At 73.9% G+C, this 114,446-nt stretch carries 100 protein-coding genes and 1 pseudogene (2 of these 101 running past the window's edge); 60 read left to right on the top strand and 41 right to left on the bottom strand.

Annotated features, from left to right (window positions below; all coding sequences use genetic code 11):
• From O7625_RS04160 to O7625_RS04150, 3 genes are all read left to right on the top strand, one after another.
• Nucleotides 1-855 carry the 3' portion of a hypothetical protein gene (locus O7625_RS04160; protein WP_282344437.1) on the top strand. The gene continues 12 nt to the left of window position 1, outside the view, so the window shows 855 of its 867 coding nt (coding positions 13-867); its start codon lies beyond the left edge, outside the window; the stop codon is at nucleotides 853-855.
• A gap of 70 nt (nucleotides 856-925) precedes the next feature.
• The gene (locus O7625_RS04155) at nucleotides 926-1,240 is read left to right on the top strand and encodes a DUF2516 family protein (RefSeq protein ID WP_067311829.1); all 315 of its coding nucleotides are present in this window, start codon (nucleotides 926-928) and stop codon (nucleotides 1,238-1,240) included.
• Nucleotides 1,237-2,124 (top strand): alpha/beta hydrolase, encoded by an 888-nt coding sequence (locus O7625_RS04150; protein ID WP_282344436.1) that lies wholly within the window; start codon nucleotides 1,237-1,239, stop codon nucleotides 2,122-2,124. Before O7625_RS04155 ends, O7625_RS04150 begins: the two co-directional genes overlap by 4 nt.
• Nucleotides 2,125-2,273: 149 nt before the next feature.
• Here O7625_RS04150 and O7625_RS04145 read toward each other — a convergent pair whose 3' ends face one another.
• Nucleotides 2,274-2,951 (bottom strand): nucleotidyltransferase domain-containing protein, encoded by a 678-nt coding sequence (locus O7625_RS04145; RefSeq protein ID WP_282344435.1) that lies wholly within the window; start codon nucleotides 2,949-2,951, stop codon nucleotides 2,274-2,276.
• Between the two features lie 76 nt (nucleotides 2,952-3,027).
• Between O7625_RS04145 and O7625_RS04140 the strand changes: the two genes are divergently transcribed.
• On the top strand, nucleotides 3,028-3,945 hold the full coding sequence (locus O7625_RS04140) for an SDR family oxidoreductase (protein ID WP_282344433.1): 918 nt from the start codon (nucleotides 3,028-3,030) through the stop codon (nucleotides 3,943-3,945).
• 35 nt (nucleotides 3,946-3,980) lie between these two features.
• On the opposite strand, the gene O7625_RS04135 is transcribed toward O7625_RS04140, so the two are convergent.
• Nucleotides 3,981-4,973: a YafY family protein gene (locus tag O7625_RS04135; RefSeq protein ID WP_282344431.1), complete on the bottom strand. Its 993-nt coding sequence runs from the start codon at nucleotides 4,971-4,973 to the stop codon at nucleotides 3,981-3,983.
• 84 nt (nucleotides 4,974-5,057) lie between these two features.
• Between O7625_RS04135 and O7625_RS04130 the strand changes: the two genes are divergently transcribed.
• Nucleotides 5,058-5,852 carry an EI24 domain-containing protein gene (locus tag O7625_RS04130; protein WP_067311798.1) on the top strand — a complete coding sequence of 265 codons (795 nt, stop codon included), beginning with the start codon at nucleotides 5,058-5,060 and terminating at the stop codon, nucleotides 5,850-5,852.
• An 8-nt stretch (nucleotides 5,853-5,860) separates the two neighbouring features.
• On the opposite strand, the gene O7625_RS04125 is transcribed toward O7625_RS04130, so the two are convergent.
• The 4 genes from O7625_RS04125 to O7625_RS04110 form a co-directional block, all read right to left on the bottom strand.
• Entirely contained in the window at nucleotides 5,861-6,757 is an 897-nt protein-coding gene (locus O7625_RS04125; RefSeq protein WP_282346800.1) for a GNAT family N-acetyltransferase, read from the bottom strand.
• A 499-nt stretch (nucleotides 6,758-7,256) separates the two neighbouring features.
• Nucleotides 7,257-8,264: a LacI family DNA-binding transcriptional regulator gene (locus O7625_RS04120; RefSeq protein WP_067311802.1), complete on the bottom strand. Its 1,008-nt coding sequence runs from the start codon at nucleotides 8,262-8,264 to the stop codon at nucleotides 7,257-7,259.
• A gap of 19 nt (nucleotides 8,265-8,283) precedes the next feature.
• Nucleotides 8,284-9,657 carry a GH1 family beta-glucosidase gene (locus tag O7625_RS04115; protein ID WP_282344427.1) on the bottom strand — a complete coding sequence of 458 codons (1,374 nt, stop codon included), beginning with the start codon at nucleotides 9,655-9,657 and terminating at the stop codon, nucleotides 8,284-8,286.
• A gap of 292 nt (nucleotides 9,658-9,949) precedes the next feature.
• Nucleotides 9,950-10,711 (bottom strand): maleylpyruvate isomerase family mycothiol-dependent enzyme, encoded by a 762-nt coding sequence (locus tag O7625_RS04110; RefSeq protein WP_282344426.1) that lies wholly within the window; start codon nucleotides 10,709-10,711, stop codon nucleotides 9,950-9,952.
• Nucleotides 10,712-10,782: 71 nt separating this feature from the next.
• On the opposite strand from O7625_RS04110, the gene O7625_RS04105 reads away from it, so the two are divergent.
• Nucleotides 10,783-11,874: a UDP-N-acetylmuramate dehydrogenase gene (locus O7625_RS04105; RefSeq protein ID WP_282344424.1), complete on the top strand. Its 1,092-nt coding sequence runs from the start codon at nucleotides 10,783-10,785 to the stop codon at nucleotides 11,872-11,874.
• Between the two features lie 15 nt (nucleotides 11,875-11,889).
• Here the strand turns inward: O7625_RS04105 and O7625_RS04100 are convergent, their stop codons facing one another.
• On the bottom strand, nucleotides 11,890-12,657 hold the full coding sequence (locus O7625_RS04100; protein WP_282344422.1) for an SDR family oxidoreductase: 768 nt from the start codon (nucleotides 12,655-12,657) through the stop codon (nucleotides 11,890-11,892).
• Nucleotides 12,658-12,838: 181 nt separating this feature from the next.
• On the opposite strand from O7625_RS04100, the gene mshA reads away from it, so the two are divergent.
• From mshA to O7625_RS04085, 3 genes are all read left to right on the top strand, one after another.
• The gene (gene mshA, locus O7625_RS04095; RefSeq protein WP_282344420.1) at nucleotides 12,839-14,203 is read left to right on the top strand and encodes a D-inositol-3-phosphate glycosyltransferase; all 1,365 of its coding nucleotides are present in this window, start codon (nucleotides 12,839-12,841) and stop codon (nucleotides 14,201-14,203) included.
• Nucleotides 14,204-14,261: 58 nt separating this feature from the next.
• Nucleotides 14,262-14,777 carry a YbjN domain-containing protein gene (locus O7625_RS04090; protein ID WP_282344418.1) on the top strand — a complete coding sequence of 172 codons (516 nt, stop codon included), beginning with the start codon at nucleotides 14,262-14,264 and terminating at the stop codon, nucleotides 14,775-14,777.
• 77 nt (nucleotides 14,778-14,854) lie between these two features.
• Nucleotides 14,855-15,757: a hypothetical protein gene (locus O7625_RS04085; RefSeq protein ID WP_282344417.1), complete on the top strand. Its 903-nt coding sequence runs from the start codon at nucleotides 14,855-14,857 to the stop codon at nucleotides 15,755-15,757.
• 503 nt (nucleotides 15,758-16,260) lie between these two features.
• On the opposite strand, the gene O7625_RS04080 is transcribed toward O7625_RS04085, so the two are convergent.
• Nucleotides 16,261-17,592: an MFS transporter gene (locus O7625_RS04080; protein WP_282344416.1), complete on the bottom strand. Its 1,332-nt coding sequence runs from the start codon at nucleotides 17,590-17,592 to the stop codon at nucleotides 16,261-16,263.
• Nucleotides 17,593-17,742: 150 nt separating this feature from the next.
• On the opposite strand from O7625_RS04080, the gene O7625_RS04075 reads away from it, so the two are divergent.
• On the top strand, nucleotides 17,743-18,510 hold the full coding sequence (locus tag O7625_RS04075; protein WP_282344415.1) for a phosphoglyceromutase: 768 nt from the start codon (nucleotides 17,743-17,745) through the stop codon (nucleotides 18,508-18,510).
• A gap of 120 nt (nucleotides 18,511-18,630) precedes the next feature.
• Here the strand turns inward: O7625_RS04075 and phoU are convergent, their stop codons facing one another.
• Nucleotides 18,631-19,284, bottom strand: coding sequence for a phosphate signaling complex protein PhoU (gene phoU, locus O7625_RS04070; protein WP_282344414.1), 654 nt, complete (start codon nucleotides 19,282-19,284; stop codon nucleotides 18,631-18,633).
• Nucleotides 19,285-19,495: 211 nt separating this feature from the next.
• Between phoU and O7625_RS04065 the strand changes: the two genes are divergently transcribed.
• Together O7625_RS04065 and O7625_RS04060 are read left to right on the top strand one after the other, a co-directional pair.
• Nucleotides 19,496-20,779 (top strand): ATP-binding protein, encoded by a 1,284-nt coding sequence (locus O7625_RS04065; protein WP_282344413.1) that lies wholly within the window; start codon nucleotides 19,496-19,498, stop codon nucleotides 20,777-20,779.
• A gap of 23 nt (nucleotides 20,780-20,802) precedes the next feature.
• Nucleotides 20,803-21,486: a response regulator transcription factor gene (locus tag O7625_RS04060; RefSeq protein WP_067314784.1), complete on the top strand. Its 684-nt coding sequence runs from the start codon at nucleotides 20,803-20,805 to the stop codon at nucleotides 21,484-21,486.
• Between the two features lie 39 nt (nucleotides 21,487-21,525).
• Here O7625_RS04060 and O7625_RS04055 read toward each other — a convergent pair whose 3' ends face one another.
• The gene (locus O7625_RS04055; protein ID WP_282344411.1) at nucleotides 21,526-22,338 is read right to left on the bottom strand and encodes a hypothetical protein; all 813 of its coding nucleotides are present in this window, start codon (nucleotides 22,336-22,338) and stop codon (nucleotides 21,526-21,528) included.
• A 73-nt stretch (nucleotides 22,339-22,411) separates the two neighbouring features.
• Here O7625_RS04055 and O7625_RS04050 point away from each other — a divergent pair, with 73 nt between their 5' ends.
• Both O7625_RS04050 and O7625_RS04045 read left to right on the top strand, forming a co-directional pair.
• A complete protein-coding gene (locus O7625_RS04050) occupies nucleotides 22,412-23,356 on the top strand; it encodes a hypothetical protein (protein ID WP_282344409.1) in 945 nt (314 codons plus the stop codon).
• Between the two features lie 75 nt (nucleotides 23,357-23,431).
• Nucleotides 23,432-24,238, top strand: a complete 807-nt coding sequence (locus O7625_RS04045; RefSeq protein ID WP_282344407.1) for a sugar phosphate isomerase/epimerase — start codon at nucleotides 23,432-23,434, stop codon at nucleotides 24,236-24,238.
• Between the two features lie 341 nt (nucleotides 24,239-24,579).
• On the opposite strand, the gene O7625_RS04040 is transcribed toward O7625_RS04045, so the two are convergent.
• Genes O7625_RS04040 through O7625_RS04030 form a run of 3 tightly spaced genes read right to left on the bottom strand, consistent with a single transcriptional unit; the run spans nucleotide 24,580 to nucleotide 26,598 of the window.
• The gene (locus O7625_RS04040; RefSeq protein WP_067314612.1) at nucleotides 24,580-25,128 is read right to left on the bottom strand and encodes a CGNR zinc finger domain-containing protein; all 549 of its coding nucleotides are present in this window, start codon (nucleotides 25,126-25,128) and stop codon (nucleotides 24,580-24,582) included.
• A gap of 19 nt (nucleotides 25,129-25,147) precedes the next feature.
• The gene (locus O7625_RS04035) at nucleotides 25,148-26,314 is read right to left on the bottom strand and encodes a glutathionylspermidine synthase family protein (protein ID WP_282344404.1); all 1,167 of its coding nucleotides are present in this window, start codon (nucleotides 26,312-26,314) and stop codon (nucleotides 25,148-25,150) included.
• A gap of 2 nt (nucleotides 26,315-26,316) precedes the next feature.
• The gene (locus O7625_RS04030; RefSeq protein WP_282344402.1) at nucleotides 26,317-26,598 is read right to left on the bottom strand and encodes a hypothetical protein; all 282 of its coding nucleotides are present in this window, start codon (nucleotides 26,596-26,598) and stop codon (nucleotides 26,317-26,319) included.
• Between the two features lie 158 nt (nucleotides 26,599-26,756).
• Here O7625_RS04030 and O7625_RS04025 point away from each other — a divergent pair, with 158 nt between their 5' ends.
• The 5 genes from O7625_RS04025 (at nucleotide 26,757) to O7625_RS04005 (ending at nucleotide 30,673) form a co-directional block, all read left to right on the top strand.
• Nucleotides 26,757-27,677 (top strand): proline dehydrogenase family protein, encoded by a 921-nt coding sequence (locus O7625_RS04025; protein WP_282344400.1) that lies wholly within the window; start codon nucleotides 26,757-26,759, stop codon nucleotides 27,675-27,677.
• Between the two features lie 267 nt (nucleotides 27,678-27,944).
• The gene (locus tag O7625_RS04020; protein ID WP_067314605.1) at nucleotides 27,945-28,157 is read left to right on the top strand and encodes a helix-turn-helix domain-containing protein; all 213 of its coding nucleotides are present in this window, start codon (nucleotides 27,945-27,947) and stop codon (nucleotides 28,155-28,157) included.
• Between the two features lie 206 nt (nucleotides 28,158-28,363).
• A complete protein-coding gene (locus O7625_RS04015) occupies nucleotides 28,364-28,465 on the top strand; it encodes an AURKAIP1/COX24 domain-containing protein (protein ID WP_007465623.1) in 102 nt (33 codons plus the stop codon).
• 121 nt (nucleotides 28,466-28,586) lie between these two features.
• Entirely contained in the window at nucleotides 28,587-29,660 is a 1,074-nt protein-coding gene (locus tag O7625_RS04010) for an NAD-dependent epimerase/dehydratase family protein (protein ID WP_067314603.1), read from the top strand.
• A 101-nt stretch (nucleotides 29,661-29,761) separates the two neighbouring features.
• Nucleotides 29,762-30,673 (top strand): lysophospholipid acyltransferase family protein, encoded by a 912-nt coding sequence (locus O7625_RS04005; RefSeq protein WP_282346799.1) that lies wholly within the window; start codon nucleotides 29,762-29,764, stop codon nucleotides 30,671-30,673.
• Between the two features lie 29 nt (nucleotides 30,674-30,702).
• Here O7625_RS04005 and O7625_RS04000 read toward each other — a convergent pair whose 3' ends face one another.
• The 3 genes from O7625_RS04000 to O7625_RS03990 all read right to left on the bottom strand — a co-directional run bounded on the left by O7625_RS04000 (nucleotide 30,703) and on the right by O7625_RS03990 (nucleotide 33,868).
• Nucleotides 30,703-31,569 (bottom strand): HAD-IB family hydrolase, encoded by an 867-nt coding sequence (locus O7625_RS04000; RefSeq protein WP_282344397.1) that lies wholly within the window; start codon nucleotides 31,567-31,569, stop codon nucleotides 30,703-30,705.
• A 135-nt stretch (nucleotides 31,570-31,704) separates the two neighbouring features.
• Nucleotides 31,705-32,568: a DUF5667 domain-containing protein gene (locus O7625_RS03995; RefSeq protein WP_282344395.1), complete on the bottom strand. Its 864-nt coding sequence runs from the start codon at nucleotides 32,566-32,568 to the stop codon at nucleotides 31,705-31,707.
• Between the two features lie 229 nt (nucleotides 32,569-32,797).
• Nucleotides 32,798-33,868, bottom strand: coding sequence for an ECF subfamily RNA polymerase sigma factor, BldN family (locus O7625_RS03990; protein ID WP_282344394.1), 1,071 nt, complete (start codon nucleotides 33,866-33,868; stop codon nucleotides 32,798-32,800).
• A 713-nt stretch (nucleotides 33,869-34,581) separates the two neighbouring features.
• Here O7625_RS03990 and O7625_RS03985 point away from each other — a divergent pair.
• From O7625_RS03985 to O7625_RS03955, 7 genes are all read left to right on the top strand, one after another.
• Complete coding sequence (locus O7625_RS03985) at nucleotides 34,582-34,836, top strand: glutaredoxin family protein (protein ID WP_067315007.1); 255 nt, start codon at nucleotides 34,582-34,584, stop codon at nucleotides 34,834-34,836.
• Nucleotides 34,837-35,128: 292 nt separating this feature from the next.
• Nucleotides 35,129-35,899: a redox-sensing transcriptional repressor Rex gene (locus O7625_RS03980; RefSeq protein ID WP_067315005.1), complete on the top strand. Its 771-nt coding sequence runs from the start codon at nucleotides 35,129-35,131 to the stop codon at nucleotides 35,897-35,899.
• Nucleotides 35,896-37,287, top strand: coding sequence for a glutamyl-tRNA reductase (locus O7625_RS03975; RefSeq protein WP_282344391.1), 1,392 nt, complete (start codon nucleotides 35,896-35,898; stop codon nucleotides 37,285-37,287). Before O7625_RS03980 ends, O7625_RS03975 begins: the two co-directional genes overlap by 4 nt.
• Nucleotides 37,284-38,279, top strand: coding sequence for a hydroxymethylbilane synthase (hemC, locus tag O7625_RS03970; protein ID WP_282344389.1), 996 nt, complete (start codon nucleotides 37,284-37,286; stop codon nucleotides 38,277-38,279). Before O7625_RS03975 ends, hemC begins: the two co-directional genes overlap by 4 nt.
• On the top strand, nucleotides 38,276-39,856 hold the full coding sequence (locus tag O7625_RS03965; RefSeq protein WP_282344387.1) for a uroporphyrinogen-III synthase: 1,581 nt from the start codon (nucleotides 38,276-38,278) through the stop codon (nucleotides 39,854-39,856). Before hemC ends, O7625_RS03965 begins: the two co-directional genes overlap by 4 nt.
• A 19-nt stretch (nucleotides 39,857-39,875) precedes the next feature.
• Nucleotides 39,876-40,859 carry a porphobilinogen synthase gene (gene hemB / locus O7625_RS03960; RefSeq protein ID WP_282344385.1) on the top strand — a complete coding sequence of 328 codons (984 nt, stop codon included), beginning with the start codon at nucleotides 39,876-39,878 and terminating at the stop codon, nucleotides 40,857-40,859.
• A gap of 868 nt (nucleotides 40,860-41,727) precedes the next feature.
• A complete protein-coding gene (locus tag O7625_RS03955) occupies nucleotides 41,728-42,165 on the top strand; it encodes a helix-turn-helix transcriptional regulator (protein WP_282344383.1) in 438 nt (145 codons plus the stop codon).
• A 57-nt stretch (nucleotides 42,166-42,222) separates the two neighbouring features.
• Here O7625_RS03955 and O7625_RS03950 read toward each other — a convergent pair whose 3' ends face one another.
• The 3 genes from O7625_RS03950 to O7625_RS03940 form a co-directional block, all read right to left on the bottom strand.
• The gene (locus O7625_RS03950) at nucleotides 42,223-45,495 is read right to left on the bottom strand and encodes a lamin tail domain-containing protein (RefSeq protein WP_282344381.1); all 3,273 of its coding nucleotides are present in this window, start codon (nucleotides 45,493-45,495) and stop codon (nucleotides 42,223-42,225) included.
• 160 nt (nucleotides 45,496-45,655) lie between these two features.
• Entirely contained in the window at nucleotides 45,656-46,672 is a 1,017-nt protein-coding gene (locus tag O7625_RS03945; protein WP_067311775.1) for a GNAT family N-acetyltransferase, read from the bottom strand.
• 72 nt (nucleotides 46,673-46,744) lie between these two features.
• A complete protein-coding gene (locus O7625_RS03940) occupies nucleotides 46,745-48,151 on the bottom strand; it encodes a lytic murein transglycosylase (protein ID WP_282344379.1) in 1,407 nt (468 codons plus the stop codon).
• Nucleotides 48,152-48,189: 38 nt separating this feature from the next.
• Here O7625_RS03940 and O7625_RS03935 point away from each other — a divergent pair, with 38 nt between their 5' ends.
• Both O7625_RS03935 and O7625_RS03930 read left to right on the top strand, forming a co-directional pair.
• Complete coding sequence (locus O7625_RS03935) at nucleotides 48,190-48,414, top strand: zinc ribbon domain-containing protein (protein WP_282344378.1); 225 nt, start codon at nucleotides 48,190-48,192, stop codon at nucleotides 48,412-48,414.
• Nucleotides 48,415-48,568: 154 nt separating this feature from the next.
• Nucleotides 48,569-51,412, top strand: a complete 2,844-nt coding sequence (locus tag O7625_RS03930; RefSeq protein WP_282344376.1) for an adenylate/guanylate cyclase domain-containing protein — start codon at nucleotides 48,569-48,571, stop codon at nucleotides 51,410-51,412.
• A gap of 143 nt (nucleotides 51,413-51,555) precedes the next feature.
• Here the strand turns inward: O7625_RS03930 and O7625_RS03925 are convergent, their stop codons facing one another.
• Nucleotides 51,556-53,139: a family 10 glycosylhydrolase gene (locus O7625_RS03925; RefSeq protein ID WP_282346798.1), complete on the bottom strand. Its 1,584-nt coding sequence runs from the start codon at nucleotides 53,137-53,139 to the stop codon at nucleotides 51,556-51,558.
• Nucleotides 53,140-53,733: 594 nt separating this feature from the next.
• On the opposite strand from O7625_RS03925, the gene O7625_RS03920 reads away from it, so the two are divergent.
• Nucleotides 53,734-55,236, top strand: coding sequence for an amino acid permease (locus tag O7625_RS03920; protein WP_348774009.1), 1,503 nt, complete (start codon nucleotides 53,734-53,736; stop codon nucleotides 55,234-55,236).
• Between the two features lie 61 nt (nucleotides 55,237-55,297).
• Here the strand turns inward: O7625_RS03920 and O7625_RS03915 are convergent, their stop codons facing one another.
• A complete protein-coding gene (locus tag O7625_RS03915) occupies nucleotides 55,298-56,809 on the bottom strand; it encodes an alpha-N-arabinofuranosidase (protein ID WP_282344373.1) in 1,512 nt (503 codons plus the stop codon).
• 139 nt (nucleotides 56,810-56,948) lie between these two features.
• On the opposite strand from O7625_RS03915, the gene O7625_RS03910 reads away from it, so the two are divergent.
• On the top strand, nucleotides 56,949-57,950 hold the full coding sequence (locus tag O7625_RS03910; RefSeq protein ID WP_282344372.1) for a LacI family DNA-binding transcriptional regulator: 1,002 nt from the start codon (nucleotides 56,949-56,951) through the stop codon (nucleotides 57,948-57,950).
• 32 nt (nucleotides 57,951-57,982) lie between these two features.
• On the opposite strand, the gene O7625_RS03905 is transcribed toward O7625_RS03910, so the two are convergent.
• The 3 genes from O7625_RS03905 to O7625_RS03895 all read right to left on the bottom strand — a co-directional run bounded on the left by O7625_RS03905 (nucleotide 57,983) and on the right by O7625_RS03895 (nucleotide 60,816).
• Complete coding sequence (locus O7625_RS03905) at nucleotides 57,983-58,708, bottom strand: methyltransferase domain-containing protein (RefSeq protein WP_282344370.1); 726 nt, start codon at nucleotides 58,706-58,708, stop codon at nucleotides 57,983-57,985.
• Between the two features lie 118 nt (nucleotides 58,709-58,826).
• The gene (locus O7625_RS03900) at nucleotides 58,827-59,141 is read right to left on the bottom strand and encodes a hypothetical protein (protein ID WP_067311740.1); all 315 of its coding nucleotides are present in this window, start codon (nucleotides 59,139-59,141) and stop codon (nucleotides 58,827-58,829) included.
• Nucleotides 59,142-59,178: 37 nt separating this feature from the next.
• Nucleotides 59,179-60,816, bottom strand: a complete 1,638-nt coding sequence (locus tag O7625_RS03895; protein WP_282344367.1) for an ABC-F family ATP-binding cassette domain-containing protein — start codon at nucleotides 60,814-60,816, stop codon at nucleotides 59,179-59,181.
• Nucleotides 60,817-61,398: 582 nt separating this feature from the next.
• Between O7625_RS03895 and O7625_RS03890 the strand changes: the two genes are divergently transcribed.
• Both O7625_RS03890 and O7625_RS03885 read left to right on the top strand, forming a co-directional pair.
• Entirely contained in the window at nucleotides 61,399-62,169 is a 771-nt protein-coding gene (locus O7625_RS03890; RefSeq protein WP_282344365.1) for an ROK family protein, read from the top strand.
• A gap of 92 nt (nucleotides 62,170-62,261) precedes the next feature.
• Entirely contained in the window at nucleotides 62,262-62,630 is a 369-nt protein-coding gene (locus tag O7625_RS03885; protein ID WP_067315493.1) for a tetratricopeptide repeat protein, read from the top strand.
• A 32-nt stretch (nucleotides 62,631-62,662) separates the two neighbouring features.
• On the opposite strand, the gene O7625_RS03880 is transcribed toward O7625_RS03885, so the two are convergent.
• On the bottom strand, nucleotides 62,663-62,905 hold the full coding sequence (locus O7625_RS03880) for a hypothetical protein (RefSeq protein WP_282346796.1): 243 nt from the start codon (nucleotides 62,903-62,905) through the stop codon (nucleotides 62,663-62,665).
• Nucleotides 62,906-63,201: 296 nt separating this feature from the next.
• On the opposite strand from O7625_RS03880, the gene O7625_RS03875 reads away from it, so the two are divergent.
• Complete coding sequence (locus O7625_RS03875) at nucleotides 63,202-63,414, top strand: AlpA family phage regulatory protein (protein ID WP_091242277.1); 213 nt, start codon at nucleotides 63,202-63,204, stop codon at nucleotides 63,412-63,414.
• 123 nt (nucleotides 63,415-63,537) lie between these two features.
• The gene (locus tag O7625_RS03870) at nucleotides 63,538-63,792 is read left to right on the top strand and encodes a Smr/MutS family protein (protein WP_067315484.1); all 255 of its coding nucleotides are present in this window, start codon (nucleotides 63,538-63,540) and stop codon (nucleotides 63,790-63,792) included.
• 21 nt (nucleotides 63,793-63,813) lie between these two features.
• On the opposite strand, the gene O7625_RS03865 is transcribed toward O7625_RS03870, so the two are convergent.
• The 4 genes from O7625_RS03865 to O7625_RS03850 form a co-directional block, all read right to left on the bottom strand.
• The gene (locus O7625_RS03865) at nucleotides 63,814-64,263 is read right to left on the bottom strand and encodes a GNAT family N-acetyltransferase (RefSeq protein ID WP_282344356.1); all 450 of its coding nucleotides are present in this window, start codon (nucleotides 64,261-64,263) and stop codon (nucleotides 63,814-63,816) included.
• 63 nt (nucleotides 64,264-64,326) lie between these two features.
• Complete coding sequence (locus tag O7625_RS03860) at nucleotides 64,327-64,668, bottom strand: type II toxin-antitoxin system HicB family antitoxin (protein ID WP_282344355.1); 342 nt, start codon at nucleotides 64,666-64,668, stop codon at nucleotides 64,327-64,329.
• A complete protein-coding gene (locus tag O7625_RS03855) occupies nucleotides 64,668-64,913 on the bottom strand; it encodes a toxin HicA (RefSeq protein ID WP_282344353.1) in 246 nt (81 codons plus the stop codon). The genes O7625_RS03860 and O7625_RS03855 overlap by 1 nt, the downstream gene beginning before the upstream one ends.
• Before the next feature lie 54 nt (nucleotides 64,914-64,967).
• A complete protein-coding gene (locus O7625_RS03850) occupies nucleotides 64,968-67,364 on the bottom strand; it encodes a M28 family peptidase (protein WP_282344349.1) in 2,397 nt (798 codons plus the stop codon).
• Between the two features lie 259 nt (nucleotides 67,365-67,623).
• On the opposite strand from O7625_RS03850, the gene O7625_RS03845 reads away from it, so the two are divergent.
• The 7 genes from O7625_RS03845 (at nucleotide 67,624) to O7625_RS03815 (ending at nucleotide 76,606) form a co-directional block, all read left to right on the top strand.
• Nucleotides 67,624-68,868: a fused response regulator/phosphatase gene (locus O7625_RS03845; RefSeq protein ID WP_172898441.1), complete on the top strand. Its 1,245-nt coding sequence runs from the start codon at nucleotides 67,624-67,626 to the stop codon at nucleotides 68,866-68,868.
• Nucleotides 68,865-70,691, top strand: coding sequence for a sensor histidine kinase (locus O7625_RS03840; protein WP_282344348.1), 1,827 nt, complete (start codon nucleotides 68,865-68,867; stop codon nucleotides 70,689-70,691). The genes O7625_RS03845 and O7625_RS03840 overlap by 4 nt, the downstream gene beginning before the upstream one ends.
• Nucleotides 70,688-71,140, top strand: coding sequence for a response regulator (locus tag O7625_RS03835; protein WP_067310481.1), 453 nt, complete (start codon nucleotides 70,688-70,690; stop codon nucleotides 71,138-71,140). The genes O7625_RS03840 and O7625_RS03835 overlap by 4 nt, the downstream gene beginning before the upstream one ends.
• Nucleotides 71,133-71,939, top strand: a complete 807-nt coding sequence (locus tag O7625_RS03830; protein ID WP_282344346.1) for an inositol monophosphatase family protein — start codon at nucleotides 71,133-71,135, stop codon at nucleotides 71,937-71,939. Before O7625_RS03835 ends, O7625_RS03830 begins: the two co-directional genes overlap by 8 nt.
• Nucleotides 71,940-72,251: 312 nt before the next feature.
• Entirely contained in the window at nucleotides 72,252-73,265 is a 1,014-nt protein-coding gene (locus tag O7625_RS03825) for a hypothetical protein (RefSeq protein ID WP_282344344.1), read from the top strand.
• A 36-nt stretch (nucleotides 73,266-73,301) separates the two neighbouring features.
• Nucleotides 73,302-74,855 (top strand): fused MFS/spermidine synthase, encoded by a 1,554-nt coding sequence (locus O7625_RS03820; RefSeq protein WP_282344342.1) that lies wholly within the window; start codon nucleotides 73,302-73,304, stop codon nucleotides 74,853-74,855.
• Between the two features lie 71 nt (nucleotides 74,856-74,926).
• A complete protein-coding gene (locus O7625_RS03815; RefSeq protein WP_282344340.1) occupies nucleotides 74,927-76,606 on the top strand; it encodes a serine/threonine-protein kinase in 1,680 nt (559 codons plus the stop codon).
• A gap of 17 nt (nucleotides 76,607-76,623) precedes the next feature.
• Here the strand turns inward: O7625_RS03815 and O7625_RS03810 are convergent, their stop codons facing one another.
• Nucleotides 76,624-77,292, bottom strand: coding sequence for a TrkA family potassium uptake protein (locus tag O7625_RS03810; RefSeq protein ID WP_282344338.1), 669 nt, complete (start codon nucleotides 77,290-77,292; stop codon nucleotides 76,624-76,626).
• Complete coding sequence (locus tag O7625_RS03805) at nucleotides 77,282-78,616, bottom strand: potassium transporter TrkG (RefSeq protein WP_282344336.1); 1,335 nt, start codon at nucleotides 78,614-78,616, stop codon at nucleotides 77,282-77,284. The genes O7625_RS03810 and O7625_RS03805 overlap by 11 nt, the downstream gene beginning before the upstream one ends.
• A 264-nt stretch (nucleotides 78,617-78,880) precedes the next feature.
• Between O7625_RS03805 and O7625_RS03800 the strand changes: the two genes are divergently transcribed.
• Nucleotides 78,881-80,023: a glycerophosphodiester phosphodiesterase gene (locus tag O7625_RS03800; protein ID WP_282344334.1), complete on the top strand. Its 1,143-nt coding sequence runs from the start codon at nucleotides 78,881-78,883 to the stop codon at nucleotides 80,021-80,023.
• Between the two features lie 125 nt (nucleotides 80,024-80,148).
• Entirely contained in the window at nucleotides 80,149-80,610 is a 462-nt protein-coding gene (gene coaD / locus O7625_RS03795; protein ID WP_282344332.1) for a pantetheine-phosphate adenylyltransferase, read from the top strand.
• Between the two features lie 153 nt (nucleotides 80,611-80,763).
• Here the strand turns inward: coaD and O7625_RS03790 are convergent, their stop codons facing one another.
• Nucleotides 80,764-81,165 (bottom strand): hypothetical protein, encoded by a 402-nt coding sequence (locus O7625_RS03790; RefSeq protein ID WP_282344330.1) that lies wholly within the window; start codon nucleotides 81,163-81,165, stop codon nucleotides 80,764-80,766.
• Between the two features lie 214 nt (nucleotides 81,166-81,379).
• Nucleotides 81,380-81,607 (bottom strand): winged helix-turn-helix domain-containing protein, encoded by a 228-nt coding sequence (locus tag O7625_RS03785; RefSeq protein ID WP_282344329.1) that lies wholly within the window; start codon nucleotides 81,605-81,607, stop codon nucleotides 81,380-81,382.
• 294 nt (nucleotides 81,608-81,901) lie between these two features.
• Between O7625_RS03785 and O7625_RS03780 the strand changes: the two genes are divergently transcribed.
• Nucleotides 81,902-82,258 (top strand): DivIVA domain-containing protein, encoded by a 357-nt coding sequence (locus tag O7625_RS03780; RefSeq protein WP_282344328.1) that lies wholly within the window; start codon nucleotides 81,902-81,904, stop codon nucleotides 82,256-82,258.
• A gap of 407 nt (nucleotides 82,259-82,665) precedes the next feature.
• Here O7625_RS03780 and O7625_RS03770 read toward each other — a convergent pair whose 3' ends face one another.
• Entirely contained in the window at nucleotides 82,666-83,502 is an 837-nt protein-coding gene (locus O7625_RS03770) for a hypothetical protein (RefSeq protein ID WP_282344326.1), read from the bottom strand.
• 144 nt (nucleotides 83,503-83,646) lie between these two features.
• Between O7625_RS03770 and O7625_RS03765 the strand changes: the two genes are divergently transcribed.
• The 3 genes from O7625_RS03765 to O7625_RS03755 all read left to right on the top strand — a co-directional run bounded on the left by O7625_RS03765 (nucleotide 83,647) and on the right by O7625_RS03755 (nucleotide 89,164).
• Entirely contained in the window at nucleotides 83,647-85,506 is a 1,860-nt protein-coding gene (locus O7625_RS03765; protein WP_282344325.1) for an AfsR/SARP family transcriptional regulator, read from the top strand.
• 38 nt (nucleotides 85,507-85,544) lie between these two features.
• Complete coding sequence (locus O7625_RS03760; protein ID WP_282344323.1) at nucleotides 85,545-87,788, top strand: DEAD/DEAH box helicase; 2,244 nt, start codon at nucleotides 85,545-85,547, stop codon at nucleotides 87,786-87,788.
• A gap of 194 nt (nucleotides 87,789-87,982) precedes the next feature.
• Nucleotides 87,983-89,164 (top strand): hypothetical protein, encoded by a 1,182-nt coding sequence (locus tag O7625_RS03755; RefSeq protein WP_348773984.1) that lies wholly within the window; start codon nucleotides 87,983-87,985, stop codon nucleotides 89,162-89,164.
• A 39-nt stretch (nucleotides 89,165-89,203) separates the two neighbouring features.
• On the opposite strand, the gene O7625_RS03750 is transcribed toward O7625_RS03755, so the two are convergent.
• Nucleotides 89,204-89,620: a helix-turn-helix domain-containing protein gene (locus O7625_RS03750; RefSeq protein ID WP_282344322.1), complete on the bottom strand. Its 417-nt coding sequence runs from the start codon at nucleotides 89,618-89,620 to the stop codon at nucleotides 89,204-89,206.
• A gap of 240 nt (nucleotides 89,621-89,860) precedes the next feature.
• On the opposite strand from O7625_RS03750, the gene O7625_RS03745 reads away from it, so the two are divergent.
• Nucleotides 89,861-90,298 (top strand): hypothetical protein, encoded by a 438-nt coding sequence (locus O7625_RS03745; RefSeq protein ID WP_282344321.1) that lies wholly within the window; start codon nucleotides 89,861-89,863, stop codon nucleotides 90,296-90,298.
• A 114-nt stretch (nucleotides 90,299-90,412) separates the two neighbouring features.
• Here O7625_RS03745 and O7625_RS03740 read toward each other — a convergent pair whose 3' ends face one another.
• The 4 genes from O7625_RS03740 to O7625_RS03725 all read right to left on the bottom strand — a co-directional run bounded on the left by O7625_RS03740 (nucleotide 90,413) and on the right by O7625_RS03725 (nucleotide 95,353).
• Entirely contained in the window at nucleotides 90,413-91,639 is a 1,227-nt protein-coding gene (locus O7625_RS03740; RefSeq protein ID WP_282344319.1) for an SAM-dependent methyltransferase, read from the bottom strand.
• A 429-nt stretch (nucleotides 91,640-92,068) separates the two neighbouring features.
• Nucleotides 92,069-93,850, bottom strand: coding sequence for a DEAD/DEAH box helicase (locus O7625_RS03735; protein WP_282344317.1), 1,782 nt, complete (start codon nucleotides 93,848-93,850; stop codon nucleotides 92,069-92,071).
• A 571-nt stretch (nucleotides 93,851-94,421) separates the two neighbouring features.
• Nucleotides 94,422-94,649 carry a DUF3107 domain-containing protein gene (locus O7625_RS03730; RefSeq protein WP_067315195.1) on the bottom strand — a complete coding sequence of 76 codons (228 nt, stop codon included), beginning with the start codon at nucleotides 94,647-94,649 and terminating at the stop codon, nucleotides 94,422-94,424.
• A gap of 65 nt (nucleotides 94,650-94,714) precedes the next feature.
• A complete protein-coding gene (locus O7625_RS03725; protein ID WP_282344315.1) occupies nucleotides 94,715-95,353 on the bottom strand; it encodes a TetR/AcrR family transcriptional regulator in 639 nt (212 codons plus the stop codon).
• A gap of 148 nt (nucleotides 95,354-95,501) precedes the next feature.
• On the opposite strand from O7625_RS03725, the gene O7625_RS03720 reads away from it, so the two are divergent.
• The 6 genes and pseudogenes from O7625_RS03720 to O7625_RS03695 all read left to right on the top strand — a co-directional run.
• Complete coding sequence (locus O7625_RS03720; protein ID WP_282344314.1) at nucleotides 95,502-99,254, top strand: hypothetical protein; 3,753 nt, start codon at nucleotides 95,502-95,504, stop codon at nucleotides 99,252-99,254.
• A 44-nt stretch (nucleotides 99,255-99,298) separates the two neighbouring features.
• Nucleotides 99,299-100,294: an alpha/beta hydrolase gene (locus O7625_RS03715; protein ID WP_282344313.1), complete on the top strand. Its 996-nt coding sequence runs from the start codon at nucleotides 99,299-99,301 to the stop codon at nucleotides 100,292-100,294.
• Nucleotides 100,295-100,299: 5 nt separating this feature from the next.
• Entirely contained in the window at nucleotides 100,300-101,322 is a 1,023-nt protein-coding gene (locus O7625_RS03710; RefSeq protein WP_282344311.1) for a DUF3152 domain-containing protein, read from the top strand.
• Nucleotides 101,323-101,481: 159 nt separating this feature from the next.
• Nucleotides 101,482-102,510, top strand: coding sequence for a DUF3152 domain-containing protein (locus O7625_RS03705; RefSeq protein ID WP_282344310.1), 1,029 nt, complete (start codon nucleotides 101,482-101,484; stop codon nucleotides 102,508-102,510).
• A gap of 41 nt (nucleotides 102,511-102,551) precedes the next feature.
• On the top strand, nucleotides 102,552-103,802 hold the full coding sequence (gene moeZ / locus O7625_RS03700; RefSeq protein WP_172898537.1) for an adenylyltransferase/sulfurtransferase MoeZ: 1,251 nt from the start codon (nucleotides 102,552-102,554) through the stop codon (nucleotides 103,800-103,802).
• A gap of 174 nt (nucleotides 103,803-103,976) precedes the next feature.
• Nucleotides 103,977-104,795, top strand: a pseudogene (locus O7625_RS03695) (prenyltransferase/squalene oxidase repeat-containing protein); the annotation flags it as partial.
• A 175-nt stretch (nucleotides 104,796-104,970) separates the two neighbouring features.
• Here the strand turns inward: O7625_RS03695 and O7625_RS03690 are convergent.
• Both O7625_RS03690 and proB read right to left on the bottom strand, forming a co-directional pair.
• Nucleotides 104,971-106,212, bottom strand: a complete 1,242-nt coding sequence (locus O7625_RS03690; protein ID WP_282344307.1) for a glutamate-5-semialdehyde dehydrogenase — start codon at nucleotides 106,210-106,212, stop codon at nucleotides 104,971-104,973.
• A 50-nt stretch (nucleotides 106,213-106,262) separates the two neighbouring features.
• Complete coding sequence (gene proB, locus O7625_RS03685; protein WP_282344306.1) at nucleotides 106,263-107,420, bottom strand: glutamate 5-kinase; 1,158 nt, start codon at nucleotides 107,418-107,420, stop codon at nucleotides 106,263-106,265.
• A gap of 35 nt (nucleotides 107,421-107,455) precedes the next feature.
• Here proB and O7625_RS03680 point away from each other — a divergent pair, with 35 nt between their 5' ends.
• The 6 genes from O7625_RS03680 to O7625_RS03655 all read left to right on the top strand — a co-directional run.
• Complete coding sequence (locus O7625_RS03680) at nucleotides 107,456-107,770, top strand: MGMT family protein (RefSeq protein WP_282344305.1); 315 nt, start codon at nucleotides 107,456-107,458, stop codon at nucleotides 107,768-107,770.
• 31 nt (nucleotides 107,771-107,801) lie between these two features.
• Complete coding sequence (locus O7625_RS03675; protein WP_282344303.1) at nucleotides 107,802-109,346, top strand: MFS transporter; 1,545 nt, start codon at nucleotides 107,802-107,804, stop codon at nucleotides 109,344-109,346.
• The gene (locus O7625_RS03670; protein ID WP_282344300.1) at nucleotides 109,343-110,791 is read left to right on the top strand and encodes an aminotransferase class V-fold PLP-dependent enzyme; all 1,449 of its coding nucleotides are present in this window, start codon (nucleotides 109,343-109,345) and stop codon (nucleotides 110,789-110,791) included. Before O7625_RS03675 ends, O7625_RS03670 begins: the two co-directional genes overlap by 4 nt.
• A gap of 217 nt (nucleotides 110,792-111,008) precedes the next feature.
• Nucleotides 111,009-111,587 carry an NADH-quinone oxidoreductase subunit B gene (locus O7625_RS03665; RefSeq protein WP_067315337.1) on the top strand — a complete coding sequence of 193 codons (579 nt, stop codon included), beginning with the start codon at nucleotides 111,009-111,011 and terminating at the stop codon, nucleotides 111,585-111,587.
• A 235-nt stretch (nucleotides 111,588-111,822) separates the two neighbouring features.
• Nucleotides 111,823-113,718: a carboxypeptidase-like regulatory domain-containing protein gene (locus O7625_RS03660; RefSeq protein WP_282344297.1), complete on the top strand. Its 1,896-nt coding sequence runs from the start codon at nucleotides 111,823-111,825 to the stop codon at nucleotides 113,716-113,718.
• Between the two features lie 178 nt (nucleotides 113,719-113,896).
• On the top strand, nucleotides 113,897-114,446 hold the 5' end (the start) of the coding sequence (locus O7625_RS03655; RefSeq protein WP_067315339.1) for a DUF2252 domain-containing protein. The gene runs 767 nt beyond the window's last position; 550 of the gene's 1,317 nt are visible here — the first part of the coding sequence; it begins with the start codon at nucleotides 113,897-113,899; its stop codon lies beyond the right edge, outside the window.

Raw genomic sequence — 114,446 nt, 5'->3', positions numbered from 1 at the left:
AAGACCAACCGCATCCCGGCCCCCGTCTACGCCGCAGCCGGTGCCGGTGAGCTGGCGTTCCAGCAGCTGCGCAAGCTGCCGACCGTGGTGACCGAGCTGGGCAACCGGGTCGTCGCCGACGGCACCAAGGTCGTCACCGAGCTGGGTGGCCGGGCCGTCGTCACCGGGGTCGAGCTGCGCCAGAAGGCCACCGAGACCTTCCGTACCGCCAACCTGACCGCCTCCGGCCTGCGTGACCGGGCCACCCCGGCCGAGCTGAACCTGGACAAGCTGCGCACCGAGCTGAACCTCGACAAGCTGCGCACCGAGCTGAGCCTCGACAAGCTGCGCACCGAGCTGGACCTGGACAAGCTCCGGGCCGAGCTGGACCTCGACAAGCTGCGCGGTGCCGCCACCCGCAACGCCGCCGTGGTGCTCGCCGGGGCGCACGCCGCCCAGGAGCGGGCGCTGGCCGCGTACGGCGCGTTGATCGCCCGGGGCGAGCGGGTGGTCGGTGCCGGGGTGCTGGAGGCCGCCGACACCGTCAACGCCGACATCGAGGCCACCGACGCCACCGTTGCGCCCGAGGTGCGGGCGGTGGCCGCCCCGGACCGGACGCCCACCCCGACCGAGGTGGCCCGGGCCGGCGCGGAGCACCCGCCCACCCCGGCCGACGTGGCCGAGGTCGTCGGGGCCAAGCCGGCCGCGGCCGGGACGACCCGCCCGCGGGCCACCAGGGCCGCCGCCAAGCCGGGCGCTGCCAAGGCCGCCGCCAAGCCGACCGCCACCACCACCAAGGCTGCCGCCAAGCCGACCGCCGCCGGGACGGCGAAGGCGCCGAAGGCCACGAAGCGGACCCGCCCGACCGCCGAGTGACCAATGCCGACACCGGCCCCGGAGGCGTCCTGACGGACGTTTCCGGGGCCGTCGGCATATGCTGGCCGGCATGGCCATCGCCGCGCCGATCTTCGTCTTCGACGCCGTCTTCATCATCGACCGCGTCCTGCTCTTCTTCGCGCTCGTCGTGCAGGGCATCTCGCTGGTGCACGCGATCACCCAGCGGTCGGACGCCTTCGCGGCGATCGGCACCCTCCCCAAGGGGGGCTGGATCGCCATCCTGGCCGTCTGCCTGCTGCTCACCCTGCTCGGCTTCGGCGCGCTGAGCATCTTCGGGCTGATCGGCATCGCGGCCGGTCTGATCTACCTGCTCGACGTCCGGGTCGGGCTGCGTGACCTGCACGACGGCAAAGGGTTCTGGTGAGGGGTTTCCGCTGGCCACCACCACCGGACGGCGGACCCCGCACCTGGGGGCCGGGCCCCGGCGCACCGCGTACCGGGCGACCCGCCCTGCCGGAGCCGGAGACCGAGCTGGTCGACACCCCGCACGACGTGCAGTTGGAACGGCTGGTCACCGGCGTCGGTGAGCCGGTCACCGTGTTCGCCCACGGATTCGGCAACGGCATCGCCACCACCCGCCCGTTCGGCAGCGCGGTCACCGGCCGGCGGGTCTTCTTCCAGTTCCGGGGGCACGGTCGTTCCGACGTGCCGCCCGGCCCGTGGAGCTACCTGGACCTGGCGCGTGACCTGCGGGCCGTAGCGGACCTCAGCGGCGCCAGCCGGGCGTTCGGGGCCAGCCTGGGCGCGGGGGCGCTCTGCCGGCTGCTCGTCGAGAGCCCGGACCGGTTCGAGAAGCTGGTCTTCCTGCTGCCCGCCGTCCTCGACCGGCCGCGCGGCCCGATCGCGCAGCAGCGGCTGACCGACCTGCTGGACGCGGTGGCCGGGGGCGACGCCTCGGCGGTGGCGGACGTGGTCGCCCTGGAACTGCCGCCGTCGGTACGCAACACCCCGGCCGGCTGGTCCCACCTGCGCCAACGGCTCGACCAACTGCTCCGCGACGGGCTCGCCGCCGGCCTGGCCGACCTGGTGGAGCAGTCCCCGCTGCCGGATGTGGCCGCCCTGGCCGGGGTCACCGCTCCCGCGTTGGTGATCGGCTGCGTCGGCGACGACCTGCACCCCACCCACATCGCCGCGGAGCTGGCCGCCGCGCTGCCGGCTGCCACCCTGCACGTGTACGACCGCCCTGGGTTCGCCTGGACCGACCGCGCCGACCTGCGGGAACGGATCTCGACCTTCCTCAACGACTAGGCCCGCGCCGGCCCGGTGCGGAGCGCGCATCCCCGCCGGACCCGGCCGACCGTCGTATCCGTGACGTGGTGGTGGGCCGCGTGATCATCCGGGCGTCGCCACGGCGGCACCCGGCCACGGCCGCCATGGGTCAGCCCGGCCGCGGTGGGTCAGTCCGGTGACGGCAGGTGCGCGGCGCGTACGTCGCGCAGCCAACGCTCCACCACGGCCTCGTCCGGCCGGTCGGGCAGCGGGGTGCGGATCCGGTCGAAGTCCCGTTCCGCCGTGGCGACCAGCTCCTCCGCCGCAGCCAGCGCACCCGCCGCGACCTGCTCGCCGAACGCCCGGAACCATCCCGGGTCGGCCAGCCGGATCTCCAGGAACCCGGTGGCGTAGAGCGTGCGCCCCTGGTGCAGCAGCCGGGCCAGGTGCCGGGCGTGCTTGGCCGAGCGGCGTCTCCCGTCCACCGTCGCGTCGCGGGTGGTCAGCTTGCGCAGCTGCTGGCTCGCATACCCGAGGTAGGCGTCCCGGACGCGCGGTGCGCTGAGGAACGCCGACCGGATGGCGATCAGGCGCTCGCCGAGGGCGGTCCGGGTCTCGTAGCAGTCGTCGGGAAGCCACATCAGCTCGGTGGCCGTCGGGTTGCCGCTCAGCGCCAGCCGGGCGTACTTGCCGGCCTCGTGCAGGGTGACGTCCGGGTCGGTGGTGACCACCGACTCCCGGGGTGGCCGCAGCCCGTGGAAGTCCACCGTCGGGGCGGCGAAGACGCCGATCCGGTCCACGTCGGAGCCGGGGCCGGCCAGCCCGTAGGCGACCGAGCCGACGATCCCGGAGAGCAGCAGGTGCATGCCGGGAGCATGCCGGACGGAACCGCTCCGCGAAACCGGACTTCGGCTGTCAGGTATAGCTGACACCCTCGACATCATGACGACGACACCGCTGGAAGGAAAGGTCGCGCTGGTGGCCGGCGCGACCCGGGGCGCGGGGCGGCAGATCGCGGTCCAGCTCGGCGCGGCCGGGGCGACGGTCTACGCCACCGGGCGCAGCAGCCGGGCCGGCCGCTCGGAGCTGGACCGCCCCGAGACCATCGAGGAGACCGCCGAGCTGGTCACCGCCGCCGGCGGCACCGGCATCGCGGTACGGGTCGACCACCTGGTGCCCGACCAGGTGCGTGACCTGGTGGCCCGGATCGACGCCGAACAGGGCCGGCTCGACGTGCTGGTCAACGACGTGTGGGGGGCCGACCCGCTGGTCACCTGGGACAAGCCGGTCTGGGAGCAGCCGCTGGACGCCGGGTTCCGCACCCTCCGGCTGGCGGTGGACACCCACATCGTCACCAGCCACTTCGCGCTGCCGTTACTGATCCGCCGCCCCGGCGGGCTGGTCGTCGAGATCGGCGACGGCACCCGGGCGTACAACGACACGCACTACCGGCTGTCGGTCTTCTATGACCTGGCGAAGGTGTCGGTAAACCGGCTCGCGTACTCCTGGGGGCACGAGCTGAAGCCGCACGGGTGCACCGCGGTGGCGCTCACCCCCGGCTGGCTCCGCTCCGAGGCGATGCTGGAGCACTTCGGGGTGACCGAGGACCGGTGGCGCGACGGCGCGGCGGAGGACCCGCACTTCCTCATCTCGGAGACCCCGGCCTTCGTCGGGCGGGCGGTCGCCGCGCTGGCCGCCGCCGAGGATCGGGACCGCTGGAACCAGGCGTCCGTCTCGGCCGGCGAGCTGGCCCGGGTGTACGGCTTCACCGACCTCGACGGCAGCCGGCCGGACGCCTTCCGCTACCTCGCCGAGGTGGTCGACACGGACCGCCCCGCCGACGTCACCGGCTACCGCTGACGCCGTGTCGGCCCGGTCGCCTGACCGGTACGCCGTCAGTGGGGGGCGGGGTCCGGGCTGACGCCGTAGAGGGCCGCCGAGCGGGCCGCCGCGTCGACGAGGCGGGCGCGCAGCACGGCCGGTTCGAGCACCTCCACCTCGGGACCGAGGCCGAGCAGCTGCGCGTACGCCACCTCGACGGACTCGACGGGCAGCCGGGTCACCACCCACCCCTGCCCGTCGGGTACGCCGAGACCGGCCATCGCCTCCTCGTACGCGAAGGGGGTGTCGGCGAGGAAGCGGAGCCGGCGCAGGCCTTCGGGGCTGACCCGGATGGTGGCCCGTTCGGCGAGCATGCCCCGCAGGAACGCCCCGGCCTGCTCCCGCCAGTAGCCGCCCAGGTCGAAGCCGTCGTCCCGGACGAAGGTCGCCGGGTCGGCGGCGACGTGCAGCACCCGGTCGACCCGGTAGGTACGCATCGCCTCGCCGACCCGGCCCACGAGATACCAGGTGCCGCTCTTGAGCACCAGCCCGTACGGCTCGACCCGGCGGGTCACCTCCCGGTCGCCGCGCCGGTACCGCAGCTCGACCACCCCGTCCCGCCACACCGCGCGGGCCAGCTCGGACAGCCAGCGGGGCGGGGTGGCGTCGCGGAACCAGCCCGGCACGTCGAGGTGGAACCGCCGCCCGGTGCGGGCCGGCGCGTCGCGCAGGCTCGGCGGCAGCGCGGCGAGCACCTTCAGCTCGGCGGACGCCACCGCCTCGGCCAGCCCCAGGTCACCGGCGGGGCCGGGCAGCCCGGCGAGGAAGAGCGCTTCCGCCTCGTCCCGGGTCAGCCCGGTCAGCCGGGTCCGGTAGCCGCCGAGCAGCCGGTAGCCGCCGGAGCGGCCCCGGTCGGCGTAGACCGGCACCCCGGCGGCGGAGAGCGCCAGCACGTCCCGGTAGACGGTCCGCTCGGAGACCTCCAGCTCGCGGGCGAGTTCGGCGGCGGTCATCGTCTCCCGCGACTGCAACAGCAGCACCAGGGAGATCAACCGGGCGGCGCGCACCCCCGTATCCTGCCGCCCCGACCCACCGGCCGGCGCCATCGGGTGCCGGGCGGCGGTGGCCGGTGGCCAGTAGGCTCTGCGGTCGTGGACGGACCCCGTACCCTCGCCGCGCCGGTGACCGGCGCGGCCCGCCGCTTCTTCGGCGGCGTCGGCCTGCTGCTGCGCGGCCTCGGCCTGTATGTCCGCAGCCCGGGCCTGATGCTGCTCGGCGTGGTGCCGGCGCTGCTGTCCGCGGTGCTCTTCGTCGCCGCGTTCGCCACCCTGGTCTACTTCGTGGACGAGCTGGCGGCGTGGGTGACCCCGTTCGCCGACGACTGGTCGGACACCCCGCGCAGCCTGGTCCGGGTGATCGCCGGGCTGGCCTTCCTGGGGCTGGGCGGGCTGTTGACCGTGGTCGGCTTCACCGCCGTCACCCTGGTCATCGGAGATCCGTTCTACGAGAAGATCTCCGAGCGGGTGGAGGACCGGCTCGGCGGCACCCCCGGCGCGGTGGAGGTGCCGTTCGGGGCGTCGCTGCGGCGCAGCATCGTCGATTCGCTGCGGCTGGTCGGGCTCTCGGTGCTGTTCGGCATCCCGCTCTTCGTGGCCGGGTTCATCCCGGTGGTCGGGCAGACCGTGGTGCCGGTGGTCGGCGCGGCGGTGGGTGGCTGGCTGCTCGCCGTGGAACTGGTCGGAGCGCCGTTCTCCCGGCGCGGGCTGCGGCTGCCGGACCGGCGGGCCCGGCTGAAGGCGGACCGGGCCACCTCGCTGGGCTTCGGCGTGGCGGTCTTCCTCTGTTTCCTGGTCCCGTTGGGCGCGGTGCTGGTGATGCCGGCGGCCGTCGCCGGGGCGGCGTTGCTCGCCCGTCGGTCGTTGGGGCAGCACATCGAGGAGAGCTGAGCGGCTGGTCAGCGTAGGTCGCGCAGGCAGGACCAGCCGGACGCCACCGGCCGGTAGCCGAGCCGTTCGTTGACGGCGAGCATCGGCGCGTTGGCCTCGTCGTTGGAGGTGTAGGCCGTCCGCACCCCGTTGCCGGCGGCCCGGTGCAGCGCGGTCTGTTTGGTCAGCCGGGCCAGTCCCCGACCCCGGTATTCCGGGCGGGTCGCGGTGAAGTCGGACCACATCCGGTCGCCGTCCCGCTTGACCAGGCTGAGCGCGACCAACGCGCCGTCCGTCTCGGCGACCGTACTGGCGGCCCGGTCCAGCCCCGGGTTCTCCCAGGACGCGAACCGCCAGTAGGCGTAGCTGGTCGCGTCCACCGGCACGTCCCCCGGCTCGCCCGCGGCGGCGGCGACGTCGAGGAGATAGATCTGGTACGGGTCGAGCCCGGTGAGCGGGAGCAGCCGCACCCCGGCGGGCGGCTCGGGCAACGGTGGGGCCGGGCGCAGGTCGAGCGCCGAGTAGCGCAGCTCCCGGCTGGGGGTGAACCCGTGCCGCCGGGCGTACGACAGCGAGTCGGTCCGCACCCAGGTCCGCACCCGACGGATCCGGAGCGATTCCAGGTGGGCCAGCGCGGCGGCGAGCAGTGCGGTGCCGGTGCCCCGGCCCCGGTGCTCCGGGTGCACGTGCAGGAGGGAGACTTCCCCGAAGTCCGGCACGGAGGTCTCCGTGTTCCGGTATGCCGAGGCCCAGCCGACGATCTGGCCGTCCGCCTCGGCCACCCAGGCCGTCCACTTCTCCTCGGGTGGTGGTTGGGCGATCATCTGCCGGGTCGACGCGACCCCCCGCACCAGGTACGGATGGACCAGCGACCGCAGTGCCACCACCCCGGGCGCGTCGTCCGGTCGGGCGGTACGGATCAGCACCCGCGCCGCCCCGCCCCCGGCCGCTGCTTCCCGGCGGTGGGCGGCACGGCGGTGGGCGGCACGGTGGTGGAACGACACGACGGGGCAGGGTCAGCCATGCCCGCGAGGGTAGGCGTCGGTCGGAGCCGACTGCCACGCCTTTTCCCCGCCCCGCCGAAACGATGTAACTCTCGGTGACATCAGTCCTTGATTTCGGGGCCGATCACCATCAGTGATATCCGCTCCACCCCTGTCACCTCACCCCCGCCACCTTTGCTCTGCTGCCCTGGGCGCGACACGCGATTGAACTGCTGTTTCGGGGTGGGCGGCGTGGGTCGTCGTCGTGCCCATCGATCACTATGGGTGCCTGTCGCCTGCATGGCAGCAGAGCAAAGGGAGTGAGGGGGTGATGGTGAGGTCGGTGGTCTTGTTACTCAGAGTGGTGGATCGGGTCGGCCGGTGGGCTGGTGCCGGTCAGGCGGGCGCACCGTCCCGGGGGTCCGTGAGCAGGACCAGGGGGTCAGGCGGACTGGCGGATCACCAGCTCGGTCGGCAGCACCACGACCCGCTCGACGTCCGCGCCGTCGGCGAGGGCCAGCAGCAGCCGGGTCATCTTCCGGCCCAGCTCGACGATCGGCTGCCGCACGGTGGTCAGCGGCGGCTCGGTGTAGGCGGCCGTCTCGATGTCGTCGAAGCCGATCACCGCGACGTCGTCGGGCACCCGCCGGCCCGCCTCGTGCAGCGCCCGCAGGGCGGCGTGCGCCATCAGGTCGGAGGCGGCGAAGACCGCGTCCAGATCGGGGTACGCGGCGAGCAGCCGACGCATCGCCGTGGTGCCCGACTCGCGGGTGAAGTCGCCGTACTCGATCATCTGGGGTAGGCCGGCGGCGACCACGGTGTCCCGGTAGCCGGCCAGCCGTTCGATGCCGGCGACCATGTCCTGCGGGCCGGCGATGGTGGCGATCCGGCGGCGACCGTTGTCGATCAGGTAGCGGGTGGCCGTGGCGACCCCGCCGACATGGTCCACGTCGATGTAGGGCACGTCGGCGGCGTCCAGCGGCCGACCGCTGCACACCACCGGTATCCCCAGCCGGGCGAGCCGGCCGGGGAGCGGGTCCTTGCCGTGCAGCGAGGCGAAGAGCACCCCGTCGACGTGCCGGCCGGTGGTGTAGCGGGCGACCCGGTCGTGCCCGGCGGGCGAGCCGGCCAGCATCAGCACGAGCTGCTTGTCGGCCGCCTCCAGCTCCTGGGCCGCACCCCGGATGATCCCGGGAAAGACCTGGTCGTCGGAGAAGACCCGGGTGGCGACCTCCGGCAGCACCAGGGCGACCGAGTCGGTCCGCTGGGTGACCAGGCTGCGGGCGGCCAGGTTCGGCACGTACCCCAGCTCGGCCACCGCCCGGCGGACCGCCTCCTGGATCGGCTCGGCGACCGTGGTGGAGCCGTTCACCACCCGGGAGACCGTCGCCCGGGACACGCCGGCCTGCCGGGCGACCGCCTCCAGGGTGGGCCGCTGCGCCGCCGTCATACCCGTTACCACCGCCTCGTCACAGCCCGTTCCGGGAGATCACCTCCTGGTACCACCGGGCGCTCGACTTCGGGGTGCGCCGCTGGTCCAGATAGTCGACGTGGACGATCCCGAACCGCTTCCGATAGCCCTCGGCCCACTCGAAGTTGTCCAGCAACGACCATACGAGATAGCCGCGCAGGTCCACCCCGCGGGAGATGGCCTCGTGCGCGGCCCGCAGGTGCCCGTCCAGGTAGGCGATCCGGTCGGCGTCGTCGACCCGGCCGTCCCCGTCCGGGAGCCGGGTGTCGTCGGGGAACGCGCCGCCGTTCTCGGTGATCATCAGCGGTAGCCCCGGGTAGCCGGTGGCGATCCGCTCCAGCAGCCGGGTCAACCCGGCCGGCTCGATCTGCCACCCCATCTCGGTCACCGGGCCGGCGGCCGGGAGGAACTCCACCGCGCCCTCGGTGCCCGGGTAGGCGCTGCTGCCGGCCCCGTCCGGGCGGCCCGCGACGTAGGTGGGGGAGTAGTAGTTGATCCCGAGCAGGTCCAGCGGCGCGGCGATGACCTTCTCGTCGCCCTCCCGGACGAACGTGGGCTCCACCATCCGGGCGACGTGTTCGAGCACGTCGGCCGGGTAGCCGGCCCCGGTCAGCGGGTCCAGGAAGATCCGGTTCTGGAGGCCGTCGACCAGGCGTACCGCGGCGGCGTCGGCGGCGCTGCCCGGGTCGGCCGGCGCGACGTCCGCCGGGTTGAGGGTGATCCCGATGGTCCGCGCGCCCGCCGCCCGCAGTGCCCGCGCCGCCAGGCCGTGCCCCAGCAACAGGTGGTGGACTGCCCGGAAGGCCGACCCGGCGTCCTGCTCGCCGGGGGCGTGCACCCCGTTGCCGTAACCCAGGTAGGCCGAGCACCACGGCTCGTTGAGCGTGGTCCAGGTGTGCACCCGGTCGCCGAGCCGCGCGTGCACGGCGAGCGCGTAGTCGGCGAAGTGCTCGGCGGTCTCCCGGCTGGTCCAGCCGCCCCGGTCCTGCAACGTCTGGGGCAGGTCCCAGTGGTAGAGCGTGATGATCGGGTCGATGCCCCGGTCGAGCAGCGCGTCGGTCAGCCGGTCGTAGAAGTCCAGGCCGCGCGGGTTGACCGGGCCGGTGCCGTCCGGCCGGATCCGGGGCCAGGCCACCGAGAAGCGGTACGCGGCCAGCCCCAGCTCGGCCATCAGCGCCACGTCGTCGGCGTACCGGTGGTAGTGGTCGCAGGCGACGTCACCGGTGTGCCCGGCGAACACCTTGCCCGGCGTACGGCTGAAGGTGTCCCAGATGGAGTCGCCGCGGCCGTCGTCGCGGGCCGCCCCCTCGATCTGGTACGCGGCGGTCGCCGCGCCCCACACGAAGTTCTCCGGGAATCGACGTTCGCTCACGCGGTTTCCTCCTTCGTTCGCGCCGGTGGGGCCGGCCCACCGGCACCGGCTTGACGCCGTGGCCGCACCCGGCCCGTCGCTCCGGTCGTCGGGCACAGCGTACGGCCAGCGAGGGTCGTTCCAGGGGCGGCGAGCGCTCCTCCGCCAGCGTCGTCGCTGGGCGGAACCGCTGTCAAGAGAGCGCTCTCTGAGAATCCGGCCGGACCTCGGCACTCGACGGGAGCGGTCGTCCCCGGACGGAGACGACCGCTGCCCGTGCGCGGTTCGCCGTGCTACGTGGTGCGCGTGACGGTCAGCCGACGCGCAGGCCCTCCAGCAGGGAACGGTCCCCGGTCACCCCGAGGGTGTCGAAGCTGATCCGGCCCCAGAGCGCCAGCAGCAGGTCGCTGGCCGAGCCCGTCACCTGCACCCGGGCGTGGTGGTCGTCGTGCCCGAAGACCGTGGCGGTGTCCAGCAGCGCCACCCCCTCGCCGCGCATCCGCAGGTACCAGTCCTGCGCGGCGTCGGCGGCGGTCAGGTGCACCACCCCCTGCCACTGCCCCGAGGCCCGCCGCCGGCCGGCCGGCAGCCAGGTGTCCAGCACCTCGCTGACCCCGTCGGCGGCGAGCTTCGCCTCGACCGGGTCACCGGCGGCGATGGCGAGCTGGGCGTCCCACCGGTGCACCGCGGTCTCGTGGGCCATCCGGCGCGGCCAGAAGCCGGCCTTCTTGGGCTGCGGCATCGGGTTCCAGGCCGGGGCCTCCGGGTCGAGCGTGTCGAAGAGCGTCATCAGCTGGTCGTACTGGTGCTGCCAGAGCTGGAGCGCGGACACCCCGGCGGGCAGCTCGGCGACGTGGTCGCGGCGGGCCGGCTGGGCGGTGTCCCCGGAGCCGGCGAAGGAGTGCACCCAGTGGTAGACCCCGGCGAGGTGCAGGGTCAGGTCGGTCACCGTCCACCCGGGGCAGGACAGCACGGGTGTCTCCGGCGGGGCCTCGGCGACGGCCGCGGCGAACGCCGGGCCGTCCACCCGGAGCGCTCCGATCCAGAAGTCCTTCGTGGCGTGCAGTCTGCTCATCGCAAATCCTCCCCGGGGTGACCCGGCGACCAGTGGGTGCCGCGGCTACCCCTCAGCCTAGGGTGAAAGGCGTGTCAGACGTCTACGCCAAACCGACAACGGACGCCGAACCCGCCGATCCGGCCGTCCTGGCGGAATACACCACCCTCCGGCTCGGCGGCCCCGCCGCCCGCCTGGAGACCGCCACCAGCGCCGACGAGATCGTCGCCCGGGTCCGCGCCGCGCACCGGCGCGACGAACCGGTGCTGGTCCTGGCCGGCGGCAGCAACGTGGTCGTCGGGGACGCCGGATTCCCCGGCACCGTCGTGCTGGTCCGGTCGCGGGGCCACACCGTGGTGGCCGAGGACCCCGACACCGTGACCGTCCGCGTCGAGGCCGGCGAGCCGTGGGACGACCTGGTCGCCACCGCCGTCGGCAACGGCTGGTCCGGCCTGGAGTGCCTCTCCGGCATCCCCGGCTCGGCCGGCGCCACCCCGATCCAGAACGTCGGCGCGTACGGGCAGGAGGTCGCCGAACGGATCACCGGCGTCCAGGTGTACGACCGGGCCGACGACCGGCTGACCACCATCGACGCGGCGGACTGCGGCTTCGCGTACCGGGGCAGCATCTTCAAGTACAGCGACCGGTGGGTGGTGCTCTCGGTCGACTTCCGGCTGGACCGCTCGCCGCTGTCCGGGCCGGTGCGCTACGCCGAGCTGGCCCGCTCGCTCGGGGTGCAGGTCGGTGACCGGGTGCCGCTGGCCGCCGCCCGGGACACGGTGCTCGCGTTGCGCGCCGGCAAGGGCATGGTGCTCGACCCCGCCGACCCGGACACCTGGTCGGTCGGCTCGTTCTTCACCAATCCGGTCCTCGACCGGGCGGCGTACGAGCTGCTGCGCGAGCGCGCCGCCGACGTCGGGGAGCCGCCGTCCTGGCCCTGCCCGGGTGAGCTGGTGAAGGTGAGCGCCGCCTGGCTGATCGACCGGGCCGGCTTCGCCAAGGGGCACCCGGGGCCGGGGGGCACCGCCATCTCCGGCAAGCACACCCTCGCCCTGACCAACCACGGCGGCCGCGCCCGCACCGCCGACCTGATCACCCTCGCCCGGGAGATCCGCGACGGCGTGCACGCCCGGTTCGGCGTCCCCCTGCACCCCGAGCCGGTGCTGGTGAACTGCGCCGTCTGACCGCCGGTCAGCCGCTCACCGGCCGACCCGGTGCACCTTGTGCTGGGCCGCCTGGGCCAGCGGGCGGACCACCAGCCGGTCCACGTTGACGTGGTGCGGGAGGGTGGCGCACCAGGCGATGCACTCCGCGACGTCCTCGGCCACCAGCGGCTGCGCCACCCCGGCGTAGGTGGCGTCGGCCTTCGCCGCGTCCCCGCCGAAGCGGTTCAGGCCGAACTCCTCGGTCCGGACCATCCCGGGGTCGATCTCGACCACCCGGACGGGTCGACCGCACAGCTCCAGGCGCAGGGTGCCGGCCACCGCGGTCTGCGCGTGCTTGGCCGCCGTGTAGCCGCCGCCGCCCTCGTACACGGTCAGGCCGGCGGTGGAGGAGACCACCACGACGGTCCCCGCGGCGGAGCGTTCCAGGGCCGGCAGCAGGGCCTGGGTGACCCGCAGCGTGCCGAGCACGTTCACGTCGTACATCCACTGCCAGTCGGCGATCGCGCCGGTCTCCACCGGGTCCAGCCCGCGCGCGCCACCGGCGTTGTTGACCAGCAGGGTGACCGGCCCGGGGGCGTCGGCGGCGGCCCGCGCCAGCCCGGCCACCGACTCGTCCGAGGTGACGTCGCAGGGCACCGCGGTGGCGCTGCCGCCGGCCGCCGTGATCTCGGCGACCAGGGTGGCGAGCCGGTCGGTGCGCCGGGCGGCGGCGAGCACGTGGAAATCCGCGGCGGCGAGCCGGCGGGCGGTGGCCGCGCCGATCCCGCTGGACGCCCCGGTGACGATCGCGACAGAGGTCATCGGGTCATTCTCACCCCGCCGCGAGGTCCCGCCCCCGGGGTCCGGTGATGAGGTCCGTCACGCCCGCGACCCGGGGTGACGCATTTCCGAAGCCCGATGGGGAAGATGACACGCGGCGCGCGGGTTGACCGAGGAGCGCCGGTCGTGCGGGACGGCATCAACCGTGACAGAAGGAGCGGACGTGGCGGATCAGCACACCGGTGTCGGTCGTCAGCGAGGTGCCCTGCCGTGGCCCCGGCCCCGCCGGATCGCCACCCTGTCGGTGCACACCTCGCCGCTGCACCAACCGGGCACCGGCGACGCGGGCGGCATGAACGTCTACATCCTGGAGGTCGCCCGCCGGCTCGCCGAGGCGAACGTCGAGGTGGAGATCTTCACCCGGGCCACCTCCGGTGACCTGCCGCCGGTGGTGGAGATGGCCCCCGGGGTGCACGTCCGGCACGTCACCTCCGGCCCGCTGGAGGGGCTGACCAAGGAGGAGCTACCCGGGCAGCTCTGCGCCTTCACCGCCGGGGTGCTGCGGGCCGAGGCGGCCCGCCCGCCGGGGCACTACGACCTGATCCACTCGCACTACTGGCTCTCCGGGCAGGTCGGCTGGCTGGCCAAGGAGCGCTGGGGGGTGCCGCTGGTGCACACCGCGCACACCCTGGCCAAGGTCAAGAACGCCCGGCTCGCAGTCGGTGACCGGCCGGAGCCGAAGGCCCGGGTGATCGGCGAGGAACAGGTGGTCGCCGAGGCCGACCGGCTGGTGGCGAACACCCGGGTGGAGGCGACCGACCTGATCGACCGGTACGCCGCCGACCCGGCCCGGGTCGCGGTCGTCGAGCCGGGGGTGGACCTGGACCGGTTCCGCCCCGCCGTCGGGGACCGGGTCGCCGCGTCCCACGCCGCCCGCCGCCGGCTGGGCCTGCCCACCAGCGGGTACGTCGTCGCGTTCGTCGGCCGGATCCAGCCGCTGAAGGCCCCCGACGTGCTGGTCCGCGCGGTCGCGGCGCTGCGGGAGCGGGATCCGGCGCTGGCCGACCAGGTGACCGTGGTGATCTGCGGTGGCCCCAGCGGCAGCGGCCTGGACCGGCCCACCTCGCTGATCGAGCTGGCCGGCTCGCTGGGCGTCGCCGACCGGGTGCGTTTCCTGCCCCCGCGTACCGGTGACGACCTGCCGGCCCTCTACCGGGCCGCCGACCTGGTGGCGGTGCCCTCGCACAACGAGTCGTTCGGCCTGGTGGCCCTGGAGGCGCAGGCCTGCGGCACCCCGGTGGTCGCCGCCGCGGTGGGCGGCCTGGTCACGGCGGTACGCGACCAGGTCAGCGGGGTGCTGGTGCACGGCCACGACCCCACCGACTGGGCCCGTGCGCTGGCCCGGCTGCTCCCCGACCGGGCGGGTCGGGAGGCGTTGGGGCGGGCCGCCGCCCGACACGCGCAGGGCTTCTCCTGGGAACGCACCGTCTCCGGGCTGCTCGCCGTCTACGGCGAGGCGGTCACCGGGCACCGGGAGCGGCTGGCGGCCCGGCTGGCCGGGGGACCGGCGCTCACCGGCTCGTGGTGACCCGGGCCACCCCGCCGTCGTCCGGTGGGCTCGCCACCCCGACCGTAGAGTGGGTGCGATGAGCCCGAAGAGCGAGCTGGCGGCCCTGATCGAGTCGGTCTGCACCGAGCGGGAACTCGACTGGGAGGCCACCGGCGAGGGCTCCTACGCGGTCACCCTGCCCGGCACCCACAAGCTCAAGACGATCTGCAACCTCTTCGTCGGCGAGCACGCGCTGCGGATCGAGGCGTTCGTGATGCGCCAGCCCGACGAGCGGCGCGAGGAGCTGTGGTCGTGGCTGCTCCAGCGCAACGCCCGGATGTACGGGGTGGCGTTCTCGATCGACGCGGTCGGGGACGTCTACCTCACCGGCCGGGTCAACCCGTCCGGCGTAGACGCCGACGAGCTGGACCGGCTGTTCGGGGCGGTGCTCAGCTACGCCGACGAGTCCTTCGACACCATGCTGGAGATCGGCTTCGGCAGCTCCATCCGCCGGGAGTGGGAGTGGCGGGTCAAGCGGGGCGAGTCGACCGCCAACCTCGCCGCCTTCGCCCACCTCTTCGAGCCGTCCCCCGGAGGTTCGGACCGGTCCTGACGGGTATGCCGCACCGCTGCGGTGCGGCAGTGTGGAGACCCGCCGCAGGCCGAGGACGGACTGTCGAGGAGCGTGTGATGGCTCAGCGGAACAGCTCAGGTCGCGGTGCGACGGCGACCTCGACCACGCGTCGGACCGGCAACCGGACCCCGAACACGCCGGGCATCTCCGAGGCGGAGATCTCCCGGATGAAGGTCGACGACCTTCGGGGCCAGTTGCGTCGGCGGGGGATCTCCGGGATCTCCGCGCTGCGTAAGCCGGAACTGGTGAAGACCCTCGTCCGGACGTTGCGTTCGGAGGTCCGGGGCGGCGGCGCGGCGCGGCGCAGCACCGGCCCGTCCGGCCGGGCGCCAGCCCGCCGGAACACCGCCCGCACGAGCGCGGGCGCGACGACCGCCACCGGCAGGGCCGCCCCGACCCGCCGGAGCACCCCGGCGCGGGTCAAGGCCACCCCGGCGCGGGCCAAGGCGACCTCGGCGCGGGCCAAGGCGACCTCGGCGCGGGCCAAGGCGACCTCGGCGCGGGCCAAGGCGGCCCCGGCGCGCAGGGCCGGCCCGGCGCGGTCGGCGGCGAAGGCGGCACCGGCGGCGCGGGCCACCCGCTCCCCGGGTGTCCGTACCGGGCGGTCCACCTCCCGGTCGGTCCGGTCGGCGCAGCTCATCTCCTCCCCGGCGGACCGGCCGGAGCGTCCCGGGCGCAGCCTGGTCACCACCAACCACCAGGTGATCCGGAACTGGGCCGCGGCCCGCGGGGCCAGGCCGGCGACCATCGCCGGCACCGAGCGCGACGGCCGGCCGGGGGTGCTCACCTTCGACATCCCGGGTTACCGGGAGAGCCGCCGGGTGCAGGTGGTGAGCTGGAACGACTGGTTCCGGACGTTCGACGGCCGCCGGCTCAACCTGATCTTCCAGGAGCAGTTGCGGGACGGCCGGCAGAGCAACTTCTTCCGCACCGAGTCACCCGATCGGGAAGACGGTTGAGGCGTTTACCGGAATGGCTGCCGGGTAGCCGCGTGTTGGCAGTCAGGTGACCCGGAACGGCGACACCCCAGCTCGGACCAGGGGTGTTGTGACCGGCGAAACAGTGCTCGCGGGTTGTATCCGGAAACCGGGCGAACTAACTTTATTGCACCGCGCCACGCTCGGAAACGTTCGGGGGAGCGGCGGATCGATCAGATCCGTGCACCGGGCGAGGCGCACATGGGTGGAGCACACCGTTGGGGGACGGTGCCACCCGGGAACCGGCGGCGCGAGCGGGCGACGCTTACGGGGGTGAGGGTCGCCCGCCGCCGCCGGGCAGGCGGTACGAGCGCCCACCGCGACGTTCCGGTCGACGGTGGGCGCTCGGCCGTTTTTCCCCGCTTCCCCTGGTCTGCCAGCCAGCTTCGCCGGGTCTGCCACCCCGCTTCCCCGGGTGTGCCACCCAGCCCTCCCGGGTCTGTCACACCCCGCCCTGCGGGGGTGTCCCCCGCTTTGCGTCGGCGTCAGCCGGAGGTGCGGGCCGGAGCCGGCGCGGGGGGTACGGTGACCGCGGCCTCGGCGGCCTGGGGGACCGGTGGCGCGATGTCGGTGACCGGCGCGGCGGAGCCGCGCAGCAGGCTCGCCCGGCGTTCCCGGGCCGGCCCGGAGAGCAGGTGGCCCAGCGCGGTCACCACGCCCAACCCCGCGCAGCCCAGCCAGAGCGTGGCGTTGCCGGCGTGTTCCCGGACCAGCCCGCCGAGCACCGGGGCGACCGCGCCGGCCAGCTGCCAGGAGAGCGAGAAGACGCCCTGGTAGCGACCGCGCAGCTCGGCCGGGGAGAGTTCGGCGATCAGGGTGGCGTGGGACGGGGAGTTGAGCATCTCGCCAAGCGTCCAGATCAGCACGGCGAGCCCGAAGAACCAGGCGGCGTCGGCGAACGCGGTCAGCCCGAAGCCGACCCCCATCACCACCGCGGCGAGGGCGAGCACGTGGGACCGGCTCCGCCCCCGGATCAGCCGGGGGACGAAGAGCTGGCCCGCCACGATCAGCACGCCGTTGAGCGCGATCACCGCGCCGTAGGTGGCCGGGGAGAGCCCGGCGTCCCCCATCGCGATCGGCAGCATCGAGATGTGCTGGAGGAAGACCAGCGCGCCGAGCAGGTTGAGCACGACCAGCCCCAGGAACACCCGGTCGGCGGCGATGGTGCGCAGCGCACCCGCCCGCGGCGGCCCGCCGGTCGGCTGCCTGGTCGGCCCGGTCGCCGGGGTACGTCGGGTCTCGCCGACCCGGACGAAGACGATCAGCGCGGCGACCAGGGTGGTGGCCGCGTCCACCACGAACAGCAGCAGGTAGCCGGCCTCGGCGGCCAGCCCGGCGAGCACGGCGGCGCAGGCGAAGCCCAGGTTGATCGCCCAGTAGTTCAGCGAGAAGGCCCGCAACCGGTCCCGCTCCGGCACCACGTCGATCATCATGGCCCCGAAGGTGGGGCGGGCCGCCTCGGCGAACGTACCCAGCAGCAGTGCGCCCGCCGCCACCGCCCAGAGCGGCCGGGCGAAGCCGAGCGCGAGCATCATGGTGGCCGCGCCCAGGTGGGCGGTGAGCAGGGTGGGCCGCCGCCCCCACCGGTCGGCGAGGGTGCCGCCCACGGTGGTGCCCACCGCGCCGCCGACCCCCCACAGGCCGATCACCAGGCCGGCCTGGGCGGCGGAGAAGTCACGGGCCTGGGTCAGGTAGATGGCCAGGAAGATCAGCACGAACGAGCCGAGCCGGTTGATCAGGGTGCCGGCCCAGAGGTACCAGAAGGCCCTCGGCAGCCCGCCGGTGGTGTCCCGGAACCAGCTTCGCACCCCGCGCACACCCGTCCCCCGCTCCGGTAATGACCGTCTTCCTCGTAGCGCCTTACAACCTAGTTTCGGGGTCCGACCCCGGTCACCGGAATTTCCACGTGGTGGTCGTCACCACCACCGCCCGCGTGTCCCCGCGCCGGGTGCGGCAGGATGATCGGCATGACTGCGAGCGAGGGGCCCACCGTCGGGACGCTGGTCCTGCTGCGGCACGGCGAGAGCGACTGGAACGCGAAGAACCTCTTCACCGGCTGGGTCGACGTCGACCTGACGGCCAAGGGGGAGGCGGAGGCGCGCCGGGGCGGCGAGTTGCTGCGTGAGCACGGCCTGCTGCCGGACGTGGTGCACACCAGCGTGATGCGCCGGGCGATCCGCACCGCCGAGCTGGCGCTCAACGCCGCCGACCGGCACTGGATCGCGGTGCGCCGGTCGTGGCGGCTCAACGAGCGGCACTACGGCGCCCTGCAGGGCAAGAACAAGAAGCAGACCCTGGACGAGTACGGCGAGGAGCAGTTCATGCTCTGGCGTCGCTCGTACGACACCCCGCCGCCGCCGATCGCCGACGACGACGAGTTCTCGCAGGTCGGCGACCCGCGGTACGCGCTGCTGCCGACCGACCTGATGCCGCGCACCGAGTGCCTCAAGGACGTCGTGGCGCGGATGCTCCCCTACTGGTACGACTCGATCGTGCCGGACATCCTCGCCGGCCGGACGGTGCTGGTGGCGGCGCACGGCAACTCGCTGCGCGCCCTGGTCAAGCACCTCGACCAGATCTCCGACTCCGCGATCGCCAAGCTGAACATCCCCACCGGCATCCCGCTGCGCTACGACCTCGACCCGCAACTGCGCCCGATCAGCCTGGGCGGTGCCTACCTCGACCCCGACGCCGCCAGGGAGGCCGCCGCCGCGGTCGCCAACCAGGGTCGCTGACCTGGCTGAAGGGCTCCCGGTCCGGCGGCGGTCGCCGGGCCGGGAGCCCTTCCCGTCGCCGGGCCGGGAGCATGGCCCCTCGGCGGTCCGGGAGCACTGCCCCGTCGCCGGGCGGGCGGGTCAGCTCGTGGCGGGGGCGGTCTCGCCGGTGATCAGGTAGACCACCCGCTCGCCGGCGTTGACCGCGTGGTCGGCGAACCGCTCGTAGAAGCGGCCGAGCAGGGTGGCGTCGATGGCCGTCTCCACCCCGTACGGCCAGTCGTCGCCGAGCAGCACACCGAACAGGCTCTTGTGCAGGTCGTCCATCACGTCGTCGTCGCGGTCCAGCTCGGCGGCGATGTCGGCGTCGGGGGTGGCCAGCACCTTGCCGATCTTCTCGGCCATCCGGTCGGCGACCGAGGCCATGTCGGTGAAGACCGGCCGCAGCTCGGCCGGCACCGCCGGGGACGGGTGCCGGCGCAGCGCGGTCTTCGCCACGTGGTCGGCCAGGTCGCCCATCCGCTCCAGATCGGCCGCCACGTGCAGGGCGGTGATCATCGCGCGCAGGTCGGAGGCGACCGGCGCCTGCCGGGCGAGCAGGTCGCAGACCCGTTCCTCGACGTGCTGGTAGAGGTTGTCGATCTCGGCGTCCCGCGCGATCACGGCCTCGGACGCTTCGCGGTCGGCGGTGAGCAGGCCGCGGGTGGCCTGGCGCATCGCGGCGCGCACCGCCTCCGCCATGTCCACCAGCAGTTGGCTGACAATCTGCAGGTCGGCCCGGAACTCGTCGCGCATCGTCACTTCCTGGGGTCGGTGCCGCCGGTGGCCACCAGGACCGTCGGCGTACGGGTTGAGCAGGTGCGGAACCCACGGTAGGCGGGTGCGACGGACCCGAGATGAACCCGGATGAACGGCACGGGGACCACGGGTGAACTTCTCCCGAAGCGAGTGTCTTTCGTCCCGTTCTGGGCGATAGCCAGGTTAACAATGACCCTACGATCGCCGGGTGGAATGGGCGGTGGCGATCGTGGTGGCTCTGGTGACCGGACTGGTCGCCGGGCTGCTGCTGCCGGGATCCGTCCGTGACCGGCTACGCCGGGCGGTGTCGGCCGGGGGCGAGAGCTCCCGCCGGAACATGGGGAGGCCTGCGATTCCCGACGACCAGTCCGGCGGGCTCAGCGGGCTCGGCCGCAAGACCATCGACTCGCTGCGCGCCGGTGTCGTGGTGCTCGGCCCGGACGACGTGCCGGTGCTGGTGAACCCGGCCGCGCGGGCGATGGGCCTGCTCCGAACCGGCGCCACCCCCGGCTCCATCGCGGCCCACCCGCTGATCCGTACCCTCGCCGGGCAGGTGCGGCGGACCGGGGTGCGGCGCGAGATCGAGCTCGACCTGCCCCGGGGCCGCGACAACGCCGGGGAGAACCCACTCGGCGTGCACCTGCGGGCGATGGGCATCGGCGGCGGGTACATCGCCGTCGAGGCCGCCGACGTCACCGAGTCGCACCGGCTGGCCCGGGTGCGGCGGGACTTCGTGGCCAATGTCAGCCACGAGCTGAAGACCCCGATCGGGGCGTTGCAGCTCCTCGGCGAGGCCCTGGTCGACGCCACCGAACCGACCGACGGTGCCCCGGAACTCTCCGAGGACATGCTGGCCGCCCGCCGGTTCGCCGAGCGGATCCAGCACGAGTCCACCCGGCTCGGCCGGTTGGTGCAGGAGCTGCTGGAGCTGACCCGGCTCCAGGGCGCGGAGCCGCAACCCGCGCCGGAGCCCGTCGCGGTCGACTGGGTGATCGCCGAGGTGCTCGACCGGACCCGCACGTCGGCCACCGCCCGCAGGATCCAGGTGGTGACCGAGGGGGAGCGGGGCCTGACCGCCTACGGCAGCGACAGCCAGCTCGCCACCGCGGTGTCCAACCTCGTGGAGAACGCAATCACCTACTCCGGCGAGGACACCGTCGTGCGGGTCACCACCCGGGCGGACGCCGACCACGTGACGGTCTCCGTCACCGACCAGGGGATCGGGATCGCCCCCACCGACGTCGACCGGATCTTCGAGCGGTTCTACCGGGCCGACCAGGCCCGGTCCCGCGCCACCGGTGGCACCGGCCTCGGCCTGGCCATCGTCAAACACATCGCCAGCAACCATGGCGGCCGGGTGGAGGTGGCGAGCACGCTGGGAGGGGGGTCGACATTCACCCTCCGGCTACCCGCCAGCCCTCCGGACGACCTGGAGACGATACTGCCGTCCGCTGGTATCGAGCCCGGCCCGGCCGAACTGCGCCAGGCCTGACCGTAGGAAAGGAAACACCCCCTGTGAGCCGCGTACTGGTGGTCGAGGACGAGGAGTCGTTCTCCGACGCCTTGTCGTACATGCTCCGCAAGGAGGGTTTCGAGGTGTCCGTCGCCGCGACGGGCACCTCCGCCCTCACCGAGTTCGACCGGACCGGCGCGGACATCGTGCTGCTCGACCTGATGCTCCCGGAGATGTCCGGGACGGAGGTCTGCCGGCAGCTGCGACAGCGCTCGCACGTGCCGATCATCATGGTCACCGCCCGGGACAGCGAGATCGACAAGGTGGTCGGGCTGGAGATCGGCGCCGACGACTACGTCACCAAGCCGTACTCGCCCCGGGAGCTGGTGGCCCGGATCCGGGCCGTGCTGCGCCGGCAGAGCCCCGAGGTGACCGAGTCGGGTGCGCCGACGCTGGCCGCCGGCCCGGTCCGGATGGACATCGAACGGCACGTGGTGACCGTCGACGGGGCGGCCGTGCAGCTCCCGCTCAAGGAGTTCGAGCTGCTGGAGCTGCTGCTGCGCAACGCCGGCCGGGTGCTCACCCGGGGGCAGCTCATCGACCGGGTCTGGGGTGCCGACTACGTCGGCGACACCAAGACGCTGGACGTGCACGTCAAGCGGCTGCGTTCCAAGATCGAGCCGGAGCCGTCCGCCCCCCGGTTCATCGTCACCGTGCGGGGGCTGGGCTACAAGTTCGAGCCGTAGGCCGTCCGGTGCGCCGGGGCGGCGGACCGTCGCCCCGGTTCACTCCTGGCCGCTGGCCGGGTGCGGGGCGATCTGGCCCTGGCGCAGCCGGGCCGCGCACAGCTCGGCCAGCTTCGCGTACGCGGGCTCGCCGATCAGCGCGGTCAGCTCCGGGGCGTACGACAGGTACATCGGCTCGGTGCCCACGTGCGCGTCGGTCGAGGAGGTGCACCACCAGTCCAGGTCGTGCCCGCCGGAGCCCCAGCCCCGCCGGTCGAACTCCGCCAGCGTCGAGACCAGCACCTTGGTGTCGTCGGGCCGGGTGGTCCACTCCTGGTCCCGACGGACCGGTAGCTGCCAGCAGACGTCCGGCTTGTACTCCAGCGGGTGCACCCCGTCGCGCAGCGCCTGGCCGTGCAGCGCGCAGCCGCCCCCACCGGGGAAGTCGGCGTCGTTGAGGAACACGCAGGGCGCGTCCTCGCCCCGGGTGGCGGTCCGCCGGGCCGGGTTCTTGCCGTCGATGGTGTCGGTCGCGGTCCAGTTCTTCGTGCCCCGACGGAAGTGTTGCCAGGTCTGCGGGGTGAGCCGCTTGACCGCGGCCCGGACCCGCTTCTCGTCGTCGGTGTCGGTGAAGAACGCGCCGTGCGAGCAGCAGCCGTCGGCGGCCCGGCCGGCGACGATGCCGTGGCAGCCCCGGCCGAAGACGCACGTCCAGCGGGACAGCAGCCAGGTCAGGTCGGCGCGGACCAGGTGCCGCCCGTCGGCCGGGTCGACGAACTCGATCCACTCCCGGGGGAAGTCCAGCGCCACCTCCCGGCTACGCGGATCGCCGGGGTCGTCCACCAGCACGTGCAGCTCAACCTGGCTCGTCACCCGGACCAGGGTACGCGGGGCCGGTCGGCCGGGCCGGCGAGCCGGGGAAACGTCTTGGCCCTAGGGTCTTCTCATGCGGCTGGGTGTGCTCGACGTCGGTTCCAACACGGTCCATCTCCTCCTGGTCGACGCCCACCACGGCGCGCATCCGTGGGCGGCGCACTCCGAGAAGGTGGTGCTGCGGCTGGCCGAGCAGATCGGACCGGACGGCGCCCTCACCCGGGCCGGGGCCGACGGGCTGGTCGAGGCGGTCGGCGCGGCCCGGGCGGCGGCCACCGCGCTGGCCGCCGACGACCTGCTGGCCTTCGCGACCAGCGCGGTGCGCGACGCCACCAACGCGGCCGAGGTGCTGACCCGGGTCCGGGAGGAGACCGGCGTACGGCTGGAGGTGCTCTCCGGTGCGGACGAGGCGCGGGCGACGTTCCTCGCGGTCCGGCGGTGGTTCGGCTGGTCGGCGGGGCGGCTGCTGGCGATGGACATCGGCGGCGGTTCGTTGGAGCTGGCCGCCGGCATCGACGAGGACCCGGAGGTGGCGGTGTCGCTGCCGCTGGGGGCCGGCCGGCTCAGCCGGGAGCGGCTGCACGTCGACCCGTCCGGGTCGACGCCGCCCACCGCCGAGGCCGTGGAAGAGCTACGGGAGTACGTCGACGCGCAGCTCGACCCGGTGGTGGAGAAGCTGGCCGGGGTCGGCTGGGACCGCCCGGTGGCCAGCTCCAAGACGTTCCGGACGCTGGCCCGGCTGGCCGGGGCGGCACCCTCCTCGGCGGGCCTGTGGACCCGCCGCAGCCTCACCCGGACCGGGGTACGGCAGGTGCTGGGGTTCGTCCGGCACATCCCGCCGGCCCAGCTGCCCGAGCTGGAGGGGGTGAGCGCCGGCCGGGCGCACCAACTGCTGGCCGGCGCGGTGGTGGCCGAGGCGGTGCTGCGCCGGTTCGACCTGGCGGCGGTGGACATCTGCCCGTGGGCGCTGCGTGAGGGTGTCATCCTCAGACGGTTGGATCAGCTCGTGCCGATGTGACGTACGCCGGTGGTCGCGGGGCTTTTGCGGTTGCTCGTCCCGAAGCGTGGTGACACCCCGGGCTACCCTCGGGGGGTGACTTCCCGCGTCCCGGTGCTCCTGTCCAGTTCCTCGGTCTTCCCCGAACGGACCGCGGCGGCGTTCCAGCTCGCCGCGACGCTCGGCTACGACGGCGTCGAGGTGATGGTCTGGACCGACGCCGTCAGCCAGGACGCCGGCGCGCTGCGCGGGCTCGCCGCGCACTACGGTGTCCCGGTGCTCTCGGTGCACGCCCCCTGCCTGCTGGTCACCCAGCGGGTGTGGAGCCCCGACCCGTGGGAGCGGCTGCGGCGGGCCGCCGAGCTGGCCGACACGCTGGAGGCGCCGACGGTGGTGGTGCACCCGCCGTTCACCTGGCAGCGCGACTACGCCCGGCACTTCGCCGACGGGCTGGACACCGTCGCCACCCGCTTCGACGGGCTGCACTTCGCGGTGGAGAACATGTACCCGGTCCGGATGGCCGGACGGCAGTTCGTGCCGTACGCGCCCGGCTGGGATCCGACCGAGGTCGGCTACCCCGCGTACACCCTCGACCTGTCGCACTGCGCCGCCTCGCACAGCGACCCGCTGGCGATGGCCGACCGGATGGGCGCCGGCCTGGCCCACGTCCACCTGGGCGACGGCACCGGCGAGGGCCGCGACGAGCACCTGGTCCCCGGCCGGGGCACCCAGCCCTGCGCCGAGCTGCTCCGCTCCCTGGCCGGGCGCGGCTTCACCGGCTCGGTCGCGGTGGAGGTCACCACCCGGGGCGCCAGGAGCCGTGCCGTCCGCGAGGCCGACCTCCGCGAGTCCCTCGCCTTCGCCCGCGCCCACCTCACCGCCACCACCCCCCTCAACGCCTGACCCGCACGCCCTCCCGGCTCCCCTTCCCCCTCCGCACGCGCCCCCTGCGCCCCTGCCCTCGTCCCTCCGCGTGCCGCCTCCGCCGCCGGCCCGCTGCCGGCCCGCCTCCGCCGCCGGCCGGCCCGCCGCCTCCGCCGCCGGCCCGCTGCCGGCCGGCCCGCCCCGGTGATCAAGAGGTTTGGGTCATCTGATCAAGAGGTTTGGGTCATCCGTCGCGGCGAATCTGACCTGAATCTCTTGATCAACGCACCCGAATCAACGCACCCGAATCAACGCACCCGAATCAACGCACCCCGAGGGGGAGGCCGTGGGGAGGGGTGGGGTGGGGGGTTGGGGGTGGGTCAGGGGACCGGGGTGAGGGTGGGTTGTTCGGCGGCGCGTTTGCGGGCGCGGTGGGCGGCCACGTGGGAGCGGGTGGCGCAGCGGTCCGAGCAGAACCGGCGGCAGCAGTTGGACGAGGTGTCCAGGTAGACGTTGCCGCAGCGGTCGTCGGCGCAGACCCCGAACCGGGCGCTGCCGTACTCGCAGAGCCAGACCGACAGGCCCCACACCGCGCCGGCCAGGTACTCCGACGAGACCGAGGCGCCGCGGCTGGTCACGTGCATGTGCCAGTCGCTGGAGTCGTGGCCGGAGATGCGCGGTTGCACCGGGAACGCCTCCAGCATGGCGTTCAGTTCCGCCACCGCCTGGGCGTCGCGACCCGAGGTGCCGTACTCGAAGACGTCCCGCAGCCGTTTCTGCGCCCGCCGGAAGACCGCCAGGTCCCGGTCGGCGACTTCGTCGCGCATCCAGGCGTTGTCGTCCGGGAAGAGGGCACGCAGGTCGTCGAGGTCGTCCAGCCGGGAGTTGACGAGGTCGACCCCGGTCCGGGCGTACGCGTCGAAGTTCACCCGACCAACGGTAGACGACTCACGGAACACGCGGCGCGTCGATGTAGTGCGGCACGAAGCGCGCGTAACCGTCGGTGATCAGACTTTCGCTCTCCCGGATGCCGACCCCGGCCGACTCGCCGTCGACGATCCAGCTTCCCAGCACCATGCGACCCCCGTCGAACTGCGGCAACGCCCGGAACTCCTGGTAGCAGAAGCCCTCGTCGCCATAGATCCCCGGGTTGCTGATCTCGGTGTCGCCGGTGACGATGCGTACCGAGCCGCCCTCCCGGCCGAGCAACGGCTTCGCCACGTACTCCGGCATGCCGCGCGGCGAGTCCAGGTAGGCCGGCAGCAGGTACTCGTGCCCCGGGAACAGCTCCCAGAGCACGGCCAGCAGCGCCTTGTTCGACAGCAGCAGCTTCCAGGCCGGCTCGATCCAGGTGGTCGGCGTGCCCGGGTCCAGCGCCGGGCGGCCGTACGGCTCGGCCAGCATCCACTCCCACGGGTAGAGCTTGAAGCAGGTGGTGACCGGCCGGTCGGCGGCGTCGACGAAGCGCCGGCCGTCCCAGCCGACGTGCTGGATCGGCAGCAGCGTCACGTCCAGCCCGGCCTGCCGGGCCGTCTCGGCCAGGTAGCCCGCGGTGATCTGGTCCTCGCCGGAATCCTCCTCGTTGGACCAGCACACGTGCACCCGCCGGTCGTGCAGGCCGGCGCCGATCTTCGCCCACGCCCCCACCAGCCGCTCGTGCAGGCTGTTCCACTGGTCCGCGTCGGGGCGGGTCTCCTCCAGCCAGTACCACTGCACGATGCTCGCCTCGACCAGCGCGGTCGGGGTGTCGGCGTTGTACTCCAGCAGCTTCGGCGGCCAGCAGCCGTCGTAGGCGAGGTCGAACCGGCCGTACAGGGTGGGCGGGCGTTCGTGCAGCGACCGGGCCACCGCCTGCGCCGCCCAGTCCGGGATGCCGAACTCGGCGTACCGGTGGCGGGCCACCACGTGCTCGGCGGCGGCCACCGACATCCGGTGCAGCTCCTCCGTCGCCTCCTCCAACCGCAGCACCTCGTCGAGGTCGAAGGCGTACGCGGCGGTCTCGTCCCAGTACGACATGATCTCGCCGTCGGGCAGCTCGGTGTCGACGTACACCAGGCCCTGGGTGCGGATCACGGCGTCGAAGTCCGGGCGGGGGGTGACCTGCTCCCGACGCACCGTCAGCCTCCGCAGGAGGCGAGGTGGGTGCCGAAGCCGCCGCGTTCGGGCAGCACGCCGGCCCCCGGGTCTCCGGCGCCGGCCCGGGGCTGGACGCCGGCGGTCGGCACCCGCATGGCGAGCGCGACGGTGTCCCCACCGCCGACCGGGCCGAGGGCGCAGTCGTCATCGTCGTCGTCGGAGGTGAGGTTGCAGCCGGACAGGGCGAGCGCCAGGGCGGTGAGCGCCCCGAGCTGCACGGAGGCCGACCGCAGCCGGCGACGGGGGTGTCGTTCCACGTTCATGGTTGTAACCGATCGGTGCCATCCGCGCGCCCCCTGGCCGGGGCCTGTGACGCGGTTGGAACCTGGCCGGCGCGCCCCCGGTGCCGCGGTGGGCATCCGCCCGGTGCGGTCCGGCCGCCGCCGGGCGTCGTCGTGCCGACGGGCGATACGCTCGGCTCATGCTCCGTTCCGTCATCCTCGCCGCTGCCCGGTCATCCCAGGTCGAGCGGCTCGTCGCGACGGCCCCGCTCACCCGGGACGTCGTCCGCCGGTTCGTCGCCGGCACCGGCACCGACGACGCGCTGCGCGCGACCCGCGCACTCGTCGCCGACGGCCTCGCGGTCACCCTCGACTACCTCGGTGAGGACACCGTCACCCCCGAACAGGCCGTCGCCACCCGGGACGAGTACCTCACCCTGCTGCGGGCGCTCGCCGCCGCCGGGCTGACCCCGGCCGCCGAGGTGAGCGTGAAGCTGTCCGCCCTCGGCCAACGCTTCGACGAGCAACTGGCGTACGACAACGCGCGGGCGATCTGCGTGGCGGCCGACCAGGCGGGCACCACGGTCACCCTGGACATGGAGGACCACACCACCACCGACTCGACCCTGGACGCGCTGACCAAGCTGCGCAAGGACCACCCGTCGACCGGGGCGGTGCTCCAGGCCTACCTGCGGCGTACCGAGTCGGACTGCCGGGAGCTGGCCGGCGTGGGGTCGCGGGTGCGGCTGTGCAAGGGCGCGTACTCCGAGCCGGAGTCGGTGGCCTACCAGTCGGCCCGCGAGGTGGACAAGTCGTACGTGCGCTGTCTCAACGTGCTGATGTCCGGTGCCGGGTACCCGATGCTGGCCACCCACGATCCGCGCCTGATCGCCATCGGCGAGGACCGGGCCCGCTGGTTCGACAGGGGGCCGGGCGAGTTCGAGTTCCAGATGCTGTACGGCATCCGCCCCGACGAGCAGGCCCGACTGGCCGGCGAGGGCTACACGGTGCGTACCTACCTGCCGTACGGGGACGACTGGTACGGCTACCTGATGCGCCGCCTCGCCGAGCGGCCGGCGAACCTGGCGTTCTTCGGCCGGGCGCTGGCCTCGAAGAAGTGAGCCGGCGGGTGCCCGCCGGCCGGTGCCCGGCGGGTGCCCGCCCGCCGGTGAGCCGGGAACGGACCGACTTTTCGGACGTATGACGCACCCCACCGGAAAAGGCCAGGTCACGACCGGGTGAACGCCGGCTCTCCCGGGATCAGTTGCCGGAAGGGATCGCGCAGGTCACAGACGTCCCGCTACCGTACTGGTAACACGCGCGTTGCCGGCCCGCACGGGAGCTCCGTCGGGTGGCGCGCGCCGGGCATGGGATGGGTCGGGTGAGCCATGGCCGGGTCGCAGTCCGCCGACGGTCGGTTGTCGGACGTCAGGTTCCTCACGGTCGCCGAGGTGGCCTCGGTGATGCGGGTGTCCAAGATGACGGTCTATCGCCTGGTGCACAGCGGTGAACTCACCGCGGTCCGGGTGGGCCGGTCGTTCCGGGTGCCGGAGCACGCGGTGCACGACTATCTGCGCGGGGCGTTCCAGGAGACCGCCTGACCCCGCCGAGGGTGACGTAACGGGCATCGACGGGGGCGCGTTGGTCTGGCTGACGCTCTGCGGCTACCCTGGAGCCGATCCTGACCGTCCGCCGGTGCGCCCCGCTGCCACCACGCTGGTCCAGGTCCGTTGTCCGCAAGCGGCCACCGGCGTCACCATCTCGACGCCGAGGGTCCGCCCCGAACGTTGCATTGAAAGGCTGTCGTATGGGCTCGGTGGTCAAGAAGCGCCGCAAGCGCATGGCTAAGAAGAAGCACCGCAAGCTGCTGCGCAAGACCCGCGTCCAGCGTCGCCGTCTCGGCAAGTGACCCGCCGCCGGGCCACCACCCGGCGCGCGGTGCCGCTTGCCAACTGTCGACCCTCGGAGGCTCAGGTGATCAGGCCGCGGACATCCCGGCTCGGTCCCTCCTGCCGGTCAGGGCGTGCGCGATGACCCCCGGAGGCACCTCAGGTGCCCCGGGGGTCGTCGTCGTGACCGGGGTCGGCCGCTACCTGGGCGCGCACGTCGCGGCCCGGCTCGCCACCGACCCCCGCATCGAACGGGTCATCGGCGTCGACCCGGTCACCCCCGGTCCCGAGATCACCGGCCTGCTCGACCGGGTCGAACGGATCCGTCTGGACCTCGACTCGCTCGGTGGGCTACTGGCCGACCTGGACGTCGACGCCGTGGTCCACCTGGCCCTGGCGACCGCCCCCGACCCGCAGCACGGCGGCCGGCCGGCGATGAAGGAACAGAACGTCATCGGCACCATGCAGCTGCTCGCCGCCTGCCAGCGGGCACCCCGGCTGCGCAAGCTCGTGGTCCGGTCGTCGACCGCCGCCTACGGGGCGTCCTTCCGCGACCCGGCGGTCTTCACCGAGGAGACCGAGCCGCGCGAGGTGCCGCGCGGCGGTTTCGGCCGCGACATCCTCGACATCGAGGGGTACGTGCGCGGCTTCCGTCGCCGTCGCCCCGACGTTACCGCGACCGTGCTGCGGTTCGCCCCGTTCATCGGCTCCACCGCCGACACCACGCTCACCCGCTACTTCTCCCGGCCGGTGGTGCCCACCGTCTTCGGCCGTGACCCCCGGCTCCAGTTCGTGCACTTCGACGACGCCCTGGAGGTGCTGCACCGGTCCGTCGCCGAGGACCACCCGGGGACGTACAACGTGGCCGGGCCGGGGGTGCTCTCGCTGTCCCAGGCGATCCGCCGGGCCGGTCGGGTGGCCGTGCCGGTGTGGGAGCCGGGCTTGTCGGGAGCCGCCGCGATCGCCCGCAACCTCGGGTTCGGCCGCTACGGCCTGGACCAGGTCGACCTGATCGTGCACGGCCGGGTGGTCGACACCAGCCGGCTGACCCGGGAGTACGGCTTCACCCCGCGCTCCACGGCCGTCGCGTTCGACGACTTCATCCGCGCCCACCACGGCGGGGTCGTGGTCGGCCGGGAGCAGCTCGCCGCGGCCGAGCAGGCGGTGCTGGAGAGCATCCGGCAGATCCGCTCCGCCGTCCGGGACCGCACGTGACCGAACAGAACGGCCACCGCCGGCTCACCGCGCCACCCGTGGCCACCCCACCGGCCCACGACGGGTCGACCCGCAACGGGTCGGCACCCGTTCCGCCGCCCGTGCCGGCCGCTGCCGATCCCGCTGCCGTCGATCCGGCCGCTGGCGGGGAGGCCGTCGCGGACCGGCCCGGTGACGTGTGGGACCGGCGGGTCGCCACCGGGCTGGCGTTCCTGCGCCGCCGCCTCTCCGGTCAGTACGAGGTGGACGAGTTCGGGTTCGACCCGGAGCTGACCGGTGCGGTCTTCCACCCGCTGCTGCGGCTGCTCTACCGCGACTGGTTCCGGACCGAGGTGACCGGCCTGGAGCACGTGCCCACCGACGGGGCCGGCCTGGTGGTCGGCAACCACTCCGGCACGGTGGCCCTGGACGCGTTGATCCTCTCCGCCGCCCTGCACGACCAGCATCCCGCCCGCCGCTACCTGCGGTTGCTCGGCGCGGACCTGGTCTTCCGGATGCCGGTGGTCTCCGAGCTGGCCCGCAAGACCGGCGGTACGGTCGCCTGCAACCCGGACGCCGAACGGCTGCTCGGCAACGGCGAGCTGGTCGGCGTCTTCCCGGAGGGCTTCAAGGGCATCGGCAAGCTCTACGCCGACCGCTACAAGCTGCAACGCTTCGGGCGGGGCGGTTTCGTCTCGGCGGCGCTGCGCACCGGCACCCCGATCGTCCCGGTCGCCATCGTCGGCGGCGAGGAGATCTACCCGATGCTGGCCGACATCAAGCCGCTGGCCAGGCTGCTCAAGCTGCCCTACTTCCCGGTGACGCCGACGTTCCCCTGGCTGGGGCCGCTGGGCATGGTGCCGCTGCCGAGCAAGTGGCTGATCGAGTTCTGTCCGCCGATCCCGACCGCCCACCTGACCGACTCAGCGGACGATCCCCTGGTCGTGTTCAACCTCGCCGACCAGGTCCGCGAGACCATCCAGCAGACCCTGCACCAGCTGCTCGAACGCCGCCCCGACCCGTTCGGCCCCTGACCGGCCCCCGGTCGCTCCGGGTGCCCGGGTCAGGCCGTGCGGCGGCGTCGGTGCAGCGCGAGGCCGGCGGAGACCGCGCCGGCCAGCAACCCGAGCGCGGCGGTCGACGGTACGGCGATCCGTGCCGCCCGGCGGCCGGTCCGGAAGTCACGCACCTCCCAGCCCCGTCGCCGGGCGGTCCGCAGCAGCGCGCCGTCCGGGTTGATCGCCACCGCCCGACCCACCGCGACGAGCATCGGCAGGTCGTTGCGGGAGTCGCTGTAGGCGGTGCAGCGGGCCAGGTCCAGCCCCTCGACCGCGGCGAGCCGGGTGACCGCCTCGGCCTTGGCCGGACCGTGCATCAGGTCTCCCACCAGCCGGCCGGTGTACGCCCCGTCGACGATCTCGGCGACCGTGCCGATCGCACCGGTCAGGCCGAGCCGGGCGGCGATCACCCGGCCGATCTCCACCGGCGCGGCGCTGACCAGCCAGACCCGCTGGCCGGCGTCGAGGTGGCGCTGGGCGAGCCGACGGGTGCCGGCCCAGATCCTCGGGGCCATCAACTCGTCGAAGATCTCTTCGGCGAGCCGTTCGACGTCGTTGACCCGCCAGCCCTCGACGAAGGCGAGCGCGGCCTGCCTGGCCCGCGACATGTCACCCGCGTGCTCGGTGGCCAGCAGCCGGAACCGGGCCTGCTGCCAGGCGAACCGGGCCAGGTCACCGGTGGTGACGTAGCTGCGGGCGGCCAGCCCGCGGGCGAACCAGTAGATCGACGCGCCCCGCATCATCGTGTTGTCGATGTCGAAGAACGCGGCGGTGCGGGAATCCGGGGGCACTGGTGGCGTCGTGACCTCCGCCCAACCGGCGGTGTGTCCGTGGACGTTGGTGCTGATGGTGACCCTGCGGTTGCTGGCCATCGCACCTCCCTCCAACGACGGGACGACCCTGCGGTATCGAGCCTAGTCCGGGGCGAACCCCGGTCGACCGGCCGAAACAGGAAGTGTGGCGGGCGGCTCCACCGTCGGACGGGCGCGGGCGGGGCTCCCCGTCGCTCAGCGGCCGAGGGGGCAGGCGGCCGGGGTGGGGCCGAGGGCGTCGCTGCCGACCGGGGCGGGCAGCGCGCAGGTGATCGCGGCGCGCAGCGCGTCGGAGCGCCGGCGGATCGTGTCGAGCAGGGCGAGAGACTGCCGGGTACGGTCCCGCTCGGCGGAACCGGCCCCGTCGAGCAGGCCACCGACGGCTCGGCGCTGCCCGGCGACGAAGGCGTTCACCGCGTCCAGCGCCGCCGGGTCGGCGTGCTGGGTGGCCGCGGTGGTGAGCAGCCGGACGCCCTGCCGGGTGTCGGTGTCCATGTCGTCGAGCACGGCGCTGAACCCGGTCGGGTCGTCGCGCAGGGTGGCCGCCTCGTCGAGCCGGGTCCGGGCGAAGTCGAGGAAGAGCTGCCCCCGGCTGACGTCCGAGCTGGCCAGGGCGAGCTGGGCCCGTTCGGTCGAGCGCTTCATGCCGTACAGGGCGTCGCCCGGGACCGCGTTCTCGCTGGCGGCGGAGATGCCGGAGACGGCGACCGCCCCGGCCGCGATGCCGACCAGGATGGCACCCCGGGCGCGGGCCCGTCGGGCGGTCACCCCGCCCAGCAGCGCACCCCGGGCGGTGGTCTTCGGGGCCGCCCCGGTGACCGGGTCGGCGGCGTCGTCCCGTTCGGCCGCGGCGACCAGCATGGCCCGCAGGCCGGCCCGGAACTCGGCGTCCACCTCGACGACGGGTCGTTCGGCGACGAGCCGACGTCCGACCGCGACGAGCGCGGTGAGCTGGGCGTCGGCGCGGGAGCGGACGTGGTGGCGTGGGCCGCCGTTGGCCTCGTCGAGAAGCTGGGCGAAGCGTACGGCCCGACGACGGGAGAAGAGGTCGCTGTCCACCGCAGGCACCCCCTCTCGCTGGTGACGGCCGGTCGGCCGCGGTGGTTCCCCACGACCGGTGGCGGCGTACGCCGTCGTACCCGGGTCATGGTCGGCGGCGCTGCTCCGGACCGGGACGGGTCCGGGGGCGCCGGACAACCACCGGTCGCATCCGGAGAAACGCTCCGCGCCGGGCAGCGGTTACGGGGCGGCCGGGAGCGAAATCACGAAGAGTGAGCATCGTCGCAGGTCAGGGCTGGAAACCGGCCGGCAGGAGCCGGGCCAGCGCCCGGACCGCCCGGTACTGCAACGCCTTGATCGCGCCCTCGTTCTTGCCCATCGCGCGGGCCGTCTCGGCCACCGAGAGGCCCTGGAGGAAGCGGAGCACGATGCACTCCTGCTGTTCCGGGTTGAGCCGGGTGACGGCGGTGAGCAGCGCCACGTTGGTGATGTGCTCGACCACGGCCGCCTCGGGGCTGCCCTCCGGCCCCCGGTCCTCCCGGTCGGCGTCGAGCACGTCGCCGGTGGTCACCTCCAGCCGGTAGCGGCCGGACTTGAAGTGGTCGGCGACCAGGTTGCGGGCGATGGTGACCAGCCACGCGCCGAGGTCGCGGCCCTGCCAGGTGAAGCTGCCGATCCGCTTGAGGGCGCGTAGGAAGGTGTCGGAGGTGAGGTCCTCGGCCAGTTGGCGGTTGCCGACCCGGAAGTAGACGAACCGGAAGACCGTGTCGACGTACCGGTCGTAGATCAGCCCGAAGGCCTCGGACTCGCCGGCCTGCGCCCGCTCGACCAGCATCCAGACCTCGGTGGCCGGGTCGGACGGGTCGGGGCGGCTGGGGAAGCCGGTGGGCGGGGTACCGGTGGGCGGTGGCCCGGTGGCGGGTGGGCCGGCGGCCGGCCCGTCGGCCGGAACCGCCGGGATCAGCGCGGTGTCGTCGGCCGGGACGACGGGGAGCAGGGTGGTGTCGGGGGGGCCGTCCCCGGTCGGTACGGCCGGGATCACGGCGGTGTCGTCGGCCGGGACGACCGGGATCACGGCGGTCTCGCCGCTGGTCGGGTCGGCCGGGGCGGGTGGCTCGCCGACCCGTCTGCTCTGCGTCGGCATGGTGGGCTGCCGGGCGGGCAGGGTCGTCCGGCCGCCCGGTGTGGCGTTGCCGCCCGGCGCGGTGGACCGGGGCGCCGCCTCGTTGTGGTGCGGGCGCGGGTGGATCCGACGGGAGGCCGGGTCCGGGCGGGGCGGGTCCGTCCGCTCGTTGACCGACGCCCGGGGCGCCGGTCCGGTCAGACCGGTGGGACGGTCCGCGTAGCCGAAGGCGGTCACCGGGCCTCCCCGGGGTGCGCCACGACCGGGACCGGGTGGCGGCGGGAGGCCGCCGCGCCGGGTCTGCCCCTGACGGGCAGGGCCGTGTGGGGGTGTGCCGACGCGCGGCAGTTCCCCTTGAGGTGCTGGTCCAATGCGCGCACAGGCACGGGGGCCTCCTCGGGCTGAGGGGTGTCGACTCACGGCAAATGGGGTGAGCCGACCCGAGTGATGATAGGGCCAACGTCACCCGCGCGTGGCAAGTCCGTTACACAGGGCCAAAGTATTTGCGTGCCCTGCGCACACCTGGCGGACCGGTTGTCCGTCGCCGTCGGTTGACTTTCACGTCGCGGCTTGCATGGGGACGAATGACCAGTTCAGGGTGGGGTCTTCCGGGTGTCGGCGCGGCCGGTGACGGGTCCGGTCGACGGCGTTTCCCGGCCCCGCGCGGGGGTGTCGGGCGGGCGGTCGGCCGGGTCGGCGGGACGTCCTGCGTTGACGCAGGGTGACCGTACGGTGTGTGGGTCTGGTCGGGCGGCCGGCGGCGTGTCAGACTCAGCCACCGCGCGGCGGCGGGTCGGCGCCCCGGCTCGGCCGTCCGGGGTGTGCCGCATCCGGGGACGGGCGAGACTGGGCGGGCGTGGTGCGAAGCTGTGCACCCGGTGCGCCCGGTATCCCACTCCAGCGCGCCCCCAGTCGCGGCCGAGCCCGGCCGCCCTCACCCGGAGGTCCCGATGTCCACTGACGCCCGGCTCGCCCTGATCACCCGGCCCGGTTGCCACCTGTGCGAGGACGCCAAGGCCGCCCTGGAGCGGGTGGCCGCGGTGACCGGTGACCGGTGGGTGGAGAAGGACGTCACCGGCGACGTCGAACTGGAGCGCGAGTACGGCGACCGGCTGCCGGTGGTGCTGCTCGACGGCAAGGAGCACGGCTACTGGCGGGTGGAGGAGGAGCGGTTGCTGCGCGACCTGACCACGCCTCAGCTCTAGGGTGGCGCGGATCACCCTCGGTCAGCGGCTGCGCGCGATTGGTGAGCGAAGTCGGGATTGAGCAATAATCGCGCGGTGGCCCACTGCGGTGCCCGATCGATCTTGTGGAATGGAGGATCCGGTGGAGGGGTGCCGCGAGTCGGCAAGATCGCGATTTGTGCACGTCTTCACAAGCGCCTACTCTGTAGTTCCAACGCGCCCTGCTAGCACGGCCGGTTCTCCCGGCCTCCGGCGGGGGTCCCCCACGGGCCGGGCACCGGAGTCGGCCGAGGATCGCACCGCACGGAGTCTCATGAGTCAGCACCGTCACCCAGGCGCGTCCGATCGCGCCGGTGCCGTACCGGCGCTCCCGGACCTCCCGGAGGCGACCGTCGCGCGGCTCCCCGAGTATCTCCGCGCCCTGCACAACCTGGCCGACGCCGGGCACGAGACGGTGTCCAGCGAGGGCCTGGCCGGTGCCGCGGGGGTCAACTCGGCCAAGCTCCGCAAGGATCTCTCACACCTCGGCTCGTACGGCACCCGGGGGGTCGGCTACGACGTCGCCCTGCTGGTCGACCAGATCGAGTTCGTGCTCGGGCTCACCCAGCGCCGGGCGGTCGCCCTGGTCGGGGTGGGTAATCTCGGTCACGCTCTGGCCGGCTACGACGGCTTCGCCAGCCGGGGTTTCCGGATCGCGGCGCTCTTCGACGCCGACGCCTCCCGGGTCGGCGAGATGATCAGCGGGCTGGCCGTGCGGCACATCGACGAACTGCCCCGGGTCGCCGCCGAGGAGGCGATCTCCATCGGCGTGATCGCCACCCCCGCCCCGGCCGCCCAGGCGGTGGCCGAGCAACTGGTCGCCGCCGGTGTCACGAGCATCCTCAACTTCGCGCCGTGCGTACTCTCGGTGCCGGACGGGGTCGACGTGCGCAAGGTGGACCTCGCCATCGAGCTGCAGATCCTGTCCTTCCACGAGCACCGCAAGGCGTCGTTGACCGCGTTGCCCGCCGCCGGCGGCTCCGCCCTCACCGCCCTGCCCGGCGGGCTCGTGACCCCCGACACCCAGGAGGCGATCGGCACGTGAAGCTGCTCGTCGTCGGCGCGTCCTACCGCACTGCTCCCGTGGTCACCCTGGAGCAGCTCGCGGTCTCCCCGGCCGACCTCACCCGAACCCTGGACCGGCTGGTCGCCCAGCCGTACGTCGCCGAGGCGGTGCTCGTCTCCACCTGTAACCGGGTGGAGGTGTACGCCGCGGTGTCCGGCTTCCACGGCGGCCTCGGCGACATCTGTGCCGTCCTCGCCGAGCAGGCCGGTGCCCCGCCCGCCGCGTTCGCCAGCCACCTCTACGTGCACTACGACTCGGCCGCCGTCGACCACGTCTTCCGGGTCGCCGCCGGGCTGGACTCCATGGTGGTCGGCGAGGCGCAGATCCTCGGCCAGCTCCGGGACGCCTACCACTGGGCCTCCGGCGCGGACACCGCCGGGCGGCTGCTGCACGAGCTGATGCAGCAGGCGCTGCGGGTCGGCAAGCGGGCGCACGCCGAGACCGACATCGACCGGGCCGGGCAGAGCGTCGTCACCGCCGCCCTGGACCTCACCGCCGAGCTGCTCGACGGCGACCTCGCCGGCCGACCGGCGCTGGTGGTCGGCGCGGGCGCGATGGGGGCGCTGAGCGTGGCGACGCTGGCCCGCCGGGACGCCGGCCCGCTCACCGTCACCAACCGGGGGGCCGATCGGGCCGTCCGGCTGGCCGAGTCGTACGGGGCACACGCCGTGCCGCTGGCCGAACTCGTCCCCGCGCTCTCCACAGTGGACATCGTAGTGGCCGCCACCGCGGCCACCGAACCGGTCCTCACCGTCGATGTGGTGACCGGGGCGCTGGCCCGACGTGACCCCGCCCGGGGGCCGCTCGTGCTACTCGACCTCGCCGTGCCCCGGGACGTCGCACCCGAGGTGGCCGCGCTGCCCGGCGTCGAGGTGATCGACATCGACCGGATGGCCACCCTGCTCGCCGGTGGCCCGGCCGCCGCGGACGCCGCCGAGGTCGGCCGGATCGTGGCCGCCGAGGTCGAGGCGTTCCTCAGCTGGCTGCGCGGGGCCGACGTGGCACCCACCGTGGCCGCCCTGCGCGGCCGGGCCGACGACGTGGTCGGCGCCGAACTGCGCCGGCTCGCCCAGCGTCGCCCCGACCTCAGCGACGACCAGCGGGCCGAGGTCGCCCGGACGGTGCACCGGGTGGTGCAGCGGCTGCTGCACCAGCCGACCGTCAAGGTCCGTCAGCTCGCCGCCGAGCCGGGCGGCGACCAGTACGCCGCACTGCTGCGCGAGCTGTTCGACCTGCAGGTGCCGCAGACCTCCGGGGTCGGCTCGGTGCCGGAGGTGGTGGAGACCGTCGACGGCCGCGCGTCGTTCGAGGTGGCCGGCGTCCCGACCACCGGCACCGACCAGCCGTCCAGCGGAGGTGAGCGATGAGCGGCCCCCTGCGCCTGGGCACCCGGGGCAGCGCCCTGGCCATGGCCCAGTCCGGCCACGTCGCCGCGGCGATCACCGCGGCGACCGGCCGCGCCGTCGAACTGGTCGAGGTGGTCACCGCCGGTGACCGCTCGTCCGCGCCGGTGCAGCGGCTCGGCGTCGGTGTCTTCGTCTCCGCGCTGCGCGACGCGTTGACCGCCGGCACCATCGACCTCGCCGTGCACTCCTACAAGGATCTGCCCACCGCCCAGGCGGACGGGTTGACCGTCGCGGCGGTGCCACCCCGGCAGGATCCGCGCGACGCGCTGGTCGCCACCGGTGGCCGTACCCTCGCCGAGCTGCCGCCCGGGGCCGTGGTCGGCACCGGCGCGCTGCGCCGCATCGCCCAGGTGCACGCCCTCGGCCTGCACCTGGAGGTCACCCCGATCCGGGGCAACGTCGACACCCGGCTCGGCCGGGTGCTCGGCCCGGACGCCGACCTCGACGCGGTCATCCTGGCGCGGGCCGGACTGGCCCGGCTCGACCGGGCTGACGTGATCACCGAAACGCTCGACCCGATGCTGATGCTGCCCGCGCCCGCCCAGGGCGCGCTGGCGGTGGAGTGCCGGATCGACGACTCCGACCTGGTCGAGCTGCTCGCCGCACTCGATCACGCACCGTCCCGGGCCGCGGTCACCGCGGAGCGGGCGATGCTGGCCACCCTGGAGGCCGGGTGCTCCGCCCCGGTCGCCGCCTATGCCGTCATCGCCGAAGGCGAGCCGACCGGCTCGGATGCCGAAGGCGATGTCGTCCACGAGATCTACCTGCGCGGGGCGGTGATCAGCCCGGACGGTTCCCGAGACCTCCGGCTGTCCCGCACCGGAACGCCCGCCGACGCGGCGGAGATCGGCAAGGCACTCGCCGCCGAACTCCTCGACCTCGGCGCCGACTCGATCCTCGGCCACGAAGGAACCACCGGCCCGAGGACCCAGCAATTTGGGAGCACAGAATGACCCGCACCCGTAAGCCCGTCGGCCGCATCGCGTTCGTCGGCGCCGGTCCCGGTGACCCGGGCCTGCTGACCCGCCGCGCCCACGACGCCCTGGTCGACGCCGACCAGGTGGTGTACGACCGGGGAGTCCCCGAGTCGCTGCTCGACGTCGTGCGCGCCCAGGCCCGGTCCGACGCCCAGTTCAGCCCCGCCGAGGGCGTGCCGGGCGACGTGGCCAAGATGCTCATCAGCGCGGCCCGCTCCGGGCTCAACGCGGTGCACCTGGTCGCCGGAGACCCGTTCGGCCACGACTCGGTGGTCAAGGAGGTGCAGGCGGTCGCGCGTACCGCCGCGCACTTCGAGGTGGTGCCGGGCGTCGGCCAGGCCGAGGGCGTCGCCACCTACGCCGGGGTGCCGCTGCCCGGGGTACGCACCGCCGCCGACGTCGAGGACGTCGGCACGCTGGACTTCGACGCGCTCGCCGCCGCCGTCGCCCGGGGCTCGCTGGCGCTGGCGGTCGACGCCGGTGACCTGGCCGCCGTCCGGGACGGACTGCTGGCCGCCGGGGTGGACGGCACCACCGGGGTCGGGGTGACCGGCGACGGCACCGGCGAGACGCAGTACACCACCACGTCGAGCGTGGACTCGTTCGTCGCGGCGGCACTCGGCTTCACCGGCCGGGTGGTGCTCACCGTCGGCGAGGGCGTCGGCCAGCGGGACAGGCTGAGCTGGTGGGAGAACCGCCCGCTGTACGGCTGGAAGGTGCTCGTCCCCCGGACCAAGGAGCAGGCCGGGGCGATGAGCGCCCGGCTGCGCGCGTACGGGGCGATTCCGTGCGAGGTGCCGACCATCGCGGTCGAGCCGCCACGGACCCCGGCCCAGATGGAGCGGGCGGTCAAGGGCCTGGTCGACGGCCGGTACGCCTGGGTGGTCTTCACCTCGGTCAACGCGGTCCGGGCGGTCTGGGAGAAGTTCGCCGAGCACGGTCTGGACGCCCGGCACTTCGGCGGCGTCAAGATCGCCTGTATCGGTGAGGCCACCGCCGAGGCGGTGCGCGCGTTCGGCATCCAGCCGGAGCTGATCCCCGCCGGGGAGCAGTCCTCCGAGGGGCTGCTGGCCGAGTTCTCCCCGCACGACGAGATCCTCGACCCGGTCGGTCGGGTGCTGCTGCCGCGCGCCGACATCGCCACCGAGACGCTCGCCGCCGGGCTCACCGAACGCGGGTGGGAGGTCGACGACGTGACCGCCTACCGGACGGTCCGCGCCGCCCCGCCGCCCGCCGAGATCCGGGACGCGATCAAGTCGGGCGGATTCGACGCGGTGCTCTTCACCTCGTCCTCGACTGTACGCAACCTGGTAGGTATCGCCGGCAAGCCGCACGCGCGTACCGTGGTGGCGGTCATCGGTCCCAAGACGGCGGAGACCGCGACGGAGTTCGGCCTGCGGGTCGACGTGCAGCCGCCGCACGCCTCGGTGCCCGACCTGGTCGAGGCGCTCGCCGCCTACGCCGTCGAACTGCGCGAGAAGCTCGCCGCCATGCCGGCGAAGCAGCGTCGCGGTTCCAAGGTGCAGGGGCCGACCGCCCTGAGGTTCCGCTAGCCGCACTGGGAGGCCCAGCATGCCGTACCCCGAGATCCGGCCCCGCCGGCTGCGCCGTAACGCGGCGGTGCGGCGGCTGGTCTCCGAGACCCGGGTCGACCCGGCCGAGCTGGTCGTGCCGATGTTCGTCAAGGAGGGGCTGACCGAGCCACGTCCCATCGCGTCGCTTCCGGGGGTGCTCCAGCACTCCCGGGACTCGCTGCGCAAGGCGGTCGTGGAGGCGGTCCGGGCCGGGGTGGGCGGAATCATGCTGTTCGGGGTGCCCGAGCGGCGGGATCCGACCGGCTCCGGCGGCATCGACCCGGCCGGCATCCTGAACGTCGCCATCCGCGACGTGGTGGCCGAGGTGGGGGACGCCACCGTGGTGATGAGCGACCTGTGCCTGGACGAGTTCACCTCGCACGGGCACTGCGGCCTGCTCACCCCCGACGGTGCAGTGGACAACGACGCCACCCTGGCCGCGTACGCCGAGATGGCGGTGGCCCAGGCGGACGCCGGGGTCGGCATGGTCGGCCCGTCCGGGATGATGGACGGCCAGGTCGGGGTGGTCCGCCGGGCACTCGATGCCGCCGGCCACGCCGACGTGGCGGTGCTGGCGTACGCGGCGAAGTACGCCTCCGCCTTCTACGGCCCGTTCCGCGACGCCGTCGAGTCGGCGCTCGACGGTGATCGGCGCACCTACCAGCAGGACCCGGCCAACCTGCGGGAGTCGCTGCGCGAGGTCGAGCTGGACGTGGCCGAGGGCGCCGACCTGGTGATGGTGAAGCCGGCCCTGCCCTACCTCGACGTGGTGGCGGCGGTCCGGGCCGCCGTCGACGTGCCGGTCGCCGCATACCAGGTCTCCGGCGAGTACGCGATGGTCGAGGCGGCCGCCGCGAACGGCTGGATCGATCGCGAGCGGGTGATGCTGGAGACGCTCACCTCGATCCGCCGGGCCGGCGCGCAGATCATCCTCACCTACTGGGCGGTCGAGGCCGCCGGTCTGCTCCGCCAGCGCCACTGATCCCGGGGGCGGGCTGCGTTACACGACCGGCGTGGCCCACCCTCGTCCGCGTCACCCGGGCTCTGCTCCCAGCCCTGCCACCAGCCCCTGGCTCGCGGCTCCCGGCTCCCGGCTTCCGCCCCCGCCTCGACCCCGGTCGACGACACCGCTCCGGCCGTGCCCCGGCCCGTGGTGACGCCGGCACCGGCGCCGACCTGAACCCGAACCGTCGGCGGGCTGCTGCTGCCGGCGATGCTGGTCCCATCGGCGGCGACCATCCGCTCGGCGGACAACCGCTCTAGTTACTCTCCGCATTTTATGGCTCTCCTCCCCCATTCCCACTCGCACACTTTGCTCTGCTGCCACTGACGCGACACTCACTGTGAGTGTCTGTCGCGGATGAGGCAGCAGAGCAAAGCTTCGGTGGGGTAGTGGGGCGGAGTGGGGAGGGGTGTGTGTTTTAGCTGCTCAAAGCGCATTTGTGGATCTTGGCGGCGAGGGGGCTGTTCGGGTTGGCGTTACTCGCAGTAATTGAGGCGATGATGGGGTGAAGTAACTCCATGTGATCGAGTGGAGTCCGCGAAGCGTGGGGGTTTTCCACAGGTCGCAGCGTTGTCCACAGGTGACGACGGTGGGGTTGCGGCGAGGCCCGGCCGGGCGCGACGGTGGCGGCATGACCGACCCCGCGCTGCCACCCGCACCCGCCGCCCACCCCACCCCGGCTGCCGGTCCGGCCCCCGCAGCCCCGCGCGCCCCTGCTGCCCCGCCCGGCCCTGCTGCCCCGCCCGGCCCCGCTGCGGCCTCCCGTCCCGCTCCGGACGGGGTAAGGGAAGGGCCGCCGACCTTCCCTGGCAGACCGTACGACCTGCCCTGGTCGGCTGGCGGGATCGTGCGGGCGATCCGGCGGCGTGCCGACGCGAGTCAACGGGAACTGGCGCGCTGGGCGGGGGTGCACCACGGCACGGTGGGGCGGATCGAGGCGGGTGTGCTCACCCCGAGCATCGCCCTGCTGCGTCGGATCATCGCGGTGGCCGGTTTCCAGCTGGCCGTGGTCGACGGGTCCGGTCGGGTGCTCACCCCGATGCGGGACAGCGACGACACCCGGGACGGTGCGGGCCGCCGCTACCCGTCGCACCTGGACACGATCCTCGACCCGGAACCCGGTGAGTGGTGGGCGGACGTCTACGGGCTCGCCCGGCCACCGGAGACGTTCTACCGCAACCGGGCCGTCCGGGACGCGATGCGCCGCCGGAGCCAGTGGGAGGTGCGGGTGGCGAAGTACCGCAACGTGCCACCCCCGCCCCGGGTGGTACGCCCGCAATGGTGACGACCCGCCGGCCCGGCGGGGAAGCCGGGTCGACGGGCCGTCGGACGTGCGGGACCGTCAGTCGTCGTCGGTGATGGTGCCGGTCGCAACCGGATCGGCGAACCGCAGGTTCAGCGACCCGGCTACCGCGAACGCGATCTTCTCGTCCGACTCGCGCCGACGGTCACCGCGTACGGTCACCGGGAACGCCAGCGAGGTCTGGCCGGCGGGCAGGACCCGGCAGCCGACGTACGGGTCGAAGTCCAGCACGACCGTCGCGGTCAGCCCCACCGTGGCGGCGCAGAGCGTCGTCGGCTGGGACAGCGGGCGGGACACGGTGACCTGGAACGTCATGGTGCTGGTGCCCCGGTCACCCTCCACCACCGTGGCGTCGGCCACCCGCAGCGACGGCTGGCTGCGGAACCGGGCCACCTGCGGGTCGTGGTCGCTGGCCCCCCGGGTGCCGTCCCCGGTGAACTCCGCCGGCCAGTCCGCGTTGACGTGCGCCGCCCGGATCTGCACCAGGTCGGCGTGCAGCGCGTCGTTGACGAACAGGTTGTCCAGCGTCTGCGCCGACCCCTGGAAGCTGTACGAGTACGCCGCCGACGGCACGTCGGCCACCAGGTCGTCCCAGAGGTTGCGCAGGCCGGCCCGGTAGAGCGGGCCGAGCTGATCCGACGGGGTCGGGTTCGCGCCGGTCGCGATCGGGTCGTCCGGGCGGGGGAAGACGTTCAGGTCCCCGCCGTACACCACCCGGGCGTCCGGGTCGGCCGCCTCGATCGCCGTGACGATCGCCGCCCCGTACGCGGCCTGCTCGGTGCGCTGCCCGACCCGGCTGTCCGGCCCGGACGAGTAGTGGTTGCTCAGCGCGTACAGCAGGTAGGACTCCGACCCGCCGGGCGTCGCCTTCACCACGAACTTGCCGAGCTGCGGTGCCCGGGTGAAGACGTTGTCGCCGTCCCTGCCGGTCGAGGTGTCGGTGTCGGCCGGCAGCACCGCGTTGAGCGCCTTCGGGTTCTGCACGTCCGCGTTGGACGCCAGCCCCGCCGACCGGTACCGCACGGTGGGCGCGGAGCCGAGCAGCGGGTCGGTGGCGGTCGCCCCGGCCAGCGACAGCCGGTCGGTGCGGTAGAGGAACGCCGAGGTGATGCCCCGGGCGTCCGCGCCGGTGCGGTCGTACGCCGCCAGATAGGCCGGACCACCGGCGGCCCGGATCGCCAGGGCCAGGTCCTGGAGGGTGTCCGGGGCACCGTCGGCGTTGTCGGTGGTGCCGCAGACCAGGCTGCTGCCGGAGACCGAGCAGATGTCCTGGTCCTCGGCCTCCTGCACCAGGATCAGATCCGGGGCGTGCAGGTCGGTGCGGATCTGGGCGGCCAGCTCGGACAGGTGCTCCCGGTAGTCGGCTTCACCCGCCGGCACGTAGTCGAACGGCGGGGACACCCCCGGGCAGCCCGTGTTGCCGGTGAAGTCGCAGCCGTCGAACGGGTCGTCGCGGAAGTCGTACAGGTTCTCCACGTTGTAGGTCGCCACCGCGACCTCCCGGGCGCGGTCCGCCGGGCGCGGTGGGTTGTTCGTCGCCGGGTCGACCCCGGCGGTCAGGGCCAGCGACTCCGGCTGCACGCTGAACTTGCTGAAGCCGTACGACACCGCGCCGAACGCGTCGGCGGTGAGGGTGTCGAAGGTCCGGGCCGGCGGGAGCAGCGCCGTCGAGTTCCCGGCGGTGGCCTTCACGCCGCCGCCGCCGAGCAGGATGCGCTGGCCGTTGCCGTTGTCGAAGACCTGCCCCGGCACGTCGTCCAGCGGGTGGGCGTCCCGGAAGACCCGACGGGCGTACGGGTCGGCCCGCTTCAGCAGCGGATCCGCCCGGTCCACCACCCACACCTCCGAGTCGGCGGTGGAGCCGAACACGTCCCGGGGACCGGTGACGCCGGAGCCGCTGCGGACCCGCAGCCGGGCACCCTCGTGCCGCTCCCAGAACCGGTCGGCCGCCGTCGCGTCGGCCGGCGGGAGCGCGTCGTCCACCGTCACGGCGGTGTTCACGTCCAGCCCGGTGTCGAGCCGGCGGACCAGCGAGGCACCGGAGAGCTGGGTCTGGTCGAAGTACTCCGACACCCGGCCGCGCAGCAGCACCTCGTCGCCGACTGTCGGCGCGTAGCCGCCGATCAGCGTGGTGAACGCGCCCATGAAGACGAAGATCCCGTCCGAGCTGAGCGGGTCGCCGTCCTCGGTGCCGGTGCGGCTCTGCAGGTAGAAGCCGTTCTGGTCAGCGCCGGCCGAGGTACGGGTCAGCGACTTCTGGGTGATCACGCCCCGGACGTCGTACAGCAGCGGGCTGGTGCCGGTGCCGGAGGGCGGGGCGAGCGGCGACCGGTCGGTGCGCGGGTTCTCGTCGTCCCGGGTCGGACCCTGCACCTGGCCGACCGACAGCACCCCGTTGGCCTGCACGGTGAGCGCACAGGTGGCGGTGCCGCCGTCGGCGTCCGTCGCGGTCACGGTGACCGTGTACGTGCCGGCGGGCAGGCCGGTGGCGGTGACCGTCGCGGTCGCCGTGCCCCCCGGCGCGGTCGCCGGGGTGAACGCGGTACGGCTGACCGAGCCGCTCGCCGGGGCCGGGCTGACCGCGGTGACCGCCAGGTCGACGATCGTGTCGTCCGGGTCGGTGCCGGTGACCTCCCGGGTGCCGGTCGCGCCGGCCTCGACGGTCAACGCCCCGCCGCAGGTCAGGACGGCCGGCTGGTCCACCGGGCCGCCACCGTCGACGGTGTGCGCGCCCAGCCCGTCGACGGTGTCGGTGGCGTGGCCGGCCCACTGGGCGGCCGGGACGAACGCGTCCGACGGGTCGGTGTCACCGGCCGAGACCGACGGCAGCCGGCGCAGCGTGTTGTCGGCGGTGCTGGTCAGCCCGCTGCCCCACTCGCTGCCCGGGTCGACGCCGACCTGCCCGATCGCGTCGAGCACGGTGTCGCCGCGGCGCAGCACGATCGCGTCGTCGCCGTTGAACAGGCTCGCGCCGGTGGTCTGGTCGGCCTGGGCCAGGATCGCCGGGGCGGCCGAGGCGGCGGCGAAGACGAAGACGTCCCCGGCGGCGACGGTGCCGGTGAGGGCGATGGTGGTGGCGGTGGTGGACCCGTTGAAATAGAGCTGGAGCTGGTATCCGCCGGCGGTCAGGTCGACCGCCGCGCCGGTGCCGTTGTACAGCTCGATCGCCTTGTTGTTCGACGAGCCTTCGACGTACTCGGAGATGAACAGGTCGGTGGGCGCGGCGGTGGCCGCGGTGGGAGCGACGCCGAGCACCGGTACGGCGACGGCGGCGACGGTGGCGAGCGCGGCGAATCTGCGGCGCAGGCGCATGGGGCCTCCACGATGGGTGGACGGGAACCAACGCACGTTAAGGTGCGTCGCTGGCCGCCGTCCATCCCCCGGGCGGCGCTGTGGTGAATTCACGACAGTGCCCGACGCGACCGTCCCCGGTGGCCCGACCCGGCACCCCGCCGCCGGCCGGCGCGACGGGTCAGCGGTGGGCGTCGAGCCGGTGGACCAGTTCGGCCACGTCCACGCTGTACTCGCACCAGTCCCGGTCGGGCTGGTAGCCCAGCTCGGCGTTCACCTTGAGCATCGCCTCGTTGGTCTGGGTGTTCCAGGTCTGCACCTCGGCCAGCTCCGGCTCGGCGGAGCGCAGCTCCAGCAGCATCCGCGCCTTGATCGCCCGGTCGATGCCGTAGCCCTGGTGGTCCCGCGTCACGATGGTGTCGTACTGGTCGGCGCGGGTGGGGTGCTGGACCGGCACCACCACCTCGGTCAGGCCGGCCACCGCTCCGGTGCGCTCGTGCAGGGCGAGCACGATGTACGGCTTCATCCCCCGGCGGTGCAGCGTGTCGAGGCTGTCCCGCAGCCGCTGCGGATCGTACGAGCTGGGGCGCAGGTCGCCGTCCTCGACGTCGCGCACCTCGGCCTTCGCCCGCGCGTACGCCTCGATCAGGTCGTCGGACGGCCCGCCCGGGTAGAACTCCAGGTGGTAGCCCGGGCCGACCCCGGCGGCCATCTCGGCGAGCGCCGTCCAGTCGACAGTGCCCAGGTCGAGCACGCTGCGGGTCTCGACGTACTCGCGGGTGAAGCCCAGCGACGAGTAGAAGCCGATCGCCGGGGTGTCGCCGACCACCTCGACCCCGAGCGACCGGAAGCCCTCCTGGTAGACCCGGCGGGCGGCGATCAGCACCAGCTCCCGGCCGAGCCCGGTCCGGCGCACCGTCGGGTGCACCAGCACCTCCAGCACGCCGATGTCGCCGAGCAGCAGCACGTGCACGTGACCGAGGATCGCACCGGGCACCCCGTCGGCCGGCTGGTCGGCCTGGGCCACCCAGGAGATACGTCGTTCGCCGGGCATCACCTCGGAGAGGTACTCCCGCAGCGAGTCCTCCCGCCAGGGCGGATCCTGCGGGAGGTCGACCGCGAGGACCGCGTTCAGCGTGTCCAGCACGGAGCCGATCTCGGCGGACGACGCGGTTCGAGGATCCCACTCGCGCACCATCACACGCCTAGCTTGCCGTCAACGGCTTCCCGGGGGAAGTGTCCGGTCCGGCAATGTATGCGAACGATCACCTCACGTACGGCTTGCGCGTCCGTACTCCTGGGCCTTGTCGAAGACGTCCTGGGCGTACCGGCGTACATCGTTGTAGGAGAGGATCGCGCCCCACCAGTCGCCGGGGATGGTCATGTTGCGGCCACCCTGGCAGAGGTAGTTGCCGGCGGCGAGCGCGGTGTCGTCCAGGTCGTGCGGATCCTTGCGGCCGTCGTTGTCGGCGTCCGCGCCGACCTGCTCCCAGGTGGTGGGGATGAACTGCATCGGCCCGATCGCCCGGTCGTAGACGGTGTCCCGGTCGAACAACCCGCCGTCGGTGTCCCGGATCAGGGAACGCCCGCCCTGGCCGTCGAGCGGATCACCGATGATCTCCGGTACGGCCCGGCCGTCCGGCCCGAGCGTCGCCCCGTTGGCCTGCCCGTGCCGGGACTCGACGTAGCCGATCGCGGCGAGCGTGGTCCAGCTCAACTGGCAGCTCCGGTTGGTCTGGGCGAGCACCAGCTCGGCGTAGCCGTACGCCTGCATGGCGATCGGGGAGATGCCCACCTTGCTGCCGGTGACCCGGGCCCAGTCGCCCAGCGCGTCGGCGGGACGGCCGCCGACGGTCGGGCCGGGCGGGCCGGTCGGCACTGTTCCGCCCGGCGGCAGGCTGCCCAGCGGCGGCGTGGGCACGGTCGCGCCCGGCACCACCGGCACCGGGGTCGCCCCGCCCGTCGGGGCGCCGGAACCGGCGGCGGTCTCGTCCACGGCGACCGGGCGGGGTGCCCGGACGGCGTTCGGCACCACCACCGCGCCGACCGCCGCGGTCGCCGCGACCAGCCCGAACAGGAACAGGCCGGGCAGGGTCAGCCGACCGCTCGGACGGCGGGACCACGCCCGGGTGGCCCGGGTCGCCGCCCCCACCGCCTGCCGGGGCGGCGGCAGCCGGACGGCGTGCGCGAACGGTATCCGTCGCCGCCGGCCCACCGTCGTGCCGCTGCCCGCCCCGGTCTTCGAGTCGGGCTCGCTGCCCGCCCCGGTCTTCGCGTCGGTGTCGGTCTTCGTGCCGGGCTCCGACCCACCGTCCGCCGGTGGCCGGCCTGTCGTGGCCGACGGCCTGCCGTCGGCCGACGGCTCCGCTGCCGGGTCCGGCTCGCCGTCCGGGTCGGTCGCCGCTTTCGGCGGTGGCCCGTCGGCGGTGGACTCCGGTTTTCCGTCCGGGCCGGCCGCCGGAGCCGGTTGCGGTGTGTCGCCCGGGGCGGGGCCGCCCACCTGCGGGGCGTCGTCGGTCGGGGCGGCCGGCGGGACGGCGGGATCGCGCCGGGGCCGGCGGGGGCGGGGAATCCAGCCCCGACGCGGCGCGACGGGCGCATCCTCGGGCGGAGTCGCTGCCCGCAGGGGCCGTACCGTCGAATCTTCGCCGCTCACCACCGTTTGAGTATCACCCATGGCGGTCCAGGAGTCAGGTCCGGCCGTAGGGTGGAGACATGCCCCGGTACGAGTTCCGCTGCCGCGCCTGCGGCGACACCTTTGAGGTCAACCGACCGATGGCCGAGGCCGGTGCGCCGGCCTACTGCCCCCAGGGTCACGCCGACACGGTCAAGCTCCTGTCGACGGTGTCGGTCACCGGCCGGGGTGCCGGCGTCGTGCCCGGGAGCGCCCCGGCCGCGCCCGCCGGTGGTGGCTGCTGCGGTGGTGGCTGCGGCTGCTGAACGGCCCCGGCCACCGGCCGATGTAACGGCACGGCGCACCGGTGCGCCGGAATCAGTGACCCCTTGGGTCTGATATCGCCCGACCGTTCTCACGATGCGTGACCGGTTGACCATAGGGCAGCATGAACCCGACGTCAGGGCGGAGGTGCCACGTATGTCGCCACGGATCCACCTCCCGAGCGGTTGGGTGACCTTCGTGTTCACCGACATCGAGGGTTCCACCCGGTTGGCCCAGCTGCTCGGGCCGGACTACCGCCCGGTGCTCTGGGAGCACCGCCGGCTGCTCCGCGACACCCTCGCCGAGACGGACGGCGCGGAGCTGCTGACCGAGGGGGATTCCTTCTTCCTCGCCTTCCCGGACGCGTCGGCGGCGCTCACCGCCTGCCTGACCGCGCAGCGGGCACTGTCCACCCACGACTGGCCCAACCCGGAGGCCGCGCCGAGGGTCCGGATGGGGCTGCACACCGGCTACGCCGAACCCCGCGACGGGGAGTACGCCAGCCCCGAGGTGCACCGGGCCGCCCGGGTGGCCGCCGCCGCACACGGTGGGCAGGTGCTCTGCTCGGACTCGACCGCCCGGCTCGCCGACCCGATGCCCGCCGGGGCCAGCCTGCTCGACCTTGGCCTGCACCGGCTCCGGGGCTTCGACGACCGGGAGCGCCTGTTCCAGCTCGTCGCGCCCGGGTTGGAACGGCAGTTCCCCCGCCCGCGTACCGCCCAGGCGTTGGCGCACAACCTGCCCACCCAGGTCACCTCGTTCGTCGGCCGGGAGACCGAACGGGTCGAGCTGGACCTGCTGACCCGCCGGCACCGGCTGGTCACGGTGGTCGGCGCGGGCGGCGCCGGCAAGACCCGGCTCGCCGTGGAGGTGGCGTCCGGCCAGGTGGAGGCGTACCCGGACGGGGTGTGGTTCGTCGACATCGCCACGGTGACCGACCCGGGGCTGGTGGCCTTCGCGATCGCCGCCGTCCTCGGGCCGCGTCCGGAACCGGGCCGCCCGATCGTGGACACCCTGGTCGAACACACGGCCCTGCGCCGGATGCTGCTGGTCCTCGACACCTGTGACGCCCAGCCGGCCGCCTGCGCCGAGGTGATCTCGCGGCTGCTGGCCGGCGGCGTCGGGGTCCGGGTGCTGGCCACCAGCCGGGAGGCCTTCGGTCTTCCCGGAGAGCTGGTGTGGCGGATTCCGCCGCTGGCGGTCGACCCGCAGCCGGGCCGTACCGAGAGTGACGCGGTGGCGTTGCTGCTGGACCGTACGGCGGCGGCCCGGGGCGGTCGTCCGCCGGAATGGACGGAGGCCGCCGACCTGCGCCGGGTGGTGCAGCGGCTGGACGGGTTGCCGTTGGCGATCGAGCTGGCCGCGGCCCGGTTGCGGGTGCTGTCCGCCAGCCAGTTGGCCACCCGCCTCGACGACGTGCTGGGCACCCTCGACGCCGGTCGGGACGCTCCGGAGCCCCCCGCCGACCGGGGCTGGGCGGGCAACCAGCAGGACACCGTGGATCTGGTCGCCGCCGCCTCCGGCCAGACGCCGCCGAGCCCGGCGCACCGGGCGGTGCAGCGGTCCGCCACCGAACGGCACCTCACCATGCAGGCCACCGTCACCTGGTCGTACCGGACGTTGGGGCCCCGGGCGTCCCGGCTGCTGCGCTGGTTGGCGGTCTTCTCCGGGCCGGTGGACCTGGCCACGGTGGAGTGGATGCTCGGCGACGACTCGCTCGACCCGCTGTCGGTGCTGGTGGACAAGTCGATGATGCTGGCCGAACGGCACGCCTCCGGCAGCACCTACCGGATGCTCGACCCGATCCGGGCGTACGCTGCGCGGCGGCTGGTCGAGACCGGCGAGGAACACGCCGCCCGGGACCGGCACGTGGCCTGGGCGCAGCACGCGCTGCACCGGGCGCACCTCGGGGCGGACGGCCGCCCGGTCACCCTGTCGCTGTACGCGTTGGACCCGCTCGCCGGTGAGCTGCGGGCGGCCCTGCGCTGGTCGGCGACCGGGGGCAGCGCCCGGGCCGGGCTGCGGCTGGCCCGCGGGCTGGACCAGTGGTGGCGGGAGCGGGGGCTGTCCCGGGAGGCCCGGCTGTGGCTGTTCCGGCTGTACGGGCGGATCGCCGAGACCGGCGAGGCGATTCCCGAGGCGGAGCTGGCGGCGGCGTACCACCTGCACTCGCTGCACGCCGGTGCGGACGGCGAGTTCGGCGAGGAGCTGCGGTTCTCCCAGCGGGCGGAGGCGGCGGCCCGGCAGGCGGGTGACGCGGGGCTGCTGGCCCGGGTGCTCGCCGGGCGGGCCGTTCCGTTGATCGACATGGGGCAGTTCGCCGAGGCGGAGCGGATCTGCCGGGAGGTCATCGACTGGGCCGACGAGCAGGGGGTCAGCGGGGACGCGCTGCTGGCCAGCTACAACCTCGCCGAGCTGCTGTGGCGGCGGGGCGCGTTGACGGAGGCGGCGGAGCTGCTCGGGGCGGTCCGGCTGGTGGAGGCCACCCGGCCGGTGGAGCGTGGTCGCCGGTCGGTGGACATGCTGCTCGGCATGGTGGCGCTGGCCCGGCGTGACCTGGTGGCCGCACACGATCACCTGCTGGTGGCGTTGCGGGCGCGGATGGGGCACGGCTACCACGGGCGGGCCTGCGACACGGTGAACGCGGTGGCGGTGCGGTGCGCGTTGGGTGGGGAGCCGCTGACGGCGGCCCGGCTCTTCGGCGCGGCCCAGGCCACCCGGGCCCGGCTGCGCGGCACCCCCGGCATCTTCGGGGCGTACTGGCTGGAACGGCAGGCCGACCTGCGGCGGGTCCTCGGCGACGCGGCCTTCGACGCCGCGTACGGCGAGGGCGGTGAGCTGGGCCTGGAGGAGGCGGCGGCGTTGGCGTTCGCAGTGGAGCACCCGGACATGGCCGCGGACTCGGTGCGGTTCCGGACGACCGGCCCGCTGATGCCCCGCCCCATGACGCCCCGCCCGATCAGCCGGCGGGACGCGAACCGTCGGGAGGAGTGGGCCTGACCCGCCGCGTCGCCCGCTGACCCGGAAACGGCGCGGCCGGTCAGGGGCTGGTCGGGCCAGCCGCAGCACCCGGCGGCCCGCCCGGTGGTGGCACTCCGGCACTCCGGCGGGCGGGCGGGCCGGGGCCGGTGCGTCCGACGCGGTCAGCGGACCGTGCGGGTCGCCGAGGCGGCGCTCTCGTTCCACAGCCGGTCCAGGGCGGTCACCTGGTAGGTGTACGTCCGGCCCGGCTCGGCGGTGGCGTCCACCCAGGACTGCGACCGCCCCGGCGCGGCCCGGACGGTGCCGACGAGGTGCGTCGCGTCGGCCCGGTCACACGCGTCGACCCGGCCGGGGCCGTCGAAACGGTAGACCGCGTAGGACGTGGCGGTGCCGAGTGGACCCCTTCCGTCGGCCGGTTGACGCCAGCGCAGCCGTACCCCGTCGGTGGTCCGCTCGGCCCCGGTCAGCGCCGGTCGCAGCAGCGGCCCGGCCGGCAGGTGCGGCATGGGTGGCACCAGCGCCGGTCGGGAGTAGTGCGCGGCGGCGTAGGCGCTCGTCGCGCCGAGCCGGTCGGCCCGCACCTGGACGGCGGAGAAGTGCACGTTGCCGAGCACCTCCGGGTACGACCGGTTGAGTGTCAGGTGGTCGGACAGCTCCTGCGGGTTCATCCAGTACGTGCCGTAGGCCGGGTCACCGCTCTTGTAGTCCGCCTGGCCGATGTAGAGCTGCACCCGGGTGCCGCGCACCGTCTGCGCCCACCAGGGCACCAGCCGCGCGTAGTCGGCGGCCGGATACTGGCCGATGTACCAGTAGAGCTGCGGCACGATGTAGTCGATCCACTCCTGCTTGACCCACCTGCGGGTGTCGGCCGAGATGATGTCGTAGGACTGGCTGCCGGTGGTGTCCGAGCCGTCCGGGTCGGCGCTGGCGTTGCGCCAGATGCCGAACGGGCTCACCCCGAACTTCACCCACGGCTTGACCGCCTTGATCCGGGCGCCCATCTCCTGGATGAGCAGGTCGATGTTGTCCCGTCGCCAGGCGGCCCGGTCGGTGAACCCCCGGTGGTACGCGGCGAACGTGGCGTCGTCGGGCACCGGGTAGGTGCCGCTCGGGTACGGGTAGAAGTAGTCGTCGAAGTGCACCCCGTCGATGTCGTACCGGGATACCGCGTCCATCATCGCGGTCTGCACGAACTCGCGGACCTCCGGGACGCCCGGGTCGTAGTAGAGCCGGCTGCCGGCGACACCGGCCGGCGGGTAGGCGAACGCCCACCCGGGGTGCTGCCGGGCCGGGTGGTCCGGGGCGAGCTGCCCGAGATCCGCGCCCGCGCCGCCGGGCGCCGGCATGGAGATCCGGTACGGGTTGAACCAGGCGTGGAACTCCAGGTTCCGCCGGTGCGACTCGGCGACCAGGAAGGCCAACGGATCCCAGCCCGGGTCCTGCCCCCGCACCCCGGTCAGGTACTCCGACCACGGCTCGTACCGGGACGGCCAGAACGCGTCGGCGGTCGGGCGGACCTGGACCACCACCGCGTTGTGGTGCAGCCGCTGCGCCAGGTCGAGCCAGCCCCGGTACTCGGCCTGCTGGGCGGCGACCCGGTCCGGGGCGGTTCGGGAACCCGCGCTCGGCCAGTCGATGTTCACCACCGACGAGATCCACATGGCCCGGAACTGCCGCTTCGGCACCCCCGGATCGACCTCGCACGCCACCGCGCCGCCCCCGCCGCTGGTGGTGGCACCGGTCATGGCCCCGCCGGAGGTGGCCCCGCCGGCTGTGGCCCCGCCGGAGGTGGCCCCGCTGGCTGTGGCCCCGCCGGAGGTGGCGGTCCCGCCCGCGCTGGCCGCCGCCGCCGGACCAACACCACCAAGCCCCGCGACCAGCCCCAGCACCAGCCCGACCCCACCCAACCGACTCACCCGCATACCCCACACCCCTCCCTCATCTCCCCCTCCCACCCCCACCCCCCTTCCACCACCCCCCGTGCGCCCCACTGGCCCCCTCTGTCGCCCCGGTGATCAAGAGGTTTGCGTCAACTTCAGGCGGAACGCATGACGCAAACCTCTTGATCACCGGGGCGAGGCGAGGCGGTGTGGGGCGGGGGTTGGGGTGGGTGGGGGATCGGTTGGGGTGGATGGGGTGCTGGTGGGAAATTTCCATATCCGGGTGGGTGGGCGCAAGGGGTGACCGGGGAGGGGGCGGGTGACCGAAAGTGGTCAGGCTGGGGACTCAGGGTCAGGGAACCGTGGTGGGGGTGGGTGATTGGCGGGGGTTCGGGATGGGTAGCAACGCCCGGCACCGGCCCCAGCAGGGTGGTCGCGGTGGTGGGAGGGGTGAGCGCAGTGTCCGTGCTGCGAACCAAACCGATCAAGGACGTGGTTGCCCAGGGCAACGCCGACGGCAGTGACGGCGGTCCGGGCCTGAAACGACGGCTGGGCGCACGGGACCTCACCGGATTCGGTATCGGCATCGTGATCGGCACCGGCATCTTCACCCTCACCGGCATCGAGGCGCGGGACAGCGCCGGGCCGGGCGTGGTGATCTCGTTCGCCATCGCCGGGGCGGTCGCCCTGCTCGCCGCCCTCTGCTACGCCGAGCTGGCGTCGAGTGTGCCGACCGCCGGCAGCGCCTACACCTATGCGTACGCCACGATGGGCGAGATCGTCGCCTGGATCATCGGGTGGGACCTGCTGCTGGAGTTCGCCCTCGGGGCGGCGGTGGTGGCCCGGGGCTGGTCCGGTTACCTGGCCGAGCTGTTCGGCCTGCCGAGCGCCTGGTTCGCCGAAGAGGGCAGCGTGGTCAACCTCGGCGCGATCGGCATCGTGCTGCTGCTCGGCGTGATCGCCATCGTCGGCATCCGCGAGTCGGCCCGGATCACCAACCTGCTGGTCGTGGTGAAGGTCGCGATCTGCGTCTTCGTCGTGGTCGCCGGGCTGTTCTTCGTGAAGGCCGCCAATCTCAGCCCGTTCATCCCGCCGGCCGAACCGGCCGGGGCCGGCGACGACGGGATCAAGCAGCCGGTCATCCAGGCGCTGTTCGGGCTGGAGCCGTCCATCTTCGGTTTCGTCGGGGTGCTCAGCGCCGCCGCCGTGGTCTTCTTCGCGTACACCGGCTTCGAGGCGGTGGCCAACCTGGGTGAGGAGACCCGGCGGCCCAAGCGGGACCTGACCCTGGGCCTGTTCGGCACCCTGTTGATCTCCACCGCGCTCTACATCGGCGTCTCGCTGGTCGTGGTCGGCATGGTGCCGTACGGCGAGATCGACCGGGGTGCCCCGATCGCCGCGGCCTTCAACGCGGTCGGCGCGAGCTGGGCCGGGGTGCTCGTCTCCATCGCCGCCGTCGCCGGCCTGACCAGCGTGATCCTGGTGGACCTGGTGGCCATGGGCCGGATCGGCTTCGCCATCTCCCGGGACGGCCTGCTGCCGCCCTCGGTCGCCCGGATCCACCCGCGCTGGGGCACCCCGTACCGGATCTCGGCGCTGATGACCGTGGCGGTGGCGCTGCTGGCCGGATTCCTGCCGCTGTCGGCGTTGGCCGACCTGGTGAGCGTCGGCGCGCTCTGCGCCTTCATGATCGTCTCGATCGCGGTGCCGATCCTGCGCCGTAAGCGCCCCGACCTCGAACGGCCGTTCCGGGTTCCGTTCTCCCCGGTGCTGCCGATCTTCACCGCGCTGGCCTGCCTCTACCTGACGCTCAACCTGTCGATCGAGACCTGGATCAGGTTCCTCATCTGGATGGCGCTCGGCGGGATCATCTACTTCTGCTACGGCTACCGCCACAACCGTCTCGCCACCGGCGAAGCCGCCGGGGACCGCGACCCGGAATCCGAAACCGCCCCGGCCTGACCTTCCAACCGGGTGCCGGCCCTGTCGTTCCGCCGGCCGGCACCCGAGTCGTCGACCCCGGTCAGGGCAGGGGGGCGAACCGCAGCAGGTTCCAGGAGATGGCCGGCAGGCGTACGGCGCAGCGGTCGCCGTCGACGGTGCCGGTGGGCAGTTCCCGGGGGGTGACCCGGTCGGGCTCGGCCTCGGTGTTGACCCCCTCCGGGTCGTCCCCGGCGGCGAGGCTGAGGTGCTGCACCGGGCGCAGCCCGGACAGGCCGCGCAGGTCGAGGTCGAGCGGGAGGTCGTCGGTGCCCCGGTTGACGGCGAACACGGTCAGCGCGCCGGACTCCTCGTCGTGCAGGGCGACGGTGTCCAGCACCGGCACGTCGCCGTACCGCTTCGTCGGGTAGGTCGGCGAGACGGGCTCGGTGCGCAGCACGGTGCCTCTGGCGTACCGGGCGGTCAACGCGAACGGGTGGAAGATGGTCTGCCGCCAGGCCGGCCCGCCGGTGCGGGTCCGGATCGGGGCGATCACGTTGGCGAGCTGGGCCTGGGCGGCGACGCCGACCCGGTCGGCGTGCCGGAGCAGGGTGATCAGCAGGTCACCGACCACCACCGCGTCGACGGCGGTGTAGTCGTCCTCGAGCAGCGCCGGTGCCTCGACCCAGCCGCGCCCGTCCAGGTCGCCCTGGACCCGGGACTGGTACCAGACGTTCCACTCGTCGAAGGAGACCTTCAGCTTGCGGGTCTGGCGCAGCCGGGCGGCCACGTGGTCGGCGGTGGCGACCACCTCGGTGATGAACTGGTCCATGTCGACGGCCGAGGCCAGCAGGCTGGCCCGGTCACCGTCGGACGGGTCGTAGTAGGAGTGCGCGGAGATGAAGTCGACGTGCTCGTAGGTGTGTTCCAGCACGGTCGCCTCCCAGGAGGCGAAGGTGGGCATGCCCCGGCCGGAGCTGCCGCAGGCGACCAGGCTGACCGAGGGGTCGATCAGCTTCATCGCCCGCGCGGTCTCGGCGGCGAGCCGGCCGTACTCCTCGGCGGTCTTGTGGCCGACCTGCCAGGGGCCGTCCAGCTCGTTGCCGAGGCACCACAGCCGGATCCCGTACGGCTGCTGCGCGCCGTGGGCGCGGCGCAGGTCGGACAGCCGGGTGCCGCCCGGGTGGTTGGCGTACTCCAGCAGGTCGCACGCCTCCTGGACGCCCCGGGTGCCGAGGTTGACCGCCATCATCGGCTCGACCTGCGCGGCGGCGGCCCAGGCCATGAACTCGTCGAGGCCGAACGTGTTGGGCTCGATGGTCTTCCAGGCCAGGTCCAGCCGGCGGGGGCGGTCGTCGACCGGGCCGACGCCGTCCTCCCAGCGGTAGCCGGAGACGAAGTTGCCGCCGGGGTAGCGGACCATCGAGACGCCCAGCTCCCGGGTCAGCGCCAGCACGTCGCGGCGCAGGCCGAGCGGGTCGGCCTCGGGGTGGCCCGGCTCGTGGATGCCGCCGTACACGCAGCGTCCCAGGTGTTCGACGAAGGAGCCGAAGAGCCGTCGGTCCACGGCTCCGATCGCGAAGGCCGAGTCGATCGTCAACCGGGCTGTACGCACGGGGGTGCCACCTTTCCTCGACCTGCTCCGTGACGGCGGTCACGTCGCCACCCGTGTTTCTACAACGTTACTTACAACGATGTAAAGGCTCGTCGGGCGCGCGATAGAGTCCGGGGTCGGAGGCGGGAGGTGGCCGATCGTGCGGCACACACTGAAGGATGTGGCCGAACGGGCCGGGGTGTCGGTCAAGACCGTGTCGAACGTGGTCAACGGCTACCAGCACGTACGACCGGACACCCGGGCGCGGGTCGAGGCGGCCATCGCCGAACTCCGCTACCGGCCCAACCTGTCCGCCCGCAACCTGCGCAAGGGGCGTACCGGCGTGATCGCCCTCGCCGTCCCGGAGCTGGACATCCCGTACTTCGCCGAGCTGGCCCGGCACGTGGTCGCCGCCGCCGCCGACCACGGCTGGACCGTGCTCATCGACCAGACCGGCGGCGGCCCCGAGCGGGAACGGGTCGCCGCCGCCGGCATCGGCGACCACATGATCGACGGCCTGATCTTCAGCCCGTTGTCCCTGACCGCCGAGGACCTCACCGGCCTGGACGGCATGCCGATGGTGCTGCTCGGTGAGCGGGCGGACCACGGCACCGCCGACCACGTGGTGATCGACAACGTGACCGCCGCCCGGGAGATGACCGCCCACCTGGTCGGCCTCGGCCGTCGCCGGATCGCCGCCGTCGGCGCCCAGCACACCCCCGAGGGCGCCGGTGCCCGCCTCCGGCTGGCCGGCTACACCGCCGCCCTGACCGAGGCCGGTCTCGGGTACGACGAGCGCCTGGTCGCCGCCACCCCGGCCTGGCACCGCGCCGACGGGGCCGCCGCCATGCGCCACCTGCTCGCGTCCGGAGCCCGCCCGGACGCGGTCTTCTGTTTCAACGACACCCTCGCCCTCGGTGCGCTCCGCGCCCTGCACGAGGCCGGGCTCCGGATCCCCGCCGACGTGGCCGTCGCCGGCTTCGACGACATCGAGGACGGGCGGTTCAGCGTGCCCACCCTGACCACCGTCGCCCCGGACAAGGAACGGATCGCCCGGCTCGCGGTCGACCTGCTCGCCGGCCGGCTCGCCGGCGACCGGGACGCGCCCGCACGGGAACTCACCGCCCCGCACCGCCTGACCCCCCGCGAGAGCACCGGCTGACCCCGGACGGCCTCCCGCCCGTCGAGCGGCAGTCAGTCGAAGAAGCGGGCCAGGTGGGCCGGGGCGACCGGTGGGGCGTCGGCGGGCAGCGGGGTGAGGTCGGCGAAGATGGACGCGCCGTCGCAGCCGGCGTGCAGCGGATACCAGCGCGGGGTGCCCGGCGGGCGCTGGCCGCAGACCCCCTTGATCGTCTGTACGTCCAGCAGCCGGACGTGGGTCGGGTCGGCCACCGCGTTCACATGCCCCCACCAGGGGCTCATCACGTGCAGCACCCCGCCCGGTCGGAGTACCCGGTGACACTCGTCCAGCAGCGGCAGGAAGTCGATCAGGTGCTCCAGGATGTGCACGGTGAAGATGACGTCGACGCAGGCGTCGGCCAGCGGCAGCGACCCGGACAGGTCCGCCACCGCGTCCACCCCGGGGGCCGGGAAGATGTCCAGCCCCAGGTTCGTCGGGTACTGCTTCTGGCCACCGCAGCCCAGGTCTACCACCACCGGATCCCGACCGGCGACCCGCACCCGCCCCCACACGCCGTACACCCCGGCCAGCCGACCGACCAGCTCCCGGACCAGCCGCAACTGACCCGGCTCGGCCACCTCGCCGGCCAGGTGGGCGACCCCCCGGTCGAACCGCACCTCGACCGCGAGCCCGCGTAACCGCTCGTCGTGGCGGGCCTGCTCGGCCCAGGCCGCGTCGAGGAACCCGTCGAGCGCCCGCAGCCGTTCGGCCGAGGGCGGTGCCTGCGCCAACGCGACCATGGCCACCTCCCGCCGGCCGTTACCCGCTCTCCGGCCCGGCACACCACCCGATCCGGTGCACCGGCACCGGCCGGGTCAGCCACCGGCACCGGCCGGGTCTCAGCCAGCGCCAGCCGGGTCAGCCGCCGGTACGTCGGGTGGGCCGGCCGACGGCCCGGATGCGCTGGCGGGGCGCACCTGCCGCCTTCGGGCGCTTGAGGTGGTAGCGGTGCAGCTCGTTGTGGCCCGCCAGGGACGGGTCCTCACTCATCCCGACGAGTTCCCACCCCTGGTCGCCGGCCCGGTTCAGGTGGGCCAGCGCGGTGTCCCCGTAGGCGGTCACGTCGATCATCGATCCGTCCGGGCCGTACCAGACGAAGACGACCTCCCAGCTGAGGTCGGAGGCGGTCGGCTGGCGACGCCGCACCAGCAGCGCGTACTCCCACTTGAGCATGACCCATTGTCATCCCGCCGCTGCCGGACGGCGCGGATCAGTCCTCGGCGATCCGCCCGTCGGCGACCCGCAGCCGCCGGTCGACGCTGACCGCTTCGAGCATCCGCCGGTCGTGGGTGACCAGCAGCAGCGTCCCCGGATAGCCGGCCAACGCCGACTCCAACTGCTCGATGGCCGGCAGGTCGAGGTGGTTGGTCGGCTCGTCCAGCACCAGCAGGTTGACCCCCCGGCCCTGGAGCAGCGCCAGCGCCGCCCGGGTCCGCTCGCCCGGCGACAGCGTCGCCGCCGGCCGCAGCACGTGCGCGGCCCGCAGGCCGAACTTGGCCAGCAGCGTCCGCGCGTCCGCCGGCGGCATCTCGGGTACGGCGGCCCCGAACGCCTCCAGCAGCGGCTGGTCGCCGAGGAACAGCCCCCGGGCCTGGTCGACCTCGCCGACCACCACCCCGGGGCCGAGCGCGGCGTGCCCGGCGTCGAGTGGCAGCCGACCCAGCAGCGCGCCGAGCAGGGTGGTCTTGCCGGAGCCGTTCGGCCCGGTGATCGCCACCCGGTCGGCCCAGCCGATCTGGAGGTGCACCGGCCCGAGGGTGAAGTCGCCCCGGCGGACCACCGCGTCGCGCAGCGAGGCCACCACCGCACCGGCCCGGGGCGCGGCGGCGATCTCCATCCGCAGCTCCCACTCCTTGCGGGGTTCCTCGACCACGTCGAGGCGTTCGATCAGCCGCTCGGTCTGCTTCGCCTTGGCCGCCTGCTTCTCCGTCGCCTCGGCCCGGAACTTCCGGCCGATCTTGTCGTTGTCGGTGGCCTTGCGGCGGGCGTTCTTCACGCCCTTCTCCATCCAGGCGCGCTGGGTGCGGGCCCGGGCCTCCAACGCGGCCCGGGTGTCGGCGTACTCCTCGAAGTCGGCGCGGGCGTGCCGGCGGGCCACCTCCCGCTCCTCCAGGTAGGCGAGGTAGCCGCCGCCGTAGTGCCGGGTCTGCTGCTGCGCCAGGTCGAGTTCGAGCACCCGGGTCACCGTCCGGGTGAGGAACTCCCGGTCGTGACTGACCAGCACCGTCCCGGCGCGCAGCCCGGAGACGAACCGTTCCAGCCGGTCCAGGCCGGCCAGGTCCAGGTCGTTGGTGGGCTCGTCGAGCAGGAAGACGTCGTAGCGGCTGAGCAGCAGCGACGCCAGCCCGGCGCGGGCCGCCTGACCCCCGGAGAGGGCGGTCATCGGGTGGTCCAGCTCGACGGTGAGCCCCAACTCGGCGGCGACCTGGGCGGCGCGTTCGTCCAGGTCCGCGCCGCCGAGATCGAGCCACCGCTCCAGCGCCCCGGCGTACGCGTCGTCAGCCCCGGCCGTGCCCGCGGTGAGCGCGTCGGTGGCGGCGTCCAGGGCCGCCTGCGCGCCGGTCACCCCGGTCCGGCGGGCCAGGAAATCGCGGACCGTCTCGCCCGTCCGCCGCTCCGGCTCCTGCGGCAGGTAGCCCACCGAGGCGCCCGGCGGGCTGACCGAGACGGTGCCCTCCTCCACGCCCTGCAACCCGGCCAGCGTGCGCAGCAACGTCGACTTTCCGGCTCCGTTGACGCCCACCAGCCCCACCACGTCGCCGGGTGCGACCACCAGGTCGAGGTCACTGAAGAGCATCCGCTCCCCGTGCCCGGCGGCGAGTCCTTTGACGATCATCGTGGCGCTCATCAGCTCCCGAGCCTAGCGTCCGCCGTTGCGGTCCGGCCGCCGCGCGGCCCGGCCCGCTGCTGCCTGCGCTGCTGCCTCTCCCGGCCGGCGGTCCGGTCGTGCGGCCGACTCTTCGGAGTGGCGGGGCGTGTGGCTGGTCGGCGGCGAGGCTTGGTGCGTAGGCGATCGATCGGGTGGTCGTGCGGGGGTGGTGATTCGCGCGCGAGATTGTGGAGAGTTGTTGCGGCTATAGCGACAACAACTCTTCACAAACCCGCACTCCCCGCGGTCACCGCCGCCCCTCACCGCCGCTGTCGGGTTTCCCGGATCGGTCGAAGGGCGGCCCGACGGTCGGGTCGTGGGCGGGCCGGCAGTCGGGTCGGCTGGCGGTCGGATCGATGGTGGGGTTGGCGGCCGGGTCGGAGCGGTGGCGGCCGGGTCGGGTCGGTGGGCGGTTGGGGTCGGCGGTCGGGGCGGTGGCGGACCGGCGGCCGGGAGCGGGCTGGTGGTCGGGTTGGTGGGCGGGGTCGGGCTGGCCGGTTCCGGCCGGCGAAAGGTGGGGGAGGGGCGGGAGAAACGGGGCGGGTGGGGCAAGGTGAGGGGGTGGGACTGACGTTGGCGGTGGACTGCGGGGGCGGCGGCATCAAGGGCTCGGTGCTGGACGGGGACGGCACCCTGCGGGCGGCGGTGATCCGGGTGGACACCCCGTACCCGTTGCCGCCTGAACTGTTCGTCAAGACGCTGGTGGAGCTGGCCGGGCGGCTGCCCTCGGCGGACCGGGTCACGGTGGGGATGCCGGGCATGATCCGGCACGGGGTGGTGGTGGCGACGCCGCACTACGTGACCCGGTCCGGGCCGCGCAGCCGGGTCGACCCGGACCTGCTCGCCGAGTGGTCCGGGTACGATGCCCGCCGGGCGGTCACCGAGGCGTTCGGGATGCCGGCGCTGGTGCTCAACGATGCCGAGGTGCACGGTGCCGGGGTGGTCGCCGGGACCGGCTGCGAGCTGGTGCTGACCCTGGGCACCGGGCTGGGCAGTGCGCTCTTCGACGGTGGGCGGCTCGCCCCGCACCTGGAGCTGTCGCACGCCCCGGTCCGCTGGGGCACCACCTACGACACGTACGTCGGGGAGCCGGAGCGGCGGCGGCTCGGCGACGCCTTCTGGTCCCGGCGGATCCGGCAGGTGGTGGACGGGTTGCGCCCGGTGTTCCGCTGGGACCGGCTCTATCTCGGCGGCGGCAACTCGCGGCTGATCCGCCCCGAGCAGGTGGCCCGGATGGGCGACGACGTGGTGATCGTGCCGAACACGGCCGGGATCGTCGGTGGGGTGCGCGCCTGGCAGTTGACCGGCGAACGGGACGACCCGGCCTCCTGAGCCACAAGTCCACCCCCAGGAACACTCGCGGTACGCCCGGTGTTGTGCCAGCGTCGGAGCAATGACGACGTGACGCGAGGGGGTGGGTCGGGATGGATCTTCTGGCGGAGTACCGGCGGGCGACCATGTACTTCGAGATGGGTGACCCGAGCGGAGCGGTCCGGCTGCTGGAGCCGATCGTGGCGGCCGAGCCCGGCAACTCCTCCGTACGTCAGCTGCTGGCCCGGGCGTACTTCCAGACCGCCCAGCTCGGCCGCGCCGAGGAGCAGTTGCGGGAGCTGGTCGACCGCGACCCCAGCGACCACTACGCCCACCACGTGCTGGGTCGGACGCTGGAGCGGCTGAACCGCTACCCGGACGCGTTGCGGCACCTGCGCATCGCGGCGGCCATGCACTCGACCAACGACGACTACGTGACCGCGCTGCGCCGGGTGGAGAGCCGGGTCGGCAACGATCGCTGAGGTCCCGCACCGGGCCGGGGGAGGGGAGTTTTCTACCCCTCCTCCGGCCCGGCTCTGCGTCTGGTCCAGGCCAGGAACCGCTCGAACAGCTCGGCCGGGGGCGGGACGGCGTTCGGGTTGAGGGTGACCAGGTCGCCGGTGGCGTCGAACAGCCGCCCGGCCATGTAGACGGACAGCCCGACCCGGTCCCGCCGGTAGTCCCTGGTCAGCACTAGCCGGGCGGGCTGACACGGCCAGGGGGCCGCGCACACCCGGCACAACCAGAGCGGTCGCATCGGCACGTGCGGCCGGATGGCCCCACCCGCACGGGCATGCACTGGGGAGGCGTTCGATCTCCGGCGAGTCTCGGCGACATACCGGCTGGGGCTGGGTGCGCTGGTCTGGCTGGGGTCCATCGAATTCTCCGTAGCGTCCGACATCAGCGCGCGGGACAAGCGGGCCGGTGGGGTGCGGCGACATCAACCCAGCGTGCTGCCCTTCTCCACTGTTGTCAAGGTGCAAGGGTGTATCAGGCAAGGTGCAGTTAGGCTAGCTGCGGTTTGACCACTGGCGGTCTGGCTACTCTCGCGCCGTGCCACGCCACCTCTACGGGGCGGGCGAGATCACGACGCGGCTCGGCGTCAGCCGGCAACGGGCGCGCCAGATCATCGACCGGCCCGACTTCCCTAAGCCGTACGACCGGCTCGGGATGGGTGCTGTGTGGCTCAAGGCAGAGGTCGAGGCGTGGATTCGTGAACACCGCCCCCACCTCGGCGAGGCGGACGACGAGGAACAGCCCGCCTGACCCGACCGCTGGTTGCCGGCGTGCTGCTCATGTCGGAGCAACCGGCCGAAGCCTGAGCCTCGCTCCGACCCGTGCCGGCCTACGATGGGCCTGCCATGGCGGCTGCGCAGGTGGGGAGGCGGGATGAAGCTCAAGCTGGACCTGCACGACATCTTCAACAAGGGCCACGACATCGACCGCGCCCTGCGCGGCATCATGGACGAGGCGGTGGCGAAGAAGGCCACCCTGGTCGAGATCATCCCTGGTAAGGGTTCCGGCCAGCTCAAGAAGAAGGTGCTGCGCTTCCTCGACCAGAAGGACGTCAAGCAGCTCTACCACCGGGTCGAGAAGGACTCCAAGAACTTCGGCCGCCTCTTCGTGCACTTCCGCTGGAAGTGATGTGGGCGTCCTGACGACCGGTCAGATGTCCAGGACGGCGACCGTCTCCCCGTCGCTCTGCTCGCCGGTCGGCCGGAAGCCCAGCTTCAGATAGAAGTCCTCCGGCCCGCCCTCCCGGGGCACCCAGGTCACGTACGCCCGGTCGCCGCCCCGGGCGCGGATCTCCGCGCACACCGCCTCGACGGCGAACCGCCCGTAACCCTTCCCCTGGTCGTCGGCCGCGATGTTGAGTCGCCACAGGCCGGACCGGACGTCGTCGGGGTTGTCGCCCCACGCGTAGTCGAGGAAGGCCATCAGGAAGCCGACCAGCCGGTCGCCGTCGAAGATCAGCCTCGGCCAGGCGATGTCCGGGAAGACGTACGCCTCGGCCAGTGACTTGACCACCGGTCCGACCAGATCCTCCTGATCGGGGCGCACCGACAGCTTGAGCGCCGCCTCGTAGTTCTCCGGGGTGACCTTCTCCAGCCGCATCCTGCGGACCGTAGTCCGCCCCGCCGGTCCGGGCGACCGGTTATCTGGGCCATCCAGCCCTGTTCAGGCTGCCGACAGTTTCCGTACGACGTACTGGTTGAGGCTCATCCCGTCCTCCGCCGCATGGATGGCCAACTCGCGGTGAAGGCTCTCGCCGACACGCACGTTGAACTTGCCCGAGTAGCTCCGATCGGCAAACGGCTGCGGTACTTCCTCGTCCTGCTGCTCCATGTCCGCGACCACCTCGCTCAGCAGGCGCTGGAGCCCTTGCAGGGCTTCGATCTGAGAGGGGGCCAGCCAGGACAGCGAGGGAAACTCGGCGCAGGTGGCGACGAACTCGTTGTCCTGGGCCGACCACGTGACGCGATAGGAGTAGTGACTCACCTCGGGACGAACGTCCTGCATCACATGGCCTCCTTCTTCTCGATCGCCTTGAGGACCTGCCGTACCTGGTACGCCTTGGCTTTGCCTTTGTCGTTCTGAATGTTCACGCGTGGGTCTCCGGCCCACGGCATCTTGAACACCGCGTGCGAGGTGCCGTCCTGCCGAGGCTTCCCGAAGTAGTGCTCGCACACCCGCTTGAGATCGTTGTAGGAGATGCCCTGCGGGTTGGTCCGCATTGCTTCCATGATCCGACTCACCGAGGGCACACGGTTTATGGTACTACCAGTGGTGCTATAGACCAATCCTTCGCCGAGTGGTCCTCAGAACGGGTAGGTGCGGGCGACCGCCAGCATCTCCGAGGTGTGCGAGCCGACCACCCCCACCCCCGCCGGTCGCTTCCGGAACCCCGGCAGCTCCTCCAGCCCGTCGCTGGCGTCCATCGCCCGCAGCGCCACCTTGGCTGCCCGGGGCCGTACGGTCAGGGTGACCTCGACGCCCTGCGCGGGCGGGGCGTGGACGACGATCCCGAAGCCCCACCGGTCGGCCTCCGCCTCCCCGACGCCCGGCTGCCGCCCGACCGGCACCTCACGCCCGGCCACCTCGGCCCGGGCCACCTCGGCGGTGGTGGCGTCCACGTGCAGGGTGGCCAGCCGGACGGTGCGCTGGGGGAGCAGCCGCAGCCGCAGGGTGCGCAGCCCACCGGCGGTGGTGTCGGCGAGCACCTGCACGGTCGGCGCGGGCAGGTTCGCCGCCGGTGCCGGGCCGCCGCGCAGGTCCGGATCGCCCAGGCCGGGGAACCCGTCCAGCCGGGCGGGGCCGTCGACGTACCCGTCGGTCCAGGGCTGGGGGTCGGCCTCCCGGCTGAGCCACTGGGCCGAACCGGTGTCGGCGTCTAGGGCGTACATCAGGTGGGTGGGGACGGGGTGGTCGGCGTCGAAACGGTCGACCGCCAGGCCGACCCCGGCGAATACCGTGGCGGCGAGCGCGGCGGCGACGGCCGGCAGCGCGCCGAGCCGGCGGGCCCGGGCGGCGACCAGGCCGCGCTGGCCGCCGGCCGCCGGGTGCAGCAGGTCGAGCACCGGCAGCGCGGCCAGCCCGAGCAGCACCGCGAACAGCGCCGCCACGCCGCCCATCGCCATCCCCAGCGCGGGGAAGAGCAGTACCACGGTGGGTAGCAGGATCACCACGGCGACCGCGCCGGCCAGGGTCACCGCGACCACCGGCCACGGGCCGTCGATCCGGGTGCGCAGCGCCACCAGGCCGGCGAGCGCGCCGGCCAGCGCCGGCAGGGTGACCAGGTACGCCCCACCGGGCACCAGAGCGGCCAGCACCACTCCGAGCACGGCCAACCAGCCCAGCCCACCGACGGCCAGCGCCGCCGGGCCGACCCGGCGGCGGGCCAGCGCGTACCAGGCGAGCAGGATCGCGGCGGCGAGCGCCACCACCGCCAGGCGGTACCAGACCGGCCGGTACGGGTCGAGCAGCTCGGCGTAGCCGGGGCGCAGCGTGGTGATCCCCGCCCAGAGCAGTTGGGCGGCGAGCGGCGCGGCCACGATCGGCACCAGCGCCAGCCCGAACCCGGCGACCAGTCGACCGGTGCCGGCCCGGCCGGTGCGCCGGACCTGCCACCCCAGGGCCAGCACCCCGAGCACCGCCAGCCCGGCCAGCGGCCAGGTCAACCAGCCGGGGTAGCGGACCAGCCCGCCCGGCACCGGGAAGTAGGTGGCGTCGTGCCCGGACCGCAATGCCGTCAGGTCGGTGCGGCCGAATTCCCGGGCCAGCCCGAGCGCGTTGTCGCCGTGCATCTGGAGGCTGCCCCGGTCCATCGCCGCCGGGGTGTCCAGCGGGGTGTGGTAGATCGCGCTCCCGTCGATGTACGCCGAGTTCAACCCGACGAAGTCGTGGTCGAGGAAGGCGGTGAAGTCGGTGTCGTTGGGCAGCGCACGGTAGATCTCCACCGCGAACGAGGTGCCCACCGGGTGCGGTGCGCCCCGGCCGAAGGCGGCCACCAGACCGGCGTTGTCCCGGGACGTCTCGAACATGATCACCGGTCCGGTGGCGCCCCGGGCCTCCAGGTTGAGCACCACCCCGCCGTCGGCGGCCAGCGGGTGGCCCGCCGCGAACGCCGACGCGCCACACAGGCAGGCCTCCTCGGCGTCGGTCAGCACGAACACCACGTCGTTGCGGAGCCGGGGGCCGGTGGCCAGCGCGCGGGCCACCTCCAGCACGGTGGAGGTGCCGGCCGCGTCGTCGTTGCCACCCGGGCCGGTCTGCACCGAGTCGTAGTGCGCCACCAGGAAGACCCGGCCGGTGGAGGCGGTGCCGGGCAGCCGGGCCACCACGTTGCGGACCCGGGCGACGGTGGCCCCGCCGGCCGCCCCGCTGAGCTGCCCGGCCTCCGGGGCGACGGTGTCCTGCACCTCGGTCTGAAGGCCCAGCCCGCGCAGCGCCCCGACCAGGTGCTCACGGACCTGGTCGTTGGCGGCGCTGCCGGCCGGGTGCGGGCGCTGCGCCACCGTCTGCACCGTCCGGTAGGCCCGCCCGGCGCTGAACTCGTCGGCCGGGGCGTCCGCAGGCCGGGGCGTCGGGGTGGCCAGGGTGACCAGCATGGCCGCACCCGCCGCGACCAGCGCCAGCAGGGCGGCCAGGGCGGCGAGCAGGCGACGCGGGGGCCGGGTCAGCGCCCGGTCGGCGGCGGAGGCGGGGGGTACGCCCACGGGGAACTCCTCGGAGGTGGTGCGGGGGTGGGCATCATCCTGCCCCGGCCGGGAAGGAGCGGGGGCGTACCGGGACCGAACCGTGACGCGCGGGGCTGACCGGACGCTCATCCGGTGGAGGCCCCACCCGGTGACGGCCTTGCCCGGGTACGCCCTGGACCGGGCGGACCGTGTTGTGTGCGACCGTTGTCTAATACAGGATCAGCAGGGCACTCGGAAGGAGCCCGACATCACCAGCGAACTCCCGCGTCTCGCGGCGGTGACCCGGTCGCACCGGGGGCCCGGCCTGGCCGGGCCCTCCGTCGCGCCGTACCCGCACGGCGGGCTCGGGCACAACCCCAACCTGCCGCCGGGTGAACGGCTGCGGGTGCTGCTGGTCGAGGACGACGAGGGCGACGCCTTCCTGGTCGGTGAGCTGCTCGCCGAGACCAACTCGATGATCGACCTGCTGGTCGCCACCAGTCTCAGCGAGGCCCGGCAGCGCATCGCCGGCGTCGACTGCGTCCTGCTCGACCTCGGGCTGCCCGACGCGCAGGGCCTCGACGGCCTGCGCCGGGTGCTGGAGATGTCCAGCGGGGCGGCGGTCTGCGTGCTGACCGGCCGCTCCGACGAGCACCTCGGCATCGTCGCGGTCGCCGAGGGCGCCCAGGACTACCTGGTCAAGGGCCAGGTCGACGGGGTGCTGCTGACCCGTGCCCTGCGGTACGCGGTGGAACGTAAGCGGGCCGACGAGAACGCCCGCCGGCTGCGCGAGGTCGAGCTGCGCCAGGCCGAGTCGGCCCGGCTGGAACGGGGCCTGCTGCCCCAGCCGCTGATGACCACCGACGAGGTGGCGGTGCACACCTTCTACCGGCCGGGCCGGCACGCGGCGCTGATCGGCGGGGACTTCTTCGACGTGGTGCAGACCCGGCCGGACCGGGTCGACCTGATCGTCGGTGACGTCTGCGGGCACGGGGTGGACGAGGCGGCCCTCGGCGTGGAGCTGCGGGTGGCCTGGCGGGCGTTGATCCTGGCCGGGGTGCCCGACGACGAGGTGCTGCCCGCCCTGGAGCAGGTGCTGATGAGCGAGCGCCGGCTCCAGGAGATCTTCGCCACCGTCGCCACCGCCCGGCTCGACCTGGCCGCCAACCGGGCCACCGTCCGGCTGGCCGGTCACCCGCCGCCGCTGCTGCTGTCCGGCGGCAAGGTCGCGCCGGTCCCGGCCCGTGGGGGCCTGCTGCTCGGCGTACGACCCCGCCGTCCCGTCGCGTTCGACCTGGAGTTCGACACCGATGACTGGTCCCTGTTGATGTACACCGACGGCCTGATCGAGGGGCGGGTGGGTGACGGCGACGACCGGTTGGACGTCGACGGGCTCACCGGCCTGCTCCAGGAGCGGGCCAACCACGCCGTGCCGCTGTCCGAGCTGCCCGCCTGGCTGGTCGGTCGGGCCGAGCAGATCAACGGTGGGCCGCTCGCCGACGACGTGGCCATGCTGCTGGTGACCCGGGGCGGTGGCCGGTGAACACGTACCGCCGGGGGTGGACCCTGCGTCGTCGGGTGCTGGCGCTGCTGGCCGTGGTGGGCGTGCTGCTGGTCGGGCTGGCCGTGGCCGAGGCGGCGGTGGCAGCGAAGAACCGCGCCTACACCGACACGCTGCTCACCCGGACGGGTCCGCTGCGGGTGCAGGGGCAGGAGCTGCTCAACGTGCTGCTCGACCAGGAGACCGGCGTCCGTGGGTACGCGGTCAGCGGCAACCGCGCCGACCTGGCCCCGTACGAGCAGGGGGTGCGGCAGGAGCGCGACGTGGCCGCCACGATCGCCGACCTGGGCCGTAACTACCCGGCGATCGTGGATGCGCTGCGCACGGCGCAGCAGCAGGCGGCGGACTGGCGGCGGACGGTGGCCGAGCCGGTGATCGCGACCACCGGGAGCAGCGGCACGGCCGCCGGCCAGGCGTTGATCACCGCCCAGGCGCGGCAGCAGTTCGACCAGATCCGGGCGTCGGTGGGTGACCTCCAGACGGCGATCCTGGCCGAGCGGGAGAGGGGCGCCCGGGACATCGAGCGGACCGGCAACATGCTGGTGGTGCTGCTGATCGTCGCGGCGGTGGTGGTGGTCATCGCCGGCACCCTGATGCTGCTCTCCCTGGAGCGGATGGTGATCCGGCCGCTGACCGGCCTGGCCCAGCAGGTGCGGGAGGTCGCCGCCGGTGACTACCAGCACCACATCGCCGGGTCGGGGCCGCCGGAGTTCCGCCGGCTCGCCGACGACGTGGACGTGATGCGGCAGAAGATCGCCAAGGACCTGGCCGAGGTGCGGGCCGCTCGGGAGAACATCGAGTGGGTCAACAGCCAGTTGCAGAAGCAGGCCGAGGAGCTGACCCGCTCCAACCGTGACCTGGAGCAGTTCGCCTACGTCGCCTCGCACGACCTCCAGGAGCCGCTGCGCAAGGTGGCCAGCTTCTGCCAGCTGCTCCAGCGTCGGTACGCGGGGCAGCTCGACGAGCGGGCCGACCAGTACATCGCGTTCGCGGTGGACGGCGCGCAGCGGATGCAGCGCCTGATCAACGACCTGTTGGCGTTCTCCCGGATCGGCCGGCTCACCACCGGCTTCGTCGACGTCGACCTGAACCGGGTGATGGCCGACGTGGCCAGCCAGACCGAGCCGGGCCGGCAGTACGCCGACGCCGAGCTGACCTGGAGCGAGCTGCCGGTGATCCGCGGCGAGGAGCCGCTGCTCACCAACCTGCTGGTCAACCTGGTCAGCAACTCGGTGAAGTTCCGCCGCCCGGACGTCCCGCCGAAGGTGCGGGTCTCGGCCCGGCTGGTCGACGCCGAGTGGGAGATCACCTGCCAGGATAACGGCATCGGCATCGAGCCCGAGTTCGCCGACAAGATCTTCGTGATCTTCCAGCGGCTGCACGCCAAGGACGCCTACCCGGGCACCGGCATCGGCCTGGCCATCGTCAAGAAGATCGTCGAGTACCACGGCGGTCGGGTCTGGGTGGACACCGACCAGGCCGAGGGGACCGCGATCCGGTTCACCCTGCCGGCCCGGCCGGAGGACGTCGAGGCGGCGAAGGCGGCGGCCGCCACGGCCGACGCGACCGCCCCGACCGACGGGGACGGCACCACGACGACGGGGACCGACGACACGGCGACCACCGGCCCGGACGACACGGCGACGACCGACCGCCCGGTCGGGGAGTCGCCGGTGCCGGTCGGTGAGGCCGCCGGGGACGGGCCGACGGTCGGGCGGCAGCCGGCCGGCGGGCAGCACGAGGACCCACCCGGCGGGCCGCCGGGGCAAGGCACCACGGGTGGTACGAAGGAGAGGGTCGGATGACCGCGCCGGCGGACGGCAAGAGCCCGATCGAGGTCCTGCTGGTCGAGGACGACCCGGGCGACGTGCTGATGACCCAGGAGGCGTTCGAGGAGCACAAGCTGCGCAACCGGCTGACCGTCGTCTCCGACGGCGCCGAGGCGCTGGCCTACCTGCGGCGCGAGGGCCGGTACGCGGACGCGGTGACCCCGGACCTGATCCTGCTCGACCTGAACCTGCCGCGCCGGGACGGCCGGGAGGTGCTGGAGGAGATCAAGAACGACGAGCAGCTGCGCCGCATCCCGGTGGTGGTGCTCACCACCTCCCAGGCCGACGAGGACATCCTGCGCAGCTACCAGCTGCACGCCAACGCCTACGTGACCAAGCCGGTGGACTTCGAGCGCTTCATCTCGGTGGTCCGTCAGATCGACGAGTTCTTCGTCAGCGTGGTCAAGCTGCCGCCGCGTGGCTGACCACCTGCTCGCCGACGTCGACACGCTGCTGCGGGAGACCGCGGCGGACGTGGTGTTGCCGCTGTTCCGCCGGCTCGACGACGCCGACGTCACCGAGAAGGCACCGGGTGACCTGGTCACCATCGCCGACCAGCGGGCCGAGGAGCGGATCTCGGCCGAGCTGCGCCGGCTGCTGCCGGGGTCGCTGGTCGTCGGCGAGGAGGCGGTGGCCGAGGACGGGTCGTTGCTGCGGCACCTGCGCGACGGCGGCGACGTCTGGGTGGTCGACCCGGTCGACGGCACCGGCAACTTCGCCGCCGGCCGCCGACCGTTCGCGCTGATGGTGGCCCTGCTGCGGGCGGGCGAGCCGACCGCCTCGTGGGTGTTCGACCCGCTGGCCGCGACGATGGCCGTGGCCCGCGCCGGTGCCGGCACCCGGCTGGACGGCCGACCGGTGCGGGCCGCCGCCGCCGTCGCGCCCGGCCGGCTGCGCGGCACCGCGATGGTCCAGTACCTGCCGCAGGCCACCCGGGACCGGGTGGCGGCCGGTGAGGGCCGGATCGGGGAGCTGCTGCCCGGCCAGCACTGCGCCGGCCGGGAGTACCTCGACCTGCTCACCGGGGCGCAGCAGTTCGTCATGTTCTGGCGCACCCTGCCCTGGGACCATGCGCCCGGTGCGCTGCTGGTCCGCGAGGCGGGCGGGGTGGCCCGCCGGTTCGACGGCACCGAGTACCACCCGGCCGACGACGGCCGGGGGCTGCTGGTCGCCGTCGACGAGCAGACCTGGCACGAGGTGCGGGCCGCCCTGCTCGGCGACTGACGGCCGCCTCCCGCCGGACCGGCGGTGCAGCACCACGGTCGGGCCGGTGCTGCGGGTCGTGGTGCCGGCCGTTGCCCGCCCCGCCGGGTGGTGCGGCAGGCCGGTGGGGCATCGACGGACCGGACCCTCGGCGACCGGCTCGACACGCCGCGTCGAGCGTTGCCGTCCGGTGTCGTCACGGGACCGGTCGCCGGCTGTGGTTGCGGTATCGTGACCGGCGGTCTCCGCCCCCAGGCCGCCAACCGGGGCCGGCGGGACCGCCGCCGGACCGGCCCGTCGCCGGGCGTCGGCGGCAGAGGGAAGGACACCCCCGTGCCCAGGACCAGCCTGACCCGGCCCCGCCTGCGACGGCCGCTGACCGTGCTGCTCGCCGCGCTGGCGCTACTGCTCGGTGCCGGCGCGGTGCCCGCCTCGGCGGAGCCCGGCGAGGGCGGCACCAAGCAGCTCAAGGACGCGCTGACGGCGGCGGCGAAGGGGCACATCGAGGCCAAGGCCAAGCTGGACAGCTCCAAGCGGCGGCAGACCGAGCTGGCCGCCCAGCTGAAGGTGTTGGAGACCCGGCTGGGTGAGCTGACCAACCAGGTGGGCGAGGTGGCCGCGCAGTCGTACCGGGTGGGCCGGCTGACGCCGACGTCGATGCTGCTCAACACGGCCAGCCCGGAGGCGTTCCTCAAGCGGGCGGCCGACCTCGACATGATGGCCCAGCGGGACGGCAAGCAGCTCCGCGCGCTCGCCGAGGCGCGGCACGAGGCCGCCCAGGCCACCCTCGACATCAACGCCGAGGTCCGGGAGCAGCAGAAGCAGCTCGCCACGCTGGCCAAGAAGAAGCGGGACGCCGAGCGCGCCCTGGCCACGGTCAGTTCGGGCAGCAGCGCCGGTTTCAGCGGCGGGTCGAGTTCGGCGAAGCCGGCCCCGCGCAACTCCGACGGGTCGTGGCCCAGCGAGTCGTGTTCGGTGAACGACCCGACCACCTCCGGCTGCATCACCCCGCGCACCCTGCACGCCATGCAGCAGGCCAAGGCGGCCGGCTACAAGCGGTTCGTGTCCTGCCACCGCAGCGGCGGGGGCGGCGAGCACCCCAAGGGCCGGGCCTGCGACTTCTCGGCCGCCACCAGCGGCTTCAAGGACGAGACGGCCACCGGCGGGGACAAGGCGTACGGCGACAGCCTGGCCAACTACTTCAAGAACAACGCCAACCGGCTCGGCGTGCTCTACGTGATCTGGTACCGGCAGATCTGGATGCCGAACACCGGCTGGCGGGCGTACAGCGGGTCGGGCAGCCCGGCCGCCGACCACACAAACCATGTTCACCTTTCGATGTACTGACCGTCCGGCCCAGGTACGGGACGTAGCATCGCGACGGTGAGCAGCTCATCGTCCGACATCGTGACCGCGCCGACACCCTCCGCGCCGGTCCCCTCCCGTGCCCTGCCCAACGGGCTCGCCGCGTTCCTGGTCTTCTTCTCCAGTGGTGCGGTGCTGGTGCTGGAGACGGTTTCGTTGCGCCTGGTCGGCCCGTACGTCGGGGTGACCCTCCAGGTGACCAGTTCGGTGATCGGCATCGCGCTGGCCGCCATCGCGTACGGGGCCTGGTCGGGCGGCTGGCTGGCCGACCGGCGGGATCCGCGGGGCCTGCTCGCTCCGGCGCTGATCCTGGCCGGCATCGCCGCCGCGGTCACCCTGCCGGTGGTCCGGTACGCCGGTGAGCTGCTGCGCGGCGGGGCGGTCAGCGGCATCCTGCTGCTCACCGCGCTGGCCGTGTTCGTGCCGGCGGCGTTGCTGTCGGCGGTCACCCCGCTGGTGGTGAAGCTGCAACTGGCCGACCTGCGGCGGACCGGCCAGGTGGTCGGGCGGCTCTCCGGCATCGGCACCCTCGGTGGCATCACCGCCACCCTGGCCACCGGGTTCGTGCTGGTGGCGGCGCTGCCCAGCACGGTCATCCTGATCGGGTTGGCGGCGTCGCTCGGCGTGGTCGGGTTGGCGCTCGGGGTGTACCTGCGTCGGCAGGAGTCCGCCGGGCTGCCCGGTCCGGCCCGGCTGAAGGCCACCCTGGCGGTGCTCGGGTTGGTCGCGGCGGGGCTGAGCGCGGTCGCGCCGAACCCGTGCGACGTGGAGACCGCGTACCACTGCGCCCGGGTGGAACGTGATCCGGACCGGGCCGGTGGCCGCACGCTCTATCTCAACTCGGCCCAGCACTCGTACGTCGACCTGGACGACCCGACGCACCTGGAGTACGAGTACACCCAGTGGATCGGCGCGGTCGCCGACGTGGCCGCCCCGAAGGGGCAGCGACTGGACGCGCTGCACCTGGGCGGAGGCGGGTTCACCATGCCCCGCTACCTGAGCGCCACCCGGCCGGGCACCGACAACGTGGTCTTCGAGATCGACGGTGAGCTGGTCGAGCTGGACCGGCGGGAGTTGGGCGTCCGGACCGGTCCGGGGCTGCGGGCGACGGTGGGGGACGCCCGGATGCTGGTCGGCGGGGAGCCGGCGGACAGCCGTGACCTGGTCGTCGGGGACGCCTTCGGGCACCTGGTGGTGCCCTGGCACCTGGCCACCCGGGAGATGGCGGCGGAGGTCGACCGGGTGCTCCGCCCCGGCGGCATCTACGTGCAGAACGTCATCGACTACCCGCCGGGCCGGTTCATCCGCTCGGAGCTGGCCACGGTGGCCGCCGAGTTCGACCACGTGGCGCTGGTCGCGCCACCGGAGGCGATCGCCGGGCAGCAGGGCAGCAACTTCCTCATCGTCGCCTCGGACGCCCCGCTGCCGCTGGACGCGCTGCGGACCCGGCTGGGCACGGTGGCGAAGATCCCGGATCTGCTCGCCGGCAGCGAGGTCACCCGGTTCGTGGACGGTGCCCTGGTGTTGACCGACGACTACGCTCCGGTGGACCAACTGCTCGCGACCGCCTGAACGGGTGACTTTCCTGACCGATTACGCCCAGCGAGGTGTAGCGGGGGCCTACCCGGGCAACTCGGTCGACCATGGGTGCAGGAGTGCGCAACGCCGCCCAGCTCCTCGGTGAGCGGTACCGGCTGATCGAGCAGCTCGGCGCGGGCGGGATGTCCGTGGTGTGGCGCGGCTACGACCAGGTGCTCGGCCGTCAGGTCGCGGTGAAGGTGCTCGCCTCCCGGCTGGCCACCGACCGGGCCTTCCGGCACCGGATCCGGATCGAGGCGCAGGCCGCCGCCCGGCTCTGCCACCCCAACATCACCAACGTGTACGACTACGGCGAGTCCGAGCAGGTCGGGCTGACCGTGCCGTACGTGGTGATGGAGCTGGTGGACGGCGGCCCGCTCACCGCGCGGCTCGGCCGCGACGGGCAGCTGCCCTGGCGGGAGGCGGTGACCATCGGGGCCGAGGTGACCTCGGCGCTGGCCACCGCGCACGCCCGGGGGGTGGTGCACCGGGACGTCACCCCGGGCAACGTCATGCTGACCGCCACCGGGGTGAAGGTGGTCGACTTCGGCATCTCCGCGCTGGTCGGGGAGAGCGAGAAGGGGCCGGACGGCACCCTGCTCGGCACCCCCGCCTACCTCGCCCCGGAACGCCTCGACAACGGCCAGGTCTCCCCGGCCACCGACGTGTACGCTGTCGGGCTGCTGCTCTACCGGATGCTCACCGGGCGGCTGCCCTGGCAGGCCAGCACCACCACCCAGATGCTGCGGGCGCACATGTACCACGACCCGGAGCCGATGCCGCCGGTGCGCGGGCTGCCCGACGAGGTGGTCGAGCTGGTCGGCCGCTGCCTGGCCAAGCGTCCCGAGGACCGGCCGGCGACGACCGAGGTGGCGCGTACCCTCGCCGGCGCGGCCGGGATGGTCGCGGCCGTGCCGGTGTCCCCGGCCCCCGGGCGGCTCGATCCGGCCCTGCTCGCCAACGCGGGCACCACGATCCTGCCCTGGTCGGCCGACACCGACGCGCTGCCCTTCTCGGGCCGGACCCGCAACCGCCGGGCCGCCGCCCGCCGCCGCCGGATCGAGGCCGGGGTGGTCGCGGTGGGTCTGGTCGCGGTGACCGCGGCGATCTGGGGGGTGACCTCGCGCAGCCCGGCCAGCGGCGGCGTCGACCGGCCGACCGAGGCCCGGATGGGGTTGACCGAACCCACCCCGTGCGAGGTCGAGTACGCACTGCGCAGCGACTCCGGCAGGGACTTCGCCGCCCAGCTCACGCTGACCAACACCGGCCCCCGGGAGCTGCGGGACTGGACGATGAGCTTCGCCTTCCCCGGCCAGCAGACCGTCACCACGACCACCCCGGGGGTACGCCAGGAGGGACGTACGGTCCGGGTCACCCCGGCGGCCGGACGCGCCGCGCTGGCCCCGGGCGCGTCGGAGAAGGTCGCGCTGACCGGCCGGTACACCGGCGGCAACCCGCTGCCGCTGGAGTTCACCGTCGGCGAGTCGAGCTGCGGGGTGCGGGTCTCCGGGGTGGCCGGCAGCGCCCCGGTGGTGAAGCCGCCGACGGTGAAGAAGCCGGCGGTGAAGAAACCGGCGGCGAAGAAGCCGGCGAAGGCGTCCGGCAAGGGCGGTTCCGGCGGTGGGGCCGCCCCGGCGAAGCCCAAGCCGAAGGCCGAGAAGCCCGGCAAGGGGCCGGGGTCGGCCGCGGGCAAGGGGCCGGCGGGCAAGGGGCCGGGTGGGGCGGCGGGCAAGCCGGGGCGGTGACCGGGCGGGGCTGAGCCTCAGCGCAGGGCCGCGAACTGTTGCACCTGGGCGATCCCGCCCTCGACGACCAGGATGCTGCCCGGCCCGAGCAGGGTGTCCGGCTCGGCGTACCGGAAGGGCTCACCGGCCGGTTTGGCGCCGACCACTATCACCCCGTACCGCTCCTGCAGGGCCAGCCCGTCGAGGCGGTGGCCGACCAGCGGCGGGGGGACCGGCACCTTGGCGATGGCGAAGTCGTCGCCGAACTCCATGAAGTCGAGCATCCGGCTGACGATCAGATGGGCCACCCGCTCGCCGGTCTCCGCCTCGGGGAAGACCACGTGGTGGGCGCCGACCGAGGCCAGGATCTTGGCATGCTTCCGGGAGGTCGCCCGTGCCCAGATCTGCGGTACGCCCACCTCGGTCAACGCCAGCACGGTGAGCACGCTGGCCTCCACCGAGGCGCCGATGGCGACCACCACCCGGCGGAAGTCGCCGATGCCGAGCTGCCGCAGCGCCTGTTCCTCGGTGGCGTCGGCCTGCACCACCCGGTCCAGCGAGGCCGACCAGCGTTGCACCCGCGCGGCGTCGTGGTCCACGGCGAGCACCTGGTGGCCGAGCCGGGCCAACGCCCCGGCCAGGTGACAGCCGAACCGGCCCAGCCCGATCACGGCGATGTCGCCGCTGTCCTCGCTCCTAGCCGACAACGGGTTGCTCCTTCGGGTAGCGGTAGAGCCGACGTCGGGTGTTCAACGCGATCGCCGAGCCGAGGGTGAGCGGCCCGATCCGGCCGATGTACATCAGCACGGTCAGCACCAGCTGGCCCGACCAGGACAACCGCTCGGCGAGCCCGACGGTGAGCCCGGTGGTGCTGAACGCGGAGACCACCTCGAACACCGTGTCGTTGAACCGGACGCCGGTGGTGAGCACGGTCAGCCACAGCGTGCCGACGGTCACCAGCGCCACGCTGAGCAGCGTCACGGTCAGCGCCTGGCGCTGGCTGGCCACGGCGATCCGGCGGCGGCCCACGGTGACGTCGGGTTCGCCGCGCAGTTCGGCCCAGATGACGAATCCGAGCAGGAAGAACGTGGAGACCTTGATGCCACCGGCGGTGCTGGCGCTGCCGCCGCCGATGAACATCAGGGCGACGAGCAGGGGAAAACTCTCCTCGCTCAAGGCCGACACGTTGATCACGTCGAAGCCGCCGGTACGGCTGAGCGCGATCTGGGTGAAGGCGGCGAGCAGCTTGCCGGCGGTGTCGTAGGTGCCGATGGTGAACGGGTTGGCCCACTCGGCGGCGAGCAGGCCGACGAAGCCGGTGGCCAGCAGCGCCAGGGTGCCCCAGACGGTCAGCTTGGTGGCCACCGTCCAACGGGCCGGGCAACGCCGCTGCCGGAACGCCTCGAACAGGGCGGGGAAGCCCAGCCCGCCGACGACCGCGCCGAGGGCCAGCGGCAGCGTCACCCACGGGTCGCGGGCGAAGGCGACCAGGCCCTCGGAGTAGAGGCTGAACCCGCCGTTGTTGAACGCCTGGACCGAGTGGAACACCCCGGACCACAGCGCCCGGCCCGGCGGATAGTGGTAGGTCAGCCAGAGCCGTGCGGTGACCATGACGGTCATCACCAGTTCGCAGCCGAACACCGTACCGGCGATGTGCATCAGCAGGCGGCGGATGTCGCCGATGCCGTAGTCGGTGGCCTCCGCCTGCACCAGCAGCCGGTTACGCAGCCCGAGCTGACGGGTCACGGCCAGGCTGACCAGGGCCGCGCCGGTGAGGATGCCGAGGCCGCCGACCTGGGTGAGTACGGTGATCATCACCAGCCCGAACCCGTTCCAGTAGTTCGGGGTGTCGGTGACGTTCATGCCGGTGACCGAGACCGCCGAGGTGGCGGTGAAGAGGGCGGTGACCAGCGGGGTGTAGTGGTGCGCGCTGGTCGCCCAGGGCAGCATCAGCAGGCCGGTGCCGATCACGATGGTCACCAGGAAACCGAACGGCACCAGCCGGACGGGGTGACGAAGGAACCGGCGCACCAGACAATCCTGTCGATTCCGGTGCGTCCGGGTCGGTGAATCGCGTATCCCGTCGCTCCCGCCTGCCTCCCTGCCCGTTTCTCCCGCCGGCCTCCACGCCGGTTTCCCCACCGGCCTTCCCGCCGGTTTCCCCGCAGGGTTCACCTGGCGGCCAGTCGACGGGCAACTGGCGGTCAGCCGCGCCCGGTCTGCTGTGAGCGCCCCTCGACACCCGCTGGGGCGTACCGGCGCTGGGCCGGAAGCCCATCGACCAAGGAGATCGCGTTGCGACGTACCCTTTCCGCCCTCGGTGTGGCCGGCGCGCTGCTCGCCGTGGCCGTCGCCGTCCCGGTGGCCGTGCCCGGCGCGGCCTCGGCCCGCGAGGACGACGCGGACCGCACCGACCGTGCGGACCGGGCCACCCACCGGCCCGTGGTGATCGGCCACCGGGGGGCCAGCGGCTACCGCCCGGAGCACACCCTGGAGGCGTACCGGTTGGCGATCCGGATGGGGGCCGACTACATCGAGCCGGACCTGGTCTCCACCCGGGACCGGGTGCTGGTCGCCCGGCACGAGAACGAGATCTCCGGTACGACCGACGTGGCGGCCCGCCCCGAGTTCGCCGGCCGCAAGGCCACCAGGACCATCGACGGGGTGCCGGTCACCGGCTGGTTCACCGAGGACTTCACCCTGGCCGAGCTGAAGACGCTGCGGGCCAAGGAGCGGCTGCCCCAGGTGCGGGTGGCGAACACCGCCTTCGACGGCCGGTTCGAGGTGCCCACCTTCCAGGAGGTGCTGGACCTGGCCCGCGCCGAGTCGAAGGCCCGCGGCCGCACCATCGGCGTCTACCCGGAGACCAAGCACCCCAGCTACTTCGCCTCGATCGGGCTGCCCCTGGAGGAGCCGCTGGTCGCGGTGCTGCGCCGCAACAAGCTGACCCACCGCAACGACCCGGTCTTCATCCAGTCCTTCGAGACCGCCAACCTGCGCAAGCTCGACAAGATGACCGACGTGCCGCTGGTCCAGCTCCTCGACGCCACCGGCCAGCCGTACGACTTCACCGCCGCCGGTGACCCGCGCACCTACCAGGACCTGGCGACCGCCGCCGGCCTGCGCGGGATCGCCCGGTACGCCGACGGGGTGGGCCTCAACAAGAACCTGATCGTCCCCCGGGACGCCACCGGCAAGCTGCTCGCCCCGACCACGGTGATCCGCGACGCGCACCGGCACAACCTCGTGGTGCACGCCTGGACGTTCCGCGCCGAGAACCAGTTCCTCCCGGTCGACTTCCGGATCGGGGCCGACCCGAACGCCCGGGGCGACATCACCGCCGAGTACGAACTCTTCCTCGGCCTCGGTCTGGACGGCGTCTTCGCCGACCAGCCCGACACCGCCGTCGCCGCCCGCGCCGGCCTGGCCACCCGCTGACCGCTCGCGCCCGGTGGGGCGCCTGATCAACTCAATGTGGCCGGGGTAGCGGTATCCGGGTCGTCCGGACACCGCTACCCCGGCCCACAGGAGTCACTCCCGTCAGCTGGACCTACAGTCGGGCCATGGGCATCGACGGGCCGTCGGCAGGAAGCTCCGGTGGGGTGCGTGCCGTCTACCCCGGCAGCTTCGACCCCTTCACCCCCGGGCATCTGGACGTGGTGGACCGGGCGCGCAGGCTCTTCGACGAGGTGGTCGTGCTCGTCGCGGTCAACAGCGCGAAGCATCCCGGCCTCGACGAACACCAGCGGGCCGCCGCCGTCCGGACGGGCCTGCCGGCGGGATGGACCTCCGTCACGGTCGCCGCCTGGCGCGGGTTGACCGCCGACTACTGCCTCCGCCACGGGGCGGCAGTAATCGTCCGGGGTGTGCGGAACACGAGCGACCTCCAGGCCGAGTGCCGGCTCGCCGCGATGAACGAGTCACTGGGTGTCCCCACGGTTTTCCTGCCCGCCCAGCCCGAACTGGCGGCGATGTCGTCGACCGCCGTACGCACGCTGGGGACGTCGCTGCCGCGATCGGGCTAGCGCGGACGTCGGGTGGTCCAGGTCATCAGCGCGGTCGGGGTGGCGCGGGCGTTGGGCGGTCCGGGTCGCCGGATTGTGGAGAGTTGTTGCCGCCCTGGCGACAATAACTCTCCACAATCCAGCGACTGAGCCGGTGGGGATCCGCCCGGGAGGTCAACGGGTGCGGGGTGGCGCGGATGCAGGGTGGGTCAGGTCGTCGTGCAGCGCCTGGAGCCGGTCCCGGCAGCGCAGCACCAGGCCGGCGATCTCGTCGAAGGTCGCCGCGTCGACGCGGTTACCGTCGAGCCACAATGCGCGTACGGCCGTCCGGCCCTGCACGAGGTACGTCGCGGCCGCCTCGACCAGCCCGACGAACTCGGCACGGTGGGCCGGGGGAGCGAGGTGAGCGGCGCGTCGCGCCACCTGCACCGGCTCGCCGGGACCGGTGAAGATCGTGGGGAGGTCGCCGCCCTCAGCCTGACCGGTGCCGATGCTGGCGAGGACGTATTCCAGCTCGGTCGTGGCCAGCGTCATCCTGCCGACGGCCAGGACGGTCTCCTCGGTGAGTCGCCGCATCGGCCCACCCTAACGAACCGAACACCGGCCACCAGCCCAACGACGATCCGCAAAGCCTGGCCGCTCTGCTGCTCACCGCTGGCGGTGCCCGCCCCGATGGGGTGCCCGGTCCGGGCACCGACGGCCCGCCAGCCAGCCAGCCCGCCAGCCCGCCACATCGCGGCTCGCCACATCGCCGCTCGCCGGGTCACCGCGCCGCCGGGCGGTCGGGTTGCTACGTGGAGGGTTCGGCGACGTAGGTGCCCCGGCCGGGCTGACCGGTGATCAGCTCGCGGTCGTGCAGCAAGGAGAGCGCACGCGAGGCGGTATTCATGTGGACCTGGTACGCCTCGGCAAGCTCGCGGGTCGAGGGCAGCTTGTCACCCGGTTTGAGTTCACCGCTCTTGATCTTGGCGGTGAGGTCATTGGCGATCTGGCGATAGGGGGCTTCAGCTGTGGGCATGGTGAGACTCCGGTTGGTTCGGCGTCTCTGATCATGCCGCCCTGCACCAGTAACTGCAACAAGCTGTCGTGTCGCCGCAACGAAGGGTCACCTACACAAATATTTTGGGTATGTTGTGGACGTCCGGTTCCGGTTGGTTCGGCAAACCTCGGGGGCGGACACCAAGGGTTGGCTCCGGGGCCGTACCGCCGCACAGGGCTGCGGTCCCGAGGCCGGTGACCCGGTCCGCGTCCCCTATCCGCGGGCCGGGTCACCTTCCACAGCACCGAATGGAACGCGACCGGAAGGTGACCCATGCACATCCTGCTGTCCCTGCTCCGCCGGCTGTCCGGTCGCCGCCCGTGGCGCGGTCGGGAACCTGGTGCGCGCCCCAGCGGGTCGGAACGACACTGGCCGGAGCGCCCGCCGAACGGCGGTTGGTACCGGTCGCGGGCGTGCCGGCCGCTGACCGCCGGAGAGGCCCGGCGACGACAGTTCCGGCTGGTCAAGCGGGGGCTCGATCCGGTGGAGGTGGACGCCTTCCTGCACCGGGTCGCCGCCGACCTGGCAACGGCGCGGCGCGACCTCGCCCTGACCCGGGAGGAGAATCAGCGGATCAAACAGGCGTTGCGCTCCTGGCGTACCCACTTCACCTCGGACGTGCGGTGGTGACCCGGGAGCGGTTCGTCGTCCACCTGCCGGTGGCCGCCGACGACCTGGCCGCCGCCCAGGGACTCGCCCGCGCGATCACCCGGGCACTCGCCTCCCTGCCCGACGTCGACCCGGGCACCACCACCGTCTCCCACGAGGACGACCAGTCCGTACGCCACTGGGTCTACTGCGACCGCCGGCTGACCCCCGACCTCCGCTGTGCACGCCCAGCCGACAACCACGGCGACTGCGCGCCCGACCGGCGGTGGCGGGGGGGGGGGGGGGGGGGGGGGGGGGGGGGGGGGGGGCGAGCGCAGCCGACACCGGACAACCCGCCGGTTCGTCGTCCGGCGGTGGACGGTAGGTACGGCACCGGGCGGGGCGCGGCCCCCCGTGTGGCCGCGCCCCGCCCGGTGCCCTACCGTGGATCAGCCGTTGAGCAGCTCGTACGCCGAGGCCGGTGCCGTCTGCACCTGGTCACCGCTCGGTGCGGTGAGGCTCGGCGCCTTGCCGAAGTCGTAGTAGCGGGTGACCACCGTGCGGGCCTTCGCCTTGCCGGCCGCCGGGACCTTCAGGGTCAGCGAACCGAGGTTGCCGTCCGCTCCGACGACCGCGGTGAACGGCACCTGCTTGGCAGCCGGGCCGAGCGCGGCCACGTCGACGTCGTCCACCGCCTGGGCCGCCTGGTCGCTCGCGGTCAGATCGATGAAGCCGGTGTACGTGCCGGAGCCCCTGTCCTGCACCGTTGACGCGCTCTCGATGAGCACGCCGGTGTTGCCCGGGTCGGCGCCCTCGTACACGAGGTTGTCCGCCTCGTCCTTGATCTTGGACGGGTCCAGTTTCATCCAGCGCTTCGGCAACTTCATCGCCTCGTGCAGACCGTCGATGCCGGTCAGCTTCACCCGCATCCAGACCCGGTCGTCGATCACCCGCATCGACATGGTCATCGTGAAGGCGGGATCGGTGCTCCGCTGCGAGAAGGTCAACTCCGTCGCCTCGGCGGCCGGGTCGACCACCCCGGAGACCTTGTCAGCACCCCCGGAGTGGGCGAACCGGAAGCGCGGGTCGTCGTCGTCCGGCACGGCGGCCAGCAGGGCGGTCTTGGGATCGGGCGAGGGGGACGTCGACGGAGCTGGCGGCGTCGCCCCGGCGGAACTCCTGTCGGGTGCGGCGCAACCCGTGAGGAGGACGGTGGCGGTCAGCAGGGCGCTCCCGGTGGCTGCGACCCGCCGGATGCTTCCGGTGGTGCCGGTTCGCTGCGTCATGTCGTTGACTCACTTTCACTGCGCTGGCCGATTGCTGGCGAGATCCTGCATGGACAGCACCGCCGTACCGCTGCCGTTATGCTGCCGTCCGGCTGCCGTGCACTGCCGTGCCGCACGGCCGGGGGCGTCAGGAGCGGAAACCGCGTGTCAGAGCCGTTGCGTTTCCAGGTGCTCGGGCCACAGCTCGCCTGGTGCGGGGAGCGGCTGGTCGATCTCGGTCCCGGAAAGCAGCGCGCCGTGCTGGCGGTCCTGCTCCTATCCGCCGGTCGGCCGGTGCCCACCTTCCAGATGATCGACGCGGTCTGGCCGGAGGACCCGCCTGCGAACGGACCCAACGTGGTGCAGAAGTACGTCGCGGGGCTACGCCGGGTGCTGGAGCCGGAACGGTCACCCCGGGCGCCCGGACAGGTGATCACCCGCACCGATGCCGGCTACCTGCTGCGGGTGGATCCGGCGGCGGTGGACGCGTTCCGCTTCGAACGGGGCGTACGGCAGGCGGAGCAGCACCGAGCTGCGGGCCGTACCGGTGCGGCGGCAGCAGAGCTGCGGGCGGCGCTGGAGCTGTGGCACGGCGAGCCGTTCGGCGGACTCACCGGCCCGGTGCTGGAGGCGGCCCGGCAGCGCCTGGTGGAGATCCGGGCCGGTGCGCTGGAGTCATGGGCTGAACTCCAACTGGACCAGGGGCGGCATCGGGAGCTGATCGGTGAGCTGGTGGAACTGGTGGCCGAGTTCCCGGTGCGGGAGCGGCTGCGGCACCACTTCATGTTGGCGCTGTACCGCAGCGGTCGGCAGGCCGAGGCGTTGGCGGCGTACCGCGAGATCGACGACCTGCTCCGGGAGGAACACGGCATCGAACCGGGGGAGGCGCTGCGCGACCTGCACCGACGAATCCTCCGCGCCGACCCGGCGCTCACTCCCCCCGCCGCCAGCAGCACCGACCCTCCCGGCACCGAGTCTCCCGGCACTGACCCTTCCGGCACCGAGTCTTCCGGCACTGACCCTTCCGGCGCTGAGTCTTCCGGCACCGAGTCGCCTGGCCCTGGAGGTGCTGGTGCGTGTGGTGTCGGCGGCGGGCGGGCTGGTCGGCCGGCGGCGCGGGCCGACGAGCCGTTGCCACCTGTACCGGTGCCCCCGGTGGCGGACGGTCGGCCTGCCGGCAGCACGCCGGCGTCGTGGGCCGCCGCCCCACCGCTGCCTGGTCCGTCCCCACTGCCGCCGCCCTTCGCCCTGCGGCCCCCACATCTCGACACGCCGCACCGGCGTCGGCCCGGCCCCCGCGACCCGGTGCCGCGCTGGATGAGCAACACCGCCACAGCGGTCGGTACCGCGCTGGTGTTGCTCTCGTTCGGCTGCGTGACCTGGCTGGTGATCCTCGGGTACGCGATCTGGCGGCGTAGTTGGCGGCTGGCGGTGGCGGGCGTCGGATACCTGGCCGCAACCTCCTGGCTCGTGTACGACATCGCCCGGTTCGACCCCGCGGTGGAAGGGCCGGGGTGGCAGGCGTTCCTGGGCCTCAGCCTGGTGCTCCTCTGCTGGCCGGTGGGCGCCGGGCACGTGCTCCTGCTCAGCAGGCGGGTGTGGGGGGCGATCACCAACCGGGCAGCCGGCTCCCAGCTACGCGCCGAGGAGCAGCGGGTACGCCGCGAGCAGGCCCGCTACCTGCTGCACCACTACCCGGCCAGCCGGTACCAGTTCGCCATCGGCCGCCCCGACCTGTTCCGCACCTTCGACGACGGTGGTCTGATCGACGTCAACGCAGTCGCCGACGAGGTGCTCCTCACTCTTGCCGGATTGACTGAACGGCAGGGCCGTCAGGTGGCCATGGACCGGTGGCTCCGTGGGCCGTACGGGTCGATGGAGGAGTTGGCCGGGCGTTGCGCGCTGCCACTCGCGAGGACTGAAGCACTCCGTGACGTCCTGGTCTTCCTTCCGCCCGGCGTGTCTCCGCCCGGCGTGCCTGCCTCCACCCCACCCGACAGGCCGGTGCCGACGGCGGACGGTTGACCGGTGGAAGGGTCGGTCAGGGCTGGTAGACATGTCGGATGAGTGGGGACCGGGTGGCGGTGCGGGAGCGGGCCGAGGCGGTGTTGCGCCGGCTGGCCGGTGAGCACGCCCGGCTGCGGGAGGACCAGTGGCGGGCGATCGAGGCGCTGGTGGTCGACCGGCGTCGGGTGCTCTGCGTGCAGCGCACCGGGTGGGGCAAGTCGGCGGTCTACTTCGTGGCCACCGCCCTGCTGCGTGAGCACGGTGAGCACGGGCCGACGGTCATCGTCTCGCCGCTGCTGGCGTTGATGCGCAACCAGGTGGAGGCGGCGGCCCGCGCCGGCATCCGGGCGCGCACCATCAACTCGGCCAACCTCGACGAGTGGGACGAGATCACCGCCGAGATCCACGCCGGGGCGGTGGACGTGCTGTTGATCAGCCCCGAGCGGCTCAACAACCCCGACTTCCGGGACACCGTGCTGCCGAGGCTGGCCGCCACCACCGGCCTGCTGGTGGTGGACGAGGCGCACTGCGTCTCCGACTGGGGGCACGACTTCCGGCCCGACTACCGCCGGCTGCGCACCTTCCTGGGCAACCTGCCGGAGCGGACGCCGGTGCTCGCCACCACCGCCACCGCCAACGAGCGGGTGACCCGGGACGTCGCCGAGCAACTCGGCACCGAACCGACCCCAGGCCCGGCCGACCGCGCCGGCTCTGCCGCACCGTCCGTATCGCCCGCCGACCTCCCCGGTTCCCCCGCCGATCCGGCGGCGGCGCCCGACCGGGCCGCGCGACGGGCCGACGTGCTGGTGCTGCGGGGCACGCTGGACCGGGAGTCGCTGCGGCTGGGCGTGCTCGACCTGCCCAGCCCGGCGCACCGGCTGGCCTGGCTCGCCGACCACCTGGACGCGCTGCCCGGCTCCGGGATCGTCTACACGCTCACCGTGGCGGCGGCCACCGAGACCGCCGAGTTCCTCCGGGCGCGCGGCTGGTCGGTGGCCTCCTACACCGGCCAGGCCGAGGACGCCGACCGCCGCGCCGCCGAACAGGATCTCCTCGACAACAAGATCAAGGCGCTGGTGGCGACCAGTGCGCTCGGGATGGGGTTCGACAAGCCCGACCTCGGTTTCGTGGTGCACCTCGGTGCGCCGCCCTCGCCGATCGCCTACTACCAGCAGGTCGGCCGCGCCGGCCGGGCCGTCGAACACGCCGAGGTGCTGCTGCTGCCGGGGGTCGAGGACGCCGCCATCTGGCGCTACTTCGCCTCGCTGGCGTTCCCGCCCGAGGAGCAGGTGCGTACCGTGCTGGCCGCCCTGCACACCGACCGGCCGCTCTCCACCCAGGCCCTGGAACCCATCGTCGACCTGCGGCGGACCCGCCTGGAGCTGATGCTCAAGGTGCTCGACGTCGACGGCGCGGTCCGCCGGGTGCGCGGCGGCTGGCTCGCCACCGGCGAGCCGTGGACCTACGACGAGGCCCGGCTGCGTCGGGTCGCCCAGGCCCGCACCGCCGAACAGCAGGCCATGCGCGAGTACGCCGGCACGACCGGCTGCCGGATGCGCTACCTGCGGGAATGCCTGGACGACAGCGGGGCGGACGACTGCGGCCGATGCGACCGCTGTGCCACGCCGCTGTTCACCGCCGAGGTCTCCGGCCCCGCGTTGACCGCCGCGCAGACCTTCCTCGGCCGTCCCGGGGTGCAGATCGCCCCCAAGAAGCTCTGGCCGACCGGGCTCGACGCGGTCGGCGTACCGCTGAAGGGGCGGATCCCGCCCACGGAGCAGGCGCTGCCCGGCCGGGCCGTGGGGCGGCTGTCCGACCTGGGCTGGGGTGGCCGGCTGCGCGGCCTGGTCGGCCCGGACACGGCCGACGGCCCGGTCCCCGACGACGTGGCGGCGGCCGTGGTGGAGGTGCTGAAGGCGTGGGCGCACGGTGACGACCCGTGGCCGCGCCGCCCGGCCGGTGTGGTCGCGGTCGGCTCCCGCAGCCACCCGGCCCTGGTCGCCTCGCTCGCCGAGCGGATCGCCACGGTCGGCCGGCTGCCGCTGCTCGGCGCGGTCACCCCGGTCGGCCCGGCCGGCGCCGGCGGGCCGCGCGGCAACAGCGCCCAGCGGGTACGCGCCCTGCACGACGCCTTCAGCCTCCCCGACGAGGTGGCCGGGGCGCTGGCCGGACTGGACGGCCCGGTGCTGCTCGTCGACGACCTGGTCGACTCCGGCTGGACGATGACGATGGCGGCCCGCCTGCTGCGCCGGGCCGGCGCCCCCGACGTCCTCCCGCTCGCCCTCGCCCTCGCCGGCTGACCCACTCGCACTCGCCCTCGCCCGGCTGGCCCACTCGCCCGGCTGACCCGCCCTCGCCGGCGGGCCGGTCCGCCGCCGGTCGAATCACCGCACCGCCGACCGCCGCGAAGTTCCCCGGCCGGCGGTAATGCGACCGGCGCCACGGTGACCGGCCGCTGCCCGGTCGCCGACGGCGGCGGCGGTACGGTGGGCGGATGGCCGACCAGCGATCCGTCACCCGGCCGGCCGACCCGGCGGACCAGGGTGCGTCGGCCGCCGACGAGGGTGCCGCCGTGCCGGCCGGATCCGCCGTGCCGGCTGCCGGGGCACGCGCCCCGGCACCGGTGGACCGCCGCGACTCGACCGACGACCGGGAGGCCCCGCAGCCCGCCGGGCGGGCGCTGTCCGGGGGACCGACGTCCGGCGGGTGGGCGCTGTCCGGGGGGTCGACGTCCGCCGGGGCGCGGTCGGCGGGGCCGGCGGTCGGACCGGACCGGGCCACGCTGCGGCTGGCGCTGGTGGTCGGTGGACTGGCGCTGGCCGTCCTGCTCGGCTTCGGTCTCGGCCGGGCCGACGGAAGGCCGATCGACCGTACGGCGGCGACCGTCGGGACCGCCGCCGGGGACCACAGCCACGCTCCGGGCACCGGCGCGCACCAGCACGACGCCACCGCCGGGCAGCCGGCCGGCGACGGGGCCACCGGCCTGTCGGTCACCTCCGACGGCTACACGCTCACCCCGTCGGGCGGGGAGTTCGTCGCCGGGCGGGCGGGTGAACTGCGGTTCCAGATCCGGGACGCCCAGCGGCGACCGGTCACCCGGTTCGCGGTCGTGCACGACAAGCCGATGCACCTGATCGTGGTACGCCGCGACCTCACCGGATTCCAGCACCTGCACCCGACGATGGCCGCCGACGGCACCTGGTCGATCCCGCTGACCCTGCCGCAGCCGGGCGTCTGGCGGGCGTACACCGATTTCACCGTGGTCGCCGACGACGGCCGGCAGACCCCGGCGACGCTGGGCGTGGACCTGGTGGCGCCGGGGGACTACGCACCCCGCCCGCTGCCCGCCCCGGCCACCCGCGCGACCGTGGCCGGGTTCACCGTCGACTACACGGGCACCCCGCAGGTGGGTGCCGCCGTACCGCTGCGGTTCCAGGTCCGTGACGGGGCCGGGCGGCCCGCCGTCCTGGAGCGCTACCTCGGCGCGTACGGGCACCTGGTCGCCCTCCGCGAGGGCGATCTGGGCTACCTGCACGTGCACCCCGAACCCGGGCCGACCGGTGACACGGTGACCTTCTGGCTGACCGCGCCCGGCCCCGGCAGCTACCGGATGTACCTGGACTTCCAGGTGGCGGGCGTGGTGCGGACCGCGGAGTTCACCCTGAGTGTCCGCTGACCCCGGCTCAGTTCACCCTGAGCGTCCGCTGACCCCGGCTCAGCCGGCCCGGCGGGCCGGGCGGCGGGCCAGGTAACGCAGCAGATCCCGGATGTGGTGCTTCTCCTCGGCGGGCACCGACGGGTCGGCCAGCCGGTCGAGGATCACCCGGACGTCCGCCTCCACCGGGCCGTCGTCGGCGCGGCGGCGGGGCACCGGCCCCGAGTCGGGCAGGCCGAGCGCCCGGAAGGCCGCCGCCACCGGCAGGTCGAGGGCGGCGCAGAAGCCGCGCACCTTGGCCAGCTCGGGGTAGTCCTGCCAGTCACCGGCGAGCCACCGGAAGACGGTGGACCGGCCGACACCGGTGTGGGCCGCGAGGTCGGTCACCGTCCAACCCCGCTCGTCACGGGCGTCGTCGATGGCCCGCCGCACGAAACGGGCGAACGCCATCTGTGGTGAGACCTCGGTCGAAGCCATGCCGGTGAGATCGTCCCCTCTCCGGGGAGGTCGGGTGTCCGGTGTGCCCTTCGAGGGTAGTACGACCGCCGGCCGGTGTGACTCCCCGACCGGCCGTCCAGGTCGACGGCAGGCCCGTCGTGGGGCCGCGCCGCAGGTGGCAGTCGTTCCGGGCGCGGTCGGCGAGCGGCGACGATTGCCGTCCGTCACCTAAAATCGACGGGTCACCGACCTGTCCCGGCAGCACCGAGGAGGAGCAGGATGGCCGACCCCGATCGTCCGGTGCCGCACCGCCCGGGTGCGGTCAGCCTCTTCTTCGTCGCCAAGGCGGGTGTGTTCGCCGTGGGCTTCTGGAGCTGGCTGCTGGTGCTGGTGGCGACCGGTGACCGGGTGACCGGGGCGCACGTCCTGGTCGCCGCCGGTGCCGTCACCACCTCGCTGGTGGGGGTGGTGCTCGGCGTCCGGTTGGCGCTGCAACGCAGCGCTGCGGCCCGGCACGCCGAACTCAAACGGCTCCTGGTCGACATCTCCTGGAACGCCTTCACCGCCGCCGGCAACGCCGAGACGTCCGGCACGGTGGTGCCGTTCCCCACGCTGTCCGGCGACGACGAGCGGGGCACCCGCGAACGGGTCTCCCCGGTGTTCGACCGGTCCACCGGGGAGCGGCCCGGCGGTCGGGGCGGCAACCGGCGTCGCTGAGCCCGGCCATTCCCGCCGGTCGGGGCGGCGGTCGCCCCTACTCCCGCCGATCGGGGCGGCGGCCTGCCCTGATCCGGTCGGTCGGGGCGGCAACCGGCGTCGCTGAGCCGTGCCTCAGTGCCCGGCGGTCGGCGTGGGGTGGTCGGCCAGCAGGGTCGACAGGCGTGGGGTGACCTGCCACTGGTCGACCAGCTGCCGGTACTCGGCCGCCACCCCGTCGTCGCCCGGGTCGCCGGGTGCCCGCTGCGGGCGGGCGGCACCGCCGCCGGTGCCCGGGTCGCCGCCGGAGCCGTTACGGCGGGCACGGATCAGCAGGTTCCGGGGGGTGTGCCGGGAGTCGACGAACTCGACCACGTCGGCCCGGTAGCCGTGCGTCCGCAGCAACCCCGCCCGCAGCGCGTCGGTGAGCACGTCGGCGAAGCGTTCCCGCAGGATGCCCTGCCGGGTCAGCAGCGCGTAGGGCGCCGGGGCCGGCCGGGCGCGCAGCTGCGCCGCGAGGTCGTGGTGGCAGCACGGGGCGGCGAGGATCCAGCGGGCCTGCCAGCGCACCGCCCGGGCCAGCGCCTCGTCGGTGGCGGTGTCACAGGCGTGCAGCGCGAGGACCAGGTCGGGGGCGGGCTCCACCACGGCGTCGGCGATGGTGCCGGCGACGAAGGACACCCGGTCGCCCCAGCCGAGGCGTTCGGCCAGCTCGCTGTTGCGCCGCCGCTGGTCCTCCCGGACGTCCACCCCGACGAGGTCCACGTCCAGCCCGCGGCCGGTCAGGTACCGGTACGCGGCGAAGGTCAGGTAGGCATTGCCGCAGCCCAGGTCGACCACGCGCAGTCGGCCGGTGAGGTCGTCGGGGAGGGTGGCGGCCAACGCGCGCAGGAAGGCGTCCACCTGTCGCCGTTTGGCGGCGCTGCCACCGATCTCCGCGAAGATCGGGTCTCCCGGGTCGAGGAGGTACTCCTTGGCCCGGTCGTGGCCCTCCGGCCCGGCCGTCGGACGGCTGGCCGCCGCCCGGTGCACCTGGGCGTCGCCGGACTTGGTCACCCGGAGTTGGAGGGTGGCCCCGGCGGTCTCCACGTGCCAGTTGCCGAACGGCTCGGCGAGCAGCGCGTCGACCGCCGCGTCGGCGTCCGGGCCGCCCGGCACCACGTTCCGGGTGTACGGCCGTACCCCGTCGGAGGTGGAGATCTGCAACCGGGTGCCGGCCTTGAGGGCGACCGGGCGTAGCTCGGCGCGTACCACGGAGGGACGTTGCCCCCGGCGTCGGCCGGCGGCGACGGCGCGGGTCAGGGCGGGGTCGAGCAGCAACGCCCGCACCTCGGTCAGGGCGACGTCCAACGGTTCCGGCATCCTGCCATCATCCTTCCCGCCCGACCGGTGCCGCGGCCGGGCCGTCCCCGGGTGTCCCGCGCCGCACCGGTGCCCACCCGCAGCATCCCGCTGCAAACCGCGACTCAGAGTGGCCTCAAGATCAGATTGCAGTTTTGCAGACGACACGCCGATGCAAGTACGCGAAATCGCAACCTGATCATGGTGCCCCCACCAACAAGCGTCGTTCGGACGCCGACCGTCCCTCAAACTCCCGGGGTGACGTCGGTTGCTCGTGTCCGGGGGCCAGACGAGGGCCGACGGCCTCCGGCCTGGCTCCCGCCTCGCCCCGGACCTGGCTCCGGGCTTGGCTGGTGGTGGCGTTCGTGCACACCGCCGACGTCCGCACCGGGTGCGAGCGAGACATCCCCCGGACCGTCAGTGCGGGCCGGGGGATGTCGGTGTTGCCTGTCAGTCGGCGGTGGCCTCGGCCGGCGTGTCCGTGCCGGAACCGCCGCCACGGCGACGCCGACGGCGACGGGGCCGGGTCGACTCGCCCTCGATGGCCGGCCCTGCGGCCGAGGTGGCCGTGCTGGCGGTGCCGGTGGTACCGGTGGCCGTGCTGGCGGTGCCGGTGGTACCGGTGGCCGTGCTGGCGGTGCCGGTGGTCGTGTCGGTGGACTCTCCGCCGGTCACCGTGGTCGACTCGCCCGCGACCACCTCGCCGGCCCGGCGACGACGCCGGTGACGTGGGGTACGGGTGCCCTCCTCGGCCGTCTCCACGGCTGCGGAGGGGGCATCCGGCGCGTCGGTGCCGGGGCGACCCCGACGCCGCTCGCCCCGACCGCCGCCGGTACCCCGGCCACCGCTGTCGCCACGACCGCGTCCCTCGCCGCGCCGGGAGCCCCGGCCACCACCCTCACCCCGGCCGGACCGGCCACCCAGGTCCTCCTCGACCTCGGCGGAGAGCCCGGCGCGGGTCCGCTCGGCGGTCGGCAGGGTGCCGGTCATCTCGGGCGAGATGTCCAGGTCGGTGTAGAGGTGCGGGGAGGTGTGGTACGTCTCCGGCGGCTCGGGCATGTCCAGGCCGAGCGTCTTGTCGATGATCCGCCAGCGGGGCATGTCGTCCCAGTCGACGAAGGTGACGGCGACACCGGTCGCCCCGGCCCGGCCGGTACGGCCGATCCGGTGGGTGTAGGTGTCCTGGTCCTCGGGGCAGTCGTAGTTGATGACGTGGGTGACGCCGCTGACGTCGATGCCCCGGGCGGCCACGTCGGTGGCGACCAGGGTGTCGATCTTGCCGGCCCGGAACGCGCGCAGCGCCCGCTCCCGCGCGCCCTGACCCAGGTCACCGTGCACGGCGGCCACCGCGAAGCCCCGGAAGTCGAGATCCTCGGCGACCCGGTCGGCGGCCCGCTTGGTGCGGGTGAAGATCATGGTGAGCCCGCGTCCCTCGGCCTGGAGGATCCGCGCCACGATCTCGATCTTGTTCATCGAGTGGGTGCGGTACGCCAGCTGCTGGGTCTGCGGCGACGGGCCGGTCTCGGCGGTGTGCCCGGCGTGGATCGTCACCGGTCGGCGCAGGAACCGCCGGGAGAGGGTGACGATCGGGTCCGGCATGGTGGCCGAGAAGAGCATGGTCTGCCGGTCCTCCGGCAGCATCGCCAGGATCTTCTCGACGTCGTCGAGGAAGCCCAGGTCGAGCATCCGGTCGGCCTCGTCGAGCACCAGCGCGCGGACCCGGTCCAGCCGCAGGTGCTTCTGCTTCTGCAGGTCCATCAGCCGGCCCGGGGTGCCGACCAGGATCTCCACGCCCTTGCGCAGCGCGTCGATCTGCGGCTCGTACGCCACCCCTCCGTAGATCGGCAGCACCCGCACGCCCCGGGTGCGGCCGGCGGCGGCGAGGTCCTTGGCCACCTGGATGCCCAGCTCACGGGTGGGGACGACGACCAGTGCCTGCGGCACGCCGTCGCTGCCCTCGCCCGGTGCCAGCACCCGCTCCAGTAGCGGCACGCCGAAGCCGAGCGTCTTGCCGGTGCCGGTCGGCGCCTGGCCGATCATGTCGGTGCCCCGGAGCGCGATCGGGATGGCGTACTCCTGGATCGCGAAGGCACGGGTGATACCCGCCGTGGCCAGGGCCTCGACGGTTTCGGGCCGCGCGCCCAGCGCGGCGAAGGTGGGGGCCTCCGGACGGACCGGGGCGGTGGGGACCAGTTCCTGGCCCTCCAACTGATCGAGAATCTGTTCGCTCATCTGGATCTGGGGGTGCCCTCTCGTGGTGCGCCCCGTTTTGTCCTCAGGGCGCGTTCGGTATGGCGCGGGCCACGCGATCGGCGGCGGAGAATCGCCGCGCCGGACCGGGCCGCACGCGCGCCGCAGGCAGGACTTCGATCAGATCGGCGCCCACGGCAACTACCCCATCTTACCCGAGCAGGCCGGTGCACGCCCCTGACCTGGATGACCGGCTTTCGCCGGGGGTGACAAATGTGACCTGGGCCACTGCTGCCGGGCCGGGCGGGACTTCACCCCGGGCGAGGGTGGCGGGGATGGCGACGACCGGCGCAGCCGACCTACTGCCCTGCTACCCGCCGGCCTGACCTGCCGCTCTACTACCCGGCCTGCCGCCCTGTTGCCCGGCCTGCCGTCGGCCGGTCCGACTACCCGACCTGGCGTTGGTCGGTCCGGGCTGCGGCCGGCCGGTCCCACCTGGTGTCGGTCGGTCCGAGCTGGCGTTGGTCGGTCCGAGCTGGCGTTGGTCGGTCCGGCCCCTGCGTCGGTCGGTCCGGCCTGCGGCGGGAGTGCCCGCCGCAGGGGCCGGACCGGCTCAGCGAACGGTGAAACCGACCGCGCGGGGGGACGCCTCGGCGATCTCGACGTAGGCGACCTTGCCGACCGGCACGATCACCCGTCGACCCTTCTCGTCGGTCAGGGACAGCGTCCCCTCGGCCGTGGCGAAGGCGTCGGTCACGATCTGCTCGATCTCGGCCGGCGACTGCGCGCTCTCCAGAACCAGCTCGCGCGGCGCGTACTGCACGCCGATCTTGACCTCCACTGTGCCTCCTCAGGTGGGCGAGATAGCCGCCGATCGGAAGGCTATCCGATCTCGGGGCCGGATGTTCAGGTCGACTCACCCTGGAGCGGGAAGCTCGCGATGCCCCGCCAGGACAGCGCCGCGACCAGCGCCTCCGCCTCGGCCTTCGGCACCTGCCGGCCACCGGCCAGCCAGAACTGGGCGGCGGTCTCGGCCGCCCCGACCAGACCGGAGGCGAGCAGCTCGGCGTGCGCCCGGCTGACCCCGGTGTCCGAGATGATGGTGTCGGTGATCGCCGCGATGCAGCCCTGCTCCACCCGCTCCACCCGCTGCCGGACCGCCGGGTCGTTGCGTAGGTCGGATTCGAAGACGAGCCGGAACGCCTCGCTCTCGTGGTCGACGAAGTCGAAGTACGCCCGCACCGATGCGCCGACCCGTTCCTTGTTGTCGTGGGTGCCGCGCATCGCGTCGTGCACCTTGGCGACGATGGCGTCACAGTGCGTGTCGAGCAGCGCCAGATACAGATCCATCTTTCCGGGGAAGTGCTGGTACAGCACCGGCTTGGAAACCCCGGCCCGCTCGGCGATGTCGTCCATCGCGGCGGCGTGGTACCCCTGCGCTACGAACACCTCCTGCGCTGCGGCGAGTAGCTGCTTACGGCGTGCTGAACGGGGTAGCCGGGTAGGCCGGCCGGTAGTCTGCGCACCGTTCCCCACAGCGGTCACGGGAACCTCCGAGTTTCGTCGTTCCAGCCGGCACTTTTACCCCGTACCGGTCAGGACACTCACCCGGCCCCGGAATTGGCCCGCCGCTGTAACTTATCGCCACTGTCACCACACGGTAGCCTCAGCGGGGGCGACCAAGGAGCGCGCGGTGAGTGAATCAGGGCAACCCGGTGCCGCCACCCCGGGAGAGCATGACGACGGTACGGGTCAGCAGGACGACCTGGCCCGTTCCGTCAGTGGGTGGGCGCCTGCGACCGGGTGGTCCGACGGGGCCGACGCCCCGGGTTACCGGGAGACCGGCTCACCGTGGAACCGGGCCGACCCCGCAGCGGGCTGGAGCGGGTCGCCCGCGCGGCACGGTGACCTGCCTGCGCCGTTCGTCTCCCCGCCGGGCGGTGTGGACGCCCCGCGCAACGGTCGGGCACCCCGCAATGGTCACGACTCGGCACCGGATTTCCCGGCCCCTGCCCGCCGCCCGGTGAGCGCCCCACCCGGCGACCCCCGTCACCCCGCCGACGACCTGCGGACCGACGGCGACGACCGGCTCGTCGTCCCGGCCCAGCGGCCGATGCCGCCGACCGGCCAGCAGCACCACCCGGAGTCCGCCCGGCATTCCTCGGACGACCCCTCCGCGCCCGGCGGCGGGCGCTGGCCCGGGAGTGACCTCCCCTCCTCGGCCCCACCGGCGATGCAGGTCCCCCCGGTGGGCACGGCCGCCTCCGGATTCGAGGTGCCACCTGGTTTCCACGCCCCGGAGCGGGGCGCGGCCGAGTCGTCCCCGACCGGCGACCCCCGCGACTGGGACGGTCGCTTCCCGGCCGAGGGTGATCCGCCCGGCGGGGCCGACCGCTTCCCCCCGGGGGAGTCGACCGCCGACGCCCGGTCGGGTGCCGCCGAGCCGCTCGGCGGGAGCGGCGAATCCCGGGCCACCGAGCCGCAGGGTGTCGAGCCGCGGGGTGGGGACCGGCTGTCCGCCGAGCGTCGACCGGCCGCCCCCGGTGAGGAACCGGACTGGTCCGGCCCGAGTTGGAACCGGCCGAGCTGGGGCGGGACCTGGGCGCCCTCCTGGTCCCGGGACGAGGACCCGCCGGCCGGGCGACGTGGCCGGGCCGACCGGGCGGTGGAGTGGTCGGCCGAGCCGGCCCGCCCCTACGAACCGGTACGTGCCGAGCCGGCCCGCCCCTACCAGCCGGTACGTGCCGAGCCGGCCCGCCCGTACGAGCCGGTGCGCTCGGAGGTGCCCCGCCCGTACGAGCTGACCCGTTCCGAACCGGTCACCCCTCCCGCGTTGCCGGAGCCCACGCCGTCGGTGGCCGATCGGCCCGGCCGGGACGGGCCGACCGCTGACCGGGCGGCCCCGGGCCGCCCCGGTGCCGACCGCCCCGACCGGGATCGGCCGACGCATGCCGGCCGTGACGACGAGCACCCGGATCCGGGCTGGCCCGCGCGTGCCGGCCGTGACGACGAGCCCGCCGAGCCGAGCTGGCCCGCTCGCGCCGACCGTGCCGACGGCCGCCCCGAGCCGGGCTGGCCCACGCATGCCGACGACCGCCTCGACCGGGATCGGCCGACGCGTGCCGGCCGCGACGACGACCGCCCCGGGCCGGGCTGGCCCGCGCGTGCCGCTCGCGACGACGACCGGCCCGAGCGGGACTGGTCGGAGCGCGGCGGTCGACCGGAGCGGTCCGAACGGGACTGGTCCGGTCGTGCCGGGGCGACCTGGTCCGACCGGGCCGACCGGGGTCGGGCGGGGCCGGGCTGGCCCGAGCGGGGCTGGTCCGAGCGGGCCGACGGCGACTGGTCCGACCGCTCGGAGGGGGACCGCGCCGAGGCCGACCGGGCGGAGCGGAGCTGGTCCGACCGGGCACAGCGGCCCGACCGTGACCGGTCGTCGGGTGTACAGCCCGCCCCGGAGCGCGTCCGCGCGGTGGACCGGGCTGCCGAACCGCCCCGGTGGACCACGGACCGTCCCGCCGGCACACCACCCCCCGCGCTCTACGACGCGTCGGTCACCCCGCCGCCGCTGTCCCGCGACGAGTCGATCGGATCGCCACTGTCCCGCAACGAGCCCGCCGCGCCGTCGTCGTCCCGTGTCGACCCGGTCGCGCTGCCGTCCCGTGTCGAGCCTGTTGGACCGCCGTCGTCCCGTGCCGAGCCGGCCGTGTTGTCGGCCCGCGACGAGCCGGCCGCACCGCTGCCGTCCCGTGTCGAGCCTGCCGGACCGCCGTCGGCCCGCGACGAGCCGGCCGGAGCGTCACCCTCCGGTGCCGGGCCGGCCGGGGCGCCGTCGGCGTCCGGCGGTGAGCGGAGCACCGGGCTGCCGGGCGTCGGCCGCGCCGACCAGCCGTTCCGGCTGCCCCGGGACGAACCCGCCGCCCGACCGGCCGCCCCGCCGGCCGGCCGCGCCGATCAGCCGTTCCGGCTCCGGTCGGTGCCGGCCGAGCCGGTCAGCCCTGCCACCCCTCCCGGCCATTCGCCGGAGCCCCCCGTCGCCGCCCTCGGCACCCCCGCCATCGGCGGGCCACGCCGGCTGGGCCAGATCCCGCCCGCGCCCGCACCGGCGGGCGTGCCCTCCTACGCGGCCCGCCGATCCGCCCCCGACCCGCTGACCACGACCGAGCCGGTGGTGGACCAGCGGAGACCGGACCGGGGCACGGCGGTGCTGCCGCAGCGCGTCCCCGCCGAACCGGACGTGCCCGTCGTGCCGGAGCCGCCAGCCGTGGAGCCCCCCGCCGAGACCCCGGAACTCGCCCGCATCGCCACCCACCTGCGCCGGGATGACGAGCCCGCCCCGCTGCGGGAACGTCCCGAGGGCTTCGACGTCAACGCGATCCTGGACGCCGTACGCGAGGTGGCCGGAGTGCGGGACGCGGCGCTGCGTCGTACCCCGGCCGGGGCGCACAGCCTGCGGCTGGACCTGTCCGACGGCGCCGACCCGGCGGAGGTCAGCCGGCTGGTGGCCCGCCTGCTCCAGGAGCGGATGGGTCTCGCCGCGGCCCCGCAGAACCTGCCCGGTGAGCCGAGTGCCGCGGTGCCGCCACCGCTGCGCCGCCGTACCGGCGAACCGCGCCCGGGGGACGCCCGGGGCCGTGACGAGTCCGTCCCGTCGGCCCGCCGGGAGCCGAACCGTGGCGTACCGACCGGCCGGGGGCCGCTCGGTGCAGGTGAGCCGCCGGTCCCCGCCGGGGACCGGCCGGGCGGTGGTGCCGGGCCGCTGGCAGGGCAGCCGTCGGCCGGCCGGGAGGCCCTCACCGGCGGACCGGGCCGGGACGCCGAGGAAGCGCCGGCCGAGCAGTCGCCGACGGTGTCCGGGGTGCCCCGCCGACGCCGGCAGCCGACCGCCCACCGGGGTCGGGCCAGCGTGGAGGACGTCCCCGGCGCGCTGCTGCCGCCCACCGGGAGCCCGGCGACGCTCAACGCGTCGTACTCGGGCGGTGGGCAGATGACCACGACGGAGACCGCGCCCTCGCGACCGCTGGACACCGGCGGCGTGCCGGGGCCACGGGTGGTGATCGACCACGTCCAGGTCAGCACGTTCGGTCTGGACGCCAACGTCGAGGTACGCCTGCTCGCCGCCGGTGAGCCGGCGGCCGGGCACGCCACCGGACCGGCCGTGGACGGGTACGTGCTGCGGCTCTGCGCGGTGGCCGCCGCGGCGGCGGTGGACGAGCTGCTGCGGCACGCCGAGCGCACCGCCGAGCGGGGACGCTGCTTCGTCGAGCACGTCGCCGTGGTGCCGTTCGGCAACTGCGAGGTGGCGACCGTGGTGGTGCTGCTGGTCTGCGACGGCTGGGTGGAGCAGCTGGCGGGTTCGGCGTTGGTCGCCGGGGATCCGCGGCAGGCGGTGGTCCGGGCGACGCTGGCGGCGGTCAACCGTCGCCTCGAAGCGCTGCTCGCCTGAGCGGCACGTTGTCGGTACGGGGACGGGACGGGAACACTGCCGGTATGAAGCGCGCCGCCCTCTGGCCCGAGGAGCACCTGCCCCCGCACCGGCTGCCCCCACCCTGGCCCGGCCGGGCGGTACGGCTCGACGGCACGCTCACCTACGTGCGGGACACCCCGGCCACCGGGCCGGACGCGGAACCCGCGCTGTACGTCCACGGGTTGGGCGGCTCGTCGCAGAACTGGACGGACCTCGCCGGCCTGCTCGCCGGCCGCCTCGACGGTCAGGCGATCGACCTGCCCGGCTTCGGTCGCAGCGAGCCGGGGCTGAGCTACACCATCCCGGCGTTCGCCGACCGGGTGGTGCGGTGGATCGAGCACTCCGGCCGGGGGCCGGTGCACCTGTTCGGCAACTCGTTGGGCGGGGCGGTCTCGGTGTACGTCGCCGGTCGCCGGCCGGACCTGGTGCGTACCCTGACCCTGATCTCGCCGGCCCTGCCGTTCCTGAACTTCGGCCGCTCGTTGCAGGGGCGGATGCTGCCGCTGTTGGCCATTCCGCGCGGGGAGCGGCTGGCCGCCTGGCGGCTGGCCCAGCTCGCCCCGGAGGTGATGGCGCAGCAGGCGATGGAGGCGTGCGTGGCCGACCTCAGCCGGATCAGCGAGCAGCGTCGGCAGGAGGCGCTGGAGGAGATCCGGGTCCGTTACGAGGCGACCCACTACGCCGCCGCCTACGTGCGGACGTTCCGCGGGCTGGTGGCCAGTTTCCTGCGGTCGTACCTGCCGGGGCCGGGGTCGCTGTGGCGGATCGCCGCCGCGATCCAGGCGCCCACGCTGGTGGTGGGGGGCATGAAGGACCGGCTGGTGGACGTCCGGGTGGCCCCGCAGACGGCCCGGATCATCCCGGACAGCCGGTTGATGATGCTGGCCGGCGTGGGGCACGTGGCGCAGCTGGAGGTGCCGCGTACGGTGGCCCGCGCCGTGCTGCACCTGCTCGCCGAGGTGGCGGACGCGCCGCGGTCCGGCGGTGACGCGGAGTTGCGGCCCGACGTGGCAAGCTGACCCGAATGTCTGCGTTGCTGCGTCGTGGTCCGTTGTCGGTGCGCCTCGCCCGTCACCGGTCCGTCCTCTCCTGGTTCGCGTCCCTCGCCACCGGCCGGCGGCGTCCGGCGGCGCTGACGGCCGTGTTGCTGCTGGTCTCCGGTGGGCTGGCGGTCACCGCCGCTGCGGGGTCGGACGCCGGCCGCCTGGTCGCCCGGCCGGTGGCCACGTCGGGTGGTCCCGCCGGTGGCGTCGGGTCCACCGGTACCGGCTACGCCTCCGGGGTGGCCGGTGGCCCTGGTGACCTGGCTGTCGCCGGGCCGGGCGGCGGCTCCGGGCCGGTCGGCCCGGCCGGTGCGGCGACACCCGGTGCGCCGGCGGCGCAGGTGGCCGGTGGTGCGCAGGTGGCCGGTGGTGCGGTCCCGACGACGACGGTGCCGGCGTTGGCGGTGTCCGGGCCGGTGCCGGCGAGCGGCCGGGGCACCCTCCGGTACGACGACCGGGCCGGGGTGACGCTGGGCCGGTCCGGCGGGGTGCAGCGGTACCGGGTGGCGGTGGAGAACGGCTCCGGCGAGGACGTCCGGGACTTCTCCGACCAGGTGCAGGCGGCGTTGGCCGGGCCGGGCAGCTGGGTGGACGGCGGCGGGTTGCGGCTGCGGCGGGTGCCGGGGAACGCGCCGTACGACTTCACCGTCCAGTTGGTGACCCGGAACACAGCGGCCCGACTGTGCCGGGCCGGGGGTGTGGACATCCGGGTCGACGGTGTGCCGTACACGTCGTGCCGCGCGCCCGGGAAGGTGATCATCAATCTGGACCGGTGGCGGTTGTCGGTGGCGCACTTCGTCCGGGCCGGGGTGCCGCTGGAGCGCTACCGGACGTACGTGGTGAACCACGAGGTGGGGCACCAGTTGGGGCATCGCCACGAGGACTGCCCGGGGCCGGGTCGGCCGGCGCCGGTGATGCAGCAGCAGTCGCTGTTCCTGGGGGGCTGCACGGCGAACCCGTGGCCCTACCTGAACGGCAGGCGGTACGCCGGCCCGGCCCGCTGAACCGTCCCGGTAGGGGTGGTGGGGTCCGTCCCCCGGCGGCGGTCCGGGGCGTCCGGTGCGTCTTCCGACGGGTGGAACGGTTACCGACAACGTGAAACATCTTCTCGTAAGATGCGGCAATAGCGGGCATATGCCCGATTAGTCTGCCATGCTGGTCGGGTGAGCACCCCGACCGACTCCGCCGGCCACCCGGAGGTACCCGCCACCGAACGGCCCGACCCGTGGCACGGCGACCCTGATGCCGACCCGTGGCACGGCGGGCCGTGCGCCGACCGGGAGGCCGGGCCGTGCGCCGACCCGTGGCACGGCGATCCGCACGCCGACCGGGAGGTCGGGCCGTGGCAGGCCGACCCGCAGGCCGGGCCGGGGTGTGCCGGGCCGCGCCGCGCCGCCGCCCGGCACGGGAACCCGTACCGTCGGCGGCGGTTGCGGCGTCGTCGCCGGACCGTGCTGCTCGGCCTGGCCCTGGTCGGCCTGGGCGTGGGCGGGTTCGTCACGCTGCAGCCGGACGACCGGTCGGACACCCCGGTCCGGGTCTCCGGGCAGTTGGCCGACGGGGCGGGCGGTGGCCGGCTGGCCGGCGGGGTGGCGGCGGAGCCGACCGGCGACCGCTATCCGCGCAGCGGCCCCGGCCGGTTCACCGCCGCCGACGGCCGCTCCGAGGTGGCCGGCTTCGACGGTCCGCTGTACCGCTACCGGGTCGAGGTGGAGCAGGGCAGCGGCCAGGACGTGGCCGGGTTCGCCGCCGCCGTGGACGCCACGCTGGGCGACCCGAACAGCTGGATCCGCTCCGGCGAACTGCGGTTCCAGCGGGTGCCGGAGGCGGTCGCCGCCGACTTCACCGTCTATCTGGCCACCCCGGCCACCTCAAAGCGGATGTGCGCCGAGGGCGGGCTGGACACCGAGGGCTACACCTCCTGCCGGTTGCCCGGCCGGGTGGTGATCAACCTGGCCCGCTGGATGGACGCGGTGCCGGACTACGGGGCGCCGCTGGCGGTCTACCGGACGTACGTGGTCAACCACGAGGTCGGCCACGAACTCGGCGAGGAGCACCAGGCCTGCCCCGGCCCCGGCGAGCCGGCCCCGGTGATGCAGCAGCAGACCTACGGGCTGGACGGCTGCGTGGCGAACGCCTGGCCGTACGTGGACGGCTCCCGCTACTCCGGCGACCTCGTCCCCGGTAGCTGAGATATTCCCGCTCCCGCATGTCGGACGGGGTGTCCCTGCTCATGGCCGAGGGGCCTCCCGGCGAGCGACAATGGCCCGGTTCGCCACCAGCCGATCCCGGGGAGTCCACCGTGTCGTTGCCCCCGCTCGTCGAACCCGCCGCCGAGCTGACCGTTGACGAGATCCGCCGCTACTCCCGCCACCTGATCATCCCCGACGTCGGGGTGCAGGGGCAGAAGCGGCTGAAGAACGCCCGGGTGCTCTGCGTCGGCGCCGGTGGTCTCGGCTCGCCGGCCCTGATGTACCTGGCCGCGGCGGGCGTCGGCACTCTCGGCATCATCGACTTCGACACCGTCGACGAGTCCAACCTCCAGCGCCAGATCATCCACGGCGTCTCCGACATCGGCCGGTCCAAGGCCGAGTCGGCAGCCGCGTCGATCCGCGAGATCAACCCGCTGGTCAACGTCGAGATCCACAACACCGCGCTGGACCGGGACAACGTCCGGGACATCTTCTCCGGCTACGACCTGATCGTCGACGGCACCGACAACTTCGCCACCCGCTACATGGTCAACGACGCGGCGGTGCTGCTCGGCAAGCCGTACGTCTGGGGGTCGATCTACCGCTTCGACGGCCAGGCGTCGGTCTTCTGGGCCGAGCACGGCCCCTGCTACCGCTGCCTCTACCCGGAGCCCCCGCCGCCGGGCATGGTGCCGTCCTGCGCCGAGGGCGGCGTGCTCGGTGTGCTCTGCGCGTCGATCGGCTCGATCCAGGTCAACGAGGCGATCAAGCTGCTCGCCGGGATCGGTGAGCCGCTGGTCGGCCGGCTGATGGTCTACGACGCGCTGGAGATGGAGTACCGCAAGATCAAGGTCCGCAAGGATCCGAACTGCGTGCTCTGCGGCGAGAACCCCACGGTCACCGACCTGCTGGAGGACTACGAGGACTTCTGCGGCGCGGTCTCCGAGGAGGCCCAGGAGGCGATCGTCGACTCGACCATCACCGCCGGCGAGCTGAAGGAGTGGCAGGACGCCGGCAAGGACATCTTCCTGGTCGACGTGCGGGAGCCCGCCGAGTACGAGATCGTCCGGATTCCCGGCTCCACCCTGATCCCCAAGGGCGAGATCATCTCCGGCGAGGCGCTGGCGAAGTTCCCGCAGGACCGGCAGGTCGTGCTGCACTGCAAGTCCGGGGTCCGCTCGGCCGAGGCGCTCGCCGCGCTGAAGGCGGCCGGGTTCCGCGACGCGGTGCACGTCCAGGGCGGGGTGCTCTCCTGGATCAAGCAGATCGATCCCTCGCTGCCCGCGTACTGAGGCCGGCGCCGGGGCAGGCGCTGCCCGCGTACCAAGGGCGGCGCTGCCCGGGCACCGACCGGCGACGGCGGGGCGCAACAGCGACGGGCCGGGGCCGGGGGCGGTGACGAACCGTCCCCGGCCCCGACCGATTCCCCGAGGCGGGATCGCCTTCGCGCCGGTAGCGTCTGCGGCGTGGTCGACTTGGATGCCGCGATCGGCTTCGTCGTGGCGCACGGTGACGCGGTGGACCGGGCCCGGCTGTCCCGGCTGCGCACCGGTGCGCCCGTACCCGATGAACTGCTCGACGCCGCCGAGGTGGGGCAGACCGCCGACGGCGGCTGGCCCGCCCTCCTCGGCGGCGACGTCCCGTCGGTGGACGCCACCTGCTTCCGCCTCGGCGAGCTGGACGATCTCGGCGCGCTCGGTCGGCCGGCGGCCCGGCACGCGCTGGACTGGCTGGCCGCCCGGCAACTGCCCGACGGCGGCTGGGACGAGGACCCGAGGCTGGCCGGCAGCGCCCCTGAGTGGGCCACCCCGGGCGACCCGGAGGCCCGGCTCTACCTGACCGCCAACGCCGCCTTCTGGCTCAGCGTGGCCGGTCGGGACGCCCGTGCCGCCGGCCCGCTGGACCACCGCGTCGGCGGGGCGTACGCCGGGGTGGTGCAGGCGGCGGCGCAGGCCCTGGCCGGGCGGCTCGCCCCGGACGGCACCTGGCCGTCCTTCCTGGCCGCCGGCTGGCTCAGCGCGGCCGTGCTGCACCGTCAGCAGCTCTACTACGAGTCGGCCCGGATCCAGGCGGTGCTGGCCGAGCGGATGCCGGGGCTCTCCCCGGCCGACGTGGCCGCGCTGGCCGCCACGCTGCGCCGGGTCGAGGTGGGCGAGGAGCAGTGGGTGCTGGTGTCGGCCCGCAAGCGCCTCGCCGAGACCCAGCGCAGCGACGGCGGCTGGGACAGCGACGACGGCCACCAGTTCGACGTGCACACCACGCTCACCGCGATCCGCGCCTGCCGCCCGGTCGGGCCGGTCGCCCCGCCGGGGTCACCGGTCGCCCCGCCGGGGTCACCGGTCGCCCCGCCGGGGTCACCGGTCCTCCCGCCGGGGTCACCGGTGGTCCGGCGGCACCGGGTGGCCCCGCCGGCCGGCGACGAGGAGCCCGGCACCTGGTGACCCCGGGCGCGCGGGCGGCTCAGCGCAGGTGGCCGTCGCCGGTCACCACGTACTTGGTGGAGGTCAGCTCGGGCAGCCCCATCGGCCCCCGGGCGTGCAGCTTCTGGGTGGAGATGCCGATCTCCGCGCCGAAGCCGAACTCGCCGCCGTCGGTGAACCGGGTCGAGGCGTTCACCATCACCGCCGCCGCGTCCACCCGGGCCACGAACTCCCGGGCGGCGGACTGCGAGTCGGTGACGATCGCCTCGGTGTGGCCGGTGCCGTAACGGCGGATGTGCGCCACCGCCGCGTCGAGCGAGTCGACCACGGCGACGGAGATGTCGGCCGAGAGGTACTCGGTGGCGAAGTCCTCGTCGGTGGCCGGCACCACTGCGGGGGAGTGGGCGGCGACCTCGGGGGAGCCGTGCACGGTCACCCCGGCCTCGGCGAACGCGGCCAGCACGACCGGCAGGAAGGTGTCGGCGACATCGGCGTGCACCAGCAGCGACTCGGCGGTGTTGCAGGTGGACAGGCGCTGGGTCTTGGCGTTCAGCACGATCGCCACCGCCTTGGCCGGGTCGGCGGCGGCGTCCACGTAGACGTGGCAGTTACCCACCCCGGTCTCGATCACCGGCACCGTCGACTCCTCGACCACCGTCCGGATCAGCGACGCGCCGCCGCGCGGGATCAGCACGTCGACCAGGCCCCGGGCGCGCATCAGCTCCTTGACCGAGTCCCGGGAGCCGGCGTCGAGCAGCTGCACCGCGTCGGCGGGCAGACCGGCCCCGGCCACCGCCTCGCGCAGCACCGTCACCAGCGCCGCGTTGGAGTGCGCGGCCGAGGACGAGCCGCGCAGCAGGGCCGCGTTGCCGGACTTCAGGCAGATGCCGGCGGCGTCCACGGTCACGTTGGGCCGGGCCTCGTAGATGATGCCGACCACCCCGAACGGCACCCGGACCTGCCGCAGCTCCAGCCCGTTGGGCAGGGTCGAGCCCCGGACCACCTCGCCCACCGGGTCGGGCAGCGCCGCCATCTCGCGCAGCGCGTCGGCGATGCCGGCCACCCGGCCCGCGTCGAGCGCGAGCCGGTCCAGCACGGCCGCGCTCAGCCCGGCCTCCCGCCCGGCCGCCAGGTCCGCCTCGTTCGCGGTGAGGATCTCCGGCGTACGCGCCACCAGCGCGTCGGCCATCGCGCCCAGCGCGCCGTCCTTGACGGTACGGGTGGCGACCGCGAGGGCCTCTGCCGCGTCCCGGGCCCGCCGGGCCTGCTCGACGACGCTCATTGCGTACTCCTTGGGAGGTCCGGAAGCGCCCGTGCCCCGGGCGCCTGATGTCACAGCAGTACCAGGTCGTCGCGGTGGACGACCTCGCGTTCGTACGCCGGGCCGAGCGCCGCGGCGAGTTCCCCGGTGGAGCGCCCGAGCAGGCCGGGCAGTTCCACCGCGTCGTAGTTGACCAGCCCCCGGGCCACCGACGCGCCGTCGACGTCGACCAGGTCCACCGGATCCCCGGCGGTGAAGGTGCCGTCCACGGCGGTGATCCCGGCCGGCAGCAGCGACTTGCGCCGACCCACCACGGCCTGCACCGCGCCCGGGTCGAGGTGCAGTCGGCCCCGGGGCGCGGTGGCGTGCGCCAGCCAGAACAGCCGGGCCGCCGGGCGTCGCCGGGCCGGGTGGAAGAACGTGCCCACCGGTACGCCGGCCAGCGCGTCACCGGCCAGCGGGGCGGCGGTGAGCACCACCGGGATGCCGAAGCCGGTGGCGATCCGGGCGGCCTCCACCTTGGTGACCATGCCCCCGGTGCCGACCCCGGCCCGGCCCGCGCCGCGGATGTCGACGCCGGCCAGGTCGGCCTCGCCGCGTACCTCGGTGATCCGGGTGCTGCCGGGGCGGGTCGGGCTCCCGGTCCAGAGCGCGTCGACGTCGGAGAGCAGGACCAGCAGGTCGGCGTCGACGAGGGCGGCGACCAGGGCGGCCAGCCGGTCGTTGTCGCCGAACCGGATCTCCTCGGTGGCGACCGTGTCGTTCTCGTTGACGATCGGTACCGCCCGCAGGTCGAGCAGCTTGCGCAGGGTCCGGTACGCGTTGCGGTAGTGCGTCCGCCGGGTCACGTCGTCGACGGTGAGCAGGACCTGTCCGACGGTGAGCCGGTGCCGGGCGAAGCCGGCTGCGTACCGGCCGATCAGCAGGCCCTGGCCGACGCTGGCGGCGGCCTGCTGGGTGGCCAGGTCACGCGGGCGGCGGGGGAGCCCGAGCGGGGCGAGCCCGGCGGCGATCGCCCCGGAGGAGACCAGCACCACCTCGCGGCCGGCGGCGACCAGTGCGGCGAGGGCGTCCACCAGGGTGGCCACCCGGGCTTCGTCCAGGCCGCCGGTCGCGGTGGTCAGCGAGGACGAACCGATCTTGACGACGATCCGCCGGGCACTGGTGACTGCTTCACGCACCCGCCCATTCTGCGCGGTCGGCCCCGACGGACCCCGCCGCGTTCCCATATCCTGGCCGGTCGGGACGCCTGAGGAGGCCGCTGGTGACACCTGAGGAGTACGTCGAGGCGGTGCTCGCGCTGGTCGAGCGGATCCCGCCGGGTCGGGTGATGTCCTACGGGGCGGTCGCCGACGCGCTCGCCGAACGGTCCGGGCGGGCCTCGGCCCGGCTGGTCGGCTCGATCATGGCCCGGCACGGGGCTGCGGTGCCCTGGTACCGGGTGGTGAACGCGGCGGGCCGGCTGCCACCCGGCCACGAGGCGCGGGCGCGGGCGCTGCTGCGGGCGGAGGGCTGCCCGCTGCGGGGTGCCGGGGTGGATCTGGATGCCGCCAAATGGTGGCCGGGTGAGGGACGGTGACCAGGCGAGAACGTGAGTAGCATTCGGCCGCATGGACGTGTCGCCGGCCGAGCCCGGCTCACCCCCCGCCGGCCCCCCACCGGCCGCCACCGGCGTGCCCGGGTCAACCGGCGCGGCGTTCCCCGCCGGCCCGCCGCCGGCCGGCGCGGCCCTGCCGCGTCGGGTGCACGCCGGCTACGCGCTCGGCTCGCTGGCCACCGGGGCGTTCGGCACCGTGCCCGGGTTGCTGCTGCTGCCCTATCTGACCGACACCCTCGGGGTGGCCGCCGGGCTGGCCGCCCTGCTGGTGCTGCTGCCGAAGGCATGGGACGTGCTGGTCAACCCGGTGGCCGGGCGGATCTCCGACCGGACCCGCTCCCGGCTGGGGCCGCGCCGGCCGTGGCTGCTCGGTGCCGGGCTCGCCCTGGCGGTGCTCTTCGCCGCGATCTTCGCCGCCCCGTTCGGGGTCGGGCCGGCCGCCGGGGCGTACGTGGCCGTGGCCTTCCTCGCCACCGCCACCGCGTTCGCCTTCTTCCAGGTCCCGTACGTGGCGATGCCGGCCGAGCTGACCGACGACGCAGCGGAGCGTACCCGACTGATGAGCTGGCGGGTCGCGGTGCTGGCGCTGGCCATCCTGATCTCCGGCGCGGTGGCCCCGATCGTGGTGACGGCGGGCGGCGAGGGGTTGGCCGGGCACCGCTGGATGGGGGTGTTCGTCGCCGCGCTGATCGCGCTCGGCGCGCTCGGCGCGTTCCTCGGCACCCGCTCAGCGGCGACCGGCTCGGTGACCGCGACCGAGCCGACGCTGCGCGCCCAGCTCGCCGTGGTCGCCGCCGACCGCCCGTTCCGGGCGCTGCTGCTCTGCTTCGTGATCCAGTCCGCCGGGGTGGCGACGATCCTGGCCGGGGTCAGCTACTTCGCCGCTCAGATCCTGCGGGATCCGACCACCGGCCCGACCGTGCTGTTCGCCTGCTTCGTCGGGCCGGCGCTGCTGGTGATGCCGCTGTGGACCCGGCTCGGCGCGCGACTGGGCAAGAAGACCGCGCTGGTCGCCGCCTCGCTGCTGCTGGCCGTCGGCGCGGCGGTCCTGGTGGCCGCGCCGGTGCTGCCCGCCGCCGCCGTCTACGCGGTGGTCGCGCTGCTCGGGGTCGGGTACGCCGGCCAGCAGGTCTTCGCGCTCGCCCTGCTCCCCGACTGTGTGGCCGCCTCGACCGCGCGCACCGGCCGACGCCAGGCCGGCGTCTTCACCGGCCTCTGGACCGCCGGCGAAACCCTGGGTCTGGCCCTGGGCCCCGGCATCTACGGCCTGGCCCTGGCCCTGTCCGGCTACGTCTCCTCAGCCACCGGCACCGCCGCCCCCCAACCCCCCACCGCCCGCCTGGGCGTCCTCCTGGCCTTCACCCTCCTCCCAGCCCTCCTCATCGCCCCCGCCACCCTCCTCCTCCGCCCCCACCCCTACCTCCCCACCCCCACCCCCACCCCCACCCCTCCCACCCCCACCCCCACCCCTCCCACCCCCACCCGCCCCGTCGATCAAGGAGTTGTGGCGGGGACGAAAGCCGCGAAAATCCACGGAAAGGCCACCACAAGTCCATGATCGACGAAACCGGGGTGCCTGCGGAGCGGGTGCTGGATGAGATTCGGCAGTTGCGGGCGGGGGATCGGCCGGTGCATGGGGGGCGGTTGTTCGCCTATGTGTATGACTCGGGGGTGGGCGGGCTCGACGCGCTGGCGGGGGCGGCTTATGCGGAGAGCGCGCACGTGAACGGGCTCGACCCGACCGCTTTTCCGTCTCTGCTGGCTATGGAGAACTGGCTGGTGGGGGCGGCCGGCGGGTTGCTCGGGGGTGGGCCGGGAAGCGGTGCGCCGGAGGTGGTGGGCAGTGTCACCAGCGGCGGGACCGAGTCGCTGATCCTGGCCGTCAAGGCGGCCCGGGACGCCCGCCCGGAGCTGACCGCACCCCGGATCGTGGTGCCGGCCAGCGGGCACGCCGCCTTCGCCAAGGCCGCCCACCTGCTCCGGGTCGCCCTCGACACGGTCGCCGTCGACCCGGTGACCCTGCGCCCGTCGGTGGCCGACGTGGCCGCCGCGATCCGCCCGGAGACGGTGCTGGTGGCCTGCTCCGCCCCGTCGTACGCGCACGGGGTGGTCGATCCGGTCGCCGGGATCGCGCGGGTCGCGGCGGCAGCCGGGGTGCGCTGCCACGTGGACGCCTGCTTCGGCGGCTGGACCCTGCCCTACCTGCGTCGCCTCGGCGTGCCGGTGCCGCCGTTCGACTTCACCGTCGCCGGGGTCACCTCGATCTCCGTCGACCTGCACAAGTACGCGTACGCCCCGAAGGGCGTCTCGGTGCTGCTGCACCGGGACGCGACGCTGCGCGCCCCGCAGTTCTTCGCGTACGCCGACTGGCCCGGCTACACGATGGTCAACCCGGTGCTCGCCTCGACCCGCTCGGGTGGCCCGATCGCGGCCGCGTACGCCACCCTGCGGCACCTCGGCGACGACGGCTACCTGCGGCTCGCCGCGGCGACCCGGGAGGCGGTCGGTGGACTCGCCGCCGCGGTACGCGCGGTCGACGGGTTGCGGCTGATGGCCGAGCCGGAGTCCACAGTGGTCTGCTTCACCGGCACCGATCCGGCGCTCGACCTGTTCGTGCTGGTCGACGAGCTGACCGCCCGGGGCTGGCACACCCAACCCCAGCTCCGGTACGCCGACCTGCCCGCCAGTGTGCACCTCACGGTGACCGCCTCGGTGGCACCCCGGGTGGCCGAGTTCGGCCCGGACCTGGCCGCCGCGGTGGCCGCCGCCCGTCGGGCCGGCCGGGTCGAGCTGCCCGCCGAACTGGTCGCCCTGGCCGGGTCGCTGACCCCGGAGGCGCTCACCCCGGAGCTGGTCGCCGGGCTCGCCGCCGGCCTGGGGCTCGGTGCCGGGCCACCGGACCGGATGGCGGTGGTGAACACCCTGCTCGACGCCGCCCCCGCCGCGCTGCGGGAGCGACTGCTCGTGGAGTTCGTCGGCCTCCTCCAACGCCCCACCTGGTGACCCACCCCACCCCACCCCCGCCCACGCCGGCCCGGTTTAGCTCGGTGATCAAGAGGTTTGGGTCAACGTTCGGTGTGGAGGTGACACAAACCTCTTGATCACCGGGGTCAGGCCGGGGCGCCGGAGGAGCGCCGGCCAGCGCAGGGGGCTACGTCGGGTGGCTGTGGTTGACTGTTCGTCGGGGACCGGGTGTGGTCGGACGGGACGGGAGGCGGTCGTGCAGGTGCCGGGAGTGCTCGGCGAGCCGATCCGGTTCGTCCTCAACTGGGGCCGCCGCTACTCGCTCTGGGTGTTCAACTTCGGCCTGGCCTGCTGCGCGATCGAGTTCATCGCCACCAGCATGGGCCGGCACGACTTCATTCGGCTGGGCGTGATCCCGTTCGCCCACGGCCCCCGGCAGGCCGACCTGATGGTGGTCTCCGGCACGGTGACCGACAAGATGGCACCGGCGATCAAGCGGCTGTACGACCAGATGCCCGAGCCGAAGTACGTGATCTCCTTCGGCGCCTGCTCCAACTGCGGCGGCCCGTACTGGGACTCGTACTCGGTGACCAAGGGGGTGGACCAGCTCATCCCGGTCGACGTCTACGTGCCCGGCTGCCCGCCCCGGCCGGAGGCGCTGCTGCACGGCATCCTCCGCCTCCAGGAGCGGATCGCCGCCGAGCAGTCCGGCATCGGCGGCGTGGACCGCACCGACCCGCTGGCCCCACCCGCCGACGTCACGCCCGCCGACGGCGGCCCGCCGCGCCCGGTCGAGTCGCTCACCGCACCCCCGGTCCGCCCGCCGGCCGGCTGACTGGTCGCCATGGTCACCGGTCCCTCGGCCGGCTGACCGCCCGCCCTGGTCGACGGTCCCTCGGCCGGCTGACCGTTCCGCCCGGTCACCGACCCGCCCGAGGTGTCCCGGTCCCCGGCCGCCATCGGGAGCCGGGCGGCGATCCGGCGACGGCCACCGATCGCGGCCGACCGGTGCCGCGGACGAACCGACAGGATGATCTTCAATGTCGGCGGTCGTCGCTATCTTGCGGGGCATGACATCGATGCGAGCCACGGGGGCCGCTCTCCTTGCGGCGCTCGCCACCGCCACACTCCTGGCGGCTCCGGCCGCCGCCGCCACCGCCGGGTACACCGGGCTGGTCAGCGATCCCGACGGCGTGCCCGTCCCGAACGCCTGTTTCGCCGTACACACCTCACCCACCGACGTCGTCGCCGAGCACTGCACGGACGCCGACGGCCGGTACACCCTCCCCAGCCCGGGCGGCACCGCGACCTACAAGGTGCGGATGCACGCCGCCGGCCTGCGCACCGAGTGGTGGTACCGCGCCCCCGACCATCTGAACGCGGACTCGGTCTACTTCCCCCCGGACGAGCTGATCGAACGGAACTTCACGCTCGGCCGCGGCTCGGCCGGCATCAGTGGCACGATCACCGACGAGAACGGTGTGGCCACCGACGCCACCGTCACGGTGTACGGGGTGGACTTCTTCTACGAGGCCATCGCCTACACCTGGGACCTGGGCGCGGGCCGATACGCCCTGCGCGACCTGCCGCCCGGCCGCTACCGGATCTCGGTGTCGGACAACGTGCGTGGCTTCCAGTGGGTGCCGGGGAAGGAGAGCCAGGAGGAGGGGACGGTGTTCACCCTCACCGACGGGGACGCGGTGGTGGTGGACGAGAGCTTCCTGCCGATGGGCTCGGTCGAGGCGCGGGTCACCGACGCGGTCACCGGCCTGCCGGTGCCCCGGCCCTGCCTGAGCGTGCTGTCCACCGGCGGCAACGACGCGGACGCCTGCGGCGTCGACGGGGTGGTCCGGGTGCCCCGGGTCCGGCCCGGCTTCTGGAAGCTCTCCGTCACCGGCGGGGCGTCGTACTTCAGCCTCGACGAGACGCCGGACTACTACGAGATCACCCGGGGGCAGCTCACCCGGGTCGCGTTCCAGCTGCGTCCCGGTGCGGCGGTCACCACGTCCGTGCTGGACGCGGCGACCGGCGAGCCGGCCGAGGACATCTGCGTCCGGACGGTCCGGCCGAGGGGCGGCGGACAGTCCGCCCGGATGGGCAGCACCTGCGCCGGGGACGACGGCCGGCTGGCGATCGGCCCGTTCTCCACCGCGGAGACCTTCCAGCTCTACGCCTACCAGGCGGTCCACCCGTGGGTGCCGCCCACCAAGCGGTACGGGAACCAGTGGGTCACCGCCGACGGGGGCAGCGGGGACCAGCGGGAGGCGCTGACCGTCACCCTGAAGCCGGGGCAGACGATCACCATTCCGACGATCCGGATGGACCCGCCGGGCAGCCTCACCGGCACGGTCCGCAACCCGGCCGGCGCGGCGGTCCCCGGGATCTGCACCTACCCGTTCGCCTTCCACCCCGGCCAGGGCTCGGTCTTCGGCGCGAACTGCACCAACGCGCAGGGCCGGTACACGATCACCGACCTGGGGCCGTACCGCTGGCCGGTGGAGTTCACGCCGCTGGCCAACACCGGGTACGCCTGGCAGTGGTCCGGGGACGTCGCGGACCGGTTCTCCGCCACGCTCACCCCGGTCACCGCCGGGGGCACCGCGACCATGGACGCCACGCTGACCGCCGGTGGCGTGCTGGCCGGGCGGGTCACCGAGGGCGCCGGCCCGGTGGACGCGGGCTACGTCTGGACGTACCACGCGCGGACGGGGGACATCACCAGCCCGTCGTACGCCAACATCGCCCGGGACGGCACGTTCAGCCTGCCCGGCCACCGCACCCAGGACGTCTACGTCGAGTACGCGGACACCGAACGGAGCTGCTGGTACGGCGCCCCGGGCCGTAACCCGATTCCGGTCGCGGTACGGGCCGGGGCGACCACCACGGTCACGGCCGACATGACCCGTACCTGCGCACGCGCGCCGCTGGTGGCGTCCCAGACGAGGGCGGCCGACAGCCTACGCTGAGCGTCGGCCGGCCGGGTGGCCAGGCGGGTCCGTCCCGCCGCCCCGGGCCACCCGGCCGAGCGCCGTCCCGGGCCACCCGGCTGAACGCCGTCCCGGGTCACCCGGCCGGCTGAACGCCGTCCCGGGCCACCCGGCCGGCCGAGCGCCCCGCTGGCGGGCGGGGATTAGCGTGCGCTTCATGACCGACTCTGCGGACAAGCGTTCCGCCTTCATCGTCGACGTGCTGACCGAGGAGTTCGGCGCGTCGATGGCGCTCGACCCGGCGGCGTTCCGCCGCAAGTTCCGCAAGATGGCCGCCTCGCCGTTCGCCTTCTACCGGGGCAGCGCCGCCCTGTTCTACGCCGACCAGCGCGGCGGGTTCGCCGACGACGCGTTCCTCGACGAGCGGACCAGCCGGGTGTGGATCCACGGCGACCTGCACGCGGAGAACTTCGGCACCTACATGAACGGCTCCGGGCACCTGGTGTTCAACGTCAACGACTTCGACGAGGCGTACGTCGGGCCGTTCTCCTGGGACCTCAAGCGGCTGGCCGCCAGCGTGGCGCTGCTCGGCTACGCCAAGGCGCTGTCGGACCGGGCGATCGGCGAGCTGGTCACCGGGTTCGCCCGGTCGTACCTGACCGAGCTGCGGGCCATCGCCGCCGGTGGGGACGACGCGATCGGCTCGATCACCCTGGACAACGCCGACGGGGTGCTGCGCCGGGTGCTCCAGCAGGCCCGCCTGAACA

The organism is Micromonospora sp. WMMD714 (assembly GCF_029581315.1).
Lineage (GTDB): Bacteria > Actinomycetota > Actinomycetes > Mycobacteriales > Micromonosporaceae > Micromonospora > Micromonospora rifamycinica.
This window is presented reverse-complemented; position numbering and strand designations above follow the sequence as displayed.

Bases quoted from the DNA above. Each gene is read 5' to 3' on its own strand.
- O7625_RS03880 (WP_282346796.1), bottom strand. From the start codon at position 62,905: ATGCGACCGCTCTGGTTGTGCCGGGTGTGCGCGGCCCCCTGGCCGTGT.
- O7625_RS04015 (WP_007465623.1), top strand. From the start codon at position 28,364: ATGGGCTCGGTGGTCAAGAAGCGCCGCAAGCGCATGGCTAAGAAGAAG.
- O7625_RS04075 (WP_282344415.1), top strand. From the start codon at position 17,743: ATGACTGCGAGCGAGGGGCCCACCGTCGGGACGCTGGTCCTGCTGCGG.
- O7625_RS03980 (WP_067315005.1), top strand. From the start codon at position 35,129: ATGAGTCAGCACCGTCACCCAGGCGCGTCCGATCGCGCCGGTGCCGTA.
- O7625_RS03755 (WP_348773984.1), top strand. From the start codon at position 87,983: ATGGCCGACCAGCGATCCGTCACCCGGCCGGCCGACCCGGCGGACCAG.
- O7625_RS03780 (WP_282344328.1), top strand. From the start codon at position 81,902: ATGCACATCCTGCTGTCCCTGCTCCGCCGGCTGTCCGGTCGCCGCCCG.
- O7625_RS04140 (WP_282344433.1), top strand. From the start codon at position 3,028: ATGACGACGACACCGCTGGAAGGAAAGGTCGCGCTGGTGGCCGGCGCG.
- O7625_RS04120 (WP_067311802.1), bottom strand. From the start codon at position 8,264: ATGACGGCGGCGCAGCGGCCCACCCTGGAGGCGGTCGCCCGGCAGGCC.
- O7625_RS03690 (WP_282344307.1), bottom strand. From the start codon at position 106,212: ATGAGCGTCGTCGAGCAGGCCCGGCGGGCCCGGGACGCGGCAGAGGCC.
- O7625_RS04100 (WP_282344422.1), bottom strand. From the start codon at position 12,657: ATGACCTCTGTCGCGATCGTCACCGGGGCGTCCAGCGGGATCGGCGCG.
- O7625_RS04145 (WP_282344435.1), bottom strand. From the start codon at position 2,951: ATGCACCTGCTGCTCTCCGGGATCGTCGGCTCGGTCGCCTACGGGCTG.
- O7625_RS03865 (WP_282344356.1), bottom strand. From the start codon at position 64,263: ATGCGGCTGGAGAAGGTCACCCCGGAGAACTACGAGGCGGCGCTCAAG.
- hemC (WP_282344389.1), top strand. From the start codon at position 37,284: ATGAGCGGCCCCCTGCGCCTGGGCACCCGGGGCAGCGCCCTGGCCATG.
- O7625_RS03710 (WP_282344311.1), top strand. From the start codon at position 100,300: ATGTCTGCGTTGCTGCGTCGTGGTCCGTTGTCGGTGCGCCTCGCCCGT.
- O7625_RS03945 (WP_067311775.1), bottom strand. From the start codon at position 46,672: ATGGTGCGCGAGTGGGATCCTCGAACCGCGTCGTCCGCCGAGATCGGC.
- O7625_RS03740 (WP_282344319.1), bottom strand. From the start codon at position 91,639: ATGCCGGAACCGTTGGACGTCGCCCTGACCGAGGTGCGGGCGTTGCTG.
- O7625_RS04110 (WP_282344426.1), bottom strand. From the start codon at position 10,711: ATGAGCAGACTGCACGCCACGAAGGACTTCTGGATCGGAGCGCTCCGG.
- O7625_RS03885 (WP_067315493.1), top strand. From the start codon at position 62,262: ATGGATCTTCTGGCGGAGTACCGGCGGGCGACCATGTACTTCGAGATG.
- O7625_RS03715 (WP_282344313.1), top strand. From the start codon at position 99,299: ATGAAGCGCGCCGCCCTCTGGCCCGAGGAGCACCTGCCCCCGCACCGG.
- O7625_RS04090 (WP_282344418.1), top strand. From the start codon at position 14,262: ATGAGCCCGAAGAGCGAGCTGGCGGCCCTGATCGAGTCGGTCTGCACC.
- O7625_RS04020 (WP_067314605.1), top strand. From the start codon at position 27,945: ATGGCCGGGTCGCAGTCCGCCGACGGTCGGTTGTCGGACGTCAGGTTC.
- O7625_RS04030 (WP_282344402.1), bottom strand. From the start codon at position 26,598: ATGAACGTGGAACGACACCCCCGTCGCCGGCTGCGGTCGGCCTCCGTG.
- O7625_RS03950 (WP_282344381.1), bottom strand. From the start codon at position 45,495: ATGCGCCTGCGCCGCAGATTCGCCGCGCTCGCCACCGTCGCCGCCGTC.
- O7625_RS04050 (WP_282344409.1), top strand. From the start codon at position 22,412: ATGCGGCTGGGTGTGCTCGACGTCGGTTCCAACACGGTCCATCTCCTC.
- O7625_RS03930 (WP_282344376.1), top strand. From the start codon at position 48,569: ATGTCGCCACGGATCCACCTCCCGAGCGGTTGGGTGACCTTCGTGTTC.
- O7625_RS03935 (WP_282344378.1), top strand. From the start codon at position 48,190: ATGCCCCGGTACGAGTTCCGCTGCCGCGCCTGCGGCGACACCTTTGAG.
- O7625_RS03900 (WP_067311740.1), bottom strand. From the start codon at position 59,141: ATGCTCAAGTGGGAGTACGCGCTGCTGGTGCGGCGTCGCCAGCCGACC.
- O7625_RS03670 (WP_282344300.1), top strand. From the start codon at position 109,343: ATGATCGACGAAACCGGGGTGCCTGCGGAGCGGGTGCTGGATGAGATT.
- O7625_RS04155 (WP_067311829.1), top strand. From the start codon at position 926: ATGGCCATCGCCGCGCCGATCTTCGTCTTCGACGCCGTCTTCATCATC.
- O7625_RS03760 (WP_282344323.1), top strand. From the start codon at position 85,545: ATGAGTGGGGACCGGGTGGCGGTGCGGGAGCGGGCCGAGGCGGTGTTG.
- O7625_RS03835 (WP_067310481.1), top strand. From the start codon at position 70,688: ATGACCGCGCCGGCGGACGGCAAGAGCCCGATCGAGGTCCTGCTGGTC.
- O7625_RS03895 (WP_282344367.1), bottom strand. From the start codon at position 60,816: ATGAGCGCCACGATGATCGTCAAAGGACTCGCCGCCGGGCACGGGGAG.
- O7625_RS03985 (WP_067315007.1), top strand. From the start codon at position 34,582: ATGTCCACTGACGCCCGGCTCGCCCTGATCACCCGGCCCGGTTGCCAC.
- O7625_RS03745 (WP_282344321.1), top strand. From the start codon at position 89,861: ATGGCCGACCCCGATCGTCCGGTGCCGCACCGCCCGGGTGCGGTCAGC.
- O7625_RS03735 (WP_282344317.1), bottom strand. From the start codon at position 93,850: ATGAGCGAACAGATTCTCGATCAGTTGGAGGGCCAGGAACTGGTCCCC.
- O7625_RS04025 (WP_282344400.1), top strand. From the start codon at position 26,757: ATGCTCCGTTCCGTCATCCTCGCCGCTGCCCGGTCATCCCAGGTCGAG.
- O7625_RS04085 (WP_282344417.1), top strand. From the start codon at position 14,855: ATGGCTCAGCGGAACAGCTCAGGTCGCGGTGCGACGGCGACCTCGACC.
- O7625_RS03770 (WP_282344326.1), bottom strand. From the start codon at position 83,502: ATGACGCAGCGAACCGGCACCACCGGAAGCATCCGGCGGGTCGCAGCC.
- hemB (WP_282344385.1), top strand. From the start codon at position 39,876: ATGCCGTACCCCGAGATCCGGCCCCGCCGGCTGCGCCGTAACGCGGCG.
- coaD (WP_282344332.1), top strand. From the start codon at position 80,149: ATGGGCATCGACGGGCCGTCGGCAGGAAGCTCCGGTGGGGTGCGTGCC.
- O7625_RS03925 (WP_282346798.1), bottom strand. From the start codon at position 53,139: ATGACCGGTGCCACCACCAGCGGCGGGGGCGGCGCGGTGGCGTGCGAG.
- O7625_RS03815 (WP_282344340.1), top strand. From the start codon at position 74,927: ATGGGTGCAGGAGTGCGCAACGCCGCCCAGCTCCTCGGTGAGCGGTAC.
- O7625_RS03905 (WP_282344370.1), bottom strand. From the start codon at position 58,708: ATGGTCGCGTTGGCGCAGGCACCGCCCTCGGCCGAACGGCTGCGGGCG.
- O7625_RS03965 (WP_282344387.1), top strand. From the start codon at position 38,276: ATGACCCGCACCCGTAAGCCCGTCGGCCGCATCGCGTTCGTCGGCGCC.
- O7625_RS04000 (WP_282344397.1), bottom strand. From the start codon at position 31,569: ATGGCCAGCAACCGCAGGGTCACCATCAGCACCAACGTCCACGGACAC.
- proB (WP_282344306.1), bottom strand. From the start codon at position 107,420: ATGGGAACGCGGCGGGGTCCGTCGGGGCCGACCGCGCAGAATGGGCGG.
- O7625_RS03785 (WP_282344329.1), bottom strand. From the start codon at position 81,607: ATGCCCACAGCTGAAGCCCCCTATCGCCAGATCGCCAATGACCTCACC.
- O7625_RS03940 (WP_282344379.1), bottom strand. From the start codon at position 48,151: ATGGGTGATACTCAAACGGTGGTGAGCGGCGAAGATTCGACGGTACGG.
- O7625_RS03860 (WP_282344355.1), bottom strand. From the start codon at position 64,668: ATGCAGGACGTTCGTCCCGAGGTGAGTCACTACTCCTATCGCGTCACG.
- O7625_RS04010 (WP_067314603.1), top strand. From the start codon at position 28,587: ATGACCCCCGGAGGCACCTCAGGTGCCCCGGGGGTCGTCGTCGTGACC.
- O7625_RS03790 (WP_282344330.1), bottom strand. From the start codon at position 81,165: ATGCGGCGACTCACCGAGGAGACCGTCCTGGCCGTCGGCAGGATGACG.
- O7625_RS03870 (WP_067315484.1), top strand. From the start codon at position 63,538: ATGAAGCTCAAGCTGGACCTGCACGACATCTTCAACAAGGGCCACGAC.
- phoU (WP_282344414.1), bottom strand. From the start codon at position 19,284: ATGCGCGACGAGTTCCGGGCCGACCTGCAGATTGTCAGCCAACTGCTG.
- O7625_RS03660 (WP_282344297.1), top strand. From the start codon at position 111,823: ATGACATCGATGCGAGCCACGGGGGCCGCTCTCCTTGCGGCGCTCGCC.
- O7625_RS03675 (WP_282344303.1), top strand. From the start codon at position 107,802: ATGGACGTGTCGCCGGCCGAGCCCGGCTCACCCCCCGCCGGCCCCCCA.
- O7625_RS03750 (WP_282344322.1), bottom strand. From the start codon at position 89,620: ATGGCTTCGACCGAGGTCTCACCACAGATGGCGTTCGCCCGTTTCGTG.
- moeZ (WP_172898537.1), top strand. From the start codon at position 102,552: ATGGCCGAGGGGCCTCCCGGCGAGCGACAATGGCCCGGTTCGCCACCA.